Origin of the sequence: Lutimaribacter pacificus, from assembly GCF_900142185.1 — a bacterium.
In the GTDB taxonomy this organism is placed as follows: domain Bacteria; phylum Pseudomonadota; class Alphaproteobacteria; order Rhodobacterales; family Rhodobacteraceae; genus Lutimaribacter; species Lutimaribacter pacificus.
On record NZ_FQZZ01000001.1, the window covers coordinates 502,790 to 611,887 of the forward strand.

General features: G+C 66.6%; 115 protein-coding genes (2 of these 115 only partly in view). 67 read left to right on the top strand and 48 right to left on the bottom strand.

The window, feature by feature from the left end:
* Together F3H87_RS02485 and F3H87_RS02490 are read left to right on the top strand one after the other, a co-directional pair.
* On the top strand, positions 1 to 213 hold the 3' portion of the coding sequence (locus F3H87_RS02485; protein ID WP_223227945.1) for a GNAT family N-acetyltransferase. Its footprint begins 222 nt before the window's first position; only the last 213 of its 435 coding nucleotides appear in the window; its start codon lies off the left edge, out of view; it ends in the stop codon at positions 211 to 213.
* On the top strand, positions 210 to 1,208 hold the full coding sequence (locus tag F3H87_RS02490; protein ID WP_149786613.1) for a YcjF family protein: 999 nt from the start codon (positions 210 to 212) through the stop codon (positions 1,206 to 1,208). The genes F3H87_RS02485 and F3H87_RS02490 overlap by 4 nt, the downstream gene beginning before the upstream one ends.
* A 97-nt stretch (positions 1,209 to 1,305) precedes the next feature.
* On the opposite strand, the gene F3H87_RS02495 is transcribed toward F3H87_RS02490, so the two are convergent.
* On the bottom strand, positions 1,306 to 1,713 hold the full coding sequence (locus F3H87_RS02495) for a group III truncated hemoglobin (protein WP_149786612.1): 408 nt from the start codon (positions 1,711 to 1,713) through the stop codon (positions 1,306 to 1,308).
* Positions 1,714 to 1,970: 257 nt separating this feature from the next.
* Here F3H87_RS02495 and ileS point away from each other — a divergent pair, with 257 nt between their 5' ends.
* The 3 genes from ileS to F3H87_RS02510 all read left to right on the top strand — a co-directional run bounded on the left by ileS (position 1,971) and on the right by F3H87_RS02510 (position 5,942).
* On the top strand, positions 1,971 to 4,874 hold the full coding sequence (ileS, locus tag F3H87_RS02500; protein WP_149786611.1) for an isoleucine--tRNA ligase: 2,904 nt from the start codon (positions 1,971 to 1,973) through the stop codon (positions 4,872 to 4,874).
* Between the two features lie 99 nt (positions 4,875 to 4,973).
* Positions 4,974 to 5,465, top strand: a complete 492-nt coding sequence (locus F3H87_RS02505; protein WP_149786610.1) for a histidine phosphatase family protein — start codon at positions 4,974 to 4,976, stop codon at positions 5,463 to 5,465.
* A gap of 24 nt (positions 5,466 to 5,489) precedes the next feature.
* Complete coding sequence (locus tag F3H87_RS02510) at positions 5,490 to 5,942, top strand: methylated-DNA--[protein]-cysteine S-methyltransferase (protein ID WP_149786609.1); 453 nt, start codon at positions 5,490 to 5,492, stop codon at positions 5,940 to 5,942.
* A gap of 76 nt (positions 5,943 to 6,018) precedes the next feature.
* Here the strand turns inward: F3H87_RS02510 and F3H87_RS02515 are convergent, their stop codons facing one another.
* The 4 genes from F3H87_RS02515 to fsa form a co-directional block, all read right to left on the bottom strand.
* Complete coding sequence (locus tag F3H87_RS02515) at positions 6,019 to 6,726, bottom strand: CDP-alcohol phosphatidyltransferase family protein (RefSeq protein ID WP_149786608.1); 708 nt, start codon at positions 6,724 to 6,726, stop codon at positions 6,019 to 6,021.
* 1 nt (position 6,727) lies between these two features.
* Positions 6,728 to 7,669 carry a tyrosine recombinase XerC gene (locus F3H87_RS02520; protein ID WP_149786607.1) on the bottom strand — a complete coding sequence of 314 codons (942 nt, stop codon included), beginning with the start codon at positions 7,667 to 7,669 and terminating at the stop codon, positions 6,728 to 6,730.
* A complete protein-coding gene (locus F3H87_RS02525) occupies positions 7,666 to 8,373 on the bottom strand; it encodes a DUF484 family protein (protein ID WP_149786606.1) in 708 nt (235 codons plus the stop codon). Before F3H87_RS02525 ends, F3H87_RS02520 begins: the two co-directional genes overlap by 4 nt.
* A 152-nt stretch (positions 8,374 to 8,525) precedes the next feature.
* A complete protein-coding gene (gene fsa, locus F3H87_RS02530; RefSeq protein WP_149786605.1) occupies positions 8,526 to 9,179 on the bottom strand; it encodes a fructose-6-phosphate aldolase in 654 nt (217 codons plus the stop codon).
* Between the two features lie 95 nt (positions 9,180 to 9,274).
* On the opposite strand from fsa, the gene F3H87_RS02535 reads away from it, so the two are divergent.
* Both F3H87_RS02535 and F3H87_RS02540 read left to right on the top strand, forming a co-directional pair.
* Positions 9,275 to 11,464: a primosomal protein N' gene (locus F3H87_RS02535; RefSeq protein WP_149786604.1), complete on the top strand. Its 2,190-nt coding sequence runs from the start codon at positions 9,275 to 9,277 to the stop codon at positions 11,462 to 11,464.
* 282 nt (positions 11,465 to 11,746) lie between these two features.
* Complete coding sequence (locus F3H87_RS02540; RefSeq protein WP_149786603.1) at positions 11,747 to 12,892, top strand: flavin-containing monooxygenase; 1,146 nt, start codon at positions 11,747 to 11,749, stop codon at positions 12,890 to 12,892.
* Here the strand turns inward: F3H87_RS02540 and F3H87_RS02545 are convergent.
* A complete protein-coding gene (locus tag F3H87_RS02545; RefSeq protein ID WP_149786602.1) occupies positions 12,862 to 13,926 on the bottom strand; it encodes a YeeE/YedE family protein in 1,065 nt (354 codons plus the stop codon). The two genes, F3H87_RS02540 and F3H87_RS02545, sit on opposite strands and share 31 nt — an antisense overlap.
* A gap of 161 nt (positions 13,927 to 14,087) precedes the next feature.
* On the opposite strand from F3H87_RS02545, the gene F3H87_RS02550 reads away from it, so the two are divergent.
* The 4 genes from F3H87_RS02550 (at position 14,088) to F3H87_RS02565 (ending at position 18,023) form a co-directional block, all read left to right on the top strand.
* Positions 14,088 to 15,323, top strand: a complete 1,236-nt coding sequence (locus F3H87_RS02550) for an MFS transporter (RefSeq protein WP_149786601.1) — start codon at positions 14,088 to 14,090, stop codon at positions 15,321 to 15,323.
* Positions 15,324 to 15,327: 4 nt separating this feature from the next.
* Positions 15,328 to 16,668, top strand: a complete 1,341-nt coding sequence (locus F3H87_RS02555; protein WP_149786600.1) for an MATE family efflux transporter — start codon at positions 15,328 to 15,330, stop codon at positions 16,666 to 16,668.
* A gap of 32 nt (positions 16,669 to 16,700) precedes the next feature.
* On the top strand, positions 16,701 to 17,573 hold the full coding sequence (locus F3H87_RS02560) for a 50S ribosomal protein L11 methyltransferase (RefSeq protein ID WP_149786599.1): 873 nt from the start codon (positions 16,701 to 16,703) through the stop codon (positions 17,571 to 17,573).
* Positions 17,574 to 17,678: 105 nt separating this feature from the next.
* On the top strand, positions 17,679 to 18,023 hold the full coding sequence (locus F3H87_RS02565; protein ID WP_149786598.1) for a hypothetical protein: 345 nt from the start codon (positions 17,679 to 17,681) through the stop codon (positions 18,021 to 18,023).
* A gap of 128 nt (positions 18,024 to 18,151) precedes the next feature.
* On the opposite strand, the gene F3H87_RS02570 is transcribed toward F3H87_RS02565, so the two are convergent.
* Positions 18,152 to 18,355 (bottom strand): DUF1127 domain-containing protein, encoded by a 204-nt coding sequence (locus tag F3H87_RS02570; protein WP_149786597.1) that lies wholly within the window; start codon positions 18,353 to 18,355, stop codon positions 18,152 to 18,154.
* 330 nt (positions 18,356 to 18,685) lie between these two features.
* Here F3H87_RS02570 and ruvC point away from each other — a divergent pair, with 330 nt between their 5' ends.
* From ruvC to F3H87_RS02665, 19 genes are all read left to right on the top strand, one after another.
* Positions 18,686 to 19,192, top strand: coding sequence for a crossover junction endodeoxyribonuclease RuvC (gene ruvC, locus F3H87_RS02575; protein ID WP_188129132.1), 507 nt, complete (start codon positions 18,686 to 18,688; stop codon positions 19,190 to 19,192).
* Entirely contained in the window at positions 19,189 to 19,866 is a 678-nt protein-coding gene (ruvA, locus tag F3H87_RS02580) for a Holliday junction branch migration protein RuvA (protein ID WP_149786595.1), read from the top strand. The genes ruvC and ruvA overlap by 4 nt, the downstream gene beginning before the upstream one ends.
* 4 nt (positions 19,867 to 19,870) lie before the next feature.
* Complete coding sequence (ruvB, locus tag F3H87_RS02585; RefSeq protein ID WP_149786594.1) at positions 19,871 to 20,899, top strand: Holliday junction branch migration DNA helicase RuvB; 1,029 nt, start codon at positions 19,871 to 19,873, stop codon at positions 20,897 to 20,899.
* 76 nt (positions 20,900 to 20,975) lie between these two features.
* Positions 20,976 to 21,605, top strand: a complete 630-nt coding sequence (locus F3H87_RS02590; RefSeq protein ID WP_149787118.1) for a hypothetical protein — start codon at positions 20,976 to 20,978, stop codon at positions 21,603 to 21,605.
* On the top strand, positions 21,605 to 22,150 hold the full coding sequence (gene thpR, locus F3H87_RS02595) for an RNA 2',3'-cyclic phosphodiesterase (protein ID WP_149786593.1): 546 nt from the start codon (positions 21,605 to 21,607) through the stop codon (positions 22,148 to 22,150). Before F3H87_RS02590 ends, thpR begins: the two co-directional genes overlap by 1 nt.
* A 10-nt stretch (positions 22,151 to 22,160) precedes the next feature.
* Complete coding sequence (ybgC, locus tag F3H87_RS02600; RefSeq protein WP_149786592.1) at positions 22,161 to 22,559, top strand: tol-pal system-associated acyl-CoA thioesterase; 399 nt, start codon at positions 22,161 to 22,163, stop codon at positions 22,557 to 22,559.
* Positions 22,560 to 22,737: 178 nt separating this feature from the next.
* Entirely contained in the window at positions 22,738 to 23,433 is a 696-nt protein-coding gene (gene tolQ / locus F3H87_RS02605) for a protein TolQ (RefSeq protein ID WP_149786591.1), read from the top strand.
* Between the two features lie 3 nt (positions 23,434 to 23,436).
* Entirely contained in the window at positions 23,437 to 23,913 is a 477-nt protein-coding gene (gene tolR / locus F3H87_RS02610; RefSeq protein WP_149786590.1) for a protein TolR, read from the top strand.
* A gap of 8 nt (positions 23,914 to 23,921) precedes the next feature.
* Positions 23,922 to 25,043 (top strand): cell envelope integrity protein TolA, encoded by a 1,122-nt coding sequence (locus F3H87_RS02615; protein WP_149786589.1) that lies wholly within the window; start codon positions 23,922 to 23,924, stop codon positions 25,041 to 25,043.
* A 124-nt stretch (positions 25,044 to 25,167) separates the two neighbouring features.
* Positions 25,168 to 26,493, top strand: a complete 1,326-nt coding sequence (gene tolB, locus F3H87_RS02620) for a Tol-Pal system beta propeller repeat protein TolB (protein ID WP_149787117.1) — start codon at positions 25,168 to 25,170, stop codon at positions 26,491 to 26,493.
* A gap of 110 nt (positions 26,494 to 26,603) precedes the next feature.
* Positions 26,604 to 27,122: a peptidoglycan-associated lipoprotein Pal gene (pal, locus tag F3H87_RS02625; RefSeq protein WP_149786588.1), complete on the top strand. Its 519-nt coding sequence runs from the start codon at positions 26,604 to 26,606 to the stop codon at positions 27,120 to 27,122.
* Positions 27,123 to 27,151: 29 nt separating this feature from the next.
* Positions 27,152 to 27,985 carry a tol-pal system protein YbgF gene (gene ybgF / locus F3H87_RS02630; RefSeq protein ID WP_149786587.1) on the top strand — a complete coding sequence of 278 codons (834 nt, stop codon included), beginning with the start codon at positions 27,152 to 27,154 and terminating at the stop codon, positions 27,983 to 27,985.
* Positions 27,982 to 29,238 carry a tRNA lysidine(34) synthetase TilS gene (gene tilS / locus F3H87_RS02635; protein WP_149786586.1) on the top strand — a complete coding sequence of 419 codons (1,257 nt, stop codon included), beginning with the start codon at positions 27,982 to 27,984 and terminating at the stop codon, positions 29,236 to 29,238. The genes ybgF and tilS overlap by 4 nt, the downstream gene beginning before the upstream one ends.
* A gap of 90 nt (positions 29,239 to 29,328) precedes the next feature.
* Positions 29,329 to 31,239: an ATP-dependent zinc metalloprotease FtsH gene (ftsH, locus tag F3H87_RS02640; protein WP_149786585.1), complete on the top strand. Its 1,911-nt coding sequence runs from the start codon at positions 29,329 to 29,331 to the stop codon at positions 31,237 to 31,239.
* Positions 31,239 to 32,015 (top strand): methyltransferase domain-containing protein, encoded by a 777-nt coding sequence (locus tag F3H87_RS02645; RefSeq protein WP_149786584.1) that lies wholly within the window; start codon positions 31,239 to 31,241, stop codon positions 32,013 to 32,015. Before ftsH ends, F3H87_RS02645 begins: the two co-directional genes overlap by 1 nt.
* Before the next feature lie 92 nt (positions 32,016 to 32,107).
* Positions 32,108 to 32,710 (top strand): MOSC domain-containing protein, encoded by a 603-nt coding sequence (locus F3H87_RS02650; protein ID WP_149786583.1) that lies wholly within the window; start codon positions 32,108 to 32,110, stop codon positions 32,708 to 32,710.
* 156 nt (positions 32,711 to 32,866) lie between these two features.
* Entirely contained in the window at positions 32,867 to 34,543 is a 1,677-nt protein-coding gene (locus F3H87_RS02655; RefSeq protein ID WP_149786582.1) for a formate--tetrahydrofolate ligase, read from the top strand.
* 168 nt (positions 34,544 to 34,711) lie between these two features.
* Complete coding sequence (gene folD, locus F3H87_RS02660; RefSeq protein ID WP_149786581.1) at positions 34,712 to 35,629, top strand: bifunctional methylenetetrahydrofolate dehydrogenase/methenyltetrahydrofolate cyclohydrolase FolD; 918 nt, start codon at positions 34,712 to 34,714, stop codon at positions 35,627 to 35,629.
* 176 nt (positions 35,630 to 35,805) lie between these two features.
* Positions 35,806 to 36,600, top strand: coding sequence for a LytTR family DNA-binding domain-containing protein (locus F3H87_RS02665; protein WP_149786580.1), 795 nt, complete (start codon positions 35,806 to 35,808; stop codon positions 36,598 to 36,600).
* Here F3H87_RS02665 and pdeM read toward each other — a convergent pair.
* Both pdeM and F3H87_RS02675 read right to left on the bottom strand, forming a co-directional pair.
* Entirely contained in the window at positions 36,597 to 37,277 is a 681-nt protein-coding gene (gene pdeM / locus F3H87_RS02670; protein WP_149786579.1) for a ligase-associated DNA damage response endonuclease PdeM, read from the bottom strand. The genes F3H87_RS02665 and pdeM overlap by 4 nt on opposite strands.
* 70 nt (positions 37,278 to 37,347) lie before the next feature.
* Positions 37,348 to 39,750 (bottom strand): ligase-associated DNA damage response DEXH box helicase, encoded by a 2,403-nt coding sequence (locus tag F3H87_RS02675; protein WP_149786578.1) that lies wholly within the window; start codon positions 39,748 to 39,750, stop codon positions 37,348 to 37,350.
* Between the two features lie 144 nt (positions 39,751 to 39,894).
* Here F3H87_RS02675 and F3H87_RS02680 point away from each other — a divergent pair, with 144 nt between their 5' ends.
* Positions 39,895 to 40,380 (top strand): DUF4405 domain-containing protein, encoded by a 486-nt coding sequence (locus F3H87_RS02680; RefSeq protein WP_149786577.1) that lies wholly within the window; start codon positions 39,895 to 39,897, stop codon positions 40,378 to 40,380.
* Between the two features lie 62 nt (positions 40,381 to 40,442).
* On the opposite strand, the gene F3H87_RS02685 is transcribed toward F3H87_RS02680, so the two are convergent.
* The 13 genes from F3H87_RS02685 to F3H87_RS02745 form a co-directional block, all read right to left on the bottom strand.
* The gene (locus tag F3H87_RS02685; protein WP_149786576.1) at positions 40,443 to 41,762 is read right to left on the bottom strand and encodes a P-loop NTPase family protein; all 1,320 of its coding nucleotides are present in this window, start codon (positions 41,760 to 41,762) and stop codon (positions 40,443 to 40,445) included.
* Between the two features lie 121 nt (positions 41,763 to 41,883).
* The gene (locus F3H87_RS02690) at positions 41,884 to 42,408 is read right to left on the bottom strand and encodes a prepilin peptidase (protein WP_317511004.1); all 525 of its coding nucleotides are present in this window, start codon (positions 42,406 to 42,408) and stop codon (positions 41,884 to 41,886) included.
* Between the two features lie 6 nt (positions 42,409 to 42,414).
* Positions 42,415 to 43,266: a tetratricopeptide repeat protein gene (locus F3H87_RS02695; protein WP_149786575.1), complete on the bottom strand. Its 852-nt coding sequence runs from the start codon at positions 43,264 to 43,266 to the stop codon at positions 42,415 to 42,417.
* A 29-nt stretch (positions 43,267 to 43,295) separates the two neighbouring features.
* Positions 43,296 to 43,859: a tetratricopeptide repeat protein gene (locus tag F3H87_RS02700; protein ID WP_149786574.1), complete on the bottom strand. Its 564-nt coding sequence runs from the start codon at positions 43,857 to 43,859 to the stop codon at positions 43,296 to 43,298.
* Positions 43,860 to 43,881: 22 nt separating this feature from the next.
* Positions 43,882 to 44,853, bottom strand: coding sequence for a type II secretion system F family protein (locus tag F3H87_RS02705; protein ID WP_149786573.1), 972 nt, complete (start codon positions 44,851 to 44,853; stop codon positions 43,882 to 43,884).
* 15 nt (positions 44,854 to 44,868) lie between these two features.
* The gene (locus F3H87_RS02710; RefSeq protein WP_149786572.1) at positions 44,869 to 45,837 is read right to left on the bottom strand and encodes a type II secretion system F family protein; all 969 of its coding nucleotides are present in this window, start codon (positions 45,835 to 45,837) and stop codon (positions 44,869 to 44,871) included.
* A gap of 5 nt (positions 45,838 to 45,842) precedes the next feature.
* Positions 45,843 to 47,315 (bottom strand): CpaF family protein, encoded by a 1,473-nt coding sequence (locus F3H87_RS02715; RefSeq protein WP_149786571.1) that lies wholly within the window; start codon positions 47,313 to 47,315, stop codon positions 45,843 to 45,845.
* Positions 47,316 to 47,335: 20 nt separating this feature from the next.
* Positions 47,336 to 48,601 carry an AAA family ATPase gene (locus tag F3H87_RS02720; protein ID WP_149786570.1) on the bottom strand — a complete coding sequence of 422 codons (1,266 nt, stop codon included), beginning with the start codon at positions 48,599 to 48,601 and terminating at the stop codon, positions 47,336 to 47,338.
* A gap of 231 nt (positions 48,602 to 48,832) precedes the next feature.
* Positions 48,833 to 49,489, bottom strand: coding sequence for an OmpA family protein (locus F3H87_RS02725; RefSeq protein WP_149786569.1), 657 nt, complete (start codon positions 49,487 to 49,489; stop codon positions 48,833 to 48,835).
* Between the two features lie 15 nt (positions 49,490 to 49,504).
* Positions 49,505 to 50,944: a type II and III secretion system protein family protein gene (locus F3H87_RS02730; RefSeq protein ID WP_149786568.1), complete on the bottom strand. Its 1,440-nt coding sequence runs from the start codon at positions 50,942 to 50,944 to the stop codon at positions 49,505 to 49,507.
* 199 nt (positions 50,945 to 51,143) lie between these two features.
* Entirely contained in the window at positions 51,144 to 52,001 is an 858-nt protein-coding gene (cpaB, locus tag F3H87_RS02735; protein WP_149786567.1) for a Flp pilus assembly protein CpaB, read from the bottom strand.
* Positions 52,002 to 52,086: 85 nt separating this feature from the next.
* Entirely contained in the window at positions 52,087 to 52,266 is a 180-nt protein-coding gene (locus F3H87_RS02740) for a hypothetical protein (RefSeq protein ID WP_149786566.1), read from the bottom strand.
* Between the two features lie 251 nt (positions 52,267 to 52,517).
* Positions 52,518 to 52,706: a Flp family type IVb pilin gene (locus tag F3H87_RS02745; RefSeq protein WP_149786565.1), complete on the bottom strand. Its 189-nt coding sequence runs from the start codon at positions 52,704 to 52,706 to the stop codon at positions 52,518 to 52,520.
* Between F3H87_RS02745 and F3H87_RS02750 the strand changes: the two genes are divergently transcribed.
* Together F3H87_RS02750 and F3H87_RS02755 are read left to right on the top strand one after the other, a co-directional pair.
* Positions 52,705 to 53,061: a hypothetical protein gene (locus tag F3H87_RS02750; protein WP_149786564.1), complete on the top strand. Its 357-nt coding sequence runs from the start codon at positions 52,705 to 52,707 to the stop codon at positions 53,059 to 53,061. The two genes, F3H87_RS02745 and F3H87_RS02750, sit on opposite strands and share 2 nt — an antisense overlap.
* Positions 53,062 to 53,065: 4 nt before the next feature.
* The gene (locus tag F3H87_RS02755) at positions 53,066 to 53,866 is read left to right on the top strand and encodes a lytic transglycosylase domain-containing protein (RefSeq protein ID WP_149786563.1); all 801 of its coding nucleotides are present in this window, start codon (positions 53,066 to 53,068) and stop codon (positions 53,864 to 53,866) included.
* A 53-nt stretch (positions 53,867 to 53,919) separates the two neighbouring features.
* On the opposite strand, the gene F3H87_RS02760 is transcribed toward F3H87_RS02755, so the two are convergent.
* From F3H87_RS02760 to tldD, 6 genes are all read right to left on the bottom strand, one after another.
* A complete protein-coding gene (locus tag F3H87_RS02760; protein ID WP_149786562.1) occupies positions 53,920 to 54,546 on the bottom strand; it encodes a 3-oxoacid CoA-transferase subunit B in 627 nt (208 codons plus the stop codon).
* The gene (locus F3H87_RS02765; protein ID WP_149786561.1) at positions 54,546 to 55,250 is read right to left on the bottom strand and encodes a CoA transferase subunit A; all 705 of its coding nucleotides are present in this window, start codon (positions 55,248 to 55,250) and stop codon (positions 54,546 to 54,548) included. Before F3H87_RS02765 ends, F3H87_RS02760 begins: the two co-directional genes overlap by 1 nt.
* Positions 55,251 to 55,369: 119 nt before the next feature.
* Positions 55,370 to 55,948, bottom strand: coding sequence for a L,D-transpeptidase (locus F3H87_RS02770; RefSeq protein WP_149786560.1), 579 nt, complete (start codon positions 55,946 to 55,948; stop codon positions 55,370 to 55,372).
* 97 nt (positions 55,949 to 56,045) lie between these two features.
* Positions 56,046 to 58,583 (bottom strand): type I DNA topoisomerase, encoded by a 2,538-nt coding sequence (topA, locus tag F3H87_RS02775; protein WP_149786559.1) that lies wholly within the window; start codon positions 58,581 to 58,583, stop codon positions 56,046 to 56,048.
* A gap of 299 nt (positions 58,584 to 58,882) precedes the next feature.
* Entirely contained in the window at positions 58,883 to 60,037 is a 1,155-nt protein-coding gene (dprA, locus tag F3H87_RS02780) for a DNA-processing protein DprA (protein WP_149786558.1), read from the bottom strand.
* Between the two features lie 122 nt (positions 60,038 to 60,159).
* Complete coding sequence (tldD, locus tag F3H87_RS02785) at positions 60,160 to 61,581, bottom strand: metalloprotease TldD (RefSeq protein ID WP_149786557.1); 1,422 nt, start codon at positions 61,579 to 61,581, stop codon at positions 60,160 to 60,162.
* A gap of 340 nt (positions 61,582 to 61,921) precedes the next feature.
* Here tldD and coxB point away from each other — a divergent pair, with 340 nt between their 5' ends.
* The 11 genes from coxB to F3H87_RS02840 all read left to right on the top strand — a co-directional run bounded on the left by coxB (position 61,922) and on the right by F3H87_RS02840 (position 71,871).
* Positions 61,922 to 62,764: a cytochrome c oxidase subunit II gene (coxB, locus tag F3H87_RS02790; protein WP_149786556.1), complete on the top strand. Its 843-nt coding sequence runs from the start codon at positions 61,922 to 61,924 to the stop codon at positions 62,762 to 62,764.
* Positions 62,765 to 62,824: 60 nt separating this feature from the next.
* Complete coding sequence (gene cyoE / locus F3H87_RS02795; protein WP_149786555.1) at positions 62,825 to 63,763, top strand: heme o synthase; 939 nt, start codon at positions 62,825 to 62,827, stop codon at positions 63,761 to 63,763.
* A 5-nt stretch (positions 63,764 to 63,768) separates the two neighbouring features.
* Positions 63,769 to 63,936 carry a cytochrome C oxidase assembly protein gene (locus F3H87_RS02800; RefSeq protein WP_149786554.1) on the top strand — a complete coding sequence of 56 codons (168 nt, stop codon included), beginning with the start codon at positions 63,769 to 63,771 and terminating at the stop codon, positions 63,934 to 63,936.
* 3 nt (positions 63,937 to 63,939) lie between these two features.
* Positions 63,940 to 64,515, top strand: coding sequence for a cytochrome c oxidase assembly protein (locus F3H87_RS02805; RefSeq protein ID WP_149786553.1), 576 nt, complete (start codon positions 63,940 to 63,942; stop codon positions 64,513 to 64,515).
* 23 nt (positions 64,516 to 64,538) lie between these two features.
* Entirely contained in the window at positions 64,539 to 65,339 is an 801-nt protein-coding gene (locus tag F3H87_RS02810; protein WP_149786552.1) for a cytochrome c oxidase subunit 3, read from the top strand.
* A gap of 108 nt (positions 65,340 to 65,447) precedes the next feature.
* Positions 65,448 to 66,128, top strand: a complete 681-nt coding sequence (locus F3H87_RS02815) for an SURF1 family protein (protein ID WP_149786551.1) — start codon at positions 65,448 to 65,450, stop codon at positions 66,126 to 66,128.
* Positions 66,129 to 66,134: 6 nt separating this feature from the next.
* The gene (gene thrC, locus F3H87_RS02820; RefSeq protein ID WP_149786550.1) at positions 66,135 to 67,523 is read left to right on the top strand and encodes a threonine synthase; all 1,389 of its coding nucleotides are present in this window, start codon (positions 66,135 to 66,137) and stop codon (positions 67,521 to 67,523) included.
* The gene (locus F3H87_RS02825; RefSeq protein WP_149786549.1) at positions 67,520 to 68,782 is read left to right on the top strand and encodes a M16 family metallopeptidase; all 1,263 of its coding nucleotides are present in this window, start codon (positions 67,520 to 67,522) and stop codon (positions 68,780 to 68,782) included. Before thrC ends, F3H87_RS02825 begins: the two co-directional genes overlap by 4 nt.
* Positions 68,782 to 69,366, top strand: coding sequence for a GNAT family N-acetyltransferase (locus tag F3H87_RS02830; RefSeq protein ID WP_149786548.1), 585 nt, complete (start codon positions 68,782 to 68,784; stop codon positions 69,364 to 69,366). Before F3H87_RS02825 ends, F3H87_RS02830 begins: the two co-directional genes overlap by 1 nt.
* A gap of 81 nt (positions 69,367 to 69,447) precedes the next feature.
* Positions 69,448 to 70,275 carry an MBL fold metallo-hydrolase gene (locus F3H87_RS02835; RefSeq protein ID WP_149786547.1) on the top strand — a complete coding sequence of 276 codons (828 nt, stop codon included), beginning with the start codon at positions 69,448 to 69,450 and terminating at the stop codon, positions 70,273 to 70,275.
* 177 nt (positions 70,276 to 70,452) lie between these two features.
* Positions 70,453 to 71,871, top strand: a complete 1,419-nt coding sequence (locus tag F3H87_RS02840; protein WP_149786546.1) for an FAD-binding oxidoreductase — start codon at positions 70,453 to 70,455, stop codon at positions 71,869 to 71,871.
* Here the strand turns inward: F3H87_RS02840 and F3H87_RS02845 are convergent.
* Entirely contained in the window at positions 71,868 to 72,407 is a 540-nt protein-coding gene (locus F3H87_RS02845; protein ID WP_149786545.1) for an adenine phosphoribosyltransferase, read from the bottom strand. The two genes, F3H87_RS02840 and F3H87_RS02845, sit on opposite strands and share 4 nt — an antisense overlap.
* Before the next feature lie 278 nt (positions 72,408 to 72,685).
* Here F3H87_RS02845 and F3H87_RS02850 point away from each other — a divergent pair, with 278 nt between their 5' ends.
* Positions 72,686 to 72,877 carry a hypothetical protein gene (locus tag F3H87_RS02850; RefSeq protein ID WP_149786544.1) on the top strand — a complete coding sequence of 64 codons (192 nt, stop codon included), beginning with the start codon at positions 72,686 to 72,688 and terminating at the stop codon, positions 72,875 to 72,877.
* A 4-nt stretch (positions 72,878 to 72,881) separates the two neighbouring features.
* Here F3H87_RS02850 and F3H87_RS02855 read toward each other — a convergent pair whose 3' ends face one another.
* From F3H87_RS02855 to F3H87_RS02870, 4 genes are all read right to left on the bottom strand, one after another.
* The gene (locus tag F3H87_RS02855; RefSeq protein WP_149786543.1) at positions 72,882 to 73,508 is read right to left on the bottom strand and encodes a LysE family translocator; all 627 of its coding nucleotides are present in this window, start codon (positions 73,506 to 73,508) and stop codon (positions 72,882 to 72,884) included.
* Positions 73,508 to 74,179, bottom strand: a complete 672-nt coding sequence (locus F3H87_RS02860; RefSeq protein ID WP_149786542.1) for a DUF2927 domain-containing protein — start codon at positions 74,177 to 74,179, stop codon at positions 73,508 to 73,510. The genes F3H87_RS02855 and F3H87_RS02860 overlap by 1 nt, the downstream gene beginning before the upstream one ends.
* Before the next feature lie 4 nt (positions 74,180 to 74,183).
* Positions 74,184 to 75,056: an S-methyl-5'-thioadenosine phosphorylase gene (locus tag F3H87_RS02865; protein WP_149786541.1), complete on the bottom strand. Its 873-nt coding sequence runs from the start codon at positions 75,054 to 75,056 to the stop codon at positions 74,184 to 74,186.
* A gap of 70 nt (positions 75,057 to 75,126) precedes the next feature.
* The gene (locus tag F3H87_RS02870; protein ID WP_149786540.1) at positions 75,127 to 75,777 is read right to left on the bottom strand and encodes a CatB-related O-acetyltransferase; all 651 of its coding nucleotides are present in this window, start codon (positions 75,775 to 75,777) and stop codon (positions 75,127 to 75,129) included.
* Between the two features lie 279 nt (positions 75,778 to 76,056).
* Here F3H87_RS02870 and F3H87_RS02875 point away from each other — a divergent pair, with 279 nt between their 5' ends.
* On the top strand, positions 76,057 to 77,685 hold the full coding sequence (locus F3H87_RS02875; RefSeq protein WP_149786539.1) for a SulP family inorganic anion transporter: 1,629 nt from the start codon (positions 76,057 to 76,059) through the stop codon (positions 77,683 to 77,685).
* Between the two features lie 93 nt (positions 77,686 to 77,778).
* Here F3H87_RS02875 and F3H87_RS02880 read toward each other — a convergent pair whose 3' ends face one another.
* A complete protein-coding gene (locus F3H87_RS02880) occupies positions 77,779 to 78,384 on the bottom strand; it encodes a flavin reductase family protein (RefSeq protein WP_149786538.1) in 606 nt (201 codons plus the stop codon).
* Positions 78,385 to 78,464: 80 nt separating this feature from the next.
* On the opposite strand from F3H87_RS02880, the gene F3H87_RS02885 reads away from it, so the two are divergent.
* From F3H87_RS02885 to F3H87_RS02895, 3 genes are read left to right on the top strand one after another with little or no spacing between them, the layout of a single operon-like run.
* Complete coding sequence (locus tag F3H87_RS02885; protein ID WP_149786537.1) at positions 78,465 to 78,950, top strand: GNAT family N-acetyltransferase; 486 nt, start codon at positions 78,465 to 78,467, stop codon at positions 78,948 to 78,950.
* 47 nt (positions 78,951 to 78,997) lie between these two features.
* Positions 78,998 to 79,765 carry an EcsC family protein gene (locus F3H87_RS02890; RefSeq protein WP_149786536.1) on the top strand — a complete coding sequence of 256 codons (768 nt, stop codon included), beginning with the start codon at positions 78,998 to 79,000 and terminating at the stop codon, positions 79,763 to 79,765.
* A 59-nt stretch (positions 79,766 to 79,824) separates the two neighbouring features.
* Positions 79,825 to 80,985: a cytochrome P450 gene (locus F3H87_RS02895; RefSeq protein WP_149786535.1), complete on the top strand. Its 1,161-nt coding sequence runs from the start codon at positions 79,825 to 79,827 to the stop codon at positions 80,983 to 80,985.
* Between the two features lie 9 nt (positions 80,986 to 80,994).
* Here F3H87_RS02895 and ptsP read toward each other — a convergent pair whose 3' ends face one another.
* The 6 genes from ptsP to F3H87_RS02925 all read right to left on the bottom strand — a co-directional run bounded on the left by ptsP (position 80,995) and on the right by F3H87_RS02925 (position 86,793).
* Positions 80,995 to 83,238, bottom strand: coding sequence for a phosphoenolpyruvate--protein phosphotransferase (ptsP, locus tag F3H87_RS02900; RefSeq protein WP_149786534.1), 2,244 nt, complete (start codon positions 83,236 to 83,238; stop codon positions 80,995 to 80,997).
* Between the two features lie 163 nt (positions 83,239 to 83,401).
* The gene (locus tag F3H87_RS02905) at positions 83,402 to 84,640 is read right to left on the bottom strand and encodes an aspartate kinase (RefSeq protein WP_149786533.1); all 1,239 of its coding nucleotides are present in this window, start codon (positions 84,638 to 84,640) and stop codon (positions 83,402 to 83,404) included.
* Positions 84,641 to 84,723: 83 nt separating this feature from the next.
* On the bottom strand, positions 84,724 to 85,176 hold the full coding sequence (locus tag F3H87_RS02910; protein WP_223227946.1) for an SgcJ/EcaC family oxidoreductase: 453 nt from the start codon (positions 85,174 to 85,176) through the stop codon (positions 84,724 to 84,726).
* Positions 85,173 to 85,820, bottom strand: coding sequence for an SDR family NAD(P)-dependent oxidoreductase (locus F3H87_RS02915; RefSeq protein ID WP_149786532.1), 648 nt, complete (start codon positions 85,818 to 85,820; stop codon positions 85,173 to 85,175). Before F3H87_RS02915 ends, F3H87_RS02910 begins: the two co-directional genes overlap by 4 nt.
* An 11-nt stretch (positions 85,821 to 85,831) precedes the next feature.
* The gene (locus F3H87_RS02920; RefSeq protein ID WP_149786531.1) at positions 85,832 to 86,272 is read right to left on the bottom strand and encodes a DUF1178 family protein; all 441 of its coding nucleotides are present in this window, start codon (positions 86,270 to 86,272) and stop codon (positions 85,832 to 85,834) included.
* Between the two features lie 56 nt (positions 86,273 to 86,328).
* A complete protein-coding gene (locus tag F3H87_RS02925; RefSeq protein WP_317511010.1) occupies positions 86,329 to 86,793 on the bottom strand; it encodes an NUDIX hydrolase in 465 nt (154 codons plus the stop codon).
* Positions 86,794 to 86,914: 121 nt separating this feature from the next.
* On the opposite strand from F3H87_RS02925, the gene F3H87_RS02930 reads away from it, so the two are divergent.
* Positions 86,915 to 88,279: an MATE family efflux transporter gene (locus F3H87_RS02930; RefSeq protein ID WP_149786530.1), complete on the top strand. Its 1,365-nt coding sequence runs from the start codon at positions 86,915 to 86,917 to the stop codon at positions 88,277 to 88,279.
* Positions 88,280 to 88,522: 243 nt separating this feature from the next.
* Here the strand turns inward: F3H87_RS02930 and F3H87_RS02935 are convergent, their stop codons facing one another.
* Positions 88,523 to 88,942 (bottom strand): hypothetical protein, encoded by a 420-nt coding sequence (locus F3H87_RS02935; protein ID WP_149786529.1) that lies wholly within the window; start codon positions 88,940 to 88,942, stop codon positions 88,523 to 88,525.
* A 35-nt stretch (positions 88,943 to 88,977) separates the two neighbouring features.
* Positions 88,978 to 90,180: a pyridoxal phosphate-dependent aminotransferase gene (locus tag F3H87_RS02940; RefSeq protein WP_149786528.1), complete on the bottom strand. Its 1,203-nt coding sequence runs from the start codon at positions 90,178 to 90,180 to the stop codon at positions 88,978 to 88,980.
* 85 nt (positions 90,181 to 90,265) lie between these two features.
* On the opposite strand from F3H87_RS02940, the gene F3H87_RS02945 reads away from it, so the two are divergent.
* The 3 genes from F3H87_RS02945 to F3H87_RS02955 all read left to right on the top strand — a co-directional run bounded on the left by F3H87_RS02945 (position 90,266) and on the right by F3H87_RS02955 (position 91,526).
* Positions 90,266 to 90,664 carry a helix-turn-helix domain-containing protein gene (locus F3H87_RS02945; RefSeq protein ID WP_149786527.1) on the top strand — a complete coding sequence of 133 codons (399 nt, stop codon included), beginning with the start codon at positions 90,266 to 90,268 and terminating at the stop codon, positions 90,662 to 90,664.
* 5 nt (positions 90,665 to 90,669) lie between these two features.
* A complete protein-coding gene (locus F3H87_RS02950; protein ID WP_149786526.1) occupies positions 90,670 to 90,933 on the top strand; it encodes an FAD assembly factor SdhE in 264 nt (87 codons plus the stop codon).
* Positions 90,934 to 91,028: 95 nt separating this feature from the next.
* Complete coding sequence (locus F3H87_RS02955; RefSeq protein ID WP_188129130.1) at positions 91,029 to 91,526, top strand: MarR family winged helix-turn-helix transcriptional regulator; 498 nt, start codon at positions 91,029 to 91,031, stop codon at positions 91,524 to 91,526.
* 19 nt (positions 91,527 to 91,545) lie between these two features.
* Here F3H87_RS02955 and F3H87_RS02960 read toward each other — a convergent pair whose 3' ends face one another.
* The 3 genes from F3H87_RS02960 to F3H87_RS02970 are packed head-to-tail and all read right to left on the bottom strand — an operon-like array spanning position 91,546 to position 94,378.
* Complete coding sequence (locus F3H87_RS02960) at positions 91,546 to 91,974, bottom strand: VOC family protein (RefSeq protein WP_149786525.1); 429 nt, start codon at positions 91,972 to 91,974, stop codon at positions 91,546 to 91,548.
* Between the two features lie 24 nt (positions 91,975 to 91,998).
* On the bottom strand, positions 91,999 to 93,423 hold the full coding sequence (locus F3H87_RS02965) for a hypothetical protein (RefSeq protein WP_149786524.1): 1,425 nt from the start codon (positions 93,421 to 93,423) through the stop codon (positions 91,999 to 92,001).
* Positions 93,392 to 94,378 (bottom strand): thymidylate synthase, encoded by a 987-nt coding sequence (locus F3H87_RS02970; protein WP_149786523.1) that lies wholly within the window; start codon positions 94,376 to 94,378, stop codon positions 93,392 to 93,394. The genes F3H87_RS02965 and F3H87_RS02970 overlap by 32 nt, the downstream gene beginning before the upstream one ends.
* Positions 94,379 to 94,606: 228 nt before the next feature.
* On the opposite strand from F3H87_RS02970, the gene thyX reads away from it, so the two are divergent.
* The 14 genes from thyX (at position 94,607) to F3H87_RS03035 (ending at position 105,822) form a co-directional block, all read left to right on the top strand.
* Positions 94,607 to 95,512: an FAD-dependent thymidylate synthase gene (thyX, locus tag F3H87_RS02975; protein ID WP_149786522.1), complete on the top strand. Its 906-nt coding sequence runs from the start codon at positions 94,607 to 94,609 to the stop codon at positions 95,510 to 95,512.
* A 15-nt stretch (positions 95,513 to 95,527) separates the two neighbouring features.
* The gene (locus tag F3H87_RS02980) at positions 95,528 to 96,115 is read left to right on the top strand and encodes a DUF6338 family protein (RefSeq protein ID WP_149786521.1); all 588 of its coding nucleotides are present in this window, start codon (positions 95,528 to 95,530) and stop codon (positions 96,113 to 96,115) included.
* A gap of 9 nt (positions 96,116 to 96,124) precedes the next feature.
* On the top strand, positions 96,125 to 96,298 hold the full coding sequence (locus F3H87_RS21750) for a hypothetical protein (protein WP_188129129.1): 174 nt from the start codon (positions 96,125 to 96,127) through the stop codon (positions 96,296 to 96,298).
* A 323-nt stretch (positions 96,299 to 96,621) separates the two neighbouring features.
* On the top strand, positions 96,622 to 99,486 hold the full coding sequence (locus tag F3H87_RS02985) for a monovalent cation/H+ antiporter subunit A (protein WP_149786520.1): 2,865 nt from the start codon (positions 96,622 to 96,624) through the stop codon (positions 99,484 to 99,486).
* A 1-nt stretch (position 99,487) separates the two neighbouring features.
* Positions 99,488 to 99,853 (top strand): Na+/H+ antiporter subunit C, encoded by a 366-nt coding sequence (locus F3H87_RS02990; protein ID WP_149786519.1) that lies wholly within the window; start codon positions 99,488 to 99,490, stop codon positions 99,851 to 99,853.
* Positions 99,850 to 101,397: a monovalent cation/H+ antiporter subunit D gene (locus F3H87_RS02995; protein ID WP_149786518.1), complete on the top strand. Its 1,548-nt coding sequence runs from the start codon at positions 99,850 to 99,852 to the stop codon at positions 101,395 to 101,397. The genes F3H87_RS02990 and F3H87_RS02995 overlap by 4 nt, the downstream gene beginning before the upstream one ends.
* 4 nt (positions 101,398 to 101,401) lie before the next feature.
* Positions 101,402 to 101,893: a Na+/H+ antiporter subunit E gene (locus F3H87_RS03000; RefSeq protein WP_149786517.1), complete on the top strand. Its 492-nt coding sequence runs from the start codon at positions 101,402 to 101,404 to the stop codon at positions 101,891 to 101,893.
* Complete coding sequence (locus F3H87_RS03005) at positions 101,890 to 102,159, top strand: K+/H+ antiporter subunit F (RefSeq protein ID WP_149786516.1); 270 nt, start codon at positions 101,890 to 101,892, stop codon at positions 102,157 to 102,159. The genes F3H87_RS03000 and F3H87_RS03005 overlap by 4 nt, the downstream gene beginning before the upstream one ends.
* 10 nt (positions 102,160 to 102,169) lie before the next feature.
* The gene (locus F3H87_RS03010) at positions 102,170 to 102,556 is read left to right on the top strand and encodes a Na+/H+ antiporter subunit G (RefSeq protein ID WP_149786515.1); all 387 of its coding nucleotides are present in this window, start codon (positions 102,170 to 102,172) and stop codon (positions 102,554 to 102,556) included.
* Positions 102,557 to 102,589: 33 nt separating this feature from the next.
* Positions 102,590 to 103,201, top strand: coding sequence for a VOC family protein (locus F3H87_RS03015; protein ID WP_149786514.1), 612 nt, complete (start codon positions 102,590 to 102,592; stop codon positions 103,199 to 103,201).
* Positions 103,198 to 103,677 (top strand): GNAT family N-acetyltransferase, encoded by a 480-nt coding sequence (locus F3H87_RS03020; protein ID WP_149786513.1) that lies wholly within the window; start codon positions 103,198 to 103,200, stop codon positions 103,675 to 103,677. The genes F3H87_RS03015 and F3H87_RS03020 overlap by 4 nt, the downstream gene beginning before the upstream one ends.
* A gap of 43 nt (positions 103,678 to 103,720) precedes the next feature.
* On the top strand, positions 103,721 to 104,404 hold the full coding sequence (locus F3H87_RS03025; RefSeq protein ID WP_149786512.1) for a molecular chaperone DjiA: 684 nt from the start codon (positions 103,721 to 103,723) through the stop codon (positions 104,402 to 104,404).
* Positions 104,404 to 105,429 carry an endonuclease/exonuclease/phosphatase family protein gene (locus F3H87_RS03030; RefSeq protein ID WP_149786511.1) on the top strand — a complete coding sequence of 342 codons (1,026 nt, stop codon included), beginning with the start codon at positions 104,404 to 104,406 and terminating at the stop codon, positions 105,427 to 105,429. The genes F3H87_RS03025 and F3H87_RS03030 overlap by 1 nt, the downstream gene beginning before the upstream one ends.
* A gap of 123 nt (positions 105,430 to 105,552) precedes the next feature.
* On the top strand, positions 105,553 to 105,822 hold the full coding sequence (locus F3H87_RS03035) for a hypothetical protein (RefSeq protein ID WP_317511015.1): 270 nt from the start codon (positions 105,553 to 105,555) through the stop codon (positions 105,820 to 105,822).
* Between the two features lie 208 nt (positions 105,823 to 106,030).
* Here the strand turns inward: F3H87_RS03035 and F3H87_RS03040 are convergent, their stop codons facing one another.
* The 3 genes in view from F3H87_RS03040 to F3H87_RS03050 are tightly spaced (at most 52 nt apart) and all read right to left on the bottom strand, a layout consistent with a single transcriptional unit that may run on beyond the window.
* Positions 106,031 to 107,608: a Ppx/GppA family phosphatase gene (locus F3H87_RS03040; protein ID WP_149786509.1), complete on the bottom strand. Its 1,578-nt coding sequence runs from the start codon at positions 107,606 to 107,608 to the stop codon at positions 106,031 to 106,033.
* Positions 107,609 to 107,660: 52 nt separating this feature from the next.
* Positions 107,661 to 108,761: an AI-2E family transporter gene (locus F3H87_RS03045; protein ID WP_149786508.1), complete on the bottom strand. Its 1,101-nt coding sequence runs from the start codon at positions 108,759 to 108,761 to the stop codon at positions 107,661 to 107,663.
* 2 nt (positions 108,762 to 108,763) lie between these two features.
* A protein-coding gene (locus tag F3H87_RS03050; protein WP_149786507.1) for a phage holin family protein crosses the window boundary here: on the bottom strand, positions 108,764 to 109,098 show its 3' portion. 79 nt of this gene lie beyond the right edge of the window; 335 of the gene's 414 nt are visible here — the last part of the coding sequence; its start codon lies beyond the right edge, outside the window; it ends in the stop codon at positions 108,764 to 108,766.

Below are 109,098 nucleotides of genomic sequence, written 5' to 3' on the forward strand. Positions count from 1 at the left end.
CGCGCGCAGGGCTGTGGGCACGGATCGGCGCTGCTGGCCGAGGCCAAGGCCCATTGCCCGCAACTGGAACTCTGGACCCTGTGCGACAACATTTCCGCGCGCCGGTTCTATGCCGGCCACGGCTTTGTCGAGATCGCGCGGGGCCGGGGCCTTGGCAATGACGCGGGCCTGCCCGATATCCACCTTGCCTGGCAAAAGGAGTGCGCCGCATGACCAACGGCCCGGTTCTGATCGACCTCGAAGGACAGGACAGCGCGCCCGGCCCCGACCGGGCGCCGCCGGTGCCCGATCCCGGCCTGCCCGACCCGCAGGGCCGCGCGATGCAGACGGTGGCGACGCTGACCGCACGTCGCCCGTCGCGGCTGGCGCGGTGGTTCTGGGGGCTGTTGCTGGCGGTGCTGGGGGCGGTGCTGTCGGTGGCGGCATGGGATTTCGCCACCGGGCTTATCCAGCGTATCCCGGTTCTGGGCTACGCGGTCAGCGCGCTGATCGTGGCGCTGTTGCTGGTGGCGCTGGCGGCGGTGCTGCGCGAACTGGCGGCGTTTTCCCGGCTGGCGCGGATCGACAAGCTGCAGGCCCGGGCCGAGGCGGCGCTGGCCGAGGCATCGCTGGAAAAATCCCGCGCCGTGGTGGCGGAACTGGAACGGCTTTACGCCCACCGGGCCGAGCTGGACTGGAACCGGGACCGGTTTGCCGAACGCCGCGACGAGCAGTTCGATGCCGCCGCGCTGTTCGCGCTGGCCGAGGCCGAAATGCTGGCCCCGCTGGACGCCGCGGCGCGCGCCGAGGTCGAGGCGGCGGCGCGGCAGGTCGCCACGGTGACCGCCATCGTGCCGCTGGCGCTGGCCGATGTGGTGGCGGCGCTGACCGCCAATTTGCGGATGATCCGGCGCATCGCGGAAATCTATGGCGGCCGGTCGGGCGTGCTGGGCTCGTGGCGGCTGACGCGGGCGGTGATGACGCATTTGGTGGCCACCGGCGCGGTGGCGGTGGGCGACGACCTGATCGGTTCGGTCGCGGGGGGCAACGTGCTGTCGAAACTGTCGCGCCGCTTCGGCGAGGGGATCGTCAACGGCGCGCTGACCGCGCGGGTGGGCATCGCCGCGATGGAGGTCTGCCGTCCGCTGCCCTTCGGCCGCGCGGCGCGGCCATCGGTGTCGGGAACGGTCAAGCGCGCGCTGGCGGGGCTGTTCGGGTCATCGAAATGAGGGGCCGCGCCACGCCGGCCTGACCGGATCAGGGGGCGTTGCCCCCTCGGCCTGCGGCCTCACCCCCGAGTATTTTTGGCAAGATGAAGAGGGAAGGTCAGCGCAGGATCGGCACGCCGCCGGGGCCCTGCATCCGGTCGACCACGCCGGCGCGCAGGGTGCGGCCGATGCGGTGGGCCAGCGCGCTCCAGGCGGCGGCCTTGTCGGGGGTGAGCTCGTGGCGCAGCACCATGTCGAAAAGGCCCAGCCAGGCGTCGAACATGCCGGGGCGCACATTGCCCGCCTCCTTGTGCACCTGCACCACGTTGCCGTCATAGCGCCCGCTGTGCAGGATGGAGGCCTTCCAGAATTCGGTGACCTTCGCCTCGTGCGCGGGCCAGTCGCCGACATGCGCGGCAAAGACCGGCCCGAGGCCGGGATGGGCGCGCACATGGGCATAGAACGTGGCGACGACGCGGGCGATCTCGTCCTCGGAAATGTCGAAGCGGGGGGGCAGGGCGGTCATGTCTGTCGGTGTCCTTTCGGTGCGCGGCAATTCTGTGCGCGCTTTGCCGGGGATGCAACAGGCGGCATCGCGTCGCGCGGGGCTGGACGCCCGGACAGACGCGCCCTATAACCCGCGCCATGATGTATTTCGCGGCCATCGTCATTCGAATTACATGCCCGGCGCTCTGACAGGAACGAGCCGCCGGGACAACAGGCGTATGGACCTCCGCGCCGCCCCATCCAGAGATACCGACGATACGCAAAGGACGCCCGGACATGTGCGCCGAAACGCCTGACTACAAAGATACGCTGAACCTGCCGAAGACCGATTTCCCGATGCGCGCGGGCCTGCCCAAGCGCGAGCCCGAGTGGCTGGAGCATTGGGAGCGGCTGGGCATCTACGACCGCCTGCGCACGAAAGAGGGGCGCACGCCCTTTATCCTGCATGACGGCCCTCCTTACGCCAACGGGCACCTGCATATCGGCCACGCGCTGAACAAGACGATCAAGGACATGATCGTGCGCAGCCACCAGATGATGGGATTCGACAGCCGCTATGTGCCGGGATGGGACTGCCACGGCCTGCCGATCGAATGGAAGATCGAGGAACAGTACCGCGCCAAGGGGCAGGACAAGGACCAGGTGGATGTGATCGACTTTCGCCAGGAATGCCGCAAGTTCGCCGAAGGCTGGGTCGATATCCAGCGCGACGAATTCAAGCGGCTGGGCATCACCGGCAACTGGGCCGATCCTTACCTGACGATGAATTTCCATGCCGAGCGGGTGATCGCCGAGGAATTCATGAAGTTCCTGATGAACGGCACGCTGTACCAGGGCTCCAAGCCGGTGATGTGGTCGCCGGTCGAGGAGACCGCGCTGGCCGAGGCGGAGGTCGAGTATCACGACAAGGAAAGCTTTACCATCTGGGTGAAGTTCCCGGTGACGACGGCGGGTGAGTTGCAGGGCGCGAATGTCGTCATCTGGACGACGACCCCCTGGACGATCCCGTCGAACAAGGCGGTGGTTTTCGGGGCGGACTATGCCTATGGCCTTTACGAAGTGACCGGCACGCCGGACGAATGCTGGGCCAGCGTGGGCGAGCGTTTCATCCTGGCCGACAAGCTGGCCGGCGACGTGATGTCGCGCGCGCGGCTGGATGACGGCATGTGGACGCGCGTGCGCGACGTGTCGGCCGATGAGCTGGCGGGGCTGTCGCTGGCCCATCCGCTTGCCGGGGCCGAGGGATCGCAGGGCGAGTGGGACGCGCCTCGCGATTTCCGCGCCGCCGATTTCGTCACCGACGAGGAAGGCACCGGCTTTGTCCATTGCGCGCCCTCGCACGGGATGGAGGAGTACGAGCTTTACCGCGAGCTGGGGATGCTCGGCCAGGTGATCACCTATAACGTGATGGACGACGGGTCGTTCCGCGCGGATCTGCCGTTTTTCGGCGGCAAGCGCATCCTGAAACCCAACGGGAAAGAGGGCGACGCCAACAAGGCGGTGATCGACAAGCTGGTCGAGGTCGGCGGCCTGCTGGCGCGCGGCAGGATCAAGCACTCCTACCCGCATTCCTGGCGTTCGAAGGCGCCGGTGATCTATCGCAACACGCCGCAATGGTTCGCCGCGATCGACCGCCCGGTGGGCGACGGGCAGGACAGCTATGGCAGCACGATCCGGGAGCGGGCGCTGACCTCGATCGACAGCCTGGTGAAATTCACCCCGCAATCGGGGCGTAACCGGCTGTATTCCATGATCGAAACGCGGCCCGACTGGGTGCTGTCGCGGCAACGTGCCTGGGGCGTGCCGCTGACCTGTTTCACGAAAAAGGGCGCGCTGCCGGGCGACCCGGATTTCCTGCTGCGCGACGAACGGGTGAATGCCCGCATCGCCGAGGCGTTCGAGGCCGAAGGCGCGGATGCGTGGTACAAGGATGGCGCCAGGGAGCGGTTCCTCGGCAACGATTACGACCCGGCCGAGTGGGAGCAGGTGTTCGACATCCTCGACGTGTGGTTCGACAGCGGCTCGACCCATGCCTTCGTGCTGCGCGACCGCGCGGACGGCACGCCCGACGGTATCGCCGATGTCTATATGGAGGGCACCGACCAGCATCGCGGCTGGTTCCATTCCTCGCTTTTGCAGGCTTGCGGCACCAAGGGGCGCGCGCCCTATCGCAACGTGGTGACCCATGGGTTCACGCTGGACGAGAAGGGCAACAAGATGTCCAAATCGCTTGGCAATACCATCGTGCCCGAAGAGGTCATCAGGCAATACGGCGCCGATATCCTGCGGCTTTGGGTGGCGCAGACCGATTACACCGCCGACCAGAGGATCGGGCCGGAAATCCTGAAGGGTGTGGCCGACAGCTATCGCCGGCTGCGCAACACGATGCGCTTCATGCTGGGGGCACTGGGCCATTTCCGCGAAGAAGACCGCGTGGACGCATCCGAAATGCCCGAACTGGAACGCTGGGTGCTGCATCGTCTGGCGGAACTGGATGTGGCGGTGCGCGACGGCTATGCCGCGTTCGATTTCCAGGGGGTGTTCCAGCAGTTGTTCAACTTCTGCACCGTGGACCTGTCGGCGTTCTACTTCGATATCCGCAAGGATGCGCTGTATTGCGACGGCGACACCACCCGCCGCCGTGCCGCGCGCACGGTGATGGACCTGCTGTTCCACCGGCTGACCACCTGGCTGGCGCCGATCCTGGTGTTCACGATGGAGGATGTGTGGAAATCGCGTTTTCCGGGTGACGACGGATCGGTCCACCTTGAGGACATGCCCGAAACGCCCGAAAGCTGGCGCGACGATGCGCTGGCGGCGAAATGGGCGATGGTGCGCCGCGCCCGCCGTGTCGTCACCGCCGCGCTGGAGCTGCAGCGCAGCGACAAGGTGATCGGTGCCAGCCTCGAGGCGGCGCCGGTGGTCCATGTGCGCGACCCCGAAATGCTGGCGGCGCTGAAGACCGTGACCTTCGAGGATCTGTGCATCACCTCGGATATCCGGCTGACCGGCGATCCGCTCCCGAACGAGGCGTTCCGTATGCCCGAGGTCGAAGGCGTGGGCGTCGTGTTCGAAAAGGCCGAAGGGCAGAAATGCCAGCGGTGCTGGAAGATCCTGCCCGATGTGGGCCGCCACGCCCATCCGGCCACCTGCAAGCGGTGCAACGACGCGCTGGGCTGAGAAATCCGGTCCGGGCCGTTCAGGGCCCGGACCGTGCCGCATTGGCAGGGGCGCGCGGGCTTGCTAACCTTGCGGCAGTAAGCTGCCGGAGGGTCCGAGATGCGCCGACGCCTGTTCCTGGGTCTTGCACTGGCCGGGCTGGTGCCGGGCTGCGCGGCGACGCCGGGCGTGCGGCGCCTTGCCCCGAATTCCACGCTGATCGTCCTGCGCCATGCCGACCGCAATGGCGAGGACCTGAGCGAGACCGGCCGCCACCGCGCGCGGGCGCTGGTGGATGCGCTGGCCGAATTTGACATCGCGGCGATCTATGCCCCTGATATCAAGCGCAATTTCGACACCGCCGCGCCGCTTGCGCGGGCGCGGGGGCAGCGGGTGCGCACGCCGCTGGCTGCCGATCTGACCCGTCACCTGGTGCGGGTATCGGCGGGAAAAACCGTGATCTGGGTCGGCAACAAAAGCAATATCCGCACCATCTGGGAGGATCTGACCCTGCCCGAACCCGCGCCCCTCGAATACGGCGATCTGGCGATTATCCGCGCCGATGCCGGGGGGAGGCTCAGCGTGGAGCGGCGGTTCTTTGGCCCGCGCTGATGCTGGTTTCCGCGGGGTGGCGACATGCCTGCGCTGACGGTGGACAGCCCGGTGGGGGCGCTGACGATAACCGAAACCGATGGCGCGATCACCGCGCTGACATGGGGCGGGCAGGGGGCGGACGATACGCCCCTGCTGCGGCGGGCGGCGGCGCAGCTTGCCGCCTATTTCGCGGGCGAGCGCGGGGATTTCGACCTGCCGCTGAAGGTGCACGGCAGCGACAGCCAGATCCGTATCTGCGCGGCCATCGCGGCGATCCCCTTTGGCGAGACGCGGACCTATGGCGAGCTGTCACGCGGCCTGGACCTGCCGGCGCAGGCGGTGGGGCGGGGATGCGGCGGCAACCCGATCCCGATCCTGATCCCCTGCCACCGCGTGTTGGGCGCGCAGGGGTTGGGCGGATTTTCCGGCGGGACCGGGATCGAGACGAAGATCTGGCTGCTGAAGCACGAGGGCGCGGGCGGTTTGCTGATCTGAGCCTTGTCCGAAGCCGACCGGACCGCGCGGTTTATCCACAGGATCGCGCGGTTTTCCTGCCCGATTTCGCCATGGCTCAGGCGTTGTCCACAGAACCCCTGGCCGGGATGACCTGCTGGACGATGCCGACCGCGACAAGGTAGATGCTGGTCACGACCAGCCCCCAATGCGCCCAGCTTTCGGGGTGGAAATCGACCCAGGCGGCCCAGCCGGCAAAGAAGGTCCAGGCCAGCGCGACGGGCAGCGACAGGCCGCGCCAGCGTTCGGTGCGGACCGGGTGGATGAATTTCAGCGGCAGGAACATCGCCACCGCCAGCGCCGCCACGAGGGCGAGGATGACGTAGAAATTCGGCTCGATCGCGAACAGGACGATCACCAGCATGTTCCAGCAGCCGGGAAAGCCGGAAAAGGAATTGTCCTTTGTCTTCATGCGCGTATCGGCGAAATAGACGACGCTGGCATAGGTGATGACGATGATCGCCAGCCAGCCTGTCCAGCCGGGCAGCAGGTCGGATTTGAACAGCGCGTAGGCCGGGATGAAGACATAGGTCAGGTAGTCGATGATCAGGTCCATCAGCACGCCGTCGAATTCGGCGGCGTTGGTTTTCACCTCGTATTTGCGCGCCAGCGGCCCGTCGATGCCGTCCACGGCAAAGGCCACGACCAGCCAGAGGAACATCAGGCTCCATTTCTCCTCGACCGCGGCCAGCAGCGCCAGCATGGCGAAAACGGCACCCGTGGCCGTCAGAAGATGAACCAGTATCGCCTTGAATCGCAACGACAAATCAACCTGCCTTTCGGCCTTTTCCGGCCTTTGGATGGGCGGCCTCATAGACCTCGAGCAGGCGCGCGGTATCGACCGCGGTATAGGCCTGCGTGGTCGACAGCGACGCGTGCCCGAGAAGTTCCTGAATGGCCCGCAGATCGCCGCCAGAGTTCAGCAGATGGGTGGCAAAGCTGTGCCGCATCGCGTGCGGCGTGGCGCTGGCCGGCAGGCCCAGTTGCAGCCGCGCCTGTTCCATCACCTTCTGGATCGCGCGCGGGTTCAGCGCACCGCCCCGCGCACCCCGGAAGAGCGGCGAGGTTTCTTCGATATCGTAGGGGGTCAGGCGCAGATATTCATCCACCGCCCTGCGCGCGGCGGGCAGCACCGGCACCACCCGTTCCCTGCCGCCCTTGCCACGGATGCGCAGCACGTCGGGCAGCGGCGCGTCGGCGCCGGTCAGCGACAGCGCCTCGGATATCCGCAGGCCCAGCCCGTAAAGCAGCGTCACCACCGCCGTGTCGCGCGCGGCGATCCACGGCTCGCGTGCCTGCAGCTCGACCCGGTCGAGCATGTGGCGGGCGGCGTCCTCGGCCAGCGGGCGGGGGAGTTTCTTCTGGAATTTCGGGGACCTGGCGGCCAGAACTGCAGTGGGTTCGAACCCCTCGCGCTCGGCCAGCCAGCGGTAGAAGCTTTTGACTGCCGACAGCTTGCGCGCCAGCGACCGCGGCCCGAGGTCGGGCCCCCGCGTCGCCGCCATCCAGGCGCGCATCTCCGATGTGGTGATCCGCGCCAGCGCGCCCAGCCCCTGCGCATCGCCCTTGTGCACCGTCATGAAGGCCAAGAACCCCAGCACGTCGCGGCGATAGGCATCGACCGTGTTGCCGGACGCACCTTTCAGCGATTTCTGATGCGCCAGCCACTCGGCCAGCGCCTGCGTCGCGGCGGGCGATACCAGGCTCATGACAGCCAGCGGCGCATGGCCCGTTCGAACACGCCGGCGAAGAAACACAGAAGGTCGGTGCCCTGCGCGGGGGCGAACTGGTGCGGGTCTTCGGCACCCATCACCAGCATTCCCGGCAGCCGGCCCTTGCCGAAATCCAGCCGCAGGAACGCCTCGGAGCGTATCCAGTCGGCGGCCTCGCCATAGATCGCCTCGCTGCCTTCTTCCATCTGGCGCAGCGTCACCTGCCGTGCCGGGCTGCCGCGCCCGCCGGTCAGGTATGCGTCGATAAAGCCGGGTTCGGCCACGCTCAGCACGTCGCCCAGCCGCTGCACCGCCGGGTCGGTATCCGACTGCACCGATTCCAGCACCAGCCTGACCACGTCGACGCGCAGGATATCGGCCACCTCGCCGCCCAGGTCGCGCAGGAAGGTTTCGAAATCCACCGGGTCGAGCATCCGCAGGATCGCGCGGTGCACCTGGTTGGTGCCGGACAGGTTTTCATAGGCCGCCGCGATGACCGAGCGGTGGGTATCCTCGAGCCGGTCCAGCCGCGCCTCGAGCCGGTCCATGGCGATGCCGCGCAGGTCGATCACGTTGCCGCCCATCGCACGCTCGTTCGCGGCGACCAGCGCGCGCATCAGGTCGTGATCCTCAAGGATCATGTCGGGCTGTTCCAGGATACGGTCACGCAACGCGGCGTCGATCTGGGGCTTGGTCGTCATGCTCGCCTCGGCTCGTTCCACCCGACCATAACAGGGCGGGGCGCAGTTTTCTGCTTTTTTCGTTCTGTTGCGGGATCAGGGGGGCGTTTGTCAACGCATAAGGCCCGCCACGGGGGCGGGCCCGGCCGGAAATGATGCGATTGTGCCGCGGATCAGACGATCCTGATCCCGGCGGCCTCGGCGTCCTTCAGGAACTGGTCCAGCCCCTTGTCGGTCAGCGGGTGCTGGGCCAGCTTGCGGATCACCTCGGGGGGGGCGGTCATCACGTCGGCGCCGATGCGGGCGGCCTCGGACACGTGGTTGACCGTGCGGATCGACGCGGCCAGGATCTCGGTCTCGAAGCCGTAATTGTCGTAGATCTGGCGGATATCCGCGATCAGCTGCATCCCGTCGAGGTTGATGTCGTCCAGCCGCCCGATGAAGGGCGAGATGAAGGTCGCGCCCGCCTTGGCCGCCAGCAGCGCCTGGTTGGCCGAGAAACACAGCGTGACATTGATCATGTGGCCTTCGGATGACAGCGTCTTGCACGCCTTCAGCCCGTCCCATGTCAGCGGCAGCTTGATCGCGATGTTTTCGGCGATCGTGGCCAGCTTGCGGCCTTCGGCGATCATGGCATCGGCCTCGGTGGCGACGACCTCGGCGGACACCGGGCCGTCGACCAGATCGGCGATTTCCCTGGTCACTTCCAGGATGTCGCGGCCGGATTTCTTGATCAGCGAGGGGTTGGTGGTGACCCCGTCGACGATGCCCAGCTCGTTCAGCTCGGCGATGGCGTCGATCTCGGCGGTGTCGACAAAGAATTTCATTTCGGGCCTTCCTTTCGGCGGTGGGCTTGCTCCGCCCCGCATTTACCCCATAGACCTGAGGCCCGAAACCCCATTTGGCGAAAGGTGCCGCAGGCGTGAGCGATTTCTTCCACGAGGGCGAACTGGTGGCGGTGCTGACCACCCAGCCGCTGGACCGGCTGCTGGATTACCGCGCGCCCGAAGGGGGCTGTTTCGCGGGTGCCTTCGTCGAGGTGCCGCTGGGCCCGCGCCGGGTGCCGGGTGTGGTCTGGGGGCCGGGAAAGGGCGATTTCGACCCATCGAAGATTCGCCCCGTCACCCGCGTTCTGGACGTGCCGCCGATGCGCGAGGAAATGCAGACCTTTCTGACCCGCGCGGGCGAATACACGCTGACGCCGATGACGCAGATGCTGCGGCTGGCCACCCGCGCGCCGGGGCTGGGCGATCCGCCTTCGATGCGGCGCATCTACCGGCTGGGGCAGGGCGAGCCCGACCGCATGACCGACGCCCGCGCCCGCGTGCTGGAGGTGCTGCGCGATTATGGCGGGCTGGCCTTCACGCTGGGCGAACTGGCCGAGATGGCGGGGGTGTCGGCGTCGGTCGTCAAGGGGCTGGTGAAACAGGGCGTCGTGGCCGAAGAGGACAGCCCGCGCGACCTGCCCTTTCCCCCGCTCGATCCCGATTACGGGGGCAAGGATCTGACCGGGGCGCAGGCGGCGGGGGCGGCGCAGCTGCGCGCGGGCGTGCAGTCGGGCGGCTATGGCACGACGCTGCTGCGCGGTGTCACCGGGTCGGGCAAGACCGAGGTGTATCTTGAGGCGGTGGCCGAATGCCTGCGGCAGGGGCGGCAGGCGCTGGTGCTGCTGCCGGAAATCGCGCTGACGCAGGAGTTCGTCGCGCGGGTCGAGGCGCGGTTCGGCGCGCGGCCTGCCGAATGGCATTCGGGCGTCACCATGACCGAACGCCGCCGCATCTGGAAGATGGTGGCGCAGGGCGGTGCGGAGCTGGTGGTGGGCGCGCGCTCGGCGTTGTTCCTGCCGTACCGCGACCTTGGCCTGATCGTCGTGGATGAAGAGCACGACACCTCGTACAAGCAGGAAGAGGGCGTGCTGTATAACGCGCGCGACATGGCGGTGCTGCGCGCCTCGGTCTGCGGGGCGCAGGTGGTGCTGGCCTCGGCCACGCCCAGCCTGGAAAGCTGGGTCAATGCCGAGGCGGGCAAGTATCACAAGCTGGTGCTGGAGGACCGGTTCGGCGACAGCGTGCTGCCCGAGATGCGCGCCATCGACATGCGGGCCGAAACCCTGCCGGGGGACCGCTGGATTTCGCCCACGCTGCAACAGGCGGTCCGGGCGCGGGTGGCGCAGGGCGAACAGGCGTTGTTGTTCATCAACCGCCGCGGTTACGCGCCGGTGACGCTGTGCCGGGCCTGCGGGCACCAGATCGCCTGCGATCACTGCGACGCGCGGATGGTCGAGCATCGCTTTCTCAAGCGGCTGGTCTGCCATCAGTGCGGCGAGACGAAACCGATGCCCGAGGCCTGCCCCTCCTGCGGGGCCGAGGGGCGGCTGGCGCCGGTTGGCCCCGGTGTGGAGCGGCTGACCGAAGAGGCGCAGGCGCTGTTCCCCGAGGCGCGTATCGCCACGCTGAGTTCGGACATGTTCGGCTCGGCCCGCGCGCTGAAGGACCAGATCGCCGCCATCGCCGGGGGCGAGGCCGATATCATCATCGGCACGCAGCTTGTGGCCAAGGGGCACAATTTCCCGCTGCTGACGCTGGTCGGCGTGATCGACGCCGACCTGGGCTTGCAGGGGTCGGACCTGCGCGCGGCGGAACGCACGTTCCAGCTGATGCGGCAGGTGGCGGGCCGCGCGGGGCGGGCGGAAAAGCGTGGCGTTGCGATGCTGCAGACCTTTCAGCCCGAACACCCGGTGATCCGCGCGATCCTGGCCGGCGAGGAAGAGGCGTTCTGGCAGGCCGAGGCCGCTGAGCGCAGCCAGGCCGGCGTGCCGCCCTTTGGCCGGATGGCGGGCATCGTCATTTCGTCGCCCGACGCGCAGGTGGCGTTCGATATCGGCAACCATTTGGCGCGGGCGGACGGCCCGTTGCGGCAGGTGGGGGCGCAGGTGTTCGGCCCCGCGCCCGCGCCGATCGCGCGGATACGCGGGCGGCACCGGGTGCGGCTGCTGGTCAAGGCCGACAAGGGCGTGGCGCTGCAGGGCGCGCTGCGCGCCTGGGTGGCGCAGGTACGGCTGCCCGCGCAGGCCCGGCTGGCGGTGGATATCGACCCGCAGAGTTTCTTTTGAGGGGGTTACTTTGGCGCGATGCACGCAGCCCGGAACAGCCGCGCAGCGGCCCGGGCATCGCACGGCCGCCCCCCGGCCGGGCGATTGGCTGCCGCAAGTGCCACGTTCCGGGGTAGGAAGTGGCTGCACGATAAATTGCCAGTCACAAATGTCGGATCGCCCGACCGCGGCCATGCAATGCCCTTCTGTTGCGACCGGCCCGGAAGGTGATCCCGGACATAAAACAACCCGGCTTGCCTTTGCCGCGTCCGCAGCGCAGCTTTCGGGCAGGGAGGGTGCGCGATGCATCAGGTGATCGTGATCGGGGCGGGGCCCGCGGGGCTGGCGCTGGGGGCCTGCCTGCGCGCGGAGGGGCTGGAGCCGCTGATCCTTGAGCGCGCGGCGACGGTGGGCAGCGCGTGGCGGCGGCATTACGACCGGCTGGCGCTGCATACCGACCGTGATCGTTCGCACCTGCCGTTCACGCCCTTTCCCCGCGACTGGCCGCGCTACGTGCCGCGGGCGCAGGTTGTCGACTATCTGGAAGGCTATGCCGTTGAGCATGGGCTGGTGCCCCGGTTCGGGGCCGAAGTGACGGGCGTGGCGCGACAGGGCGAGGGCTGGCGCGTGACGCTGCGCGGCAGCGAGCTGCTGCAGGCCCGCCATGTGATTTTTGCCACCGGCGTCTCGGAAACGCCCTTTCGCGCGTCATGGCCGGGGCTGGAGGGGTTTCCCGGCCCGGTCCTGCACAGCCGCGACTATCGCCGGCCCGGCGATCTGCCGGGGCAGCGGGTGCTTGTGGTGGGGTTCGGCAATTCCGGCGGCGAACTGGCGATTGATCTGGTCGAGGCGGGGCGCAATGTCGAGATCGCCGTGCGCTCGCCCGTGAACCTGCTGCCGAAGGAGTTGCTGGGCCGGCCCATCGGCAACTGGGACGTGCTGCAAAGGATATTTCCCTACCGCGTCGCAGATGCGATCACCGCGCCGGTGCTGCGGCTGATGCTGGGGGATTACCGCCGCTACGGGTTGCGCAAGGCCGCGAAGGGGCCGATCGCGCAGATCCGCGAGGACGGGCGCATCCCGCTGATCGACCTCGGCACGCTGGCGCTGATGCGCGCGGGGCGGTTGCGGGCGCGGCCGGGGCCCGAACGGATCGAGGGCGCGACCGTCACCTTCACCGATGGCAGCACGGGCGCGTATGACGCGATCCTGCTGGCCACCGGCTATACCGTCGATCTGCGCCCGATGCTGGGCAAGATGCCCGGCGTTCTGGACGAAACCGGCCGGCCGCTACGTTCGGGCGCGGAACTGGCGCCGGGGCTGTGGTTCTGTTCCTATCACACCGTGCCCAACGGCCAGCTGCGCGAAATCGCCCGGCAGGCCCCGGAGATCGCGCGCGGTGTGGCCGCGCGGCTGGATCAGGCGGCGGCGCCGGCCGCGGCGCGCTGATCGACCAGCAGGTCGGTCAGCATCGCGCCGATCCACATGCAGAACAGCGCCAGCCACGCGGTGCCGGCAAAGACCGATCCGCCGGTCACGCCCGCGCCGATGGCGCAGCCGCCGGCCAGCATCGCGCCGAACCCCATCAGCACCGCGCCCGTCATCGAGCGGCGCATGTTGGATTCGTCGGAAAAGCCCTGGAATTTGAACTCGCCCTTCAGCAGCGCCGCGCTCATCGAGCCCAGCACCACGCCCGGCACCAGCCCGACCGAGAATTGCAGCACCTCGTTGCGATCCAGAAAGAACATCAGCGTATGGGCCGAGGGGCCCGAGAAGGTTACGCTTTCCACCGTCACCGGATCGAAGGCGATCTGGCTGAGCGTGAAGGTCGCCACCCAGCCCACCGCCACGGAAAATCCGACGCCCGCGCCAAAGATCAGCCGGCTGGCCGAGATCCTGTTCTTCCACGACAGGACAAGCGCCAGGGCCGCGAAGACGATGCCGATCGCCAGCCCCGCCCATTGCGGCAGGCCGAGGGCGGCCAGCAGGTCGAGGTTGCGGCCGCCCGACGTCGTCCACAGCGCGGCCAGGTCGTTGCGGATATCCGACAGCAGGCCCGACAGGCTCATCTGTGCGACCACGGCAAAGATCAGCCCCGAGACCACCGAGCGCAGGTTGCCGGTGGCCGCCAGCACCAGCAGGCGCCCCGAACAGCCGCGCGCCAGCACCATGCCGACGCCGAACAGCAGCCCGCCGATGATCGCGCCCGACCAGCTGCCGGGCACCGCCATCTGCCGGCCCTCGGCGGCGTCGAACAACCCCATGAGCTGCGCGCCCTGCACCCAGACCATCGCGGTCGAGAAGGTCAGGAACCACACCGCCACCTTGTCGCCCATCCGGCCGCGGGCAAATTCCACCGTCGCAGCGCGCAGGCAGAACCGCGAGCGTTGTGCGGACACGCCAAAGATCACCCCGGTGACGATGCCCAGAAGGGCGGCCGTCGGGGCCTCACCGATCCGTTCGACAAGGGCAAGAAGGTCCATCGCGCCTCTCCGATCCCGTATGCGTTGCAGGCGCGTATGTCACGACGGGGGCAAAACCGCCTTGATTCAGATCATGCAGCCGCGGGGCGGGTGCGACCCCACCCTGCGCGGATGCACAGCGACGCCTCTCGCCAATCCGCGGAAAAGGGCGTAATGGCAGGATCATGAGAACCATGCCCCTTGCCGATGCGCGGCATTTGCCGCTGTGGCGCCGCCCCACCTCTCTTTTGTTCGCAATGGCGCTGGCCATGCCCATCGCCTTTGCCACGTGGTCGGCGCTGCTCAATAATTTCGTGGTCGAGGTGGCGCAGTTCGACGGCGCCGATATCGGGCTGCTGCACAGCGTGCGGGAAATCCCCGGCTTCCTGGCCGTGGGTGTGATCGCTGTCATCATCTTCGTGCGCGAACAGGTGCTCGGGCTGGTCTCGCTCATCCTGCTGGGCGTGGCCACGGCGGTGACCGCGTGGTTTCCCAGCCTTGGCGGCATCCTGACCATCACCATGCTCAGCTCGATCGGGTTTCATTACTATGAAACGGTGAACCAGTCGCTGCAGCTGCAATGGCTGCCGAAAGAGCGCGCGCCGCAGATGCTGGGCTGGCTGCTGGCGGCGGGGTCGGCGGCGACGCTGGTGGCCTATGTGCTGATCGTGCTGACATGGCGGGCGTTCGACCTGTCCTACAACCTGATCTACCTGGTGTCGGGCGGGATCACCGCGGTTCTGGCGGTGTTCTGCCTGCTGGCCTATCCGCAGTTCGAGGCGCCCAATCCGCAGGTCAAGAAGTTCATCCTGCGCCGGCGTTACTGGCTTTATTACGCGCTGCAGTTCATGGCCGGCGCGCGGCGGCAGATCTTCATGGTGTTCGCGGGCTTCATGATGGTCGAGAAATTCGGCTTCGACGTGCACCAGGTGACGGGGCTGTTCCTGATCAACCTGGTGATCAACATGGGGTTCGCGCCGGTGTTTGGCCGCGCGGTGGCGCGGTTCGGCGAGCGTAACACGCTGATCTTCGAATATGCCGGGCTGGTGACGGTGTTCCTGGCCTATGGCGGGATCTACTGGTTCGGCTGGGGCGTGTTGCTGGCCTCGGTCCTCTACGTGGTCGATCACATGCTGTTCGCGCTGGCGCTGGCGCTCAAGACCTATTTCCAGAAGATCGCCGATCCCGGCGATATCGCCCCCACGGCGGCCGTGGCCTTTACCATCAACCATATCGCGGCGGTGGGGCTGCCGTGGATACTGGGGCTGCTGTGGCTTGCCTCGCCCGCGGCGGTGTTCGGGCTGGCGGCGGCGATGGCGGGCACCTCGCTGCTGCTGGCGCTGATGATCCCGCGCCACCCCGAACCGGGGAACGAGACGGTGTTTTCCCGCTTTGTGGCAGCCACCCCGGCAGAATAGCGCCGTGGCACAGCACGCGAAATTCACCACAGGGTCCACCCTGCGCCACGTGGTCGTGATGACACTGACCGGGTCGCTGGGGCTGAGCTTCATGTTCCTGGTCGATTTCCTGGCGCTGTTCTGGATCAGCCGGCTGGGGCGCGAGGACCTGATCGCCGCGGTGGGCTTTGCCGCGACGATCCAGTTCTTCCTGGTCTCGATATCTATCGGGATGATGATCGCCGCCGTCGCGCTGGTCAGCCGGGCGCTGGGGCAGGGCGATCCCGACCGGGCGCAGCGCATTGCGACCTCGGCCATGATCTATGCGGTGGCGGTGCAGGGGGCGATCGCCGTGGCGGTGTTCATGCTGCGCGAGCCGCTTTTGCGCTGGTCGGGGGCCGAGGGCGCGGTGCTGGACGTGGCGGCGCATTTCCTGGGGATCACGGTGATCTCGCTGCCGCTGACCGCCCTGGCGATGAGCGGCGGCGCCGTGTTGCGGGCCGCCGGCGAGGCATGGCGCGCGATGATGGTCACCACCACCGGCGGGCTGGTGGCGCTGGTGGTCGATCCGATCCTGATCGTTGTCATGGGGCTGGGCGTGCCGGGGGCGGCGATGGCCATCGTGATCTCGCGCATGGCGATGGCCTGTGCGGGGCTTTACTGGGTGATGGGCCGCGGGCTGCTGACCCGTCCGGCGCTTTACGACCTGCGCGACATGGCGGCGCCGTTCCTGGCCATCGCGCTGCCGGCGGTGGCGACGCAGGTGTCCACCCCGTTCGGCAACTGGGTGCTGATCCGGGCGATGTCCGAACATGGCGAAAGCGCGGTGGCGGGGCTGGGCGTGGCGGCGCGGCTGCAGATCCTGGGGTTCGGCGGGATCTTTGCGCTGTCGGGCGCGATCGGCGGGATCATCGGGCAGAACCATGGCGCCGGGCTGGGCGGTCGGGTGCGGCAATCCTATCTCGACGCGCTGAAATTCTGCGCGGTCTATACCGCGGTCATCTGGGCGCTGATGCTGATCTTTGCCGATCCGCTGGCGCGCGCCTTTGGCCTTGGCGGGATGGCGGCGGATGTGGTGCACTGGTTCGCTCTGATCGGGGCGGGATCGTTCATGTTCACCGGGGCGCTGTTCGTGGCGAATGCCGCCTTCAACAACCTTGGCCGCCCGATCTGGGCCACGATGGCCAACTGGGCGCGCGACGGCGGCATGATGGCGCCCCTTGCCTTTGGCCTTGGCGCGGTATTCGCCGCGCCGGGGGTGATTGCCGGGCAGGCGCTGGCCAACGTGCTGGCGGGGGCGCTGGCGGGGTGGATCGGCTGGCGCTTTGTCAGCCGCGGGGTTGACCGCGCGGCGCACCCGGCCTAACGCCAGACCGGCCCAGGACAGGAGACGCCGCCATGCCCACATTCACCGCGCTGACCACATTGATGGGAAAGGACCGCGCCGAGGCGCTGGGCGAGGCGGTCGAACGCCTTGTGCCCGAACCCACCGGCATCGGCGTCTTCGAGATCGAGGACGATTCAGGCCTGTGGGAGGTCGCCTGCTATTTCACCGAGGCGCCCGACGAAACCGGCCTTGCCCTGCTGGCCGCCGCCCATGACGCGAAACCCTTTGCGGTATCCGAACTGCCGGAAACCGACTGGGTGGCCAAGGTCCGGCGCGAGCTGACCCCGGTCGCCGCCGGGCGGTTCTTTGTCTATGGCAGCCACGACGCCGACAAGGTGCCCGAGGGGTGCGAGCCGCTGCTGATCGAGGCGGCGATGGCGTTCGGTACCGGCCATCACGGCACCACGCTGGGCTGCCTGCGGGCGCTGGACCGGCTGGCGAATGATGGGTTCCAGGGCCGCAACGTCGTGGATATCGGCTGCGGCACCGCGGTGCTGGCGATGGCGGCGGCCCGGATCTGGCCCGACACGGTGCTGGCCAGCGATATCGACGCCGTCGCCGTCGAGGTGGCCGAGGCCAACGTCACCGCCAACGGGCTGGAGGGGCGGGTGCGCTGTATCGAGGCCACGGGGTTCGACAATCCCGAATTGCAGGCTGCCGCGCCGTTCGACCTGGTGTTCGCCAACATCCTCAAGGGGCCGCTGATCGCGCTTGCGCCGGACGTCGCCGCATATACCCGAACGGATGGGAAAGTGATTCTTTCGGGGATTCTGAACACGCAGGCGGATGAGGTAATTGCCGTTTATGCACGCCATGGCATCAATCTTGCCCAACGCGAAGAGATTGGTGAGTGGACGACGATAACGCTTGTGAAAGAAGGCTAATTCCCCGCAAAATTGGGGCGTGTTTTAGGCGCTTGCCCCATTTTTGCCACATTTCCCCGACATAAACTTCCGAAACGCTGGTGGGGGCCAGCAACGGAGTTTGAGATGGTCGAGGCTGCCACAGACTTTCACAAGCGCGTTAAGCGTATCAACAAGCAACATGCGCGCCTGTCGCATGGCTATGTCTCGGTCGTGGGCAAGGATGGGCTGATCATCGCCAAGCCCCGGCGCAAATCCGGCGGCTTCCCGCTGCGTATCATCGCGCTGATGATCCTGGTTTTCTTCGGCTTCAAGGTTTTGCTGATCTCGCAGCTTGGGCCGCAGGGCTATGCCGAGCGTGTCCAGCTTCTGCAAAGCGGCACGTCGGTCGAACAGGCCGGTGCCTATCTTCTCAAGGCCGATCCGATCAGCAGCGCGCTGGCCGACGGTATCCGCAAGCTGACGCTCTGATCGCTCTCGTTCAGGGCAGGTCCCAGCCCCCGCTCAGGTTTGAATGGCAGCACCGGGGGGGGGTAAACGGAAAAAGGCCGCGTTCCAGCCCGGAACGCGGCCTTTTCGTATCGGAACCTGTCGCGCTGTCAGGCGCGGCGTGCCACCTGGTCGATATCGCCACGGCACAGGCCGATATCGTCCAGCTCACGGTCGGTGAGGCGGGACAGGGCGTTGCGCGTTACGCGCGCGTCGTTCCAGTCGGCAAGGGCGGCGACAAGGCGCGAAAAGACGTTGCCGGCACGCGATGCGGTGCCGAAGGCGGCGGGGCGGTTGGCGTCGAAAACTGCCATTTTCGTGATCCTTCTGGTCAAATAATATGCGGATTGTGAATCCGCTGTCTGAAGCCGCACTTAGGATGGGTGATTTCACCTAACAAGACATCTTTTTTGCATAGGAGTCATGCGGCCGCTGCATGTGTCGGAAATGCGCCGAAACGCCTTGTAAAAAAGGGCTGAAACGGTTGTGGATATGTCGGTTTCAGGGCGCGAAATGGCGCAATTGAGCCTTATGTTTCGCTGCGCTGCGGCAAAGGGTCGTTTTCCGGCCTCGGCGGTTTCCCGTTGGCGTTTGTTCGCCTTTCGTGCTACTGCGTCAGAAAAGCAACAACCGGCAGGGCAGTGATGCGGATTTTAGGGATCGATCCGGGGCTTCGGAACCTCGGATGGGGTGTGATCGAGGCGCAGGGCAGCCGACTCAGCCATGTCGCCAACGGGATTCTGCATTCCGAAGGCTCCGATCTGGCCCGCCGCCTGCTGTCTCTGCACGAACAGCTGACCGATGTCCTGCACCGCTATGCCCCCGAAACCGCGGCGGTCGAACATACCTTCGTCAACAAGGACGGGGCCGGCACGCTGAAGCTGGGGCAGGCGCGGGCGATCGCGCTGCTGGTACCGGCGCAGTTCGGCATCGCGGTGGGGGAATACGCGCCCAACGCGGTGAAAAAGACGGTGGTCGGCGTGGGCCACGCGCAGAAGGGGCAGATCGACCACATGGTGCGGATGCAACTGCCCGGCGCCGATATTGCCGGGCCGGATGCGGCCGATGCGCTGGCGGTGGCGATCTGCCATGCCTATCAGGGCGCGGCCGCCACCCGGCTGGACCAGGCGGTGCGGAGGGCCAGCGCATGATCGGCAAGATCGCGGGGCGCATCGACTATCGTGCCGAAGACCACGTGCTGATCGACGTGCGCGGGGTGGGCTACCTCGTCTATTGTTCGGATCGCACATTGGCCGCGCTGCCCCCGGCGGGCGAGGCGGTGGCTCTCTATACCGACCTGCTGGTGCGCGAGGATATCCTGCAGCTTTTCGGCTTCCTGACGCTGGTGGAAAAGGAATGGCACCGCCTGCTGATGAGCGTGCAGGGCGTCGGCGCCAAGGCCTCGCTGGCCATTCTCGGCACGCTGGGGGCCGAGGGCGTCAGCCGCGCCATCGCGCTGGGCGACTGGAATGCGGTCAAGGCGGCCAGGGGGATCGGCCCGAAAACCGCGCAGCGCGTGGTGAACGAGCTGAAGGACAAGGCCCCCGGTATCATGGCGCTGGGCGGCACGATGGCCGCCGCGCTGGGCGAGGATGCGGCCGATGTGATCGAGGATGCCCCGGCAGCCCCCGCAACGTCCCGGCCCGCACCGGCCCCCCGCGGCAACGCCGCCGCCCAGTCCGAGGCGCTGTCGGCGCTGGCCAACCTCGGCTACGCCCCGGGCGAGGCCGCGGGCGCCGTTGCGCAGGCCGCCGATGACGCGCCCGGCGCCGATACCGCCACGCTGATCCGCGCGGCGCTGAAACTGCTGGCTCCGAAAGGGTAGGACGATGACGACCCCCGATCCCACCCTGCGCCCCGATCCGCTGCCCGAGGATGGCGACCGCGCCCTGCGTCCGCAGGCGCTGGACGAATTCATCGGCCAGGCCGAGGCGCGCGCGAACCTCAAGGTGTTCATCCAGTCCGCCCGCCAGCGCGGCGAGGCGATGGATCACACCCTGTTCCACGGCCCCCCCGGCCTTGGCAAGACGACGCTGGCGCAGATCATGGCCAAGGAACTGGGGGTGAATTTCCGCATGACCAGCGGCCCGGTTCTGGCCAAGGCGGGCGACCTCGCGGCGATCCTGACCAATCTGGAATCGCGCGACGTGCTGTTCATCGACGAGATTCACAGGCTCAACCCCGCGGTCGAAGAGGTGCTTTACCCCGCGCTGGAGGATTTCGAACTTGACCTCGTGATCGGCGAGGGGCCGGCCGCGCGCACCGTGCGGATCGAGCTGCAGCCCTTCACGCTGGTCGGCGCGACCACGCGGATGGGGCTGCTGACCACGCCGCTGCGCGACCGCTTCGGCATTCCGACCCGGCTGAATTTCTACACCAGGGACGAGCTGAACGAGATCGTCACCCGCAACGCCCGGCTGATGGGCGCGCCCGCCACGCCCGAGGGGGCGATGGAAATCGCCCGCCGGTCGCGCGGCACGCCCCGGATCGCCGGGCGGCTGTTGCGCCGCGTCGTCGATTTCGCCGTGGTCGAGGGCGAGGGCCGCGTGACCAAGGAGATCGCCGATCACGCGCTGACCCGGCTGGGGGTCGACGACCTTGGGCTGGACGGTGCCGACAGGCGTTATCTGCGGCTGATCGCCGAGAATTATGCCGGCGGCCCGGTGGGGATCGAAACCCTGTCGGCCGCGCTGTCGGAAAGCCGCGACAGCCTGGAAGAGGTGATCGAACCCTTCCTGCTGCAACAGGGGCTGATCCAGCGCACCCCGCGCGGCCGGATGCTGGCGCAGAAGGGCTGGACGCATCTGGGGCTTGCCGCCCCAGGGGCGCCGGGGCAGGACGACCTGTTCGGAAAGTGACCGCGCGGCTTGCACCCGGCCCGCGCCCCGCGCTATCCCGCCCGAAGCGACAGGAGGCCCGATGCAAGACGCCCGGATGACGCCCGACGAGGTCACGCAGCTTTTCACCCGCGCCGACGGGCAGTTCGCCTTTGCCCGCTGGGGCCGGCCCATCGCGCCGGTGATTTTCGGCGTCGGGGACAAGACACTCGAAACCATCAAGGGCGCGCTCGAGGCGGTGGCGGCGCTGTCGGGGCACAAGCTGGCCGAAACCGACCCCGAGCTTGGCGCCAACCTGATGGTGTTCTTCTTTCGCGACTGGGAGGAACTGCCGCAGGTGCCCAATCTCGACCGGCTGATCCCCGACCTCGGGCCGCTGGTGGCGCGGCTGCAATCGGCGGGCGCGAACCAGTATCGCGTGTTCCGCTTCGACGACCAGGGCGGCATCAAGGCGGCCTTCGTCTTCGTGCGGATGGATGGCGCATTGTCGGACCTGCCGGCGGATGTGCTGGCGCTGTCGCAGGTAGTGCAGGGGATCCTGTTGTGGTCCGACACGGCCTTTACCGACCGCTCGCCGCTGGCGGTGCTGCAGGACCGCACCATCCTGCGCCCCGATATCGCGGCGCTGATCCGCGCGGCCTATGACCCGGTTTTGCCGGTGGCGGCAAGCGATCCGTCCCACGCATTGCGGCTGCAGGCGCGGATGCAATCCGCGCCGCCCGCCTGATGCGCTGCTTCATCGGTCTGCCGCTGCCGCCCGACATCCGCGCGGAACTCAGTGATCTGCAGGCCGAGTTGCGCACCGGCCGGCCGGTGGCCGAAGAGAACCTGCACCTGACGCTGGCCTTCCTGGGCGACACGGAACTGCCCGCGCTCGAAGCGTTGCACGATGCCCTGTCCGGGATCGCCTTTGCCCCGTTCGATCTGCGGCTGGCCGGGCTCGACATGTTCGGCGGCCGCCGCCCGGCGGTCCTGTTCATCCGTGGCGATGGCGGCGATGCGCTGTCCCGGCTGCACGCGCGCGTCGTCACGGCCATCCGCGCCGCCGGGATCGACCTGCGCCGCGAACGGTTCCGCCCGCATGTCACGCTGGCCCGGTTCCGCCGCGAGATGCGCGCCGAGGAGTCCGCCAGACTGGGCGATTTCCTGGCAGCCCACGGCGATGCCGCGCTGGCGCCCTTCACGGTCGACGGTTTCACCCTTTACCGTTCCACCCTGCATCCCGACGGGCCGGTCTACGAGCGGCTTGCAGACTATCCCGCATCGGCCTAGCCTGCGCGCCATGAGCGAGCAGACCCCCAAACTCTACACCCTGCCGATCCGCGTCTATTACGAGGATACGGACATGGCCGGCATCGTCTATTACGCCAATTACCTGCGCTATATCGAGCGCGGCCGCAGCGAATGGGTGCGCGAGGTCGGGCTGGATCAGAACCGCATGAAGGACGAGGACGGCATCGTCTTCGCCGTGCGCCGGGTCGAGGCCGATTACCTTGCGCCCGCACGGCTGGACGACCGGCTGGACGTGCTGACCTGGGTCGCGGAGCGCCGCCCCGCCCGGATGGTGATGGGGCAGGAGGTGCGGCGCGGCGACCAGGTGCTGTTCCGCGCGCTGGTCACGGTGATCTGCATGACGCTGGATGGCCGCCCGGTGCGGATGCCGGTGTGGGACGACGGCTGAGCGCGCGGCCCCGCGTGCTTCATCGTTCCGCAAATACTCAATTCGCCCCGGCGGGTTTCCGCGTAATCGTTCAGATAGCGTATCCGTGATGCAGTTCCTGTTGGCTTTCCCCTTATCCATACGGTAGTTTGCGGGCAAAATGCCCGAAAAACCGGGGCACAAGCAACGAGCAGGCAGAATGGAAGCAGAAACCCTTGCACTGGCGCAGGAGATGGATTTCTCCATGTGGGCGCTTTTCGCGCGCGCCACCTTTACCGTGAAACTCGTGATGATCCTGCTGATCGTGGCCTCGTTCTGGTCATGGTCGATCATCGTGCAGAAACTGATCGCCTATCGAAAGGCGCGGGCCGAGGCGGCGGTGTTCGACCGCGCCTTCTGGTCGGGCGACCCGCTGGACGAGCTGTTCGACCAGATCGGTGCCGATCCGGGCGGCCGGTCAGAACGGGTATTCGCCGCCGGCATGATCGAATGGCGGCGCAGCCACCGGCAGGATGGCGGGCTGATCGCGGGCGCGCAGGCGCGGATCGACCGCAACATGGATGTCGCCATCGCCAAGGAAGCCGAGGATCTGCAAGGCGGGTTGTCGGTGCTGGCCACGGTCGGATCGGTTTCGCCCTTCGTCGGGCTGTTCGGCACGGTCTGGGGCATCATGCACGCCTTCATCGGCATCGCCGAGCAGCAGAACACCAACCTTGCCGTCGTCGCGCCGGGCATCGCCGAGGCGCTGCTGGCCACCGGGCTGGGCCTGCTGGCGGCCATTCCCGCGGTGATCTTCTACAACAAGCTCAGCGCCGATGCGGACCGGATCGTCGCGGGATACGAGGCGTTCGCCGACGAATTTTCCACCATCCTCAGCCGCCAGCTGGATTCCTGAGCCATGGGCGCGGGCGTCATCCAGAAGGACGGGGGCGGCGGGCATCGCCGGCGGCGGCGCGGCGGACGCGCGCGGCCGATGTCGGAAATCAACGTCACGCCCTTTGTCGACGTGATGCTGGTGCTGCTGATCATCTTCATGGTCGCCGCACCGCTGATGACGGTGGGCGTGCCGGTGGAATTGCCGAAAACCGCAGCGAACGCGCTGCCCGGTGAACAGGAAGAGCCGCTGGCCATCACCATCACCGCCGAGGGGCAGGTGATGATCCAGACCACCGAGGTGCCGCGCGACGAGCTGGTCAACCGCCTGCGCGCGATCGCGGCGGAACGCGCCAGCGACCGGGTCTTCGTGCGCGCCGACGGGGCGGTGCCCTATGCCGGCGTGGTGCAGGTGATGGGCGCGCTGAACCGGGCGGGGTTTTCCAATATCGGGCTGGTGACGGATGCCGGCGGCCCCGCGCTTGACGGGCAGGAGAACTGAGGCCCGCAATGCACGTGGGGCACATCATATCGGGGGCGGGCCATATCGGCCTGATCGGCTGGATTCTGTTCGGCGGGGCCTTCGCGCCCGCGCCGGAACCGTTCGAGGTGACCGAGGTGGCGATGATCTCGGGTGCCGAGTTCGACGCGCTGCTGCGCGGGCAGGAGCCGCCCGAAACCGCCACGCAGGTGGCGCTGCCCACCCCGCCCGACAGCGACGAGGCGCCCGCACCGGCCCCGGCGCGGCCCGAGCCGCGCCCGACGCCGCCCGCGCCCGACGTGACCGAGGCGCCGCCGCCCGATCCCGCGCCCTCGGTGCCCGAACCGGCCCCGGCGGACCCCGCCGAGGTGCAGGACGAGGTGACCGAGATCGCCCCGCCGCTGCAGGAGCAGGCGGTGCTCGCGCCCGACCTGTCCGACCGCCCCGTCCCGCGCGAGGCACCGCGCGTCGCGCCCGAGCCCGTCGCCCCGCCGCCGCCCGACGCGCAGGTGGACGACGTGGTGCGCGAAGAGGCCACGCCGCAGGAAAGCCCCGACACCCCCAGCGAGGAACAGGAGGCCACCGCCCCCGAAGAGGCCACGACCGAGATCGTGACCGAGGCCGAGGAAAAGCCCGCCGCCGCGCCCTTGCGCTCGGTCCGCCCGCGCCCGCGCCCCGACCGGCCCGCGCCGCAGGAGCAGACCCGGACCGCTGCCGCGCCCGCGCCCACGCCCGACCGGGCCGAGACATCGAGCGCGGTGGAAAACGCGCTGGCCGAGGCGCTGGGCAATGCGCAGGCCACGGGCACATCGACCGCACCCTCCGGCCCGCCGATGACCGCCGGGGAACGCGACGCGCTGCGCGTGGGCGTGCAACGCTGCTGGAACGTGGGCTCGCTGTCGTCGGACGCGCTGGGCACGACCGTCGTGGTGCGCGTCGACATGAACGAGGACGCGACGCCGGCCACCGGCTCGATCCGGCTGGTCAGCCATTCCGGCGGCACCGAGGCCTCGGCGCGGCAGGCGTTCGAGACCGCCCGGCGCGCGATCATCCGCTGCGGCGCGAACGGTTTCGACCTGCCGCGCGAGAAATACGGCCAGTGGCGCGAAATCGAAATGACCTTCGATCCCAGCAACATGAGGATCAAATGAGCGGCTGTGTCCGGGCATATCGCACCCCGCGGGATGCGGGGTGGCCGTGTTTCGCCGACGGAACGGCCGGATCGTGCTGTATGATTGAAACCAGGTTCAATCCGGGGAAAAAGAGGATCACATGATGATGCGTTACCTGACCCTCCTTGCGGCGCTGTGGCTTTGGGCCGCACCGGCGCCCGTTCTGGCCCAGGGCGGCCCGCTTCGGATCACCATCGACGAGGGGGTGATCGAACCCCTGCCATTCGCCGCGCCGGAATTCGTGGCCGAGAACGCGGCCGCCGCGCAGTTGGCGGCCGATATCGCCCGGGTGGTCGCCGCCGACCTGACCGGGACGGGGCTGTTCCGCGAGATATCGAAGGATGCCTTCATCAGCCAGATCACCAGCTTTGCCAGCCCCGTGCAGTTCGCCGACTGGCGCGCGATCAATGCGCAGGCGCTGATCACCGGCGCGGTCAGCGCGGGCAGCGACGGGCGGGTGACGGTCAAGTTCCGCCTTTACGACGTGTTCGCCGGGCAGGAGCTGGGATCGGGGCTGCAGTTCGACGGCACGCAGAACGGCTGGCGGCGGATGGCGCACAAGGTGGCCGACGCGGTCTATTCCCGCATCACCGGCGAGGCGCCCTATTTCGACAGCCGCGTGGTCTATGTCGCCGAGACCGGCCCCAAGGGCGACCGCCGGAAACGGCTGGCGGTGATGGATTACGACGGCGCCAACGTGCAATACCTGACCGACAGCAGCTCGATCGTGCTGGCGCCGCGGTTTTCGCCCACCGGCGACCGCATCCTTTATACCGGCTACGAGACCGGGTTTCCCAAGATCTACCTGCTGGACGTGGCCAGCGTGGGCCGGCGCGTGCTGGAGAACCAGCCCGGCACCATGAGCTTCAGCCCGCGGTTTTCGCCCGACGGGCAGCATGTCGTCTATTCGCTGACGCAGGGCGGCAATACCGATATCTACATGATGTCGCTGGCGGGTGGCACGCCGCAGCGGCTGACCAGCGCGCCCTCGATCGAGACCGCGCCCAGCTTCAGCCCGGACGGCACGCAGATCGTGTTCGAATCCGACCGTTCGGGCACCCAGCAGCTTTACGTGATGCCCACCGGCGGCGGAGAGCCGCGCCGCATCAGCTTCGGGCCGGGGCGCTATGGCACGCCGGTCTGGTCGCCGCGCGGCGACCTGATCGCCTTTACCAAGCAGTCCAAGGGCCGGTTCCATATCGGCGTGATGCGCACCGACGGGTCCGAGGAACGCCTGCTGACCGCCTCCTTCCTGGACGAGGGCCCGACCTGGGCGCCCAACGGCCGGGTGATCATGTTCACCCGCGAAACCCAGGGCGCGGGCGGCGAGGCGTCGCTGTATTCGGTGGATATCACGGGGCGGAACCTGAAACGCGTGCGTACCGAGGGCGGGGCGAGCGACCCGTCATGGTCGCCGTTGCAGAAATAGACGGATGCCGGAGGCGTGAGCGCGCTGCCGATTCCCATATCCGCGCGCCTGTGCTAGAAAAGGGGCAGGCAAGAACAACGATGACCGACAAACACAAGCGGGAACCCAAAATGACCTATCTTACACGGGCAGTGATGCTGACCTCGGTGCTGGCACTGGCGGCCTGCACCAATCCGGGCCGTTTCAGCGGCGGCAATGACGGCGCCCTTGGCGCCGGTGCCGGCTCTGGCGCGATCGTGCCGGGATCGGCGAACGATCCGGCCTCGCCGGCCTATTTCCAGCAGACGGTGGGCGATCGTGTCCTGTTTGCCGTCGACCAGTCGACCCTGTCGTCGCAGGCGCAGGCGGTGCTGGACGGGCAGGCGCAATGGCTGATGCAGAACACCGACTACACCGCCGTGATCGAAGGCCACGCAGACGAGCAGGGCACGCGGGAATACAACCTTGCCCTTGGCGCGCGTCGCGCCAACGCGGTGCAGGAATACCTGGTGTCGCGCGGTGTCGCGGGCAGCCGGCTGCGGGTGGTGAGCTATGGCAAGGAGCGCCCGATCGAGCTGTGTTCGGACGAGGCATGCTATGCCAAGAACCGCCGCGCGGTGACCGTGCTGGCCGCCGGGATGACGAGCTGACCGGGATCGGCAAAGCCAAGGGGGTGGGAATGCGCAAGCTTGTTTTCGCCGGGATGCTGGCCGTGATGGCGTGGCCGCTGGCCGGTCACGCGCAGCAGGCCGAGACGCTGGCCGATATCCGGCAGGAGATGACGGTTCTCTATGTCGAGATTCAGAAGCTGAAACGCGAGCTGTCCACCTCGGGCGCGCCGGGCGGCGTGGCGCAGGGCGGTTCCAGCCTGGAGCGTATCGACGCCATCGAGGCCGAGCTGCAGCGCCTGACCTCGAAAACCGAGGAGCTGGAGTTTCGCATCAACCAGGTGGTGACGGATGGCACCAACCGGATCGGCGACCTGGAGTTCCGCCTGTGCGAGCTGGAAAGCGATTGCGATATCGGCAAGCTGGGCGACACCCCGACGCTGGGCGGGGTCGAGCTGCCCTCGGCCCCCGCCGCGCCCGCGCCGGGGCCGCAGGCGCCCGGCAGCGAGGGGCCGCAGCTTGCCGTGGGCGAGCAGGCGGATTTCGACGCGGCACGCGCGGCGCTGGACGCGGGCGAGTACCAGAATGCCGCCGACCTCTTCGCGCGCTTCGCCGAGACCTATCCGGGCGGGCCGATGACCGCCGAGGCGCATCTGCGCCGCGGTGAGGCGCTGGCCCGGATGGGCGAGGACACGCAGGCGGCGCGCGCCTATCTCGAGGCGTTCAGCAGCGATCAGGACGGGGCTTTTGCCCCGCAGGCGCTGTATTCGCTGGGCGAAAAGCTGGGTGAGCTGGGCCAGACGCAGGAGGCCTGCGTGACGCTGGCCGAGGTGGGCGTGCGGTTCCCGCAGGCCGAGGCCGTCCAGCAGGCCGAACAGGCACGGGCGAGGATCGGCTGCCAGTGACATCCCTGCCCGATAGGGTCGGCGCACGGATCGAGGCGCTGATCGGGCCCGACCCGGTCACCGGGCTGGGGGTGGCGGTGTCGGGCGGCAGTGATTCCCTTGCGCTGATGTTTTGCGCGGCGGATTGGGCCGCCGGCCGGGATATCCCGTTCCGTGCCGTGACGATCGACCACGGCCTGCGCGCCGAGGCCGCCCGCGAGGCGGCCGAGGTGGCCGGTATCGCCGGGGCGCGCGGCATTGCCCACGATATCCTGCCCTGGACCGGCTGGAACGGGCAGGGCAACCTGCAGGACCAGGCGCGGCAGGCGCGCTTTGCGCTGATCGGCGACTGGGCGCAACGGGCCGGGATCGGCCATGTCGCGCTGGGCCACACCGCCGACGACCAGGCCGAAACCCTGCTGATGCGGCTGGCACGCGGCGCGGGCGTCGACGGGCTGTCGGCGATCCCGGGGCGGCGGCTGGTGCAGGGCGTCACCTTTCTGCGGCCGCTGCTCGACATCGCCCGCGCCGACCTGCGCGACTGGTTGCAGGGGCAGGGGCAGGGCTGGATCGACGACCCGTCCAACGACGACACCCGTTTCGACCGGGTCAAGGCGCGGCACGCGCTGGAGGTTCTGGCCCCGCTGGGCATCGGGCGCGCGCAGCTTGCGGTGGTGGCACAGAACATGGCCGAGGCCCGCAAGGCATTGAACTGGTATGTTTATCTGGCCGCGCGCGACATTGCCCGGCTGGATGCGGGGGACGTGGTGATCGGGCGCGCGGGCTTTCGCGCGCTGCCCGACGAGATCCAGCGCCGGATGCTGGCATATGCGCTGTGCTGGATCGGCGGTGCGCCCTATCCGCCGCGCCGCCGCCCGCTGGCGGCGCTGGTGGCCGATGCGCTGGACGGTGCGGGCGCCACGCTGCACGGCTGCCGCCTGCTGCCGGGGGGCGACGAGATCCGCCTGACGCGGGAATACCGGGCGGTGGCCGGTCTCCGGGCGCCGGTGGGGGCGCTCTGGGACGGGCGCTGGCGCTTTGTCGGGCCGGTCGGCGACGGCGGGCTGGAGATTGCCGCGCTGGGCGAGGAGGGGCTGGCACAATGCCCCGACTGGCGCGCAACCGGGCTGCCGCGCGCCTCGCTTCTGGCCTGTCCCGCGGTCTGGGAGGGCGATCGCGTGCTTGCCGCGCCGCTGGCGGGGCTGGGCAACGGGTGGCGGCAGGTTCTCGCCCGCGACGAAGAGGAATTCTTTGCCGCACTGATGATGCGCTGATTACGCATTGAAGTACCGGCGCTGATCTCTATCTTAGGTATGTGGGGCACGCGCATCGACGCGGGCCAAAGAATTTGTGGGAGATTTTCCTTGGGCAACGCGAGAAACATCGCCTTCTGGGTGGTCCTGTTCCTGCTGATCCTGGCGCTTTTCAACCTGTTCAGCGGAACGGGCGGCACGATGCAAAGCACCACGGTCAGCTATTCGGAATTCGTCCAGAGGGTCGAGAACGAAGAGGTGAGCCGCGTCACGCTGGACGGTGAGCGCGTGCGCTTTCGCGGCGAGGATGGCACCGATTACACCACGATCAAGCCCGAAGATGCCGAGATCACCCAGCTTCTGATCGACCAGGGCATTCCGGTCAGCGCCGAAAGCCAGGAACAGAGCGGGTTCCAGTCCTTTATCCTGTCGCTGCTGCCCTTCGTGCTGCTGGTGGGGATCTGGATCTATTTCATGAACCGGATGCAGGGCGGCGGCCGCGGCGGGGCCATGGGGTTCGGCAAGAGCCGCGCCAAGCTGCTGACCGAAAAGCACGGGCGCGTCACCTTCGACGACGTGGCCGGCATCGACGAGGCCAAGGACGAATTGCAGGAGATCGTGGAATTCCTGCGCAACCCGCAGAAATTCTCGCGCCTGGGCGGCAAGATCCCCAAGGGCGCGCTGCTGGTGGGCCCTCCGGGCACCGGTAAGACGCTGCTGGCGCGCGCCATCGCGGGCGAGGCGGGCGTGCCGTTCTTCACCATCTCGGGCTCGGATTTCGTGGAAATGTTCGTCGGCGTCGGCGCCAGCCGCGTGCGCGACATGTTCGAACAGGCGAAAAAGAACGCGCCCTGCATCGTCTTCATCGACGAGATCGACGCCGTGGGCCGGCACCGTGGCGCGGGCTATGGCGGCGGCAACGACGAGCGCGAACAGACGCTGAACCAGCTTCTTGTGGAAATGGACGGGTTCGAGGCGAACGAGGGTGTGATCATCATCGCCGCCACCAACCGCAAGGATGTGCTGGACCCCGCGCTGCTGCGTCCGGGCCGGTTCGACCGGCAGGTGACCGTGCCCAACCCCGATATCAAGGGCCGCGAAAAGATCCTGGGCGTTCACGCCCGCAAGACGCCGCTGGGCCCGGATGTGGATCTGCGCATCATCGCGCGCGGCACGCCCGGTTTCTCGGGTGCCGACCTGGCGAACCTGGTGAACGAGGCCGCGCTGATGGCTGCGCGCGTCGGTCGCCGCTTCGTCACGATGGAGGATTTCGAGCAGGCCAAGGACAAGGTGATGATGGGGGCCGAGCGCCGCTCGATGGTGCTGACGCCCGAGCAGAAGGAAAAGACCGCCTATCACGAGGCCGGTCACGCCGTTGTCGGGCTGGCCCTGCCGAAATGCGACCCGGTCTACAAGGCCACGATCATCCCGCGCGGCGGCGCGCTGGGCATGGTGGTCAGCCTGCCCGAGATGGACCGCCTGAACTGGCACAAGTCGGAATGCGAGCAGAAGCTGGCGATGACGATGGCCGGCAAGGCGGCCGAGATCATCAAATACGGCGCCGACGAGGTGTCGAACGGCCCGGCGGGCGATATCCAGCAGGCCAGCCAGCTTGCGCGCGCGATGGTGCTGCGCTGGGGCATGTCCGACAAGGTCGGCAATATCGACTATGCCGAGGCGCATGAGGGCTATTCCGGCCAGACGCCCGGTTTCTCGGTCTCGGCCCATACCAAGGAGCTGATCGAGGAAGAGGTCAAACGCTTCATCCAGGAGGCCTATGACAAGGCGTTCGAGATCCTGAGCGAGCGCCGGGAGGAATGGGAACGGCTGGCCGAAGGGCTGCTGGAATACGAGACCCTGACCGGCGAGGAAATCAAGCGGGTCATGCGTGGCGAGCCGCCGCAGGCGGGCGCCGACGAGGACGAGCCCGAGGACAAGGGCAACGCACCCTCGGTCACCGCGATCCCCAAGACCAAGCCCAAGGCCAAGCCCTCGGGCGGGATGGAGCCCGAGCCGACCTGATGGCGGCAGGACCACAGAAAGACTGGGATCCCGGGGCCTATGGCAGGTTCCGGGATCTGCGTTTCCGCCCGGCGCTGGACCTGTTCCAGGCGCTGCCCGACCTGCCAGCGGGCGACGTGATCGACCTGGGCTGTGGCGACGGGGTGGCGGCGGGGCTGCTGGGGCGGCTCGGGCGCGGGCTGACCGGCGTCGATGCCTCGCCGGCGATGCTTGGGCGGGCCCGCGCGGCGGGTGGCTATGACCGGCTGATCGAGGCCGATATCGCCAGTTGGGCCCCCGAAAACGGGCCTGCGCTGATCTACTCCAACGCGGTGCTGCACTGGGTAAAGGACCACGAGGCGTTGTTGCCGCGTCTGGCGGACATGCTGGTGCCCGGCGGCGTGCTGGCGGTGCAGGTGCCGCACCAGAACAACGCGCCCAGCCACCGCGTCTGGCTGAGCCTTGTGGACGAGATGTTCCCCGGCGCCCATGACACCGCAAGCGGCCCCGGCGTGCTGCTGCCGGCGGATTACCACCGCATCCTGTCGCCGCTGGGCCGGCTGAGCCTGTGGGAAACCGAATATTACCAGACCCTGCCGGCCGAAGGCGACGGCCACCCGGTGCGGCGCTTTACCGAGGCGACATTCGCCCGGCCGGTCCTGGCCTCGCTTGCGCCGGACGACCGGGCCCGCCTGATCGCCGCCTACGAGGCGGTGATGGACAAGGCCTATCCGCGCGGGCGGGACGGCACGGTGCTGTTCCCGTTCCGGCGGCTGTTCTTTACCCTGCAGGTCTGATCCGCGCGCGCGATGGCGCGGGCCACGAATGGTCATTTGATCCCGCGCGCGGGCCGGGGCAAAGTGGCGGCGTCCACGGAACGGAGACCGCCATGCCCGCCCTTATACCTACCGATTTCTCTGCCACCGTCACCTGGCTGGGCGTGGTCGAAAGCGATGACCGCACCGCGCTGATCGCCACGCCGCGCGACGCGCTGGAGCTGCGTTTCGAGGGGCTGGCGGGCTCGGTCCATGGCGGGCGCGTCCGGGCGTCCTGCAGCCGGGTCGTGGCGCAGCATCCCAGGGGCACGCCGATCGCGAACGAACGGCAGTTGTCGATCCTGTCCGAGGAAGAGCTGGCGCGGGTCGCCACGGAAATGGGGCTGGACGCGCTCGACCCCGCGCGGCTGGGCGCGTCGATCGTCATGCGCGGCTTGCCCGACCTCAGCCTGCTGCCGCCCTCGTCGCGGTTGCAGGGGCCGGACGGGGCGACGCTGGTGGTGGATATGCAGAACCGCCCCTGCCACCTGCCCGCGCGCAGCATCGAAACGGTCGAGCCGAGCAAGGGCAGGCTGTTCAAGCGGGCGGCCGACGGGCGGCGCGGCGTCACCGCCTGGGTGCAGCGCGAGGGGCGGATCGCGCTTGGCGATACCCTGCGCCTGCATATCCCCGACCAGCCCGCATGGCCGCACCTGGAGGCCGCGCGCGGGTGCTGATGCGCGCCCGCGATTTCCAAAAAGAAACACCGGCACGGTTTCCCGCCGCAACAAGCGCCGGAAATGTCGGAATTGCCGCTTTGCGTCAGCGGTGCATTCTTTATCACGGCACTTGAACGCAGGGCGCGCGGCGCGCCACACCCAGGGAAGGCATCCATGAGCTATAAATCCGACATCGAAATTGCCCGCGAAGCCAAGAAGAAGCCGATCCAGGAGATCGGCGCCCGGCTCGACATTCCCTCAGACCACCTGCTGCCCTATGGCCATGACAAGGCCAAGGTCAGCCAGGAGTTCATCAACTCGGTGCAGGGCAACGAGGACGGCAAGCTGATCCTCGTCACCGCCATCAACCCCACGCCCGCGGGCGAGGGCAAGACCACCACCACCGTGGGGCTGGGCGACGGGCTGAACCGGATCGGCAAGCGCGCGGCGATCTGCATCCGTGAGGCCAGCCTCGGCCCGTGTTTCGGGATGAAGGGCGGGGCCGCCGGCGGCGGTTACGCGCAGGTCGTGCCGATGGAAGAGATGAACCTGCATTTCACCGGCGATTTCCACGCCATCACCAGCGCCCATAACCTGCTGTCGGCGATGATCGACAACCACGTCTACTGGGGCAACGAGCTGGCCATAGACGAGCGCCGCGTGGTCTGGCGCCGGGTGCTGGACATGAACGACCGTGCGCTGCGCGACATCGTTACCAGTCTTGGCGGCGTGGCCAACGGTTTCCCGCGCCAGACCGGGTTCGACATCACCGTGGCCTCCGAGGTGATGGCGATCCTGTGCCTTGCCTCCGACCTCGACGACCTGCAGCACCGGCTGGGCGACATCATCGTGGCCTATACCCGCGACAAGCAGCCGATCACCTGCCGCGACATCAAGGCCGACGGCGCGATGACCGTGCTGCTGAAGGACGCGATGCAGCCGAACCTCGTGCAGACGCTGGAAAACAACCCCGCCTTCGTGCATGGCGGCCCGTTCGCCAATATCGCGCATGGCTGCAATTCGGTCATTGCCACGAAAACGGCGCTGAAACTGGCCGATTACGTGGTGACCGAGGCCGGGTTCGGCGCCGATCTGGGGGCCGAGAAGTTCATGAACATCAAGTGCCGCAAGGCCGGTATCGCGCCGTCGGCCGTGGTGGTGGTGGCCACGGTGCGCGCGATGAAGATGAACGGCGGCGTGGCCAAGGCCGATCTCGGGGTGGAAAATGTCGAGGCGGTGCAAAAAGGCTGCCCGAACCTTGGCCGGCATATCGAGAACGTCAAGCAGTTCGGCGTGCCGGTGGTGGTGGCGATCAACCATTTCGTCACCGACACGGAGGCCGAGATACAGGCGGTGCAGGACTACGTGACCGCGCAGGGATCGGAGGCGATCCTGTGCCAGCACTGGGCCAGGGGCTCGGAAGGGACCGAGGCGCTGGCCACCCGCGTGGCCGAGATCGCCGACAAGGGCGAGGGCAATTTCGCGCCGCTTTACGGCGACGACATGGGCCTGCTGGAAAAGGTCGAAACCATCGCCAAGCGCATCTACCGTGCCGACGAGGTGCTGGCCGATCAGAAGATCCGTAACCAGCTGAAGGAATGGGAAGAGGCCGGATACGGCAAGCTGCCGGTCTGCATGGCCAAGACCCAGTATTCCTTTACCACCGACCCCAACCGCCGCGGCGCGCCCACCGGCCATTCGGTGCCGATACGCGAGGTGCGCCTGTCGGCGGGGGCGGGTTTCGTGGTGGTGATCTGCGGCGAGATCATGACCATGCCCGGCCTGCCGCGCCAGCCCGCGGCGCAGGCGATCCACCTGAACGAACAGGGCGAGATCGAAGGGCTGTTCTGACCGGAACAGGCGGGCCGGGCGAGGCATCGGGCCCCGCCCGGCCCGGTCGCCGCCGGGCGGCTCCTGCCTCCGGCGGGAGTATTTTGGGAACGATGAAAGGCCGGGGCTTGCCCCGGGGGCGGGGATCGGTCATCACCCGCGCAAACCCGACCGAAGGAGCGATAGCGGATGTCTGCAACACTCATCGACGGAAAGGCCTTTGCGGCCACGGTGCGCGAAAAGGTGGCGGCCCATGTGGCGCGGCTGAAATCGGATCACGGGATCACGCCCGGTCTTGCCGTGGTGCTGGTGGGCGAGGACCCGGCCAGCCAGGTCTATGTCCGCTCCAAGGGCAGGCAGACCGTCGAGGCGGGGATGAACTCCTACGAGCACAAGCTGGATGCGGGCACGTCGGAGGCCGATCTTCTGGGCTTGATAGATCGCCTGAACAATGACCCGGATGTGCATGGAATCCTTGTGCAATTGCCGCTACCGAAACACCTGGACGAAGGTCTGGTGACCAACGCGATCGACCCGGCCAAGGATGTGGACGGGTTCCATATCTCGAATGTCGGGCTGCTGGGCACGGGGCAGAAAAGCATGGTGCCCTGCACGCCGCTGGGCTGCCTGATGATGCTGCGCGCCCATCACGGCGATCTGTCGGGGATGGAGGCGGTGGTGATCGGACGGTCGAACATCGTGGGCAAGCCGATGGCGCAGCTTTTGCTGGGCGACAGCTGCACGGTGACGATCGCGCATTCGCGCACCCGCGACCTGCCCGGCGTGGTGCGCCGCGCCGATATCGTTGTGGCCGCCGTGGGCCGGCCGCAAATGGTGCAGGGCGACTGGATCAGGCCCGGCGCCACGGTGATCGACGTGGGCATCAACCGTATCGACGCGCCGGAAAAGGGCGTGAACGAGGATGGCAGCGTCAGGACCCGGCTGGTCGGCGATTGCGATTTCGAAAGCTGTGCGGCGGTCGCGGGTGCGATCACCCCGGTGCCGGGCGGGGTGGGGCCGATGACCATCGCCTGCCTGCTGGCCAATACCGTCACCGCCTGTTGCCGCGCCGCCGGCCTGCCCGAGCCCGAGGGGCTGACCGCCTGATCCGGCCGCCGGGTCACATATGACGAGGATTTGTTCATCTTCCCCTTGCATGGCGGTGGTGCTTTTCATACCCACGTTGAGGTGAGAACGCACTGTTTCGTATATCGGGACGTTCTATTGTGTCTCGTGGGGTACATGCATTGGCAGGTTACGGTCTGAGCACGATCCGGTCGGGGATGACCCATCCGATTACGCTTGTCGTATGTACTGCCATCTCGCTGATCGCGGCGATGTCGGGCCCGTTCGGCACGATCGACAGCATGAGCCTTGGCAACCGCCTGATCTATTGGACGGCGGTGAGTTTCGGGACGACGCTGGTGGCCTATGCGGTGCGCGTGATCACCGCCCGCCATGTGCCGAAGGACCGGCCCTTCCTGTTCGAAGCGACCGCCACCGTCCTGATGGTGCTGGTCTGCACGCCCTATGTGGCGGCGCTGACACGGGCGCTCGATACGGAGCGCTGCGTGGCGCAGGGCTGTTTCGGCAGTATCGGATTTTACGTCGCGCTGGTCACGATCCTGATTTTCGTCGTGCGGCGGGTGATTCCCGGTTTCGAGGAATTCGTGTTCTTCGCGCGCGACGAATACGGGGACATGCGCCTTGTCACGCGCAGCCCGGTGCGCCCCGAAAGGGCCGGAAACATCCTGCGCCCGCGGCTCTACCGGCGGTTGCCCAAGGGCGAGACGGGCGATGTTCTGCACATCACCGCCAATGGCCATTTCGTCACGATCACGCTGACCGACGGGGCGCACACGATCCGTATGCGCTTCAGCGACGCGGTAACCGAGATGGACGCGGTCGAGGGGTTTTGCACCCACCGCTCGCACTGGGTGGCGCGCAGCGCGGTGACGGGGCATGGCCGCGTCGACGGCAAGCCGGTGCTGTTCCTGATCAACGGGATGGAGGTGCCGGTCAGCCGGACCTATCGCCCGGGGCTGGAAGAGGCGGGGCTGATCCCGCCGCAGGTCTAGCGCGGCATCGGCATCGGGCGCGGCGTGGGGCCGGTAAGCACGGCCAGCGCCTCGGGGCGCATCAGCCGGTCCAGCACGGTATCCGAGCTGCGCAGACCCCCGGTATAGGTGCCATAGGCGGGCAGGATCACGCGGTCGCCGTCGACCAGGAAACAGGGGCGGCTGATCGTGCGCAGGCGGGTGCGGATCGCGGCCTTGGGGTGGTAGTGGCCCGAGACCTCGCCGCTTTGGGCCGGGTCGGCGATGTGGCGAAAACAAAGCGGCGGCAGCGGCAGTTCCGCCAGATGCGTGCCGCCCAGATCGACGGGGCCGGGATCGTGGTTGCCCTCGATCCAGATCCAGCGGCGCCCGGCCTGCAGGCGGGCGATCCACAGCCGGTCGGCCTCGTCCAGCCCGTGCGCTGCGGCGGTGTCGTCGAAACTGTCGCCGAGGCAGATCACGGTCGTTGGCTGGAAGGCCGCGATATCCGTTTGCAGCCGGATCAGCGTGTCGCGGGTTTCATAGGGCGGCAGCGGGGCGCCGCCGCGCCGGGCGAAGCGTTCGGATTTGCCAAGATGCAGGTCCGAGATGCACAACAATCGCCGGTCCGGCCACCACAGCGCGCCCGAGCCGAGCGCCAGCAGCGTCTGGCCGGCAAGGGTGAAGGGATAGCCGCTGGAAGGGGCGGGGGCCTGCATTGCGGATCTCGGTCCTTTCGGTTGCGGCAACATCGGGGAAATCGGCCGGGCTGGCAAGGGCGCGGGCCGGTCAGGCCAGCCCGGCTTTTGCCAGCAGGCGTTCGGTTTCCTCGGCCAGCAATCGCTCTTGTCCTGCGCCCTGCACCGGCACCCGGCCGGGTTCCAGAAACAGCGGGGCGGACAGCGGCGACAGCCGGTCGAGCCGCACGTGGTCGATCCGCCCCCCGATGCGGTCCAGCATGTCCTCGATCCGGCCGAAATCGACCAGCCCGCGCATCGCCTCGTCGCGGGTGATGCGCAGCAGCAGGTGGCCGGGGTCGTATTTCGCCAGCGTGTCGTAAAGGATGTCCGATGAAAACGTGGCCTGCCGCCCCGATTTGCGCTGGCCCTGGAAACTGCGCTGGATCAGCCCGGCGATGGTGGCCGAGGCGCGAAAGGTGCGTTTCATCACCGCGTTGCCGGCCAGCCATGTCTCCAGCCCCGCGCGCAGGGCGGTGCGGTCGAACAGCGGCGCGGGATCGGTGACGCGTTCCAGCCCCCAGATCAGCGTCGCGTAATCGGTGGCGACAAAGCCCAGCGGGTCCAGCGCCATCTCCTCCATCCGCTTGGTCAGGATCAGGCCCAGCGTGGCCTGCGCGTTCCGGCCCGCGAAACCATAGGCGCAAAGGTGTTCGCGCCCCTCATGCGGGAAGGTTTCGATCAGCAGCCGCCCGGCCTGCGGCAGGCGCGAGATATCGCGCTGCAACGCCAGCCAGTCGGCGGTGTGGGCAGGCAGTTGGGGCCAGTCGCCTTGCGCGAACATCGCAAGGATGCGCTGGCTGAGCTGGGTGGAGGTGGCGAATTTCGTGCCGCTGAACACCGCCACTTTGGGCTCGCGCCCGGCGTTGCGGCTGACCTCGACCGTCATTTCGCGCAAGGATTCATAGCGCACCACGCGCCCGCCCATCAGGAAGGTGTCGCCGGGCGTGAGCGAGGCGGCAAACCCCTCTTCGACCTCGCCCAGCGGTGCGCCGCCGCGCCCCTTCATGCGCACCTTGAGCAGGTCGCTGTCCTGGATCGTGCCGATATTCTGCCGGATCAGTGCGGCGCTGCGCGGGTCGCGCAACTGCCATTGGCCGTCGGGGCGGCGTTGCAGCCGTTGCCATCGGTCATAGGCGCGCAGCGCGTAGCCGCCGGTGGCGCAGAAATCCAGGCAGGCGTCGAAATCGCCGCGCGGCAGACCGGCATAGGCGCCCGCGGCGGTGACCTCGGCATAAAGCGCGTCGGCATCGAACGGGCCGGCGCAGGCGGTGATCAGGATATGCTGGCACAGCACGTCCAGCGGGCCGGGACCGCGCGGTTCGCCGTCCAGATCGCGCGCTTTCGCCGCTTCGAGCGCGGCGACGCATTCCACCACCTCGAACCGGTTGGCGGGCACCAGCAGCGCCCTGGACGGCGCGTTGTAGCGGTGATTGGCCCGCCCGATACGCTGGATCAGGCGCTTGACGTTCTTGGGCGCGCCGACCTGGATCACAAGGTCCACATCGCCCCAGTCGATCCCGAGGTCGAGGCTGCCGGTGCAGACGATGGCGCGCAATTCGCCCGCGACCATCGCCTGTTCGACCTTTTCGCGCTGCCCCCGCGAGAGCGAGCCGTGATGGATGCCGACGGGCAGCCCCTCGTCATTCTGCAGCCAGAGCTTGTGAAAGAAGATCTCGGCCTGCGCGCGGGTGTTGTGAAAGATCAGCGTGGTCTTGTGGCGCCTGACCTGCTCCAGCACCGCGGGGATGGCATAGCCCGCGCCGCCGCCCGCCCAGGGTGGGGCCTGATCGGTTTGCAGCATGGAAATATCGGGATCGGGGCCGGGATCGGCCATGACGATATCGCAGGGGTCGGGGTGGCGGGCCAGCAGCCGGGCGATGGCGGCGGGGTCGTCCACCGTGGCCGACAGGCCCACGCGCCGCAGGCCGGGGGCAAGCGATTGCACGCGGGCCAGCGCCAGCATCAGCTGATCGCCGCGCTTGCTGTCGGCCAGGGCGTGAATCTCGTCGACGATGATACGTTGCAGCCCGGCGAATATGCGCGGCGCGTCCTCGTAACTGATCAGCAGGGCCAGCGATTCCGGCGTGGTCAGCAGGATATGCGGCGGGTCGGCGCGCTGGCGGCGCCGGGCGGTATAAGAGGTGTCGCCGGTGCGGTCCTCGATACGGATGGGCAGGCCCATCTCGGCGACCGGGCCGGTCAGGTTGCGCTTGATATCGGCGGCCAGCGCCTTGAGCGGGCTGACATAGATCGTGTGCAGGCCGCTATGGGGCGCGCTGGCCAGTTCGGCCAGCGTGGGCAGGAACCCCGCCATCGTCTTGCCGCCGCCGGTGGGGGCGATCAGCAGCGTCGCGGGATCGGCGGCGCGCGCCAGCATCTGCCGCTGGTGCGGGTGGATCGCCCAGTCCCGGGCGGAGAACCAGCGTTCGATCTGATCGGGCAAGTCGCGCATGGGGCAGGTGTAGCGCGGAATGCGGCAGGGGGGAACAGGGCGGGAACATCACGATTGCGCGCAACGCATGGCAGCCATCCCGCCGGAAACGGCGGGGCGCATCGTTCAAAAAGGCAAATACCAATCGCAGATGGAGCGCAGGTGATGAAAACGATCCGAAAATTCGCCACCCCCCTGACGATGGGGGCATTCCTGTTGTCGGCCGTGACCGGGGTGTTGATGTTCTTCCACCTCGATACCGGGCTGAACAAGGCCGCGCATGAATGGCTGAGCTGGGCGATGGTGGTGGGTGTCGCGCTGCATATCGGCGTCAATTACCGTGCCTTTACCCTGTATCTGAAGCGGCCGCTTGCGGTGGGCATCGTCGGCGTGTTCGCGGCGTTGCTGGCGGTGTCCTTCCTGCCGCTGGGCGGAACCGGCGGCAGCCCGATGGCCGCGATCATGCAGGGGTTGGGGCAGGCGCCGGTCGAGCGTGTCATCGCGTTGACGGGCGAGGATACGGGCGCGGGCCTGGCGCGGCTGGACGCGATCGGCATTGCGGCCGAACCCGGGCAGACCATCGCCGCGCTGGCCGGCGGCGACCGGGCGCAGCAGGCCGCGATCCTGTCGGCGATCCTTTCGGGTCAGTAACAAAAGGCCCGCGTCTTGCAGAAACGCAAGGCGCGGGCCCGTTTTCCGGCGAGCAGACCGGATTATTTCACGATATGTTCATCCTTGACGAACATGTTGCCCCAGGCGCGGTCGATCAGATCCGGGGTCATCTGGTAGGGGATGCCCTCGAAATTGCAGATCGAAATCATCTGGTCGATCAGAAAGATCGGCTGGTAGTTCGCATAGACATTGTTGATGGTCGGGTATTTCTTCTTGAGCAGGTGCACCAGCGCGGGCTCGTTCAGGGGAATCCCCTTTTTCTTGGCGACCATGGCAAAGATTTTCAGGAAGTTTTCCTGGTTCGGCCCGTCGATCTTGATCTTGTAGAAGATCCGGCGCAGCGCCGCCTGGTCGAAGATCTCGTTCGGGTGGAAGTTGGTGGAAAAGATCACCAGCGTGTCGAACGGCACCTCGAACTTCTCGCCCGATTGCAGGGCGAGGATGTCCTTGTTCTCTTCCAGCGGGACGATCCAGCGGTTGACCAGGCTTTGCGGCGGTTCGGCCTGGCGGCCAAGGTCGTCGACGATGAAGATGCCGCCGGTGGATTTCAGCTGCAAGGGCGCCTGATAGGTGCGCGCGGTGGGGTTGTAGACAAGGTCCAGCATGTCGAGCGACAATTCGCCCCCGGTGATCACCGTGGGACGTTCGCATTTGACATAGCGGGTGTCATAGCTGCGGCGCACGCGCAGCGAATTGGGATCGTCCTCTTCGGTTTCGGCGGCGGAATGCACGATCGGGTCGTAGACGGTGATGACCTGACCGGCATATTCTATGGCGCGGGGCACAAAGATCTTGTCGCCCATCGCGTCGCGGATGCCGTTGGAAATACTGGATTTACCGTTGCCCGGGGGGCCATACATCAGGATCGAGCGTCCGGCACTGACCGCAGGGCCGAGATTGTCGAGCAGGCTGTCGGGCAGCACCAGGTGGCCCATCGCGTCGGTCAGTTGCTTGCGCGTGATCTGGATGTTGCGGATCGACTGGCGCTTGACCTGTTCGCGGTAGACATCCAGCGGCACCGGCATCGGCCCGAAATATTCCGACTGGCTGAGCGCGTCGAGCGTGCGCGCCTTGCCGGCATCGGTCAGCTGGAACGCCATCTCGTTTCCGGCGGCATTGGCGTTCAGCGTGCCCGTCGCCTCAAGCAGGTTCTGGCCGCGGGCGATGTCGATCAGTTCCTGCGTCACCGCGCGGGGCAGGCAGATGGCGCGCGCCACGTCGCCGACCATGTCCAGGTTCTTGCGGAACATGGTTTTCAACAGGATGTCGCGCATCATCACGGTGGACAGCTGCATTTCCTCGATCCGCTTGGGGACGGGCGGCGGCTGCACGCCGGAGGCGGGGGGCACTTGCATGTTCATGGGGCGGTGTCCTGCTCACTCCTGTCGGCGCCGCGGAGGGGCGCCGGTGTTGGGTTTGCGGAAAACGATGCCCGGTCAAGATGGCGAAAAGATGGAAAAACCTGTGCGCCTTGTTGGCCGTTCAGGCCGCCCCGAGCGCGAGATAGATCAGCAGCGTGCCCGACAGCGACAGCCCCATCGGGAATTTCCAGCCCGCCGACCAGCTTGCCCAGTCGGGCGCAAGGCGGCGCAGGCCGCTGTGCTTGGCCGCGCGGTGGGTGACGAAGGCGGCAAGCAGGTTGGCCATGAAGATGACGATCAGCACCTGCAGGTCGGCAGCCCAGAGATAGGGGCCGGCGGCGGCCACGAACTTGGCATCGCCCGCCCCGGCAAGGCCGGCGGCATTCACCACGATGCCCGCCGCCAGCAGGATCGGCATATGCGTCAGCTGCCAGCCATAGTCGGACAGCGGCATCAGGAACGGCCCGGCCACCACGAAGAGGCCGAACAGCGTATAGACCGCGACGTTGCGGATGCGCATGGCGCGCAGGTCGGTATAGGCGACCCAGGCACAGACCGGGGCCGCCAGGAGCAGAAGAACCAGCGCGGCGATATCGGGGATGGCCATCCCGCGCGACAGCGCGGCGATCAGGGCGCCCAGATCCATCCGGGATCAGCCGTCTTCCAGCGCCCGGAGCGAGCGCACCGCCGCCTCGAAATGCTGCGGGTGGGTTTCGACCGCCTCGCGCAGCAGCGTCTTGCCGGTGGCGACGTCGCCCTGCTTGACCGCGCTCAGCCCCAGCGTGTGCAGCAGTTGCGCGCGCTCGACCTGGTCCATCGGCACGACGGGCAGGGTGTATTTGCGCTGCGCGCCACGGGCCAGGACCATGTTGTTCTTGGCGGTGAAAAGCGTGCTGTCATGCTCCAGCGCCTCGCCGAACAGGCGCTCGGCCTCGTCATACTCGCCGCGCGTCAGCTTGGAATAGCCCCAGTTGTTCAGCACGCCGCCCGGGCGCGTCGTCAGGCCCACGGCGATTTCGTAGAAACTGTCGGCCTTCTTCCACTCCTTGTTGCTGTCGGCGATCATCGCCTCGAGCCGGTAGCGTTTGAAGGTCTCGTAGGTGGGCGGCACCTTGTCGAGCGTTTCCTCGGCCTCTTTCCACTGGCCGGCGCGGATATAGGCATCGGCCAGGTCGATCTCGTCATCCTGGGTGGAATCGGCATGCTTGTTTACCTTTTCCCACGCGGTGACCGCTTCGGTGTTGCGCCGGGCCCGCACCAGCGAGCTGGCAAGCCCGCGCTGCAGGTCGATGCGTTCGGGCTTGTCGCGCGTCGCGCGGGCGAAATAGGACACCGCCTCGTTGGGGTCGGCCACGGTCAGCATGATGTCGCTGAGGTTGCTTTCGTCGATGACGTCCACATCCTGAAAGGCGCGATCGACCTTGTCCTTGTCGATGCGCTGTTCGCAGGCGGACAGGCCGAACGCCCCGGCGACGCACAGGGAAATAAGGATAGGGTGGCGCATGTTTTGCGTCCTTGTACTGCTCTTGCCTCTTACGGCACGCGGCGGATCACGTAATCGCTGCTCCCGCGGCGCACCAGTTTGTAATCTTGTTCTTTTTCGTCACCATAGTCCTGTTTTTCGTTTTTTGCTATGGCCAAGCGTAAATTATCGCGGATTGAGTCACTTTCGCCATTGTCCAGCGCATAGGCCCGGCGCAGGACCTGTTCCGCCTCGGCGGTTTTGCCCTGTTCCATCAGCACGACGCCCAGGTTGTTCCAGGTTTCCGGGATCGCCTTGTCGGTTTCGATGGCCCGGCGCAGCAGCGTTTCGGCCTGTCCCAGCCGGCCCAGCCCCAGATTGGCGGTGCCCATGCCCGACAGCACGTCGACATCGCGCGTGCCCCGTTCCAGCGCGGCGCGGCTGTATGCTTCGAGCGCGAGTTCGTATTCGCCCGCCTGCATCAGGCGGTGGCCGACCAGCAGCCCGTCCACAGCCACGGCCCCCGGTCTGGCACCGGGGGCATAGGGGCCGCGCTGCGCGCCAAGGCCGCCCGTCGAACAGGCGGCCAGGGCAAGGGTTGCGGTCAGGGCGATCCCCAGGCGGATCGGTGTCATTCAGTTGCCTGTTCTGTCCGTGTTACGGGCCCGCGGCGCCCAGCTGCGTGATCCCGTGGGCCGAGGGCCCGACAAGGATGATCAGAAGGGGTGGCACGGTGAACATCATTGTGACAAGTGTCATCTTGGTAGGCAACTTGTTTGCCTTTTCCTCGGCACGCATCACGCGCTTGTCCCGCATTTCGCCGGCATAGACGCGCAGCGCATCGGCGATCGGGGTGCCGAACGAGGTCGACTGGATCAGCACGGTCACGAAGCTGGATACGTCCATCACGCCACAGCGTTCGCCCATGTCGCGCAGCACGGTGGACTTGTCCTTGCCGGCCTTGACTTCAAAGCTGACCATCTCGAACTCGTCGGCGAGCGCGGGGAAGGAGGGGCGGATTTCCTTTGCAACGCGGATGATCGCCTGGTCGAGCGACTGGCCCGCCTCGATGCAGACCAGCATCATGTCGAGCGCGTCGGGAAACCCGTCCTGGATCTGCCCCTGGCGCTCCTGCTGGCGTTTGGAGACCCAGTATTTCGGTGCCATGTATCCCACGATGCCGGGGCCGAGAATATAGGTCAGGGTCTGCTGGGTTGTGGCGTTGTCGGAGTTGCCCATGAACATCAGGTAATAGATCACGCCGAGCACGATGCCACCGATCCCCAGCGCGAATTGCGCGAAGTGATAATAGCGGACCGAGTTGCGCGTGCGATAGCCCGCCTGCATCAGCTTCTGGCGGACGGCGGAATATTCCTCTTCGTTCTTGGGTTCGAGGAAATCCTTGTATTTCTCAAGCTTGTCCTTGGAATTGTTGGTGCGCAGGCGCTTGCCCGGCGTCACCACGACGCCGCGTTCGTTTTCCTCGCGCAGCTTTTCCAGCGGGTCCTTCTGCTGTTTGAGCAGGATCGGCAGGGTGGCCAGGATCATCATGACGCCAAGCCCGCCCACCACGATCAGCGGGCCGAATTCGCCCAGGTTGCCGGTCAGGAGATCGTTGAGTTGTTGCATGGATTGTCTCCCGTGTCAGACCTTGATGTTCACCAGCATCCTCATCACCACAAGGTTGACGAGAAGGAAGCCGCCGACGACGAAACAGGCGGGGATGAACCAGGGGTGGTCGATGACCTCGTCATAGTAATGCGGGTCAAGCAGGTTGATCGCGATCAGCGCGGCGATCGGGAAGCCGGAAAGGAACTTGCCCGACCACTGGGCCTCGGCGGTGATTGCCTTGACGCGACGGAACAGGCGGAAACGGGCGCGGATCACGCGGGCCAGGCCGGCCAGAATCTCGGCCAGGTTGCCGCCCGATTGTTGCTGGATGGTCACGGCGACGGCGAGAAAGCGCAAATCCTGCATGTCCAGCCGCTCGGCCAGGTCCTTGAGCGCTTCGCCGATATCGCGGCCATAGGCGCTTTCGTCGGCGATGATGCCGAATTCTGTCGCCAGCGGATCGGGGATCTCTTTCGAGACGATCTGGATCGCGGACGAGAACGGGTGCCCCACGCGCAGCGAGCGCACCATGAGTTCGACCGCGTCGGGCAATTGTTCCTCGATCATGCTCAGGCGTTTCTTGGCCTTGTGGTTCACCCACATGAAAACCGCGCCGACGCCCATGCCCACGGACACGATGGCCCGCACCGGGGTGCTGGTTTCGGTGCCGACGGTCAGCCCGAGAAAGGCGATGACCGACAGGCCGACCATGATCATGATAAGCTGCCTTGGCGAAAACGCGATCGCGCCCTTCTGCGCGCGGTCGGCCAGCATCGCGTAAAGCGGGATACCGCGCGAGTTCATGTGCTGGCGCATTTCCTTGCGCAGCGTCGCCATCACCTCTTCGCGGCGGTTGCCCTGTTCGAGCATTTCCAGACGGCGGTTCACACGGCTGTTGAGGCTGATCGACCGTCCGAAGACGGTCAGGTACAGGCCCTCGACAAGCACCAGGACACCTATGAAGATCAGGCCATAGATGATCGGCTCGATACTGATGGACATGCTGGTTACTCCGCTGCGATCGGTTCGAAGATGTTGGCCGGCAGGTCGTAGCCCCACAGGCGGAAGCGTTCGGAATAGTGGCTGCGCACGCCGGTGGCGGTGAAATGGCCGATGATCTTGTTCTCGGGCGTCAGGCCGACGCGCTGAAAGCGGAACACTTCCTGCATGGCGATCACGTCGCCCTCCATCCCGGTGATCTCGGTGATCGAGGTCATGCGGCGGCTGCCGTCCTGAAGGCGGCTGGCCTGCACGATCACGTTCACGGCGCTGGCGATCTGGCTGCGCACGGCCTTGATCGGCATCTCGATCCCGGCCATTGCGATCATGTTCTCCAGGCGGCTGACACCGTCGCGGGCGCTGTTGGCGTGGATCGTGGTCATCGAGCCGTCATGGCCGGTGTTCATGGCCTGCAGCATGTCGATCACTTCCTCGCCGCGGGTTTCGCCGACGATGATGCGGTCGGGGCGCATCCGCAGCGCGTTGCGCAGGCAGTCGCGCTGGGTCACCGCGCCCTTGCCCTCGACGTTGGGCGGGCGGCTTTCCATGCGGCCGACATGGGTCTGTTGCAGCTGGAGTTCGGCGGTGTCCTCGATCGTCAGGATGCGTTCGGAATCGTCGATGAACGAGGACAGCGCATTCAGCGTGGTCGTCTTGCCCGAGCCGGTCCCGCCCGACACGATGATGTTCAGCCGGCACGCCACGGCGGCCTGCAGGTAGGCGGCCATTTCCTCGGAAAACGCGCCAAAGGCCACCAGGTCGTCGATGCCCAGCTTTTCCTTCTTGAACTTACGGATGGACACCAGGCTGCCATCGACCGCGATCGGCGGCACCATCGCGTTGAAACGCGACCCGTCCGCAAGACGGGCGTCGACGTAAGGGTTCGATTCATCGACGCGGCGGCCCACGGCGCTGACGATCTTGTCGATGATGCGCTGCAGGTGGCGTTCGTCCTTGAAGGTGATGTCGGTCAACTCAAGCTTGCCGGCGCGTTCCACGAAGATGCGCTGCGGGCCGTTGACCAGGATATCGTTGACCGAGTCGTCCTTGAGCAGCGTTTCCAGCGGCCCGAGCCCGCGCACCTCGTCATAGAGTTCCTGGTTGAGGGTCGTGCGGTCCTCGCGGTTCAGCACGATGCCCTGTTCCGACAGTACCTCGGAGGCGATGGCCGAAATCTCGGTCTTGAGGTCGGTTTCGCTCGCGCTTTCGATGGCGCCGAGGTTGAGGTTGTCGAGAAGCGCGCGGTGCAGTTCCAGCTTGATCTCGCCCAGGCGCTCCTTGCGCTTGCGTTCCTTGTCGGCCGGGCCCGCCTGCGCGGCGACCTTGGGGGCCGGTTTGCGGGTGACCGCGGGTTTGGGGGCGGCGGCACCGGCTGCGGCGGGGGCCTTTGCCGGGCCGGGGGCCTTGGGCGCGGGGGCGGCAGGGCGTGCGCCGGCGGCGGCCGGGGCAGGGGCGTTGGGTTTCTTGTAGCGCGAAAACATGCGTCAGATCCTCGGGTCGGTCAGGCGGCTGCCTCGGTTTCGCTCTGGCCCAGCTCGTGCAGGCTCTGGGCCAGTTTGGCGATTTCCTTGCGCAGCACGTTCTTGGGGGCGCTCAGTGCAAGCGGCTGGCCGTGGTCGGCGCCTTGGGTCACCTGCCGGCCGCCATCGGGCATCAGCAGTTCGATCGAGATGCCAAGGCTTTCGGCCATGCGCTTGACGCGGCTCTTGCCGTTCAGGTCGGTGAATTTCGGCGAGCGGTTCAGGACGAAGCGCAGCTTTTCGAAGGGCATGTCCTCGGATTGCAGCAGCCGCTTGAAGCGCAGCGTGTTCTGGGCCGAGCGCATGTCGAGCTCGATCATGGCCAGATAGATATGCGCCATGCTCAGCACCGTTTCGCTCCACTGGACCAGCGTGTGCGGCATGTCGATCAGCACGTAGTCGTAATGATGCGACGCCTGTTCGATGATGCGGCGGATATCGTCCGAGGTCAGCAGGTCGAGCGGGATCATCTCGGAGGGTGAGGTAAGCACCTGCAGGCTGTCCTCGTAGCCGACCATCGCCGAGTTGAAGCTTTCGCCATCCATCGACTCGGTGTCGGACAGAAGCTCGAACACCGCCTCGCGGCGGGGCAGGTCCAGGTAGGTCGCGGCAGAGCCGTATTGCAGGTCGAAATCGAGCAGGCAGACCTTGGGCGGGGTTTCGCCCTTCTTGGCGACCTGCGTCAGTTCCCACGCCAGGTTGACGGCCATGGTGGTGGCGCCGCAGCCGCCGGCCAGCCCGTGCACGGCCATCACCACGCCCTCGCGCGAGGACCCCGAGAAACGGGTCGTGCGCGGCTCGGCTGTTTCTTCGGCATATCCCTCATAGGAGTCGGGCGCGGGCGCGCGCAGACGGTCGATCGCCGCCTGAAGCTCAAGTTCGGGCAGCGGGTAGGGCACGAATTCGTCCGCGCCCTGGCGCAGCAGCTGGTGCAGGGCGGCGGGGCTGACATCCTCGGCGATCAGGATCACCTTGACGTCGTTCGCCTTGGCGCGCGTGATGATCTCGCCCAGCATGACGAGGTTTTCCTCGTCCTCGGCATCGACGGCCAGCGCCACGAATTCCAGGTTTTCGGCCTCGGGCTGACCGAAAAAGGCAAGTGCTTCGGCAAATCCCAGATCGCCCCAGGTTTCGCCCATGGCGGTTTCCATGTCCTCGATAAGAAGGTCGAAATTCTGGACGTCCCTGCTGATCGTGCAGGCCAGGATCGGGTTCGATTCCGGCTGAAGTTGCGCGTTACTCGTCATTTGCCTCACATCCTTATTGTCGGGTCCAGTTGAGGCGCAGCCGAAAAAGACCGACTCCCCAGGTGTCCCGTGCCCGAGTCGTCGGGGCCGCTTATCTCTCAGCAGGCAAGATGCGAGCGAATATGGGCGACATTACGGCCAAAAGATCGAAATTGTGCGTTATCTTTTGACGATAACAAAAGGCGGGCTGAATTGTTCAGCCCGCCGCGCAGTTTGTTGTTTTGTTTATGGTTATTGATCGGTGGCCAGGTCGGAGCCCTGGATGCCGGACAACCCGGTGCGGGCGGTCGCGCTCTGCACGTATTCGCGGTAGATGATTTCGGCGTATTTGCCGTCCATCACCGTCGGATGGCGCCCGATAAAGCCCGAAACCTCGGTCACGGTCCGGCGGTTGCGGCGCTCGCGGCCCTCGGTCACGACCAGCGGCTGCGTCTCGCCATAGCTGACCACCGCCTCAAGCCGGCTGCGGCTGATCCCGAGCGTGGAAAGGTACTGTACCACCGCCTGCGCGCGGCGCATCCCGAGACGCTTGTTATAGGCGTTCGATCCCACCTTGTCGGTATGGCCGTAGACGCGGAACCGCACCTCGGGGAACTGGCGGATCCAGTCGGCCTGGCGGCGCAGGATCGCGCGGGCGTTTTCATCCAGCGCGGTCGAGTTGAACTCGAAATTCACCATCGACGGCACTTCGCGGGCGAAGCGTTGCGAAAGGCTGACGATATAGCTTTTCTCGCCGTTCTGGATCTGGATGTTGTTCATCGTCGCGTTGCCGAAATCGGCATCGTTATGCAGGATGCCCGCCTCGCGCCAGAAGCTCGAATTCTGCACGGTGCTCTCGCTGCAGGCGGTGAGGGCCACAAGGCCGGTAAGTGCGAGGTATCTGTACATCTGCCTTGTCCCCTCTCAGTCCATCACGTAGCCGTAGGAGCCTTTGAAATCCTGCTTGGCCACTTCGCCCGCAGCCCCCCTGAGCTGGCGCTGGCCGCCGCTGTTGTCCTGCACGCGACCGTAAAGGAACAGGTCCTTTTCCGACGGCGGCCTGACCCGGTCGGTCGGCAGGCTCAGCGCCTCGCCGCGGGTGGGCGTGACCAGATGTGCGGTGATGATGATCACCAGTTCGGATTGCGACCGCTGGTATTCGGCACTGCGGAACAGCGCGCCCAGGATCGGGATATCGCCCAGCCATGGCACCTGGCCGTTCAGGTCGCGGAAATCGTCCTTGAGCAGCCCGGCGATGGCAAAGCTTTCGCCGTCGCGCAGCTCGACCGTGGTCGAGGTTTCGCGGCGCTTGAAGGCGTCGATGCGAAAGGCGTTGAAATCGACGCCGCGGGTCGGATCGATTTCCGAAACGGCGGCTTCGAGTTCCAGGTTGATCAGCTTGTCGTCCAGCACGCGCGGGATAAAGTTCAGCTCGATCCCGAAGGGCTTGAACTCGACCGACACGCGGCCATCGCCCTGGCCGATGGGCACGGGATATTCGCCGCCGGCCAGGAACTTGGCCTCCTGGCCCGAAAGGGCGGTCAGGTTCGGCTCGGCCAGCGTGCGGATGACGCCCTTGCTTTCAAGGGCTTCCAGCAACACGCCCACCTCGACGGAACCGGCGTTGAAGCCGAAAAGCATGGTGCCGTTATTCGCGGTCGTGCCGGGGATGTTGCCCACGAGCGAGTTCTGCTGCCCGGAAAGGTTGCCCGCGGTGTTGGTCCCGCCGGAAACGCCCAGGTCGCCGCTCAGCGTGTTGCCCTGCAGCGCCAGCGAGGCGCTCAGCGATTTGGATACGTTGCGCTCCATTTCGGCGAAACGGACCTTGAGCATGACCTGCTGCACGCCGCCCACCGACATCAGGTTCGACACCCGTTCGGGGGCATAGCGTTCGGCCAGTTCCAGTACGCGGTCCATCTTGCTGATGCTCGACACGGTGCCCGACAGCACGATGCCGTCATTGGCGGTGCGCACTTCGATATTCTCTCCCGGCATGATCTGCCGGACGCGTTCCTTGAATTCGGACACGTCTGCGGCCACGCGCACGTCCACGTTGGTGATCAACTGGCCGTTGGCGTCGAATATCGACAGCGTGGTCAGGCCCGGCGATTTGCCCAGGACATAGATCGTGCGATCGCTGAGCGACGAGATATCGGCGATCGAGGGGTTCGCGATGCTGAGTTCCGCGAAGGGCATTTCGCTTTCCACCACGACGGCGCGGTTCATCGGAACGTTCAGGTCGGTTTCGGTGCCGCGCGTGACCACGCGGATCGTTTCTGCAAGGGCCGGTCCGGTCATGGCCAGCGGCATGGCCGCAAGCGCAAGGCCGGTCACGGCCGCCTTGAAAAGCTTTTCGATTGTCATGTGACCTGCCTCTCCGATCACGCCTCGTTTATATGGCCTTTTCGGCCTTATTGGGGGCGACCATGCACGAAGTGCGGTTTTTTTGCAAGAATCAAGCTGTTCCGCATGAAAACTCATGTGGATATGTGGCAACAGCCAAACAGATCGCGGGCGGCCGGTTGCCCGGCCGCCCGCGTCGCACACCCGTTGCCGGGGGTCATCAGTTCGTGCAGGGGATCGGAATTTCCACCACCTCGGCGCCACGGCGGGTGCGGATGGTGCAGACCTCTTTCTTTGCCTCTTGCTCCACCACCGGCGCGGCGGCAAGACCCAGCAGCTTGGCCTGGTCGATCTCGATCGCCTCGCTGACGGTGTCGTCATCGGTGCCGACAAGGGCCAGCGACAACCGGCCGGTGGTCTGCGCGAGCGCAAGGCTGGCCACCTGTTCGGGGCGCACGGCCACGGTGACGGTGCGCGCGATGGTGGCCGAGGTGTTTTCGCTGTTGGCCGACTGGTCGATCGCTATGACGTTGACGCCGGTTTCGATCAGCTTGGTCACTTCATCGGTATTGCTGGCGCCGGGGCGGTTGACCCGGCCGGTCCAGTAGACATCGACGCGGTGCCCCGGCATCAGGAAGCCCGAAACGCCGCTGGCCACGTCGACCTTGATCGCAAAGGCCCGCATCCCGCGTTCCAGGCGCGAGGTGATGCCGGCATCCTGTCCCGGCTCGGTCACCTTGAGGGCCAGGATCGCCTCGTCCTTTTCCATGCTGCGCAGAACGGTGCGCAGCTCGTCGGAATTGGCGGGGAACAGGGCCTCTGCCTTGGTGAAGGCACCTTCGGGGATGGCGCTCTCGGGCCAGCGGACCTCGCGCACATCCTCGGGGGTCAGCAACTCACCGTATTTGAGCGGGCGCTGCGCCACGTAGACGGGGATGGTTTTCACCAACTGCTCTTTCATGGCGTTCGCGGCGTCCAGCTTGGCCTGGTAGCTTGCGATGTAGTTCTGGGCCATGTAGACCGCGAAACCGGCAAGGGCGAGGCCGGCGATCAGGACCAATCCAAAGACTGCTCGCATGTTCTTTCCTCATTACGTTGTGGCTGCGATGCGGGGTGCCTCGCGTTGCCTGGTTTCGTCATCTGCCGGCCGGGCCGGCAACGGATCAGTCGCCGACCTGTGTCGGGATAGCGTCTGCCGTGTTCTGCGCCAGCAGATTGGTCTGGTCGTTGATCCCGATATAGGCGATGGTCGCCAGCCCCACGACGGCTGCGGTCAGGATGACCCAGTCGACGGTGACGGCGCCCGAGTCATCGCCCAGAAAGCGCTTTGCAAGTTTCAACATCCTCATCCTCCGTGGGATCGTCCCGTGTCTTTGGCCTGTCATCGTCGTGCGGGCGGTACTCTCAATCCGGCCGGTCGACCCAGGTTACGCCTTTGTATGACATGGGATTTGGGCAGAAATTTGGTGGTGACGGATCGAAATGCGGGAAAATGTCAGGGGTTTCACGACATTTCCAAGCAAAGGGGCCGCCTGCAAATACAGACGGCCCGCTTTCGATTCCGGTGGGTTGCGGCGCAGGGCGCCTGCTACCCTTACGGGGTGTAGACGGGCACGGTGGTGCCGATCTCTTCAGCGGTGGCGCCGGCCAGCGATGCTGCATTCTCGTTGATGGCGCCAAAGGCCACGATTGCCAGGCCAACCACGGCTGCGGTCAGCACGACCCAGTCCACCGTCACGGCGCCGTCTTCGTCTTTGCGGAAGTTCTTGAAGAATTTGATCATGGTTCGTCCCTCCAAAGGATCAGGTTACTCAGTCAGGTTCACTACCGTGACGGCGATGTTGTCGGGCGTTACTCTCATCCGGCCCGTCGCCGCGTTGGTATGGCGACAATTAGCCAATGGAATGCGGCATGATTTGGGCGGCATTCGCACGATTTTGGAGACCTGCCGGCGGATAGACGATTTTTTGGTTAATATATTGAAAATAAACGATAAAAAAATATGGAAAATTAAAGCTGCATCTGAACCCATGCCGGATTTGCAACGGTTCGGGGGCGAATCGCACGCGGTAAACTGGTTTTTTCGCATTGATTCTGCGAATGTTTCGTTAACGAGCAGCGATAAAGCGGCAGGTTAGGAAAATGCACCGCGTATGGATTCTGGCTGGCATGATGGCCCTTGCCGGGGCAGGGGGCGTTCTGGCCGAGGCGCCGACGCCCTTTCCCGAGTTCACCTTCAAACGCATCACCCCGCCGAAACCGGGCGAGCGGCCGGTGCTGCCGCAGATCGAGCCGCAGGCCGAGCCCGCCGCGAAACCCGCGGCCCCGGCCGATCCGGGCGTGCCCGTCGCCGCGCGCTATGGCTGGTTCTGGGAGGCGATCTCGCCGGGGATCGAGGATACCGGCCCCGCCCGGCTGGAGCCCGCGCTGACCAGCCTGTCGAACCCGCCCGACGGGCAGGGCGTATCCGCGCCCCGGCTCAGCGACCTGCTGCGCATCGCGCGCGAACAAAAGGCGCCGCTGTTGCTGAACACGGTGGGCACGGGCGTATCGCCGGCGCTGGTGCTGGCGGTGATCTCGGTCGAATCCGGGGGCAGGGCGGATGCGGTCAGCGGCGCGGGCGCGCAGGGGCTGATGCAGCTGATCCCGGCCACGGCCCAACGGTTCGGCGTGGCCGACAGCATGGACCCGGACCAGAACATCAGGGGCGGGGTTGCCTATCTCGACTGGCTGCTGGGCGAGTTCCAGGGCGATGCCATCCTGGCGCTGGCGGCCTATAACGCGGGCGAGAACGCGGTGAAAAAGCATTCGGGCGTTCCGCCCTTCGCCGAGACCCGCGATTACGTGCCCAAGGTGCTGGCCGCCTTCGCCGTGGCCCGCGCGCTGTGCAAGACCCCGCCTCAGCTGATCTCGGACGGCTGCGTGTTCAACCTCGGCTCATGAAAAAGGGCCGCGCTGGTGCGCGGCCCTTGTGCCCCGTGGTTTGCGCGGGCGGCTCAGACGATGGTCGCCTCGGTCGCGGCGATGATATCCTCGCGGCTGACGCCGGGGGCGCATTCGACGATATGCAGCCCCTTGTGGGTCACGTCGAGCACGCCGAGATTGGTGATGATCCGATCGACCACCGCCTTGCCGGTCAGCGGCAGGGTGCACGCCTTCAGCACCTTCGACTCGCCCGCCTTGTTGGTGTGGTCCATCACCACCACCACGCGGCCGACACCGGCCACAAGGTCCATCGCGCCGCCCATGCCCTTGACCAGCTTGCCGGGGATCATCCAGTTGGCCAGGTCGCCCTCTTCGCTGACCTCCATCGCGCCCAGGATCGCCATGGCGATCTTGCCGCCGCGGATCATGCCGAAACTGGTGGCGCTGTCGAAATAGACCGAATGCGGCAGTTCGGTGATCGTCTGCTTGCCGGCGTTGATCAGGTCGGGGTCTTCGTCGCCCTCGTAGGGGAACGGGCCCATGCCCAGCATCCCGTTCTCCGATTGCAGCGTCACCTCGACGCCCTCGGGGATGTAGTTCGACACCAGCGTCGGAATCCCGATCCCGAGGTTGACATACATGCCGTCTTCCAGTTCCCGTGCCGCGCGCGCGGCCATCTCGTTGCGATCCCAGGGCATCAGGCTTCCTCCCTCTTGCGAACGGTGCGCTGTTCGATGCGTTTCTCGTGCTCGCCCTGGATCAGGCGATGCACATAGATGCCCGGCAGGTGGATGGCGTCGGCGTCCAGCTCGCCCGGTTCGACGATTTCCTCGACCTCCATCACGCAGATCTTGCCGCACATGGCCGCCGGCGGGTTGAAGTTGCGCGCGGTCTTGCGGAAGATCGCGTTGCCGGTGGTGTCGGCCTTCCATGCCTTGACGATGCTGAGGTCGGCGAAGATCCCGCGCTCCAGGATGTAATCCACGCCGTCGAAAGTCTTGACCTCCTTGCCCTCGGCGATCTGCGTGCCCACGCCGGTCTTGGTGTAGAAACCGGGGATGCCCGCGCCGCCGGCGCGCATCCGTTCCGCCAAGGTGCCCTGCGGGTTGAATTCCAGCTCCAGCTCACCCGACAGGTATTGGCGCATGAATTCGGCGTTCTCGCCCACGTAGGACGACATCATGCGCTTGACCTGGCGGGTCGCCAGCAGTTTGCCCAGGCCGAAATCGTCGACACCGGCATTGTTCGAGGCCACGGTCAGGTTCTGGACGCCGCTGTCGACGATGGCGTCGATCAGCAGTTCGGGAATGCCGCACAGGCCGAACCCCCCGGCCGCGATCAGCATCCCGTCATGCAGGACGCCGTCCAGCGCCGCCGCGGCCGAGCTATAGACTTTCTTCATTCCTGTCTCCCTCAATCCGGTATGCTCCGGTCTTGCCGGGAGACAGGCACAGAGTCAACGCGATCCTCGGCCGGCCGGCCGAATTCGCAGCGGCGGGGAAGGGGCGGAACCGCCCCGGATCAGATGATCCGCACCTGCGTTCCGACCGGCGCGCGGTCGAACAGGTCGGCGATCATCTCGTTGTAAAGGCCGATACACCCGTCCGACGACCGCCGCCCGATCTTGCGCGTGTCATGGGTGCCGTGGATCAGGTAGGCGGGCCAGGACAGGTACATCGCATGTGTGCCCAGCGGGTTGTCGGGGCCCGGCGGCATATAGCGCACGTCCATGCCGCGCTCGATCATGCTGGGCGTCGGTGTCCAGTCGGGGCCGACCTTCTTGCGCACGATGCGGGTATAGCCGCGTTTCGTCAGCTCGTCGCTCATCGGGACAGAGGTGGGATAGACGCGGTAGTCGGTGTCGTCCGCGTTCCAGAAATGCAGCGCGCGCGACACCGTGTCGGCCACGATCGCGCCCTTGCCCAGCGTGTCGAAATGATCGCGCCAGTCCTGCGCCGAAAAGCTTGATACGTTGTGGCGCACGCCGGGCTGCCCCTGCCGGCCGTCCGGCGCGGGCTCCGCCCGCAGCACCGCGGGGGCAAGCAGCGCCGCGCCCCCTGCCAGCAACATCGCGCGCCGCGTTACGATTTTTCCTGCCATTTGCCTGTCCTCTCGACCACCTGCCGTTTCGGCAAGTGATCGGTCAGGCGGGCGAAAATGGCCAATCAACATGGCTCACGGCTGCGTGTGTCCGGGCTCAGGCCTTGCGGGCGGTCTTTTTCGCGGCGGTTTTCCGTTTGCCGCCCTTCTTCGCGGCTTTTTCCGCGATCAGTTCCAGCGCCTGTTCCATCGTCACGCTGTCGGGCGCGGTGTCCTTGGGCAGGGTCGCGTTGATCTTGCCCCATTTGACATACGGGCCATAGCGCCCGTCCATCACGTTCACCGGGCCGCCCTCTTCGGGGTGGTCGCCCAGTTCCTTCAGCGCCTTGGCCGCGGCGCGGCCGCGCCCGCCGGGATTGGCGCGCTTTTCCGCCAGCAGCTCGACCGCGCGGTTCATGCCGATCTCGAACACGTCGGCGGGGTCTTTCAGGTTGGCATAGACGGGCTTGGCCTCGTCCGGCAACTGGTGAGCGACATAGGGCCCGTAGCGGCCGAAATTGGCGGTGATGGCGCCGCCCTCGGGGTGTTCGCCCACGACGCGCGGCAGGCTGAGCAGCGTCAGCGCCTTTTCCAGCGTCATCTCGTCGGCCTGCCAGCCCTTGGGCAGGCTGGCGCGGTCGGGCTTCTTGTTCTCTTCCGTCGCCTCGCCGCGCTGCACATAGGGCCCGAACCGGCCCGAGCGCAGGCTGATCTCGTTGCCGTGCTCGTCCTCGCCCAGCACCCGGTCGCCCGACTCGGCCGCGTCGCCGCCGATGGGGCGGGTATAGCGGCATTCGGGATAGCGCGAGCAGCCCACGAACCCGCCGGTGCGCGAGGTTTTCAGGTGCAGCTGCCCCTCGCCGCACAGCGGGCAGGCGCGCGGGTCGCCGCCATCCTCGCGCGGGGGATAGAGGGTGGGGGCCAGCGCGTCGTCCAGCACGTCCAGCACCTCGGTGATCCGCAATTCGGAGGTTTCCGAAATCGCGGCCGAGAAATCGCGCCAGAACTGGGCCAGCAGTTCCTTGTAATCGGTATGCCCGGCGCTGACCTCGTCCAGCTCGTCCTCGAGCGCGGCGGTGAAATCGTATTCCACGTAGCGGCGGAAGAAATTGGTCAGGAACACCGTGACGATCCGGCCCTTGTCCTCGGGGATCAGGCGGTTCTGTTCCTTGCGCACGTATTCGCGGTCCTGGATCGTGGTGACGATCGAGGCATAGGTCGAGGGCCGGCCGATGCCCAGCTCTTCCATCTTCTTGACCAGCGTCGCCTCGGTATAGCGGGGCGGCGGCTGGGTGAAATGCTGGTCCGGCGTGACCTGGCGCTTCTCGGCCTTTTCGCCCTGCATGATCTGGGGCAGGCGCTTGTCGTCGTCATCGACCACGCTGTCGTCGCGCCCTTCTTCGTAGACGCGCAGGAACCCGTCGAACAGCACCACCTGCCCGGTGGCCCGCAGGCCCACCTGGCCGTCGCCGCTGGCGATATCCACCGTGGTGCGTTCCAGCCGCGCGGCCTCCATCTGGCAGGCGATGGTGCGTTTCCAGATCAGGTCGTACAGCTTGCGCTGGTCGGGGTCCGACAGTTTCAGCGCGGCGGCATCCTTTGTCATCACGGTGGGCCGGATGCATTCATGCGCTTCCTGCGCATTCTTGGCCTTGTTCTTGTACATGCGCGGGCTGGCGGGGACATAATCCGCGCCATAGCGGTCGGCGATGGCGTCGCGGGTGGCGTGCACCGCCTCGGGCGCCATGTCGATCCCGTCGGTCCGCATATAGGTGATGTGCCCCGCCTCGTAGAGCCGTTGCGCCGCGCTCATGGTCTGACGCGCGCCCATGCCGAACTTGCGGCTGGCCTCTTGCTGGAGCGTCGAGGTCATGAAGGGCGCGGCGGGGTTGCGGCTGGCCGGTTTCGCCTCGACCGAGGAAACGGTCAGGTCGCGGCTGGTGATCGCCTGCACGGCCAGTTCGGCCTGCGTTTCGTTCGAGATATCGTATTTGTCGAGCTTTTTGCCCGCCAGCACGGTCAGCCGCGCCTCGTATTCCTGGCCGCGCGGGGTGGCCAGCAGGGCCTTGACCGTCCAGTATTCGCGGGGCCTGAACGCCTCGATCTCCATCTCGCGCTCGACGATCAGGCGCAGGCAGACCGATTGCACCCGGCCCGCGCTGCGCGCGCCGGGCAGCTTGCGCCACAAGACCGGGCTGAGGTTGAAACCGACAAGGTAATCCAGCGCGCGGCGTGCCAGATACGCCTCGACCAGCGGCGCGTCGATCTCGCGCGGGTTCTGCATCGCCTCGGTCACCGCCGCCTTGGTGATGGCGTTGAAGGTGACGCGGCGCACATCGGTGTCCTTCCTGATGGCGCGGCGTTTGGTCAGCGCCTCTTTCAGGTGCCAGCTGATCGCCTCGCCCTCGCGGTCGGGGTCGGTGGCGAGGATCAGCGCGTTGTCGGATTTCAGCGCCTCGGCGATGGCGCGGACATGTTTCTGGCTGTCGCTGCCCACCTCCCATTTCATGTCGAAATCGTGTTCGGGGTCGACCGACCCGTCCTTGGGCGGCAGGTCGCGGACATGGCCGTAGGACGCCAGAACCGTGTAGTCCGAGCCCAGATACTTGTTGATTGTCTTGGCCTTGGCAGGGGATTCGACAACAACGACGGGCATGTGGATTCCTTTCGACTCGGCACGGGGGCTGTGGCGGCGGACCATGTGGGGTGCATGCGTTGTTTGTCAATGCGCCGTATCGGGGCATTGCCTGCGGGCCGGTCGATATCGGGGGGAATGGCGGCGTTCGGTGCCCACGCAACCGGGGTTGCCTGCCGATCATGCAGCGACGGCAAACCGGAAGTGGCCGCCCGCCCGCGCAAGAAGTGTGAAACCGGGGCGGTTTGTCGCCCGTGCAGGGGCGCCGCACCCGGAAACGTAAGCCACCCGCACAAAGGGGCACCGCGTGCCGCCCGCCCTCAGTTGGTGCGCGCCAGCAGCCCGCCGGGATGGCGCACGATCCTGCCCTCAAGCTCCAGGTCGGTCAGCGCGGGGGCCACCGTGCGGGCGGGGGCCTTCAGGTCGCGGATAAGCTGATCCTCGGCCAGCGGCGAGGGGCCCAGCCGGTTCAGGATCTCGCCATGCAGGGCGGCGGTTTCGCGCAGGCTGCGCTTTTCCGGCGGGGGCGCGGGGATCTCGGCCGTCGCCGGCGCGGGGTCGGGCGTCGCTTGCGGGGTTTCGCGCACCGGCAATGCCTCGATCACGTCCTCGGCGCGGCGCACCAGCGTGGCGCCGTCGCGGATCAGCATGTTGCACCCCGCCGCGCGCGCATCGAAGGGGTGGCCGGGCACCGCCAGCACCTCGCGCCCCTGGTCCAGCGCGTCGCGCGCGGTGATCAGGCTGCCGGATTTCGCCGCCGCCTCGACCACCACGACGGCGCGGGCGAGGCCCGAGATCAGCCGGTTGCGGCGCGGGAAATGCCGGGCCTGCGGGGGCAGGCCCATCGGTTGCTCGGACAGGCGCAGGCCCCTGGCGGCGATATCTTCGGCCAGCCGGGTGTTTTCCGCCGGATAGATCGTGTCGACCCCGCCGGCCATCACCGCGATCGTGCCGGTGTCGAGCGTGGCCAGATGCACCGCCGTGTCGATGCCGCGCGCAAGGCCCGACACGGTGACGAAGCTCTGCCTGCCAAGGTCGGTCGCCAGCGCGCGCGCCATCCGCGTGCCCAGCGACGAGGCGTTGCGCGCGCCCACCATGGCGATCCGGTCGCGGTCCAGCAGGCCGGTATCGCCCATGGCCCAGAGGATCGGCGGCGGGTCCGAGAGATCGAGAAGGGATGCGGGGTAGTCGGGCGTGCCGATGCAGATCATGCACGCGCCGGCGGACTGCGCCTTGCGCAGCTCGGCCTGTGCAACGCCGGGCGGGCAGGGGGTGTAGTCGTCGACCCCGGCTGCGCGGGCGACATCGGGCAGGGCGTCCAGTGCGCCACCGGCAGAGCCGTGTTCGCGCATCAGCCGGTAGAATGTCGATGGCCCGACGCGGCGGGATCGCAAGAGGCGAAGCCACGACACCCGCTCATCTTCCGTGGTGGGTGGGAGTGGGGGGTGAGTGGAAGGATGAAACTCCTGTGGCATCGCAACCTCGCCGTCTTGCTGGAATCATCTCTAGCGCACGGCTGGTTAACGCCCGGTAAACCCCGGCGGGGCGCGTGTGAAACCGCGCGGTTTTCAGGCGATACCGCGCGGTTGCGGGCGCATCAGGCGCCTGCGCCGCCCACCGTCAGCCCGCCGATCATCACCGTCGGCTGACCCACGCCCACCGGCACCCATTGCCCGGCCTTGCCGCAATTGCCCATGCCGGGATCGAGCGCCATGTCGTTCCCCAGCGCGCGGATCTGTTGCAGCGCGGTGGCGCCGTCGCCGATCAGCGTCGCGCCCTTGACCGGGGCGCCTATCTTGCCGTTCTTCACGCGATAGGCCTCGGTGCAGGAGAACACGAACTTGCCGTTGGTGATATCGACCTGCCCGCCGCCGAAGCCCACGGCATAGATACCGTCCTTCAGGTCCGCCACGATATCGCCGGGATCGGCGTCGCCGCCCAGCATGTAGGTATTGGTCATGCGCGGCATCGGCGCGTGGGCATAGGATTCGCGCCTCCCGTTGCCGGTGGGTTCGACCCCCATCAGGCGGGCGTTCTGGCGATCCTGCATGAAGCCCACCAGGATACCGTCCTCGATCAGCACGTTGCGGCGCGAGGGCGTGCCCTCGTCGTCGAAGGTGATCGAGCCGCGCCGGTCGGGGATGGTGCCATCGTCCAGCACCGTCACGCCGGGGGCGGCGACGCGCTGGCCCATCAGCCCGGCGAAGGCCGAGCTGCCCTTGCGGTTGAAATCGCCCTCGAGCCCGTGGCCCACCGCCTCGTGCAGCAGGATGCCGGGCCAGCCGGGGCCCAGCACCACGTCCATGATGCCCGCGGGCGCGGGTTCGGCGCGCAGGTTGACCAGCGCGATGCGCAGCGCCTCCTGCGTCTTGTCCTGCCAGTCGGCGGGATCTAGCAGCCCGTCCAGCCCGATCCGCCCGCCACCGCCTGCGGTGCCCTGTTCGCGGCGGCCCTGGTCCTCGACGATGACGCTGACATTGACGCGGGTCATCGGGCGCACGTCGCGCATGTGCTGGCCGTCGGGGCGCAGGATCTCGACCTCCTGCAGCGATGCGGCGATGGTTGCGGTGACCTGCACCACCCGCGGATCGAGATCGCGGGCATAGGCGTCGATGGCGCGCAGGGTTTCCAGCTTGGCGGGAAATCCGACGCCCGCGATCGGGTCGGCATCTGTATAGAGGTGGCGGTTGGTGGGTTGCGGCCCGGCGGCCAGCGTGCCGCCGCCATCGCCCACGGCCAGCCGCGCGGTGGCCACGGCGCGGGTGAGCGCGGCCTCGGAAATCTCGGAGGAATGGGCATAGCCCGACACCTCGCCGCGCACGGCGCGCAGGCCGAACCCTTCGGTCGCGTCGTAGCTGGCGGTCTTGACCCGGCCGTCGTCGAATACCAGCGCCTCGGCGCGGCGGCGTTCCAGGAACAGCTCGCCGTCATCGGCGCCGGCGGTTGCCTCCTGCAGCCTGGCCAGTGCCGCGTCGCGGTCGAGCATGGTCTGGAACGGGCGGAAATCTGTATCGGCCATGTGATCTGCCTTACCTGGGGGTGTTTCGTCCTGTCGGCGCCGGTGCCGCGCCTTCGCGCAATATAGGGGGTGTCGCCCGGCACCGCCACCGGGCATGGCGCGGCGCGGGCGGGCAGGGGAGCAAAGACACATGTCGAATGCCTGTTTTTCGTGGCTTGTGGCCGGGGGCGAATTTGATCTATGTCAAAAAAAGCGTCCGTTTGCCGCAACCGAAGATGTTGTCCGATGTGACAGAATATGGTTTCTGGCAGCGACTGAATGCGGGATTCCGCCGTATACAACGTCAGGCGGGCTCCGATGGGACCAAAACGAACGAACGATCAACCGATCAGGGTGACACATGCGACTTTTCTCTAGCCTTCTGGCCGCATCCGCAGCCTTTACCGCCGCGCCTGCCTTTGCGCAGGAAGGGTTGGAAATCATCGGCAAGCCGACCGAGGGCGGTATGGGCTTTCAGCCCGCCGCGACCGAGCTTGCCCGCGATCTGCAAGGGCTGGACGGCCTGATTCTGGTGATCATCACCGCCATCACGCTGCTGGTCTGCGTGCTGCTGCTCTACGTGATCTTCCGCTACAACCGTCGCGTGAACCCCAGCCCGGCCAGCTTTACCCATAACTCGCCGCTCGAGGTGGCATGGACCATCGGGCCGATCGTGATCCTGGTCTTCATCGGGGCGTTCTCGCTGCCGGTGCTGTTCAAGCAACAGGAAATCCCCGAGGGTGACATCTATATCAAGGTGACCGGCTACCAGTGGTACTGGGGCTATGAATATACCGATCACGAGTTCGGCTTTGAAAGCTTCCTGCTGGCCAGGGACGAGCTGGAAGAAAACGGCTACAGCCAGGACGAATACCTGCTGGCCACCGACACAGCCGTGGTGGTGCCCGTCGGCAAGACCGTGGTCATGGACGTGACCGCCGCCGACGTGATCCACAGCTGGACGATCCCCGCCTTCGGTGTGAAACAGGACGCCGTGCCGGGCCGCATCGCGCAGCTTTGGTTCAGTGCCGAAAAGGAAGGCGTGTATTTCGGCCAGTGTTCGGAACTGTGCGGCAAGGATCACGCCTATATGCCGATCACCGTCAAGGTGGTCAGCCAGGAGGCCTATGACGACTGGCTGCAGGGCGCGATCGACGAATACGCGGGCAACCCCGCCTCGGTCGACCTGGCCTCGGCCGAGTGACGCAAGCCTGACCGGGATGCGCCCGCGCGCATCCCGCAGCGCCAGCCAACGGGACACGACATGAGCGACGCGACGATCAACACGACGGTTAACCAGCCCGAGGCCGGGTTCGGCGACTATGTCGCGCTGCTCAAGCCGCGCGTGATGTCGCTGGTGGTGTTCACCGCCGCGGTGGGCCTGCTGGCCGCGCCGGTTGCCGTGCACCCGTTCATCGCATTCTGCGCGATCCTGTTCATCGCCATCGGGGCCGGGGCCTCGGGGGCGCTGAACATGTGGTGGGACGCCGATATCGACCGGGTGATGAAGCGCACCGCGCGCCGCCCGGTGCCCGCCGGCAAGGTGACCGCGCAAGAGGCGCTGGCACTGGGCGCGACGCTGTCGGTGATGGCGGTGGTGATGCTGTGGCTGGCGACCAACTGGGTGGCCGCTGCGATCCTGGCATTCACCATCTTTTTCTATGCCGTCGTCTATACCATGTGGCTGAAACGCTGGACGCCGCAGAACATCGTGATCGGCGGTGCGTCGGGGGCGTTCCCGCCGATGATCGGCTGGGCCGTGGCCACCGGCGGGGTCAGCGTGGAATCGGTGCTGATGTTCGCGCTGATCTTCATGTGGACGCCGCCGCATTTCTGGTCGCTCGCGCTGTTCATGAATTCCGACTATCAAAAGGCCGGCGTGCCGATGCTGACCGTGACGCATGGCCGCCGGGTGACGCGCAATCACATCTTCTGTTACACGCTGCTGCTGGCCGCGCTGGCCATCGGCGCCGGCTTTACCGCCATCGGCGGGCCGATCTACCTGGCGGTGGCGGTGGTGCTGAACGCGATGTTCGTGCTGGGCGCCTGGCGCATCTGGCGCCGCGACGAGGCCTGCGCCGATGCCGACGGATTTGCCACCGAGAAGAAGTTTTTCCGCCTGTCGCTGCTGTATCTTTTCGCGCATTTCGGCGCGATCCTGGCCGAGGCGGCGCTGCGCCCCTGGGGCCTTGGAGGCTGGTGAACGCAATGAGCTTTCGCGAGGAACACGAACTGCATGGCCGCCGCAAGGGCCGCAATATCGGGGTGGGGCTGACCTTGGCGGCTTTCATCGTGATCGTGTTCGGCCTGACGGTGGTGAAAGTGACCCGCGGCGATTTCGAACCGCCGCGCGGCCAGCAGGTTGAGGGGAACTGACGCATGGCGATGGATCCGAAAACCAGGACATTGGCGCAGACCGTGGGCGTGGTCGTCCTGATGGGCGGGCTGGCCTGGGCGTCGGTGCCGTTCTACGACTGGTTCTGCCGCGTCACCGGATTTGGCGGCGTGACCGACGTGGCCGATGCCGGGTCGGACGTGATCCTGGACCAGACCATCAAGATCCGCTTCGATGCCTCGAAAGAGCGCGGTATGCCGTGGGAGTTCAAACCGCTCCAGCGCGAGATGGAGATCCGCATCGGCGAAACCGGCCTTGCCTTCTACGAGGCTTACAACCCGACGGACCGTCCCATCGCGGGCACCGCCAGCTATAACGTGGCGCCCTACGAGGCGGGCGGCTTTTTCACCAAGATCGACTGCTTCTGCTTCGAACAGCAGATCCTGCAGCCGGGCGAGCGGGTGGAAATGCCGGTGACCTTCTATGTCGATCCCGAGATCGTCGAGGACCGCGACGCGAAATACGTCCACCGGATCACGCTGGGCTACACGTTCCACGAAACCGACCTGCCCGAGGATCAAGCTGCGCTCGACCAGGGCGGGGACAAGTCCGTTAACTAAGAAAAGCCAACGAGGGAAACGCGATGGCGCATGAAAAGAACCACGATTATCACATTCTGACCCCGTCACTGTGGCCCCTGCTTGGGGCGATTGCGGGCTTTACCATGCTGTTCGGCGCGGTCATGTGGATGCATGACAGCGGCCCCTGGGTTTTCCTGATCGGCCTGGTCGGCGTCCTGTACGTCATGTTCGGCTGGTGGGCCGACGTGGTGGCCGAAAGCCAGGTGGGCGATCATACGCCGGTGGTTCAGATCGGCCTGCGCTATGGCTTCATCCTGTTCATCATGTCCGAGGTGATGTTCTTTGCCGCGTGGTTCTGGAGCTTTTTCAAGCACGCCATGTACCCGATGGGCCCGGAAAGCCCGATGGTCGACGGGCAGTGGCCGCCCGCGGGTATCGAAACCTTCGATCCCTGGCACCTGCCGCTGATCAACACGCTGATCCTGCTGTGCTCGGGCGCGGCGGCCACCTGGGCGCACCACGCGCTGGTGCATGAGAACAACCGCGAAGACATGAAATGGGGCCTGATCATCGCCATCGTTCTGGGCGCCATCTTTACCCTGTTCCAGGCCTATGAATACAGCCACGCCGCCTTTGGCTTCTCGGGCAATATCTATGGCGCCAACTTCTTCATGGCGACGGGGTTCCACGGGTTCCACGTGATCATCGGCACGATCTTCCTGTTCGTCTGCCTGGTGCGGCTGATGCGCGGGCATTTCACGCCCGAAAAGCATGTCGGCTTCGAGGCGGCGGCGTGGTACTGGCACTTCGTCGACGTGGTGTGGCTGTTCCTGTTTGCCGCAGTCTACATCTGGGGCGGCTGAGGCACCTGCCTTTGCGGTTGAATTTCACCGCGTAAACCGACAGAAAGCAGGGCGCGCCGGGATGGCGCGCCTTGTTCGTTTGACAGAACCCGCCCGAAAGACCCCGCGATGCAGCGTATTCTTGTCCCGCTGATTTTCGGCCTTGCCGGCATTGCCGTGCTGGTGGGCCTCGGCACCTGGCAGGTGCAGCGGCTGGAGTGGAAGCGCGGCCTGCTGGCGGATATCGACGCGCGCATCGCCGCCGACCCGCAGGCGTTGCCGGCCGATCCCGATGCCGGTGACGACCGTTATCTGCCGGTGCGGGTGACCGGGCGGATCGGCGCGGACGGGCCGTTGCGGGTGCTGGTCAGCCAGAAACAGGTCGGCGCGGGCTATCGGCTGATCTCGGCGCTGGAGACCGATCAGGGCCGGGTGCTGCTGGACCGGGGCTTTGTCCGGGTGGCCGATGCCATTCCGCCCGCGCCCGGTGATACGGTGACGGTCACCGGCAACCTGCACTGGCCCGACGACCGTAACAGCGCCACGCCCGAGAACGACGTTGCGGGCAACACGTGGTTCGCCCGCGACCTGGACCAGATGGCCGGGGTGCTGGGCACGCGGCCGTTGCTGATCGTCGCGCGGTCGGTCTCGCCCGCGGACCAGGGTGTGACGCCGTTGCCGGTGGACAGCAGCGGCATTCCGAACGATCACCTTGAATACGCGATCACATGGTATTCGCTGGCCCTGATCTGGGCGGTGATGACCGGCTATTTCCTTTGGCGCAACCGGCGCCCGAAAACCACAGGCTGAGGGCCGATGAAATACGTATCCACGCGGGGGCAGGCCCCGGACCTGACATTCGAAGAGGCGATGCTGACCGGGCTGGCGCGCGACGGCGGCCTTTACGTGCCCGCCGAGGTGCCGGTGATGGCGGCGAATGACATCGCGGCGCTGGCGGGCCTGCCTTACGAAGAGGTGGCGTTCCGCGTCATGCGCCCCTTTATCGGCGACAGTTTCACCGATGACGAGTTCCGCGCCATCATCGCCCGCGCCTACGAGGGCTTTGGCCACGCCGCGCGCGCGCCGCTGGTGCAGCTTGGGCCGGGGCATTTCCTGCTGGAGCTGTTCCACGGCCCCACGCTGGCGTTCAAGGATTTCGCCATGCAGCTGATCGGCCAGTTGTTCCAGGCCGCGCTGGAACGCTCGGGGCAACGGGTGACGATCGTGGGCGCCACCAGCGGCGATACGGGGTCGGCCGCGATCGAGGCGTTCAGGGGGCTGGATGCGGTGGATGTGTTCATCCTCTACCCGCATGGTCGTGTCTCCGAGGTGCAGCGCCGCCAGATGACCACACCGGCGGAATCCAACGTGCACGCGCTGGCCATCGACGGGCATTTCGACGACGCCCAAGCCCGCGTGAAGGACATGTTCAACGATTTCGATTTCCGCGACGGTGTGCGCCTTGCGGGTGTGAACTCGATCAACTGGGCGCGTGTGCTGGCGCAGGTCGTCTATTACTTTGCGTCCGCCGTGGAACTGGGCGCACCGCACCGCAAGGTCAGCTTTACCGTGCCCACGGGCAATTTCGGCGATATCTTCGCGGGCTACATCGCCAGGAAGATGGGCCTGCCCATCGACCGGCTGGTGGTGGCGACGAACCAGAACGATATCCTGCACCGGTGCCTGAGCACGTCGGAATACATGCCCGACGGGGTGATCCCCTCAATCAGCCCGTCGATGGATATCCAGGTCAGCTCGAACTTCGAACGCGCGCTGTTCGATGCTTATGGGCGCGACGGCAAGGCGGTGGCGCAGCTGATGGACGAGCTGAAATCGGGCGGTTTCAGGGTCAGCCAGGGCGCGCTGCAGGCGCTGCGCGAGCATTTCGACAGCGGCCGCTGCGACGAGGACGAAACCCGCGCCACGATCAAACGCCTGCAGGCCACCACCGGCGAGCTGCTCTGCCCGCACAGTGCCGTGGGCGTGAAGGTCGCCGAAGAAAACCTGAAACCCGGCGTGCCGATGATCACGCTGGCCACCGCGCACCCCGCCAAGTTCCCGGCGGCGGTGGAAGAGGCCGCGGGCATCCACCCGCCCTTGCCGCCGCGCATGGCCGACCTTTATGACCGGGACGAACGGGTGACGCGGGTGCCCAACGACCTGGCCGCCATCGAAACCCTGATAAGGGAGCGTATCGCCAAGTGAGTGTCGAGCTTCATACCCTGTCCAACGGGTTTCGCATCGTGACCGAGCGGATGCCGGGGCTGCAATCGGCGGCCATCGGCGTCTGGGTTCTGACCGGCGCGCGCAACGAGCGGCCCGACCAGAACGGCATCGCGCATTTCCTGGAACACATGGCGTTCAAGGGCACCGAGCGGCGCAATGCGCTGGAGATCGCCGAGGCGATCGAGGATGTGGGCGGCTATATCAACGCCTATACCTCGCGCGAGGCGACGGCCTATTACGCGCGTGTGCTGGGGGCGGATGTGCCGCTGGCGATGGACGTGATCGCCGATATCCTGCGCGCCTCGGTCCTCGACCCGCGCGAGATCGAGGTGGAGCGCGGCGTGATCCTGCAGGAGATCGGCCAGACGCTCGATACGCCGGACGACGTGATTTTCGACTGGTTGCAGGAACGTGCCTATCCCGATCAGCCGCTGGGCCGGTCGATCCTCGGCCCGGCCGAGCGCGTGCGCGGTTTCGCCCGTGCCGATCTGCAGGATTTCGTGGCCGAACATTACGCGCCGGGCAACATGGTGCTGTCGGCGGCGGGCGATGTGGACCATGACGACATCGTGCGGCTGGCCGAGCAGTTGTTCGGCGACCTGCCGCCGCGGCCCGCGCCGCTGGTGCTGCCCGCCCGGTTCGAAGGCGGCGACCTGCGGGTGGAAAAGACGCTGGAACAGGCGCATGTGGCGCTGGCCTTCGAAGCGCCCGCCGTGACCGATCCGGGCATCTATGCCGCGCAGATCCTCGGCTCGGCCCTGGGCGGCGGCATGTCGAGCCGGCTGTTCCAGGAAATCCGTGAAAAACGCGGGCTTTGCTACACGATCTTCGCGCAGGCCGGGGCCTATTCCGACAGCGGGATGCTGACGATCTATGCGGGCACGTCGGGCGACCAGCTGGCCGAGCTGACCCTGCTGACGCTGGACGAGATGAAGCGCGCCGCCGACGGGCTGACGATGGCCGAGCTGGAGCGCGCCCGCGCACAGATGAAGGCAGGGCTGCTGATGGGGCTGGAAAGCCCCTCGGCGCGGGCCGAACGGATGGCGCGGATGATCCAGATCTGGGGCCGCGTGCCGGGGCTGGACGAGGTGGTGACCAGGGTCGATGCGGTGACCCTGCCCGAGCTGCGCGACATGGCGGGCCGGATGACCGCCGGGGCGCCGATGGCCGTCGCGCTTTACGGCCCCGTGGGGCAGGCCCCCGACTGGGACGCGCTGAACGCGCGGCGCGCTGCCTGATGCTGTTTTCACGCAGGAAGGTTCGGATCGAAACCGAACGCATGACCCTGCGAGCGCCCCAGCATGGCGATTTCCGCGACTGGACTTGCCTGCGCCGCGAAAGCACCGATTTCCTGACCCCGTGGGAACCCACCTGGGCCGAGGATCACCTGACCCGCAAGGGGTTCACCAACCGCGTCTACTGGGCGCAGCGGTCGATCTCGGGCGGCTCGGCGGTGCCGCTGTTCCTGATCCGGCGCGACGACCAGATGCTGCTGGGCGCCATCACGCTGGACAATATCCGCCGCGGCCCTGCGCAGGCCGGCACGCTGGGTTACTGGATCGGCGAAGCCTACGCGCGGCACGGCTACATGCGTGAAGCGATATCGGCGATGACCCATCACGCCTTTCACCACATGGGGCTGAGCCGGATCGAGGCCGCCTGCCTGCCGGAAAACGCCGCCTCGCGCGGGGTGCTGGAAAAATGCGGCTTCAAATACGAGGGCGTGGCGCAAAGCTATCTCCAGATCAACGGGCGCTGGCGGACACATGTGCTCTATGCCGCGCTGCGCCCGGACCGGCGCGGGCGGACCGACGCGGGCTGAGAGGGTCGTCCTCACGGCTGTTTGAAGCTCGCCCGGGCAGGGAATCGCGCTAACCTTTCTGTCACAACAGGAGGTATGCCGATGATCCGACTTGCCGTTGCCCTGATGCTTGGCCTGATCGCCACCGCCGCCACGGGGCAGGACCGGCGGCTGAGCCACTGCATCGCCATCGCCGATGCCGCGCCCGGTATCGAATACCTGCACAAGGCGAGTTTCCGCGATCCGGTGCCCGATTTCTCGGCCCGGATCACCTATATCGCGCATGCCTCGTTCCTGATCCAGACGCAGGGCGGCATCGACGTGGTGACCGATTACACGGGCTTCATCGGCAATGTCGACCTGATCCCCGACGTGGTGACGATGAACCACGCGCATTCCACCCACTGGACGGCCAGCCCCGACCCGGCGATCCCGCATGTGCTGCGCGGCTGGGGCGAGACCTTTGGCGAAGGGATCGAGCACCGGCTGGACCTGGGCGAGATCTATATCCGCAACGTGCCCACCGACATCCGCAGTTTCGGCGGGGTCGAGGAAATGGGCAACTCGATCTTCGTATTCGAGGTCGAGGGGCTGTGCATCGGGCACCTGGGGCACCTGCACCACGAACCGGACGAGGCGCAATACGCCGCGCTGGGCCGGCTCGACGTGGTGATGGCGGCGGTGGACGGCAGCCTGACACTGGACCTGCCGACCATGCTGAAGGTGCTGAAACGGCTGAAATCCTCGGTCGTGATCCCGATGCACTGGTTTCGGGATTTCACGTTGCAGGCATTTCTGGACGGCATGGCGGGCGAGTTCGACATCGTGAACGAGGGCGCGCATTCGCTGACCGTGTCGCTGCGCGACCTGCCGCCGCGCCCGACCGTGGTGGTGCTGCGGCCCGATCACCTGCACGAACCGGCGGATTGAGGGCGGTCCAATTCCCCGGGCTCCGCCCGTTCGGGCCTTGAAACGTCCACCGGACGTTTCATCGCGCTATCGCGCGAACCGCCCCTCGCCCCCCGGAGTATTTCAGGCAAGATGAAGCAGGGGCTTGTTGCGGCGGGAATGCTGTGCCTATCTGGCCGCCACATGCGGGGGAATGCCATGCTGAGGGACGCCGACCAGGGCTTTGTCGATCATCTGCGCGGGCTGCTGTCGGAACCTGCGCTGCGCGCGCCCGAGCCGCGTTACCTGGAGGAGCCGCGCGGGCGCTGGGCCGGGCGGGCCGCGGCGGTGGCGGTGCCCGGATCGGTCGAGGAGGTCGCCACGGTGCTGCGCGCCTGCAACGCGGCGCGGGTGGGCGTGGTGCCCTATGGCGGCGGCACCGGGCTGGTCGGCGGGCAGGTCGCGGGCGTGGGGCCGGTGCCGGTCCTGCTGTCGCTGGAGCGGATGCGCGCGATCCGCGCGGTCCATGCCGAGGAAAACGTGATGGAGGCCGAGGCGGGGGCGATCCTGCAGGATATCCATGCCGCCGCCGAAGCGGCGGACCGGCTGTATCCACTGTCGATCGCCTCGAAAGGGTCGGCGCGGATCGGGGGGCTGCTGGGCACCAATGCGGGCGGGGTCAACGTGCTGCGGTATGGCAATGCGCGCGACCTGTGCCTTGGGCTGGAGGTGGTGCTGGCCGACGGGCGGATCTGGAACGGGCTGAGCCGGCTGCGCAAGGACAATACCGGCTATGACCTGCGCAACCTGATGATCGGGTCCGAGGGCACGCTGGGCGTGATCACGGCGGCCAGCCTGAAGCTGGCGCCGCGCCCGGCGGGCGAGGGCACGGCGCTGATGGTGGTCGAAAGCCCCGCCGCCGCGCTGTCGCTGCTGTCGCTGGCGCGCGACCGGATGGGCGAGGGGATCAGCGCCTTCGAGATGATGCACCGGACGGGGCTGGATTTCCTGGCCGAGGCGCTGCCGGATATTCGCCAGCCTTTCGATACGCCGTCCGATTGGTTCGTGCTGATCGACGTGGGGCTGGCGGCCGGGTTGGACCCTGCGGCGGCGCTGGAGGCGCTGTTCGCCGATGCCTTCGACAAGGGGCTGGTCAGCGACGGGGTGATCGCGCAATCCGGGGCGCAGCGGCGCGGGATATGGGAGGTGCGCGAGCAGATCCCCGAGGCGAACCGGCGCATCGGCTCGATCTCCAGCCACGATATCAGCCTGCCGATGGGCGAGGTGGCGGCGTTCATCGAACGGGGCGGTGCGGCGCTGGCGCGGCTGGGCGATTTCCGCATCAACTGCTTCGGCCACCTGGGCGACGGCAACCTGCATTACAACGTCTTTCCGCCAAAGGGGCGGGACAGGTCGGAGTTTCGCCACCTGGGCGACGGGATCAAGACCTGCGTGCACGACCTGGTGGATGCGATGGGCGGATCGGTCAGCGCCGAGCACGGCATCGGGCGGCTGAAGGTGGGCGACCTGGAACGCTATGGCGATCCGGTGAAGCTGGAGCTGATGCGCGGTATCAAGGACATGCTCGACCCGAACGGCATCCTCAATCCCGGTGCGGTGTTGCGGGCGCGGGGTTAGAACCCTTCGAACGCGCAGAGGGCGTGCACATCCATGCCCATCGCCTCGAGCCGTTTGCGCCCGCCCAGGTCGGGCAGGTCGATGACGAAGGCGCATCCGACGATTTCGCCGCCCAGCCGCTCGACCAGTTTGATGCCGGCCTCGGCGGTGCCGCCGGTGGCCAGCAGGTCGTCGACCAGCAGCACGGTTTCGCCCGGCGTGATGGCATCGTCATGCAGTTCGACCACCGCTTCGCCGTATTCGAGCTGGTATTCCTCGGATATCACGGTGCCGGGCAGCTTGCCCTTCTTGCGGACCGGCACGAAGCCGGTGCCAAGCTGGTGCGCCACCGCCCCGCCCAGGATGAAACCGCGCGCTTCCAGCCCCACGACCTTGTCGATGCGCTGCCCGGCATAGGGGTGGAGCATCTGGTCCACCGCCATGCGGAACCCGCGCGCATCGGCGAACAGCGTGGTCACGTCGCGGAACAGGATGCCCTCATGCGGGAAATCCACGATGGTGCGGATATAGTCCTTGACGGTCTTGCGGTTGTTCATGGCCATCCCTTTGCCTGTTCCGGCATCCGGTTTGACCGATCGGCGCCCGGCGCGCAAGGGGGCGATCAGCCGCGCAGGCGCACCAGGCGGTAGACGCGGGCGGGCATCCAGGACAGATGCGGCTTGTGCCAGTCCATCCGGTCGCGGACGAGAATCGTTTTTGCGGCTGCCAATGTCATTTTTTCTTTCCTTTCTCTGGTCGTGCGATTAATCCTTGGGAAGCATCGCATATCAAATGTATATACAAAAGATATGCAAAAATCAAGTGGGATGCGGTTGTGACCAGGAAAGACGCCGATAAATCCGCCGGAAAGAGCGGCAAAAAGCGAAAGAGCAAGGACAGCCAGTTGATCCTGCGGCTGGACAAGGACGAGCGTGACGCCTTCGTCGAGCTGTGCAAGGACATGGACACATCCGCCGCGCGCGAGATCCGCGGCTTCATCCGGCAATTCCTGAAAAAGAACGGCTAGGCGGTCAGGCCGCGCGGCGCAGCGTGGCCGTCATCACGCCCATGCCGATCAGCGCCGCACCGCCCGCGCGGGTCAGCCCGGTGACGACGCGGGGCCGCGCGATCACCCGCCGCAGCCGGTCGGCCGCCAGCGCAAAGGCCAGCGCGTTCAGCGCGGCCAGCCCGACGAAGGTGGCGATCAGGATGGCGAATTGCGGCATCAGCGGCGCCTGCGCGTTCACGAATTGCGGCACGAAGGCGATGAAGAACGCGATGGATTTGGGGTTGAGCGCGGTGACGATCGCGGCGTGGCGGAACACCCCGGACGGGGGCACCGGCGCGGTGTCCTGCATCCCCAGCCCTTCGCTGGGGGCGCTGCGCAACAGCCCCCAGCCCATCCACACCAGATAGGCCGCGCCGACCCATTTCAGCACCGTGAACAGCGTGGCCGAGGCCAGAACCAGCGCGCCAAGACCCGCGAGCGAGGCGCTCATCGCGATGAAATCGCCAAGTGCCACGCCGGACGCACTGGCCAATGCCACCTTACGCCCCTGGCTGAGCGCATAGCTGAGCACCAGCAGGACGGTGGGGCCGGGAATGAACAAAAGCGCGGTCGAGGCGGCGACGAAGGTCAGCCAGATTTCAAGGGACATCAGGGACGCTCCTGCATCGGGTAGTGGCGGCGCAGGGCCATGATGTCCTGCGGGCCGAGGGTTTTGGCGGCGTTGCTGTCCTCGGAAAAGACCGACACGCCGTCATAGGCAGGATTGCGGATATCGGTCATGAAGCCAAGCGCCTGTGTCACCTCTTCCAGCATGGCGGATTCGTATTGCCGGATCGACAGGTTGGTGGAAAAGGCGATGATCGCGCGGGTGATCTCGTGCCGGTTCGTCCACCAGACGCGCACGGTGGCGCCGCGGATCGTGGCACCCTCGATAGTGTCGAGCCCGCTGCCGCTGACCGGCGTGCTGCCATCTGTATCCAGCAGGTAGATGCGGATATGGGCGTGCCCGGGGTCGTCGGTGATGACCAGCCGCAACCCGGCCCCGGCATCGTTGAGATATTGCACCGCGCGGATCAGGGCGGCGCGGGCGCGCATCTGCCGCCCGCCCAGGTAGGCGCGGTCGATCCGCGCGATGGCGACGCGCAGGGGCGACAGGGTGTCCCAGCGGATCAGCGGCTTGGTGCAGGCACCGCCGGGGGCCGCGCCGCAGGCGACGAGGCGATAGAAATCGTCGTCGGTCAGCAGGCCGGTGGTGGCCACATACTCGCCTGCCTGCGCGGGCAGCGCCAGAAGGCCAAGGATGCCTGCCGCCCGCCACATGCCCTTAAAGCACGCGGCCCGCCACCGCGTCGAGCCGGGCCAGAACCGCCGGGTCGCGTTTGTCGGGGGCGGTGATCATGGCGGTGTCGAGCGCGCGGTCGCAGCCATGCGGGCAGGGCGGGCGGCCCGGGTCCAGCAGGGCGGGCAGGTGGGCGATGGCGCGCCGGGCCTTTTCGGCGTTGCCGGTCAGGGTGCGGATGATGTCGCTGACCGCGACCGCGTCGTGATCGGGGTGCCAGCAATCGTAATCGGTGACCATCGCCACCGAGGCATAGCAAAGCTCGGCCTCGCGGGCGAGCTTGGCCTCGGGCATGTTGGTCATGCCGATCACATGGGCGCCCCAGTGATCCCGATACATGTTGGATTCGGCCAGCGTGGAAAACTGCGGCCCCTCCATCGCAAGGTAAGTGCCGCCGCGATGGACGGTGGCACCGGCCTGTTCCGCTGCATCCCCCACTGTGGCGGCAAGGCGCGCGCAGGTCGGATGGGCAAGGCTGACATGGGCAACGCAGCCGGGGCCGAAAAAGGATTTGTCGCGCGCGAAGGTGCGGTCGATGAACTGGTCGACGATGACGAAATCGCCCGGCGCCATTTCTTCGCGGAACGACCCGCAGGCCGACATCGAGATCACGTCGGTCGCGCCCAGCCGTTTCAGCGCGTCGATATTCGCGCGATAGGGCACCGAGGACGGGTCGAGTACATGGCCCCGCCCGTGGCGCGGCAGGAAGGCCAGTTTCAGCCCCTGCAGCGTGCCGGTCAGGATCGCGTCCGACGGATCGCCCCAGGGGGTTTTCACCGTGACCCACTCCACCTGCTCCAGCCCGTCGATGTCATATAGGCCCGATCCGCCGATGATGGCGACCATGCGTTCCGTCATGCTGTCATGCCCTTCCCGATAGCGTCGCCTGCCATATTCCGCAGCGCGGCGCCCGAGCGCAAGGCCGCGATCACGGTGCGCAGGCCAGAAGCGTGCGAATGTCGCCCTGTTCGATCGCCTCCATGTGCCGGGCGATGTGATCGTCCGGCCAGTGCCACCATGCGAGGTCTTCCAGCAGGGCAACCTGATCCCCGGTGAAACGGCGCCGGACGACGCGCGCGGGGTTGCCCGCGACGACCGAATAGGACGGCACCGTGCCGCCCACCACCGCGCCCGCGCCGACGATCACGCCGTTGCCGATCCGTACGCCGGGCAGGACGATGGCGTTCATGCCCAGCCAGACGTCGTGGCCGATCACCGTGTCGCGGCTGTCGGGCTGTTGCGGGGGCGCGTTCTGCAGGTCGAAGATGCCGAACGGATAGGTCGAGGGCCCGTGGCGGGCATGGTTGGCCGAGGCTGTGACGAAACGCACCCCATGCGCGATCTGGCAGAAGCGGCCGATCTCGAGCCGCCCTTCGGAGGCGGGATAGAGATAGGGCGCCAGTATCCCGGCCCAGCCTTGCGGGCTGTCGGGCGGGGTGAAGATCGAGGCATAAGTATAGGCCCCGACAGAGATATTCGGCTGGTCGATGGCATTGGCCAGGAACACGGTGCCCGGATGCAGTGTGCCATCGGGCAGGGTGACGGGATAGAGCGTGTCGGGATCGGGCAGGCGCGGCATGGGCGCACTCCTTTCGCTGAAAACCTGTGGAACGGGATGGTTCAGCGGTGGAAAGTCATCTGTCCGGCCTCCTGACTGCGCCGCTATTTTAGGCGCTGGCGCGCAAAGGTGCAAACGGCCGGGCCTGCGCCGCGATGTGGCATACCGAAGAATACCGTGCAAAATCGCCATATTCCTGTATCGGTGCCGCGGATCGCGTTATTTCGCACTCTTCGGGTGGCGGTTTTCGCTGCGGTGCAGTATGGCCATCCCCGCGAACGGAACAATCAGGACCAGACCATGCGCCGCACCATCATGGCGAGCCTCGCCAACCGCCTTGCCCTGCCCGATCTCAGCCTGCTCCCGGACGAACGGCTGACGCCCGACCGGCTGCGGATCGAGCTGCTGTCGGGGCTGACCGTGGCGCTGGCGCTGGTGCCCGAGGCGGTGGCCTTTGCCTTTGTCGCGGGCGTGCATCCGCTGGTCGGGCTTTATGCGGCCTTCCTTGTCGGGCTGATCACCGCGCTGATCGGCGGGCGGCCCGGCATGATCTCGGGCGCGACCGGCGCGCTGGCGGTGGTCATGGTGGCGCTGGTGGCCGAACATGGCGTGGAATACCTGTTCGCCACGGTGGTTCTGATGGGCATTCTGCAGATCGTCGCGGGCGTCATGCAATGGGGCAAGTTCATCCGGCTGGTGCCGCATCCGGTCATGCTGGGTTTTGTCAACGGGCTGGCCATCGTGATCTTCCTGGCGCAGCTCGGCCAGTTCAAGGTGCCCGGCACGACCGAGGCCACGGGCCACGGCCCGGGCGGCGGCGAATGGCTGTCGGGGATGCAGCTATACACGATGCTGGGGCTGGTGGCGCTGACCATGGCGATCATCTGGGTAATGCCGCGCCTCACGCGCGTCGTTCCCGCGCCGCTGGCCGGGATCGGCGTCGTGGCGGGGCTGGTGATCGCGCTGGGGCTGGACGTGCCGCGGGTGGGCGACATGGCCTCGATCCGGGGCGGGCTGCCGCCGTTTCACATCCCCGCCGTGCCGCTGAGCTGGGAAACGCTGGAGATCATCCTGCCCTACGCGGTGATCCTGGCCGCGATCGGGCTGATCGAGTCGCTGCTGACGCTGAACCTTGTGGGCGAGATCACCGGCAAGCGGGGCGGCGCGTCGCAGGAATGCGTCGCGCAGGGCGTGGCCAATACCGTGACCGGATTTTTCGGCGGCATGGGCGGCTGCGCGATGATCGGGCAATCCATGATCAACGTGAAATCCGGCGGTCGCACCCGTGTGGCGGGCATCGCTGCGGCGCTGTTCCTGCTGGTCTTCATCCTGTTCGCCGCGCCGGTGATCGAACTGATCCCGCTGGCCGCGCTGGTTGGCGTGATGTTCATGGTGGTGATCGGGACATTTGCGTGGAATTCGCTGACCATCCTGCGCAAGGTGCCGCTGACCGATGCCTTCGTCATCCTGCTGGTGACGGCGGTGACGGTGATGGAGGACCTGGCGGTCGCGGTGGTCGTGGGCGTGATCGTTTCGGCGCTGGCCTATGCGTGGAACAACGCGCGCCGCATCCATGCGAAAACCCATGACACGCCCGAGGGCGCGCGCGTCTACCAGGTGCAGGGGCCGCTGTTCTTCGGCTCGGCCGAAGGGTTTGTCGAGATGTTCGACATCGCGCGCGATCCCGGCCTTGTCATCGTCGATTTCGCCGACAGCCGCGTGGTGGATCAATCCGCCTTGCAGGCGATCGAGGCGGTGGCCGCGAAATACCAGGCCGCCGGCAAGCGGATCGAACTGCGCCACCTGAGCCGGGATTGCCACAAGCTGCTGAAAAAGGCGGGGCACCTGATGGTCGACAGCGATGACGACCCCGATTACGCGCTGGCGGTGGATTACGGCGTGCGCACCGGCATCCTGGCCGGGCACTGAAGCGGGGCTGGCAGGTAGCATGGGGACTCTGCCCCCCGTCACCTGCGGCACCCCCCCCGGGATGTATCCCGAGAGAGGAAGCAGCGCGGCGGATCAGTCGTCGGGGCGGGCGAGGCTGAAGAGGTCGGTGATCGACGAATAATCGCGGTAGCCCAGCCGCGTCAGCGGGCGGTAGCTGGTGATATCGAAGATCCCGTCCTTCAGGCAATCGTCGCGCAGGTAGATGCCCGTGACCTCGCCCAGCACCATGTAGTTGGCTGCGCCCCGCAGCCGGATGATGTCCACCAGCGTGCATTCCAGCGCTGCCGGCACGCCCCCGACGCGGGCGCAGGGGATGGTTTCGCACTCCACACGGGTCAGCCCGGCACGGTCGAATTCCGATTGCCCGGCCGGGATCGTCGCGCTTGAGGCGTTCATCGCGTCGCGCATCGCATATTCCACGATATTCACGCAGAACACGCCGGTATCGCGGATATTGCCGACGCTGTCCTTGGTGCCGTCACGGTCGGGTTTCGTGCCGGTCGAGGCGAACATCACCTGCGGCGGCACGTAAGCGGTGGCGTTGAAGAAGGAATAGGGGGCGAGGTTGTCGATCCCGTCCTTGCCACGGGTCGAGATCCAGCCGATCGGGCGCGGCGTGACGATCGCGTTGAACGGGTTGTGCGGCAGGCCGTGGCCGTTTTTCGGTTCGTAAAACATTGCTGTCCCTTCGTGTCGCGTTTGTGCCAGACCTAGCGCCATGCTAGGGGGCTTTCCAGCGGAATCAGGGGGTTGGCGCGGTGTTCGATCTGGCGCGGGAGCGGGACAGCGATTGGTGGGAGGTCGAGGCGCTTTACGACCTGTGCTTTGCGCCCGGGCGCGAGGCGTTGTCGAGCTATCGTTTGCGCGACGGCGTGCCGCCGGTGGCCGATCTGTCGCTTGTGGCGCGGGATGGCGAAGGCATCCTGGCCGGGGCGATCCGGTTCTGGCCGGTGCTGGTGGGCGGGCGGCGGGCGCTGTTGCTGGGGCCGGTGGCGGTGCACCCCACGCGGCAGGGCGAGGGGCTGGGCGCGCTTTTGATCCGCGACGGGCTGGCGCGCGCGGCGGCGCTGGGCTGGGAGCGGGTGATGCTGGTGGGCGACGCGCCCTATTACGCGCGGTTCGGGTTTCACCGGCTGGACAACGTGGAAATGCCGCCGCCGACCAACCCCGACCGTGTTCTGGGCCACGACCTGACCCCCGGCGCATGGGCCGGTGTCACGGGCCGGGTGGAGCGCGTGACTTGAATGGCGCCTCCGGCTTCCCAATCTATTGAGGGCGGGAAGGAGAACCCATGGATATCGACATCGCCGATCCGGCCCCCATCGACCTCGATGCCGAGATGGCTGCGCTGGCACGCCGTTACGCGGCGGCGGGGGGCGTGGGCATCCAGGTGCTGAACCTGATCGGCGGGCGGGCCGAGGGGCTGCTGGAGCGTCTGCCGGCCGGGGTGCGGGGCAACCTGGACGGTGCCACCGAGCGCGCGCTGAGGCTGGCGATGCGGGCGGCGCAGGGCTCGCGCGGGGTGGTGGGCGACCAGCCCGGATGGCTGAATACCGCGGTGACCACCGCGATGGGGGTGGCGGGCGGCTTCGGCGGCCTGCCCTCGGCCATGGCGGAACTGCCGGTCACCACCACGGTGCTGCTGCGCACGATCCAGGGGGTTGCCGCCGAACACGGGTTCGACCCGGCCGCCGGGAACGTGCAGTTCGATTGCATCCGGGTTCTGGCCAGCGCCGGCCCGCTGGAGGACGACGACGGCAGCGACCTGGCCTTCATCGGCACGCGGCTGACCCTGACGGGCGCCACGCTGAACGGGCTGATCGCGCGGGTCGCGCCGCGGCTGGCCACGGTGCTGGGGCAGAAACTGGCGGCTCAGACCGTGCCGGTGCTGGGCGCGGTGGCCGGTGCGGCCACGAATTACGCCTATACCAGCTATTACCAGGAAATGGCGCATGTGCATTTCCGCCTGCGCCGGCTGGCGATCGACGCCGATACCGCCCATGCCGAGCTGCTGGAGGATCTGCGGCGGCGGGTGGCGCCGAAGCTTAGCCGGATGTAGCCTGCGCCCCTTGCCTGCTGGTCGCGTGGCGCGCAAACTTCGCCGCAGGAGGAGCGCCCATGTCCGATGCACCCGTCTACGAGATCGACCCGCAGGCATTCTGGCGCGATCCCTATCCCGATCTTCGGCATATGCGCGCGGCGGCGCCCATCGCCTATGTGCCGCAACTGGGCGCCACCCTGATCACGCGGCGCGACGATATCTTTGTCAGCGAAAAGAAGATCGAGGTGTTTTCCTCGCACCAGCCCGACGGCCTGATGACGGTGCTGATGGGCGACAACATGATGCGCAAGGACGGTGCCGCGCATATGGACGAGCGGCGGGCGATCTTCCCCACCGTGTCGCCGAGGACGGTCAGGGATGTGTGGAAACGGCAGTTCGAGGCGGCGGCGGCCCGCGCGCTGGACCGGTTGGCGGGGCGCGGCGGGACCGACCTGGTCCGGGATTACGCGATGGAGGTCAGCGCCGAGGCGCTGAAATCCATGACCGGCCTGACCAACATGACCTGGCAGGAAATGGACCGCGTGAGCCAGGGCATGATCGACGGCTGTGCCAACTATGCCGGCGATCCGGCGGTCGAGGCGCGGTGCCACGATTGCACCGCCTCGATCGACCGGCATATCGACGCGCGGCTGCCGGAGCTGCGCGATGCGCCGGACCAGTCGCTGATTTCGGTGCAGATCGCGGCGGGGCTGTCGGGGGCGCAGATGCGCGCCAATGTGAAGCTGGCGATCTCGGGCGGTCAGAACGAGCCGCGCGACGCCATCGCGGGCGCGGCCTGGGCGCTGCTGGCCCATCCCGACTGGCGCGAGGCGGTGCGCGCGGGCGAGGTAAGCTGGTTGCAGGTGTTCGAGGAATACGCCCGCTGGATCAGTCCCATCGGCATGTCGCCGCGCCGGATCGCGCAGCGCCACGAGGTCGGCGGCGTCACGCTCGATCCCGGCGACCGGCTGTTTTTCATGTTCGGGTCGGGCAACCGCGACGAGGCGGTGTTCGCCCGGCCCGATATCTTCGACCCGACGCAGGACATATCCGCCGCGATTTCCTTTGGCGCGGGGCCGCATTTCTGCGCCGGCGCCTGGGCGTCGCGCTGCCTGATCGCCGAGGTGGCACTGCCGATGCTGTTCGACCGCTTTCCCGGAATCGCGCTGGCGGGCGAGGTGCCGTTCGGCGGCTGGGCGTTTCGCGGGCCGCTGTCGGTGCCGGTGCGGCTGGGCTGAGCGCGGGTATCAGCCGCCGTTGCGCAGGTGTTCCAGCACCGCGCTGCGCACCGACATCTCGCCCCGGTCGCGGGCGGCGTGGATCACGCCGCGCAGATCGTCCAGGTTGGTGCGCCGCAGCATGTTCTTTACCGGCCCGATCGAGGCCGGGCGCATCGACAGGTTGGGGATGCCGATGGCGGCCAGGCAGGCGGCCTCGACGGGGCGGCCCGCATCCTCGCCGCAAAAGCTGAGGTCGGTGTCCGATGCCTCGCACCGCGCCACGATCTGTTCGAGAAAGGTCAGGAACGACACGTTCAGCGTATCGTAGCGGCGGCGCACCCGTTCGTTTTCGCGGTCGGCGGCAAAGAAGAACTGTTTGAGGTCGTTGCCGCCGATCGACAGGAAATCCACCATCTCGAAGAACCTGTCGGGCGCGAAGGCGAGGCTGGGGGTTTCCAGCATCGCGCCCACCTCGATCTTTTCGGGGATGACGTGGCCCAGGATCTTTTCGCGCGCGATCGCCTTGTCCATCTCGGCCTGCGCGGCGGTGAATTCCTCGAACTGCGCGACAAAGGGGAACATCACCGTCAGCGGCCGCCCGGCGGCGGCGCGCAGCAGCGCCTGCAACTGCATCCTGAGAACGCCCGGCTTGTCCAGCCCGACCCGGATCGCCCGCCAGCCGAGCGCGGGGTTGGGTTCGTCGTTGGGCTTCATGTAGGGCAGCACCTTGTCCGAACCGATATCGAGCGTGCGGAACACCACGCGCTTGCCCTGTGCCGCATCCAGCACGCGGGCGTAAAGCGCGGCCAGCTCGTGCCGCTTGGGCATCTGGTTGCGCACGAGGAACTGCAGCTCGGTGCGAAACAGGCCCACCCCCTCGGCGCCCGACCCTTCGAGGCTGGGCAGGTCGGCCATCAGGCCCGCGTTCATGTGCAGCCCGATCGTCTTGCCGCACAGTGTCGTCGCCGGTTTGTCGCGGATCGAGGCATAGCGTTCCAGCGCCTGCGCCTGCATGGCGATCTTGTCGCGGAAGGCGGAAACGACGGTTTCGTCGGGGCGCAGGTGCACGATGCCCTGTTCGCCGTCGACCATGATGTGATCGCCGTTCAGCGCCTCGGTGGTGATGCGTTCGGCATGGATCACCAGCGGGATCGCCAGCGCGCGGGCGACGATGGCGGCATGGCTGCCGACCGATCCTTCCTCGAGCACGATTCCCTTGAGGTTGCGGCCGTAATCGAGCAGTTCCGCCGGCCCGATATTGCGGGCGATCAGGATCGGGTCGGGGGGCATCTCGGCGCCGGTTTCGCTGCCCTGTCCGGTCAGGATGCGCAGCAGGCGATTCGACAGGTCGTCGAGATCGTGCAACCGCCCGCGCAGGTAGGGATCGCTGACCTGGCTCATCCGCGCGCGCGCGGCGGATTGTTCCTTTTCCACCGCTGCCTCGGCCGACAGGCCGCGGGCAATGTCCTCTTCCATGCGGCGCATCCAGCCCTTGGAATTGGCGAACATCCGGTAGGCTTCCAGCACCTCCATCTGTTCCTTGTCGCCGGTGGCCGCGCCCTGCAACATCTGGTCGACGCGCACGCGCAGGTGGTCGACCGCCTCGTGCAGGCGGCCAAGCTCCTTGTGGGGGTCTTCGGCCACCGGGTTGGTGATCACCACGCGCGGCTCGTGCAGCCAGACATGGCCCTGCGCGGCGCCCTCCTGCCCGGTGGTGCCGCGGAACATGACCGGCTGCTGGTGCCGCGCCTTGAGCGCCGCGCCCTCGCCCACGAAGGCGCCCAGCTCGGTCATCTCGGCCAGCACCATCGCCACCACTTCCAGCGCATAGACCTCGTCCGAGGAAAACTCGCGCGCCTCGCGCGACTGCACGACCAGAACGCCCAGCTTTTCGCCCAGCCGCTGCACCGGGATGCCGAGGAACGAGGAATAGATCTCCTCGCCCGTTTCGGGCATGTAGCGGAACCCTTTTTCGGTGGGCGCATCGGCCGAGTTGACGATCTTGCCGGTGCGCGCCACGCGGCCCACCAGCCCCTCGCCCAGCCGCATCCGGGTCTGGTGCACTGCTTCCGCCTTGAGGCCCTCGGTCGCGCACAGCTCCAGCGTTTCGTCGTCGCGGAACAGGTAGATCGAGCACACCTCGGTTCCCATCGAATCCGCGATCAGATGGGTGATCTTGTCCAGCCGCTCCTGGCCCGCGGCCTCTTCGGCCATGGTGTCGCGCAACCGGCGCAGCAGCTTGCGGCTTTCGCTTTCGGTGGTTTCTGGCATGAGTGGTGCCGCTGTCCCAAGGTGGTGCGCCGTCGATCCGGCCCGACATGTTAGAACACAAGGCGGGCCGGATTTGAACGGGTTTCTCGTAGGCTGCGGTGGAAAGCCGCCGTGCCGATGCCCTTCATGCGTGCGAAACGGGCAGGTCGCGCGGCCCGCAGGCTCAGCCGGCCTTTTCCAGTTCGAACGCGTCGTGCAGGGCCTGCACGGCCAGTTCCATGTATTTCCGGTCGATCAGCACCGAGATCTTGATTTCCGAGGTGGCGATCACCTTGATGTTGATGCCCTCGTCGGACAGCGTCCTGAACATCTTTGCGGCGACGCCCGACTGGCTGCGCATCCCGATCCCCACGGCCGAGATCTTGGCCACGTCGGTATCCGCGATCAGGTCGTGGAAATTGATGTGACCGGCGGCCTTGGCGTCGTTCAGGGCCTTTTCGGCGCGCTTCACCTGGTCGACCGGGCAGGAAAAGGTCATGTCGGTGCGGCCGGCCTCGGCGATGTTCTGGATGATCATATCCACGTTGACGCCGGCCTCGGCCAGCGGGCCGAAGATGGCGGCGGCGATGCCGGGGCGGTCGGCGACGCTGACCAGCGTCATCTTGGCCTCGTCGCGGCTGTAGGCGATGCCCGAAACGGGACGGTTTTCCATGACTTCCTCCTCATCGCAGACGAGCGTGCCCGCCTCGTCGGATTGTTCCTCGAAACTGGACAGGACGCGCAGCTTGACCTTGTAGCGCATGGCCAGCTCGACCGAGCGCGTCTGCAGCACCTTGGCGCCGAGGCTGGCCAGTTCCAGCATTTCCTCGAAGGCGATCCTGTCAAGCTTGCGCGCCTTGGACGCGATGCGGGGATCGGTGGTATAGACCCCGTCCACATCCGTGTAGATATCGCAGCGTTCCGCGCCGAACGCCGCGGCAAAGGCCACCGCCGTCGTGTCGCTGCCGCCGCGGCCCAGCGTGGTGATGCGCCCCTCGGGGCTGACGCCCTGGAACCCGGCGACCACGGCCACGCGCATCCCTTCGCCGAACTTGGCCGTGATGTTGCCGGTCGGGATCTCCTCGATCCGGGCCGAGGCATGGGCGCTGTTGGTTTTCACCGGCACCTGCCAGCCCTGCCAGCTGCGCGCGGGCACGTCCATTTCCTGAAGCGTCAGCGCCATCAGCCCGGCGGTCACGTTCTCGCCCGAGCTGACGATGGCATCGTATTCGCGCGCGTCGTAAAGCGGCGAGGTTTCGTTGACATAGCCCACCAGCTTGTTTGTCTCGCCGGCCATTGCCGAGACGATGACGATCACGTCATAGCCCTTGGCCACTTCGACGCCCACGCGTTTCGCGGCGCGCCTGATCCGGTCCGGTGTGGCGACCGAGGTGCCGCCGAATTTCATCACGAGAATGGGCATGGGAGTCCCCGACGTTCAAGTTCCGCGCGGTTTAGGCGCAGTTGCGCGAAAGGGCAAGATATCAATGCCGTGGCGGCAGCCGGTCAGGCGCGGTAATCCGCCGCGCGCAAGGGGCCGGACCGGGCCAGGGTTTCGGCCCCGTCGACGATATCGGTGTTCTGCGCGGCTTGCGTGATCCAGCCTTGCGGTGTTGCGCGTGCGACGAATGTCAGGATTGTCCGGCGCGGGCCCGCCGCGCCGCCATCCGGCAGGCGCTGGCCGGTCAGGGTAAAGCGGCACTGCACCACCGCCACGTCATCGCCGATTGTCCGCACCCGGATCGTGCCGGGCTTCAGGTCGGTGTCGGCGAAAAAGCTGTGCAGCGCGTAATCATGCGCCTTTTCGATCGCCGCCCGGTCATGCCACCACAGCCCGACCACGTTCACGAATTCCGCGTCCTCTGCAAACAGCGCGGCCAGCCCCCGCGCATCCCGCGCCATCCACGCGGCGGCAAAGGCGCGGGGGATATCGCCCGGTTCTGTCGGCAGGGCGGTCAATAGGGGTGGTCCCGGCCGTCCCAGGTGCGGAAACACCCGGTGCCGGCCATGTCCAGCTCGTCAAAGCGGCGCAGCAGCCCGTCGGCGGCCTCGTCCGCGGTGATCTCGGCCGCGGTGCCGCCCATGTCGGTCTGCACCCAGCCGGGGTGATAGATGCCCACGGCAATGCCCAGATGCGCCAGGTCGGTGGCCAGGTTGCGCCCGAGGTTCAGCGCCGCCGCCTTGGAGGCGCGGTAGATATAGCTGCCGCCCGGCGCGCGCGTGTGGCTGGCCATCTGCGACGAGATGATGGCGATCCGGGGCGCACCCGACATCTGCAGGTTCGGCAAAAGCTCCTGCACGGTCAGGAACACGCCGGTCACGTTGACCGCGAAGGCATCGGCCCACATCTGCGGCGGATAGCCGTCGGCCAGGCTCTGGCCCTTGTCGGGATAGACGCCCGCGTTGCAGACCAGAAGGTCAACCGCCTGCGCATCCAGCGCCGCGCCCATGCCGCTTATGTCCGCGGCCTGCGTCACATCCACCCGCAACAGCCCGCCTCCGCCCGCGCGCGAGGTGCCGGTCACGCGGTCGCCCCGCGCGGTATAGGCATCGGCGAGGGCCCGGCCCAGGCCGCGGGCGGCGCCTGTGATGACGACATGCATCTGCGTTTCCCTCAGTTCGATTTCCGCCCGGGCACGAAGGGCAGGGGCGCCACGGGAATACCGTCCTCGATCAGCTTGCGGGCCTCGTCGGGCCTGGCCTCGCCATAGATCGCGCGTTCGGGCGTGCTGCCTTCGTGCATGGCGCGGGCCTCGCTTGCGAAATTCATGCCGACGTAATCGGAACTGGCCTCGATCCTGCGCTTGAGATCGGCAAGCGCCTGCTCGGCGGCGCTGGCCGGCGCGCTGAGCGGCTTTTCCTGCGCCTTTGCGGCGGCGTCGGACTTGCGTCCCGGGCGCACCTGCGGCGACATCAGCGCCTTGGACACCCCTGTCGCACCGCAGACCGCGCAGGCCACCATGCCGCCGGCCCTGAGCTTGTCAAAGGCTTCGGCGGACTGGAACCAGCTTTCGAAACGGTGCCCATCGGCACATTTGAGCGTGAATTTTATCATGGCGCGTTACCGGAAATATCCAGTCATTACATAACCGCGAGCGCCGAAAGTTCAAGCTAGCGGCGCAGCGGGCGGGGATCGAAATTGCGGATCAGTTCGGCCAGTTCCGGGTCGCTGACGCGGGCGGCGGCCTTTTTGCGGCCGAACCACTTGCGGCGGCGCTGCTTGGCCTCGGGAAAGCTGCCGTCGAGCGATTTCACCGCGACGGGAAACACCAGCGCCACGCAGGGCGCCAGCCGCTTGCGGCCCAGCACCTTGCGGTAGGAGAACATGCCGATCGCGTCCTTGCCGACCTGCCCGCGCACCCCGGCCTCTTCCCAGGCCTCGCGCAGCGCGGCCTTGGCGGGGGATTTGCCCTTCATCGGCCAGCCCTTGGGCACGATCCAGCGCCCGGTCCCGCGCGAGGTGATCAGCAGGAACTGCGGCTTGTCCTTGCGGATGCGATAGCAAAGCGCGGCATATTGCGTGCGCACATCGCCATGATGCGCCAGCATCGCGTTGGACGAAAAATGCCGTGCCACGTCGCTGGTTCCTGTTTCGCTCTGCCCCTTGCCCGCCCGACTGTCGCCCGAAAGCCCGACCCGATCAAGCCCCGGCGCGCGGGTGCTTGCGCGGGGCAGGGGGCGCGGGTAAGGCGGGCGGATGACGTCGCAAACTTCATATCGGGACCACGCGCGCGCGATCCTCGGGCTGGGGCTGCCGCTGATCGGCAGCCACCTGGCGCAGTTTGCCGTGACGCTGACCGATGCGGTCATGCTGGGCTGGTACGACGTGGAGGTGCTGGCGCAGCAGGTGCTGGGCGGCATGTTGTTCTTCGTGCTGTTCATCATGGGATCGGGATTCGCCTGGGCGGTGATGCCGATGGTGGCCGAGGCCGAAAGCGCCGGCCGCATGGCCGAGGTGCGCCGCGTCACCCGCATGGCGCAATGGCTGTCGATGCTGTTCGGGCTGGCCTGCATGCCGGTCTTCTGGTGGTCGGGGCCGCTGTTGCTGCTGGCCGGGCAGGAGGCGGGCGTTGCCGCAGGCGCGCAGGATTACCTGCGCATCGCCGGCTGGGCGATCCTTCCGGCGCTGTTCGTGATGGTGCTGAAATCCTATCTTGCCGCGCTGGAACGCGCGCAGGTCGTGCTGTGGGTGACGGTGGCGGCGGTGTTCGTGAACATGCTGGTCAACTACGCGCTGATCTTCGGGCACTGGGGAATGCCCGAACTGGGCATTCGCGGCGCGGCCATCGCGTCGCTGGCGGTGCAGCTGGTGTCGGCGGCGGGGCTGGCCGTCTATGCCGGGCTGGTGACGCCCGAACACGCGCTGTTCAGCCGCGTCTGGCGCCCGGACCGGGAGGCGTTCGGCGCGGTGTTCCGGCTGGGCTGGCCCATCGGCATCACCAGCCTGGCCGAGGTCGGGTTGTTCGCCGCCTCGTCGCTGATGATGGGCTGGCTGGGCACCCTGCCGCTGGCCGCGCATGGGATCGCGCTGCAGATCAGTTCGGCCACCTTCATGGTGCACCTGGGCCTGTCGAACGCCGCCACCGTGCGCGCGGGCCGGGCGATGGGCCGGGGCGATATCGACGGGTTGCGGCGTGGCGGTGCGGTGATCACAGCGATCTCGGCGGTGATGGTCGTGTTGACCGTCGCGCTGTTTCTCGGGCTGCCGGAGCCGATGATCGGGCTGTTTCTGTCCCCGGACGATCCCGACCGCGCGGCGGTGGTCGCGGTCGGCGTCGGGCTGCTGGCGGCGGCGGCGCTGTTCCAGCTTGTCGATGCCGCGCAGGTCATGGCGCTGGGCCTGCTGCGCGGCGTGCAGGACACGCGCGTGCCGATGGTGATCGCGGCGCTGAGCTATTGGGCCGTGGGCGTGCCGATGAGCTATGTGCTGGGGTTCACCCTGGGCATGGGCGGTGTCGGCATCTGGCTGGGGCTGGCCTGCGGGCTGGCGCTGGCGGGCGTCTTCATGATGTGGCGGTTCTGGCGGATCAGCCTGCCGGCGCTGTCGCGGGGTGTTGCCTGACGGCGGGTCTGAGCCGGCATTTCCAGTTGGGCGGAACAGAGGGCAGCGCATGGCCGCGGTCGGGCGATCCGACGCTGCTGGCATGGCAGTTTATCGTGCCGCGACATCCTACCTCAGACCGTGGCACCTGCGGCAGCCAATCGCCCGGCGGGGGGGCGGCCGTGCGATGCCCGGGCCGCTGCGCGGCCGTTCCGGGCTGGCGCATCGCGCGAACGTCCGCTTCGTTCCACTCGCAGGGGGGCCTCAGTCGTCGCTGATACCACGCGCGGCCAGCAGCCGGTCGGCTTTCTTGCGCACCAGGACGGTGCGCAGGTCGTGCATCGCCAGCAACAGCGAATCCGTCACCAGGTCCAGCTGTTCGTCGGTGGCGCGCGATTGCGCCCAGTGGGTGGTCTGGTTCAGGTAATCCACCGCGCGCAGGATGTCGTCGATGTCGCGCCCGGCCAGGATGCGCACCCGTTCGGCCATCCAGTCATGGATCGCGGCCAGATCCTCATCAGACAGGGCGCGGTCGCCATGCGGCTTGATCTGGCCGTTATTGATGTTGACCACCGCGATCTGGTCCATGTCGATCCGGCGCTGCCGGTTCTCGGTGTCGACGCGGAACACAAACGCGCCGTTGTCACGCACGCGGAAATAATACGGGGGCAATTCGCCAGCCATGCCTGTCCCTGCTTTCCTGCCTCTTGCGGCTGCTCTTACACCAGTTCGGCACAGAAGTCGCCAATGCGTTTGCACGCCTCGGTCAACTGCGCATCCGATGTGGCGTAGCTGATACGGAAACAGGGCGACAGGCCGAAGGCCGCTCCGAACACCACGGCAACGCCCCTCGCCTCCAGCAGCGCGGTGGCGAAGGTTTCGTCGCTGTCGATGACCGTGCCGTCCGGCGTGCGCTTGCCGATCAGCCCGGCAATCGACGGGTAGACGTAAAACGCGCCCTCGGGCCGGGGGCAGGTGATACCGGGAATGGCGTTCAGCGCATCCACCACCAGGTTGCGGCGGCGGGCGAAGGCCTTGTTGTGCTCGGCGATGAAATCCTGCGGGCCGTTCAGCGCCGCCACCGCCGCCCACTGACTGATCGAACAGGGGTTCGAGGTGGATTGCGACTGCACCTTGCGGATCGCCGCGATCAGCGGCTCGGGCCCAGCGGCATAGCCGATGCGCCAGCCGGTCATGCAATAGGCCTTGGATACGCCGTTGACGGTCAGCGTGCGGTCGTAAAGCCCCGGTTCCACCTGCGCGGGCGTGCAGAAGGCGAAATCGTCATAGGCCAGATGCTCGTACATGTCGTCCGTCAGGACATGCACATGCGGGTGGCGCATCAGCACGTCGGTCAGCGCCTTCAGCTCGTCCCATGTATAGCCCGCGCCGGTGGGGTTCGAGGGCGAGTTGAACAGGAACCACTTGGTATTGCGGGTGATCGCGGCCTCAAGCTGGCCGGGCGTGATCCTGAAGGCGTTTTCCAGCCGCGCCTCGATGAACACCGGCTGGCCGCCCGCCAGCAGCACCATGTCGGGATAGCTGACCCAATAGGGCGCGGGGATGATCACCTCGTCGCCGGGGTTCAGCGTGGCCATCAGCGCGTTATACAGCACCTGCTTGCCGCCGGTTCCCACGGTAACCTGCGCGGGCGTGTACTCCAGCCCGTTGTCGCGGGCGAACTTGGCGCAGATCGCCTGTTTCAGCTCGGGGATGCCATCGACCTGCGTGTACCGGGTATGCCCGGCCTCGATCGCGGCGATGCCGGCGGCGCGGATATGGTCGGGCGTGTCGAAATCAGGCTCGCCCGCGCTCAGCCCGATGATGTCGTGGCCGGCAGCCTTCAGCGCGGCTGCCTTGTTCGACATCGCAATGGTGGGTGACGGTTTTACGCGCGAAAGCGTCTGAGACAGAAAGGACATGGGCCACCCCCGGTTTTAATCGCTTACGCGTTGTCTTAGGCTTGGCCGGCAGACCGATCAAGCACGATCGGAGGAACGGAGAGAAATGGAACAGACCGACACCAACGACTGGTATGGCCCCGATGCGGCCACCTTCGGCGACCGGCTGGCCGCCGCGCGCGAGGCCGCGGGCATGACGCAGAAACAGATGGCCCGGCGCCTGGGCGTCAAGCTGGGCACGCTCACCGCCTGGGAAAACGACATGAGCGAGCCGCGCGCCAACCGCCTGCAGATGATGGCCGGTATCCTGAACGTGTCGATCATGTGGCTGCTGACCGGCGAGGGCGACGGGCTGGCCGCGCCCGAAGACGAGACGACGATCCCGCCCGAGGTGAACGACCTGCTGGTCGAGATCCGCGACCTCAAGGCGCAGATCACCGCCTCGGCCGAACGGCTGGGGCGGCTGGAAAAGCAGTTGCGCCTGACGCTGAAATCCGGCACCTGACAGCCATGACCGAACCGCGCGACATACGCCTAAAACGCCTGCACATGCGCTCGATGCGGCGCGGCACCAAGGAAATGGACATGATCCTGATCCGCTATTGCGGGGCGCGGCTGGACGCGCTCGCGGCGGCGGAACTCGATCTCTATGACGCGCTGCTGTCCGAGAACGATCAGGATCTCTATCAGTGGGTGTCGGGCCAGGCGGCCCCGCCCGGCCGCTTTGCCGCGCTGGTCGACGATATCCGTCAGGTCGTCGGCAATACCGAGTAATTCGCATTTTACGAACCATTCCCGGGGTTTAACCGATTGTTCGGCTTTTTCCCTCAGTGTCCCGTCCCGAGCAGTCACTGGACGGAGACAAATGGATGAGTATGCACAGCAAGCTGCCCGGTGCGCATCAACAGGGCTTCATGGGCGGGTATCTCGAGGCGCTGGCGCTGGTCGAACGGCTGCACCGCCTGCTGCTCGACGTCATCAAGGATGAATTCGAACGCGTGGGCGTGATCGACATCAACGCGGTGCAGGCACTGTTGCTGTTCAACATCGGCGAGAACGAGGTGACCGCGGGCGAGCTGAAAAGCCGCGGCTATTACCAGGGCAGCAATGTCAGCTACAACCTCAAGAAACTGGTCGAAACCGGCTACATGCACCACCAGCGGTGCGAGATCGACCGCCGCTCGGTGCGGGTGCGCCTGACGCAGAAGGGGCGCGACATCCGTGCCATCGTCGCCACCCTGTTCGCCCGCCACGCCGAGGGGTTGCAGGAAAAGGGCGTGCTGGGCGCCGACGGGATCGAGGCCATCACCCATTCGCTGCGCCGGGTCGAACGCTACTGGACCGACCAGATCCGCTATATCTACTGACAGGCGGGCGTGGGCGCCGTTACCAGTGGCCGGTGTTTTCCATGCTGGCCCAGGGGTCCTGCGGCGGCAGGGGATCGCCGTCCTGCAGCAGCTCGACCGAAATATTGTCGGGGCTGCGCACGAAGGCCATCCGCCCGTCGCGCGGCGGGCGGTTGATCGTCACGCCACTGTCCATCAGGTGCTGGCACATGTCATAGATATTCTCGACCGCATAGGCGAGATGGCCGAAATGCCGGCTGTCCGAGGGCAGCCCGTCATCGCCGTCCCAGTTATAGGTCAGCTCGACCGGGCAGTCCTCCTGCCCCTCGGGTGCCATGAAGATCAGCGAGAACCGCCCCTCGTCGCTGTCGTAGCGGCGGGTCTCTTTCAGGCCCAGCAATTCGTAGAACTTCATGCTGGCCTCCAGGTCCTTCACCCGGACCATGGTGTGCAGATACTTGATTTTCATTGCCCGCTCCGTCCTTTGCGTGTGTCAGAATTTCGACTCGATGCCAAATGATAGCGCGGTCGAGCTGGTTTCAAACCGCGAGATGTTCGAACTTGTCCGCTGCGTCAGCAAGGTCACGCGCGGCACGAAACCGGCATAGTCGATCTCGGAAAACGTGATGTCGAGCGAGGCAAAGACCGCATCGTCCTGCCGTCCGCCCGGCGCCTCGAAGAACCCGATGAAATAGCGCGGATAATCGGTGTTGCGCGCGCCCAGCGTCAGGCGCAGGTCCACGGGGCCGGTCACGTCGCCGAAATCGTAACTGACATAGGCGGTCCGGTGCAGCACGTCGACATTGCCCCGGTCGCTGTCCGCGCGGTCCAGGATCAGCCCCATGCTCAGCGCGGCGGCCTGCGGCAGCCTGTGGCGGAAATCGCCGCGCAGCTGCACGTGATCCGAGCGCGCGAAATAGGCCACCGCATCCTCGCGCCGCTCGTATTCCGCCCGCACCGACAGAAGCGAGTTTTCCCCCAGGGTAAAGCTGCGGTTCAGCCCGACATTGCCATAGGCATAGGAGGTCTCGCCGCCATACCAGGCCTGCCCGACGGCGGCGGTGACGCCGACGACACCGTTGGCGCGCGCATCGCCCCCGGCGGCCCAGCGGTGATCCACCCCGATCTCGGCGCGGGTGCTGGCGAAATCGTCGCCATCGGCGCCGGGGGCGGCATCTTTCGCCTCCTGCGACAGGCGGACGCGCTTGGTGACGAATTCCCCGGCCAGCCGCGTGGCCGAAGCCTGATCCTCGCGCAGGCGGTAACTGCTGCGCGCCTCAAGCCGGATCTCGGTGCCCGACAGCGCCATTGCCGCGGGCGAATGCACGCCGTACCACGGCAGGCCATCGACCACGAAATAGGGGTTCTCGGTGCCGGAATTCACGTTGTCGGTGGGTTGCACCGTGATCCGGTAGCGGGTGTTCCACGGGTTTTCCTGCCGGACGCGCCGGAAATCGGAGATCGCCTGTTCCTTGAGCGCCTCGGTCGGCGCCGGGTCCAGCGAGCGGCGCAGCCAGTATTGCGCCAGCCCGTAGCGGCGGTCGGCATAGGCCATGCGCGCGGCCATCTGCGCCGCCATGAACCGGTCGGCATCCTTTTCCGAGGCGCTGAAGGCCCGCCCGGCGGCCCGGCGCCCGGCGCCGTGGTGTTTCTGCATCTCAAGCCCGCGGGCCAGGATGAACAGCGCATAGGGATCCTGCGGATCGGCCTGAAGAAGCCCGCGCGCCATCAGCACGGCAAGCTTGCCGTCGCCGTTCTGCACCGCCTCGCGGGCGACCGCACGGACCTGCGGGAGTGTCAGCGTAACCTCGTCGCTGCCCCCGCGGTCCTGCGCCGCAACCGACCCTGCGAATACCGCCCCCGCAAGCGCGGCAGCAGCCAGCAGGTTATGGGCTGACCGAACTACAGATTGTCGCATTCGCATCGGGCGTGCCGCACTTGTCGAGCACGAATGTGCCGTATTCCTCTTCGGAGTCGAACCCGAGCGGGTCGCCCTGGCCGTCGAATTCGGTCAGATGCACACCACCGGCCACGCCATCGGCGTTGGGCCCGCCAAAGATGCCGCCGTAATCGCCGATATCGTTGTTGAGGATGCCGTCATATTCCACCGTTTCACCGAAAAACGTGCCGTCGGCCGCGATCCCGGTGCTGGTCAGCACGATATCGGGCAGGGTGTATACACCCGCATAACCACGGAAATCGCGGTTATAGATACTGCCGTTCACCGAGTTGTTGCCGAAATCCACGTTCAGAAAGACCTCGCCGACGATGATCGCCGGATAGCTCGATTCGAGCGATGGGTTCGTGCCGGACGGAAGGGGCTGCAGGCCACCGCCGGTATCGTGGATATTGGTGCCGCCCACATAGGTGCCGGCATAGGACACCAGCCCGCTGGCCGGCGGCGTGTAATCCCCGTCGCGTTCATAGAAGGTGCCGCCGAAATAGCGGTTGAACTGCCCGCCGGTGATCACCATCCCGCCACGAACCGAGCTGGAGTTGCCGCTTTCCATCACGAAGGCCATCGCAGGCCGGTCGAGCGGATCGCTTTGCGTCGCATAGGCGACATAGGCCAGGTTCCCACCCGGATCGTAGATATCTAGGCTGGGATCGCGGGTATAAGCGGCCTCGTAATCGCCGGAGGCCAGGTTCACGCCGGTGATCGTCAGGGTCTGGGTCGCGGAATCGTAGACCAGCCTTTCCAGGTCGCCGCGCAGGCTGTCGGGGATATCCGCGGTGTCGGCGGTGTTGTCGTCGCCGGTGCCGCTGGTCTGGTCCGTCGTGTCCTCGTCATCCTTGTCGAACGGATTCGTGCCATCGCCGCTGCAGGCCGTCAGCGCCAGTGCCGCGCACAGCAAAAGGGAATAGGATTTCATCGCGCCTGTCCTCGTTTCGCGTCTCATGCACCCGTTGTCGTATCGGGGTGTCGTTTGCGGGCTAAAGTCGGGCGGGCGCTGGCAAAAGTCAACATTTGATAAACAATCCGGGGCAGGGCGATCAACAACCGCGGCCAATCTGCCACCCCCGCGATATAGGCTTTTTCACCCGGCGAAACGCAAGATATAGTGTCGCGGCGACTCGCCCCGGAACAGAAAGGATGCGCCATGACGCTCTCGCCAGAACAACAGGCCGAAATCGACGACCTGCGTGCCAGCCCGCAGCCCACGCTGCGCACGGTGTCGGAAGGCATGGAAAAGCACCTGTATTCCGCCGTTCCCGTGCTCGACCACGGCTTTGTCCGGGTGGTCGATTACATGGGCGACGACGCCGCCATCTGCCAGGCCGCGCGGGTAAGTTACGGCAAGGGCACCAAGTCGGTGCAGAACGACGAGGGGCTGATCCGCTACCTCATGCGGCACTGGCACTCGACCCCGTTCGAGATGTGCGAGGTCAAGCTGCACGTCAAGCTGCCGGTCTTCGTCGCGCGCCAGTGGATCAGGCACCGCACCGCCAACGTGAACGAATATTCCGCGCGCTACTCGATCCTCGACCGCGAATTCTACATTCCCGCCCCCGAGGCGCTGGCCGCGCAATCGGTGGTCAACAACCAGGGCAGGGGCGAGGCGCTGGAGGGCGAAGAGGCCGAGCGCGTGCTGCGCTACCTGCGCGACGACGCGATGCGCGCCTATGACCATTACGAGGAAATGATCAGCCAGGACGGGCAGCAGGGCCTTGCCCGCGAACTGGCGCGGATGAACCTGCCCGCCAATGTCTATACGCAATGGTACTGGAAGGTCGACCTGCACAACCTGCTGCACTTCCTGCGCCTGCGCGCCGACGCCCACGCGCAATACGAGATCCGCGTCTATGCCGACGCCATCTGCGACATCGTGTCCGACTGGGTGCCCTTCGCTTACAAGGCGTTCGAGGATTACCGCATGGGCGGCGCGACGCTTTCTTCTACAGCCCTTGATTGTGTCCGCCGGATGTTGAAAGGTGAAGAGGTCACACAGGAAAACTCCGGTATGTCCAAGGGGGAATGGCGGGAGTTTGTGGGGGTTTTGGGGTAGGTTAAGAAAAAAAAGATGCCAGAAGTTAGTCTGACTACTTTCTCCGATGTCGTTTTGGCAGTCTCCCTTCTGTCGCCTGGATTTCTGATATCTTACTTTAAGAATACTTTTATATCAGGACGTCACCCAAGAATTTCTGAGCGCATCGTTGAACTGTTAATTATTTCATCTGTCTATTATGCGTCTTTTGGTGCAATTTTTGTTTATTTCAAATGGTTGGGTTGGATACCACTGTTCTTGTTGCTTTTCCTGATTCCGATGCTCTTGGGGCTATGTTCGGGTGTTGCCAGTCAGAAAAGGTGGTTTGAGCGTATTTATGAGGCCCTAGGCTTAAATCCAATTCACCCAGCTACGACAGGCTGGGATTTTTTGTTTGGCACAATGGATAGTAATAAATGGATTGTTGTTACCTTGTCCGATGGCACGAAAATCAGAGGCTGGTTCGACCGAAACTCTGGTGCATCAACTGATTTATCGAGGCGTGATATTTACATCAACGACATTAGGAGAGAAGATTTTAGTAATTTCGAATCTGATGGACGAAAGCGCGGGATCTGGCTTCATGAGGATGAAATCAGGCACATAGAAGTGATATCTGACTAGGAGGCATGAATGAGTGATAAGAAAGTAGATCCGAGAGTAAATGTCGACAAAGTTTATCGACCGGCTCAGAACAATAATGAAGGAGTTGTTACCTCACAAAATAGCTACCAAGGGCCAACCAGTTCAGGTGAACCAAAAAATCCGCCATCCTCGGATTCGGCGTCCAGCGGTAAGGAAGACTAATTCAACCTTTGAGAAATCACTCATCGTGGTGACGGCCTTCTTTTTTAAGATGCTTGAACCAGATTGACTAACTTTTCTGGCTATGGCGTAGCCCGGCGTGCCTTTGGACACAAAGACTCAAGCCGGAAGTGCGAGCCGCTACATGCGCTTTGAACGTCAGCCGGGTTGGCCGCCCCCCCCAAAAAAACCGACCAAAACCGCCCCGACCGCTCTGGCATCCGCCGCTCACCCCCTTATCTTAGGCCGAACGGCGAAAAAACGCTTGTTCAACCGTGGCCCCATCCGATTTAAGGGGCCGCGCGGAACGATAACAGGGAGCAGACATGACGAACGGTGGCGGCTTACTACCCATCATCGCCCTCTTGCCCTTTCTGGGGGCATTGATACCGGGCATCATGATCCGGGCGGGGCGCAATGCCAGCGCCGCCTTCACCGCAGTGCCCACGATCATCGCCCTGGCGATGCTGGGCGTGCTGGCCCCGCAGGTGATGGCGGGCGAGGTGCTGACCGCGCAGATCGCATGGCTGCCGCAGCTGGGCCTGTCTGCCAGCTTCTTCCTCGACGGTCTGGGCCTGCTGTTCGCGGTCATGATCCTGGGCGTCGGGCTGCTGATCACGCTTTACGCGCGGTTTTACCTGTCGGGCGACGATCCGATGGGGCAGTTCTATACCTACCTTCTGCTGTTCCAGGGCGCGATGCTGGGCATCGTGATTTCCGACAACATCCTGCTTTTGCTGATCTTCTGGGAGCTGACGAGCCTCAGTTCCTTCCTGCTGATCGGCTATTGGAAACACCTGCCCGAGGGGAGGCAGGGCGCGCGCATGGCGCTGGCGGTCACCGGCTCGGGCGGGCTGGCGATGATCGCGGGGATGCTGATCCTCGGCAATATCGCGGGCAGCTACAACCTGACCGACATCCTGCAACAGGGCGAGGCGATCCGCGCCTCGGACTGGTATCTTCCGGCGCTGATCCTGATCCTGCTGGGCGCCTTCACCAAGTCGGCGCAGTTCCCGTTCCATTTCTGGCTGCCGCACGCGATGGCGGCGCCGACGCCGGTTTCGGCCTACCTGCATTCCGCCACGATGGTAAAGGCGGGCGTGTTCCTGATGGCGCGCATGTGGCCGGTGCTGGCGGGCACCGATGCGTGGTTCTACATCGTGTCGATCACCGGGCTGGTGACGATGGTGCTGGGCGCGCTGATCGCGCTGTTCAAGGACGACCTCAAGGCGCTGCTGGCGTTTTCCACGGTCAGCCATCTGGGGCTTTTGACGATGCTGCTGGGCTTCGGCACGCAGGCGGCGGCGGTCGCGGCGGTGTTTCACATCATCAATCACCTGACCTTCAAGGCGGCGCTGTTCATGACGGCGGGGATCGTCGATCACGAAACCCACACCCGCGATATCAGGCGGCTGGGCGGGCTGGCCAAGTTCATGCCGATTACCGCGCTGATCGGCACGGTGGCGGCGCTGTCGATGGCGGGCATCCCGTTCTTCAACGGCTTCCTGTCCAAGGAAATGATGCTGGAAGAGGCGTCGCACACCCTGTGGTTCCGCAACGACTGGATCGTGCCGGTGCTGGCGACGCTGGGCGCGCTGTTGTCGGTGGCCTATTCGCTGCGCTTCATCTTCCACGTCTTCGCGGGCCCCGCGCGCGACGATTACCCCGCCAAGCCGCACGATCCGCCCTTCGGCATGTATGCCGCCCCGGCGTTCCTGTGCGTGCTGGTGCTGGCCATCGGGATATTTCCCGCCCTGGCCGAGCCTGTGGTGACCATGGCGGCCAGCGCCGTGACCGGGGCCGAGTTGCATCCGCATCTCAAGCTCTGGCATGGCGTGACGCCCGCGCTGTTCATGTCGATCATCGCGGTGGCGGGCGGCGCGATCCTGCTGGGGCTGCACCGCCCGCTCGACCGCGCCTGGCAGGCTGCCCCGCGCCCCGAGGCCAAGGCGATCTTCGACGCCACTATGGCGGGGGCGGTCGCGGCCTCGCGCGCGCTTACCGAGGGGCTGCATAACGGCGCGATCAGCCGCTACCTGGCGATCTTCGTCGCCGCCACGGTGGCGCTGACCTGGATCGCCTTTTCCGGCGGAACGCTCAGCCCGCCCACGCGGCCGCTGCTGCCGGTCGCGCCGGTGGTGATGGTCGGCTGGGTGCTGCTGGTGGCGGCGGCGGCGCTGGTGGTGTTCAACCACCGCAACCGGTTCCGCGCGCTGGTGCTGATCGGGATCATCGGGCTGATGATCTCGGGCGGGTTCGTCTACCTGTCGGCACCCGACCTGGCGCTGACGCAGATCTCGGTCGAGACGGTGACGATCATGCTGCTGCTGCTGGCGCTGCATTTCCTGCCCAAGACCACCCCGGTCGAAAGCAGCGCCGGGCTGCGCCTGCGCGACGGGGCGATCGCCATCGCCGCCGGGGTGGGGGTGGCCGCGCTGACCATGGCCTTCCTGATGCGCGATTTCGACAGCATCTCGGACTACCACCTTGCCAATTCCTACGAGGGCGGCGGCGGCACCAATGTCGTCAACGTGATCCTGGTGGATTTCCGGGGCTATGACACCTTCGGCGAGATCATCGTGCTGGGCATCGCCGGGCTGACCATCTTCGCCCTGATGGAGGCGCTGCTGTCCGGCCCGGCCGCCCGCCGGCTGCGCAACACCGATTACAGCCAGGACCGCTCGCGCGACCGCCACCCGCTGATGATGGTGGTGGCGACCCGCGCCATGCTGCCCATCGCCACGATGGTCGGCGTCTACATCTTCCTGCGCGGGCACAACCAGCCCGGCGGCGGCTTCGTCGCGGGCCTGGTGATCTCGATCGCGCTGCTGATGCAGTACATGGCCTCGGGCTTCGGCTGGACACAGACGCGTCAGCGGGTCGAATACCATTCGATGATCGGCTGGGGCGTGCTGGTGGCTGGCCTGACGGGGGCCGCGGCCTGGCTGGGCGGGGCGCCGTTCCTGACCAGCATCTATGGCTATATCAAGCTGCCCTGGATCGAGAAATTCGGCCTCGGCTCGGCCTTCCTGTTCGATCTGGGCGTGTTCCTGACGGTGCTGGGGGCGGTGATGCTGATGCTTTACAGCCTGTCGCGCATCGCGCGCTACGCGGGCGAGACCGTGAATATCGAGCCGATGGATTACGATCCGTCACTGAAATCAGAGCTGAAAAAGCCGGGGGAGGAGTGACATGGAGCTGTTGGTTGCAAGCTCGGTCGGCGTGCTGACCGCCGGCGGGGTCTACCTGATCCTGCGGTTGCGCGCCTTCGCGGTGATCCTGGGGCTGGCGCTGCTGTCCTATGCGGTGAATGTCTTTCTGTTCTCGACGGGGCGGCTGATGGTCAACGCGCCACCGATACTGCAGAAATACGGCGATGCCAGCTATACCGATCCGCTGCCGCAGGCGCTGGTGCTGACCGCGATCGTGATCTCCTTCGGGATGACGGCGGTTCTGGTGATGATCGCGCTCGGCGCGTTTCTCGAGGCCGACCATGACCGGATCGACATGGACGACGACACCGCGACCGGCCCCGCCGGCGAGGAGCCCGGCGCATGAACCACTGGATTATCGCCCCGGTCGTCCTGCCCGCCATCCTTGCGCCGGTCATCGCCTTCGTGATGCGGCACGATATCACGCTGGCGCGTGCGGCGTCCTTCGCGGGCACCATCACGCTGGCCGCGATCTGCATCGGTCTGACTGTCACCGCCGCAGGCGGGGAAACCGTTTCCTACGCGCTGGGCAACTGGCCCGCGCCCTTTGGCATCGTGCTGGTGCTCGACCGGTTGTCGGCGGTCATGCTGCTGCTGACCGCGCTTCTGGCGCTGATCGTGCTGCTGCACGCGGCGGCGACCGGCTGGGACGCGCGCGGACGGCATTTCCACGCGCTGTTCCAGTTCCAGCTGATGGGGATCTGCGGCGCCTTCCTGACCGGCGACGCCTTCAACCTCTTCGTCTTTTTCGAGGTGCTGCTGATCGCCTCCTACGGGCTGATGATCCATGGCGGCGGGCGCGTGCGCCTGCAGGCCGGGCTGCAATACGTGGTGATGAACCTGGCCGGGTCGACCCTGTTCCTGTTCGCGCTGGGCACGCTTTACGCGGCCACCGGCACGCTGAACATCGCGGATCTCGCCGAAAAGGTGCGTGCCCTGCCGGTCGAGGACGCGGCACTGGTGCGTTCGGCGGCGATGATGCTGATGATCGTCTTTGCGATCAAGGCGGCGCTGTTCCCGGTGCAGTTCTGGCTGCCGGGCACCTATGCCAACGCGCCCGCCCCGGTGGCGGCGCTGTTCGCCATCATGACCAAGGTGGGGGCTTATGCCATCGTCCGCGTGCACAGCGTGGTGTTCGGCCCCGACGTGCCGGTGCTGGCCGGGCTGCCGGGCACATGGCTGATGCCGGCGGCGCTCGTGACGCTGGCCGTCGGCGCCATCGGTGTGCTGGGGGCGCGGCGGCTGATGCCGCTTCTGTCCTTCTCGGTCGTGGGCTCCATGGGCACGATGATGATCGCGGTCGCGGCCTTCACGCCGCAGGCGACCAGCGCGGCGCTTTACTACCTCGTGCATTCCACCTTTTCGGCGGCGGCGCTGTTCCTGCTGGCCGACCTCGTGGTATCGCGGCGCGACACCGGCGACCTGCTGCGCCCGCAGTCGCCCACCGTGCAGAACGGGCTGTTCGCGGCGCTGTTCTTTGCCGGGGCCATCGGGATGGTGGGGATGCCGCCGCTCAGCGGGTTCCTCGGCAAGCTGCTGATCCTCGATGCGATGCGGGACACGCCGGAAATGGCCATTGCCTTCGTGGCGATCCTGCTGGGCTCGCTTCTGATGCTGGTCGGCTTTGCCCGCGCGGGCAGTATCCTGTTCTGGAAATCCACCGCGATCGGGCCCGCGCCCACGGATGCCACCGCCGACGAGGTCGCCGCCGAGAGCCCGGAGCCCGCCCGGTTCCTCGAGGTTGCACCGACGGCGGCGGCGCTGGCGCTGCTGGCGGGGCTGGCGGTGTTCGCCGGGCCGGTCAGCGGCTATCTGGGCGCGGCATCCTGGCAACTGTTCGACAGCAGCGGCTATGTCGCCGCGGTGCTGGGCCAGGACGAGGAGGGCTGATCCCATGTTGAAACGTGTCTTCCCCCACCCTTTGCTCAGCCTGACGCTGGCTGTCGTGTGGCTGGCCCTGGTGAACAAGGTCACGCCGGGCAACCTGCTGCTGGGGCTGCTGCTGGGCATCGCGATCCCCTTCGTCACCGCGCCCTACTGGCCGGGCCGCCCGATCATCAAGCGCCCGCTGCGGGTGGTCGAATACGTGTTCATCGTGCTGTGGGATATCGTCGTCGCCAATTTCCAGGTCGCGGCGATCATCCTGTTCCGGCGCAACAGCAACATCCGCTCGCACTGGATCACCGTCCCGCTGGAGCTGACCTCGCCCGAGGCGATCACCGTGCTGGCCGGCACCATCACCATGACGCCAGGCACCGTCTCGGCGATGCTGTCGGCCGATGGCAGCGCGATCCTGGTGCATTGCCTGCATACCGACGACCCCGAGGCGGTGCGCGACGACATCAAGCAACGCTATGAATGGCGGCTGAAGGAGATGTTCCAATGATCACCTGGGCCCTGCTTTTCGCCTTCGGCTGTTTCGGGCTGGGGCTTTTGTTCAACCTCTGGCGCATCACCACGGGGCCGGACACGGCCGACCGCATCCTTGCGCTGGACACCATGGTCATCAACATCATCGCGCTGCTGATCCTTTACGGGATCTGGCGCGGCACCGCCGTCTATTACGAGGCGTCGATGCTGATCGCGATGGTTGGTTTCGTGTCGACCGTGGCCTATTGCCGCTTCGTGCTGCGCGGCGATATCATCGAATAGGAGGCGCCGGATGGAACTTGCGACGGAAATCCTGATCTCGTTTTTCCTGGTCCTGGCGGGTGTGTTCGGGCTGGTCGGGTCGCTGGGGATGGTCAAGCTGACGAACACGATGCAGCGCCTGCACGCGCCGACCAAAGCCACGACGCTGGGCGTGGGCGGCGTGCTGATCGCCTCGATGCTGTATTTCCTGCTGGTCGAGGGCACGTTCAGCTTTCACGAGTTGCTGATCGCGCTGTTCCTGTTCATCACCGCGCCGATCAGCGCCAATTTCATCGCCAAGACCTATATCCAGGCCCACCTGCGCGAAGCGGACCTGCCGTCGAGCGAGGGCGAATACGGCTGGTCGGTCTATGACGATCCGCCCGAATCCGACGACGAGGGCGAAGGCTTCGCCTGACCGGGCGGGCCGGTCATGGCAGGGGATGCGAAGATGCTGACACTCGACCACATCGCGGTTGCCGCCGAAACGCTGGACGAGGGCCGCGCCTTTGCCGAGGATCTGCTGGGCATCCCGCTTTTGCCCGGTGGCCGGCACGCGGCGATGGGCACGCACAACATGCTGTTGGGGTTGCAGGACGGGCTGTATCTCGAACTGATCGCCATCGACCCCGACGCCCCGCCGCCCGGCCGGCCGCGCTGGTTCGACCTAGACCGGTTCTCGGGCCCGCCGCGCCTGACCAACTGGATCTGCCGGGTGCCGGATCTGGAGGCCGTGCTCGGGCGGCTGCCTGCGGGCGAACCGCTCGACCTGGCGCGGGGCGATCTGCGCTGGCGCATGGGCGTGCCCGCTGACGGGCATCTGCCCTTCGACAATTGCCACCCCGCGCTTATCGAATGGCAGGGCGATGTGCATCCGATGGACCGGCTGCCCAATTCCGGCCTGCGGCTTTCCGCCCTGCGCATCCTGCATCCGCGCGCCGACGAAATGCAGGCGCTGCTGGCCCCGGTGCTGGAGGATGGCCGGATCGCCTTTGTGCCCGCCGACACCCCCGCGCTTGAGGCGGTGATCGAAACGCCTGCCGGCGAACGGGTGCTGCGATGACGATCCGCCCGGCACGTGCCACGGATGCGCAGGCGATCGCGGCGATCTGGAACCCGATGATCCGCGATACCGCGATCACCTTCACCACTGCCGAAAAGACCGAGGCCGGACTGCAGGCGGATATCGCCGCGCGCGACGGCGCCTTCTGGGTCGCGGACGAAGGCGGGCATGTGCTGGGCTTCGCCACCTATGCGCAGTTTCGCGGCGGTCCCGGCTATGCCCGGACGATGGAACACACGGTGATCCTGTCGCCGCTGGCGCATGGCCGTGGCATCGGCCGCGCGCTGATGACGGCCCTGTGCGATCACGCCAAAGGGCAGGGCGTGCACAGCATGTGGGCCGGCGTCAGCGCGGAAAACCCCGCCGCCGTCGCCTTCCACGCGCGCATCGGCTTTGCCGAGGTCGCGCGCCTGCCCGAGGTGGGGTTCAAGTTCGGGCGCTGGATGGACCTGATCCTGATGCAAAAAATTCTCTGACACCGTCCTGACAGCGCCGCGCGCAAAGGGTAGGGTGCGCGCCATGTCGATCTGGACCCGCATATCCGACGCGCTGTCCGCGCTTGCCAGTGGCGAGCCGCTGTCCGCCGTTTTCGACCGGCTGCGCACGCCGCCGGAACGCTCGGTCGCGTTCACCATCGCGGTGATCGCGCTGGGCGCCAAGATGGCCAAGGCCGACGGGCTGGTGACGCGCGACGAGGTTACCGCCTTCCGCGAGGTGTTCCAGATCGCCGCCGAGGACGAGGCGCAGGCGGCGCGCGTCTTCAACCTCGCCCGGCAGGACGTGGCGGGGTTCGAGGATTATGCCCGCAAGATCAAGGCGATGTTCGAGCGCACCGAAGGCCCGCTTTGCGACCTGATGGAGGGGCTCTTCCACATCGCGCTGGCCGATGGCACCTACCACCCGGCCGAGGATGCGTTCCTGGAACGGGTGGCCGATATCTTCGGCCTGCCAGAGCATGATTTCCGCAGCCTGCGCGCCCGGTTCGTGCCCGATGCGACGCCCGATCCCTATGCCGTGCTGGGCGTTACGCCCGACATGCCGATGGCGGATATCCGCGGCGCCTGGAAGCGGCTGGTGCGCGAAAACCACCCCGACGCCCTGACCGCGCGCGGCCTGCCGCAAGAGGCGGTCAGGATGGCCGAACGGCGGATGAACGACATCAACCGCGCCTGGGACGAGATCAGCAAGGGCAAGGCCGCCTGATGCGCATCGCCACCTACAACGTGGAATGGTTCAACAACCTGTTCGACGACCAGGGCGGGGTGCTGGACAATCGCGGCTGGTCGGGGCGGCACGATGTGCGGCGCACCGACCAGCTTGCCGCGCTGGGGATCGTGTTCACCGCGTTGAACGCCGACGCCATCATGGTGATCGAGGCGCCCGACCATAACGGGCGGCGCACAACCGTGCCGGCGCTGGAAAATTTCGCCGGTTACTTCGACCTGCGCGCGCGCAAGGCGGTGATGGGCTTTCCCAACGACACACAGCAGGAAATCGCGCTGCTTTACGATCCCGACACCATGAGCGCGCGGCACGATCCGCTGGGCGATCCGACCGGCAAGAAGGGCGATCCCGGCAGCCCGCGTTTCGACGGGGTGTTCCGCATCGACCTGGATATCGACGCGACCGAGGATCTGGTGAGATTTTCCAAGCCCCCGCTGGAGTTGGCGATCGAAACCGTGTCGGGGCGCAGCCTGCGGATGATCGGCGCGCACCTGAAATCCAAGGCGCCGCACGGCGCGCAGAACCGGGACGAGGTGATGCGCATGGCCATCGCCAACCGGCGCAAGCAGCTGGCGCAGGCGATCTGGCTGCGCGGGCGGGTGGACGAGCACCTGGCGCGGGGCGAGTCGCTGATCCTGCTGGGCGATCTGAACGACGGTCCGGGGCTGGACGAATACGAGGATCTGTTCGGCCGGTCCTCGGTCGAAATCGTGATGGGCACGGAGGGGCATCAACCGCTGTGCGACCCCCATGCCCACCGGGCGCTGCAACAGCGGATCGGGGCGATGCCGACCTCGGCCAGGTTCTATTTATCCACTGAAAAGAGATACTTGCAGGCGCTTCTTGATTACATCATGATCTCTGAGGACCTGCGCGCGCTGGAGCCGCGCTGGCGCATCTGGCACCCGTTCGACGATCCGGTCTGCTGGTCCACGCCCGAGCTGCGCGATGCGCTGATTACCGCCTCGGATCATTTCCCGGTGACGCTCGATATCGGTCTGTGACTCAAAATCGCCCGGCGGATCGCTTATATTGCGGGCATGAAACGCTTTGCCCTTGCCCTTGTCGTCGCGTCCCTTCCTGTCTCTTCCATTGCGCAAGAGGCTGAAAAGGATGGATTTTCCCTGATGGAAGAAGGTGCGCGCATGTTCCTGCGCGGCATGATGGAGCAGGCCGAACCGGCGATGAAAGAGCTTCAGCGGCTGGTCGAGGACATGGAGCCGGCCATGCGGCAATTCGTGCAGGAAATGGGGCCGGCGCTGAACGAATTGCTGGGCAAGGTCGACGACCTGTCGAATTATCACCCGCCCGAAATGCTGCCCAATGGCGACATCATCATGCGCCGCAAACTGCCCATGCCACCCGCTGACGAGGGCGAGGGCGAGATCGAGCTTTAGCGGCGGGCGGGCCGTTAACCGCGCGGTCCGGCACGCAAACCGCGCGGTTCCTGACAGAACATGACCGGAAACCGCGCGGTTTCCCACGAAACCTGCGCGGTTTTGCCGGTGCGGAGAGGGCCATTCGGTTAACAGCCGGTAAATTTCACGGGGTTCCGGTGGCCCCCGTGGCCGGATCGCGCGGTTCGTGCCGAAAACCGCGCGGTCGTTAACCTTTGTCGGGGGCGGCCTGTCTGGCGGTGGCGGGGCGGCGCAGCTTGACCCGGCTTTCTGCGCCCAGCGTCCCGGCCAGCGACAGGAACCGCGCCTCGGCCACCTCGCCGAACAGCGGTTCGGCCTCGTGGCTGAGCCAGAGTTCCAGTTCCTTCTTCTTGGGGAACCAGCGCATTTCGCCCATCGGCGCGCCCTGCAGCCACAGCATCGCGCCAAAGCGCATCGCCTTGCCCAGAACCTCGGCCTGGTGGACCTCTTTTTCCGGGATCAGCTCGTACATTTCCTCGAACCGGGTGCCGTCGCGCTTGTTGGTGTAGCGGTGCATCAGCGCCAGCCCCACGAATACGCGTTCGGCATGTTTCAGCCCGCCCAGGTTGGCGCGGGTTGCGTTGTCGAAACAGACCTCGGCGCGGTAATCGGGATGCGCGCGCCAGCTGACATCGTGCAGCAGGCAGGCCGCGCGGATCAGCCGCTTGCGTTCGTCCGACGCGCCGGAAAACAGCGGCAGGACAAAGTGATAGAGCTGCCGGCCAAAGCCGGGCAGGCGGGCGTCCTTGGCCTCGGCAAAGCGGCAGGCCTCGATCAGCGGGTCGCGGTCGCGCAATTCCTGCGGCATCTGCTCGTAAAGCATCCCCTCGCGGATGCCGTAGCTGCTGATGGCGATATCGTGCGGCTTGAAGGTCTTGACCACCTCTTTCAGGACCTCGGCCGCCAGCGGCACCAGCCCCATCCGGCTGGCCGAGACATCGGCACGGTTGCGCAGATCCTCGGCATCCTGCGTTTCGATGTATTTCACGGTTTCCTGCACCGACCTGCGGCTCATCCGGTATTCGTGCAGCACGTGCAGCGGATAGCCGCGCCGCTCCATGTCGATGCGGGCGATGGCCCGCCACGAGCCGCCGACCAGGAACAGCCGGTTTTCCTGCGGCCCCAGTTGCCGGGCCAGGCCGGTCAGGGTGGCGCGGATATAGTCGCGCCGCGCCTTCCTGCCGCCCTTGAGGGTGGCCAGTTTCAGCGGACCCAGCGCCGATGTCTCGCGCCGGCCGACGCGGCCGCCGTCGATTTCGGCCAGTTCCATGGACGAGCCGCCGATATCGCAGACCAGCCCGTAAGAGCCGGGCCAGCCCAGAAGAACGCCCTGCGCGGACAGTCGTGCCTCTTCGCGGCCGTCGATGACGTGGATCTTCAGCCCGGTTTCGCGCAGCACCTCGTCGCAGAATTCGGGGCCGTCCTCGGCATCGCGCACGGCGGCGGTGGCGACGGCGGTCAGCGGCGCGATGCCCATGCCCTCGGCCAGGTGCTGGAACCGGCGCAGCGCCGACAGCGCCCGCACCCGGCCCGCGGGCGACAGCCGCCCGGTCTTGCCCAGCCCCTCGCCCAGGGCGCACATGATCTTTTCGTTGTAGAAATAGGCGGGGCTGCGCGCCGCGCCGTCGAACACCACCAGCCGGACCGAGTTCGACCCCACGTCCACCACCCCCACGCGGGCCAGCGCCCGCGCCTTGGGGTCGTTGAAAAGCGGCCTGCCGAACGGCCCCCAGTCCTGCGGGCCCGTGCCGGTCATGTCGGTCATCCTCTGGCTCCGTGCCGTTTTGACCCGTTTATGGACGGGGGCGCGGCGGGGGTCAATCACCCGGGGGTGCGGCATGGGCGGGGCGGGCATCGCGGGGGTCGCGTTCGGCCGAAAGGAAGCCGCCCAGCAGGTGCAGCTCGGCCACGTTGTCGCAGATCACCTTGAGCAGCACCAGGAACGGCACCGCCATCAGCATCCCCGGAATCCCCCACAGCCAGCCCCAGACCAGCACCGTCAGGAACACCGCGACGGTGTTCAGCTCCAGCCGCCGGCCCAGCAGCCAGGGCGTGACGATCTGCCCTTCGAGAGCGGTCAGCGCGGCATAGCCCAGCGGCGGCACGAGGCCGGTGGCGACGTCGGGATAATAGCTCAGCCCGTAGACGCCCAGCAGCAGCACGCCGATGATCCCGCCGAGATAGGGCAGGTAGTTCAGCACGAAGGCCGCCGCCCCCCAGAGCAGCGGATCGGGAAAGCCCAGCAGCCACAGGTAGCCGGCCAGCACCGCGCCGAGGCCGATATTGATCAGCGTGATCGACAGCAGGTAGCGCGAGATGCGCGCCTCGATATCGAAGATCACCTTGCGCACGTGGTCGCGGTCGCGGGGAAAGGCGTTGAGGATCTTGAGCAGCACAAGGTCGCCCGATCCGAGGATCAGCATGGCGAGGATTGCGCCGATCGCGATGGACGAGCCGAAATTCGCCGTCTTGCCCAGCAGGGTCGACAGGATGCCGGGCCCGTCGGTGCGCACCTCGGGGGCGGTGCTGGCGCCCTGGGCGATCTGTTCGACCTCCCTGGTGGCGTCGTGCATTTCCTTGACCGAGGAAAACAGCGCCTCCAGTTTCCAGCGCAGTTCGGCCACCATCTGCGGGATCTGCGCGACCCAGTCGGACAGCACCCCGGAGAGCGAATAGAAGAATCCGGCGATGGCCGCCGCCAGCGTGGCGATGACCAGGAACGCGGCGACCGGGGCGGGCAGGCCCGCGCGGCACAGCGCCCGCACCACCGGCCGCAGGGTCAGTGCGAGGAACAGCCCGAACAGGATCGGGAACAGCACGTCGCGCGCGATCAGCACCGCGCCGAACAGCAGGATCAGGAATATCCCGATCAGCAGCCCCTCGATCAGGGCCATGTCGCGCGAGCGCGGCGCCGGCATGGTTATTTGCGGCCCGACAGGAACCCGGCGAGGAACCCCGCCAGCACGATATAGGGCGCGGCCTTGCCGATTTCCTGCCCGGCCTCGCGGCTGAGCGTTTCAAGCTGTTGCTCGATCTCGGGCGGCAGCGCCGCGCTGTCGCGCGCCCGGCTGCGCGCGACCTGGCCCGCGATCAGCAGCACCAGCGCGCCCAGCCCCAGCGCCAGCAGCGCCATCACGAAGGCGGCGGCGACCGGCCCCAGCCCGGCAGAGAGCAGCATGTAGCCGCCGAAGGCCGCGAAGCCGACCGCGATGCAGAAGAACACGGCCGCCACCGCGCCGCCCCCGGCCTTGAGGA

What these genes read in the sequence shown, in the direction of transcription:
- F3H87_RS02490 (WP_149786613.1), top strand. Translation starts at nt 210, where the DNA reads ATGACCAACGGCCCGGTTCTGATCGACCTCGAAGGACAGGACAGCGCG.
- F3H87_RS02495 (WP_149786612.1), bottom strand. Translation starts at nt 1,713, where the DNA reads ATGACCGCCCTGCCCCCCCGCTTCGACATTTCCGAGGACGAGATCGCC.
- ileS (WP_149786611.1), top strand. Translation starts at nt 1,971, where the DNA reads ATGTGCGCCGAAACGCCTGACTACAAAGATACGCTGAACCTGCCGAAG.
- F3H87_RS02505 (WP_149786610.1), top strand. Translation starts at nt 4,974, where the DNA reads ATGCGCCGACGCCTGTTCCTGGGTCTTGCACTGGCCGGGCTGGTGCCG.
- F3H87_RS02510 (WP_149786609.1), top strand. Translation starts at nt 5,490, where the DNA reads ATGCCTGCGCTGACGGTGGACAGCCCGGTGGGGGCGCTGACGATAACC.
- F3H87_RS02520 (WP_149786607.1), bottom strand. Translation starts at nt 7,669, where the DNA reads ATGAGCCTGGTATCGCCCGCCGCGACGCAGGCGCTGGCCGAGTGGCTG.
- F3H87_RS02525 (WP_149786606.1), bottom strand. Translation starts at nt 8,373, where the DNA reads ATGACGACCAAGCCCCAGATCGACGCCGCGTTGCGTGACCGTATCCTG.
- fsa (WP_149786605.1), bottom strand. Translation starts at nt 9,179, where the DNA reads ATGAAATTCTTTGTCGACACCGCCGAGATCGACGCCATCGCCGAGCTG.
- F3H87_RS02540 (WP_149786603.1), top strand. Translation starts at nt 11,747, where the DNA reads ATGCATCAGGTGATCGTGATCGGGGCGGGGCCCGCGGGGCTGGCGCTG.
- F3H87_RS02545 (WP_149786602.1), bottom strand. Translation starts at nt 13,926, where the DNA reads ATGGACCTTCTTGCCCTTGTCGAACGGATCGGTGAGGCCCCGACGGCC.
- F3H87_RS02560 (WP_149786599.1), top strand. Translation starts at nt 16,701, where the DNA reads ATGCCCACATTCACCGCGCTGACCACATTGATGGGAAAGGACCGCGCC.
- F3H87_RS02565 (WP_149786598.1), top strand. Translation starts at nt 17,679, where the DNA reads ATGGTCGAGGCTGCCACAGACTTTCACAAGCGCGTTAAGCGTATCAAC.
- F3H87_RS02570 (WP_149786597.1), bottom strand. Translation starts at nt 18,355, where the DNA reads ATGGCAGTTTTCGACGCCAACCGCCCCGCCGCCTTCGGCACCGCATCG.
- ruvC (WP_188129132.1), top strand. Translation starts at nt 18,686, where the DNA reads ATGCGGATTTTAGGGATCGATCCGGGGCTTCGGAACCTCGGATGGGGT.
- ruvA (WP_149786595.1), top strand. Translation starts at nt 19,189, where the DNA reads ATGATCGGCAAGATCGCGGGGCGCATCGACTATCGTGCCGAAGACCAC.
- ruvB (WP_149786594.1), top strand. Translation starts at nt 19,871, where the DNA reads ATGACGACCCCCGATCCCACCCTGCGCCCCGATCCGCTGCCCGAGGAT.
- F3H87_RS02590 (WP_149787118.1), top strand. Translation starts at nt 20,976, where the DNA reads ATGACGCCCGACGAGGTCACGCAGCTTTTCACCCGCGCCGACGGGCAG.
- thpR (WP_149786593.1), top strand. Translation starts at nt 21,605, where the DNA reads ATGCGCTGCTTCATCGGTCTGCCGCTGCCGCCCGACATCCGCGCGGAA.
- ybgC (WP_149786592.1), top strand. Translation starts at nt 22,161, where the DNA reads ATGAGCGAGCAGACCCCCAAACTCTACACCCTGCCGATCCGCGTCTAT.
- tolQ (WP_149786591.1), top strand. Translation starts at nt 22,738, where the DNA reads ATGGAAGCAGAAACCCTTGCACTGGCGCAGGAGATGGATTTCTCCATG.
- tolR (WP_149786590.1), top strand. Translation starts at nt 23,437, where the DNA reads ATGGGCGCGGGCGTCATCCAGAAGGACGGGGGCGGCGGGCATCGCCGG.
- F3H87_RS02615 (WP_149786589.1), top strand. Translation starts at nt 23,922, where the DNA reads ATGCACGTGGGGCACATCATATCGGGGGCGGGCCATATCGGCCTGATC.
- tolB (WP_149787117.1), top strand. Translation starts at nt 25,168, where the DNA reads ATGATGCGTTACCTGACCCTCCTTGCGGCGCTGTGGCTTTGGGCCGCA.
- pal (WP_149786588.1), top strand. Translation starts at nt 26,604, where the DNA reads ATGACCTATCTTACACGGGCAGTGATGCTGACCTCGGTGCTGGCACTG.
- ybgF (WP_149786587.1), top strand. Translation starts at nt 27,152, where the DNA reads ATGCGCAAGCTTGTTTTCGCCGGGATGCTGGCCGTGATGGCGTGGCCG.
- F3H87_RS02645 (WP_149786584.1), top strand. Translation starts at nt 31,239, where the DNA reads ATGGCGGCAGGACCACAGAAAGACTGGGATCCCGGGGCCTATGGCAGG.
- F3H87_RS02650 (WP_149786583.1), top strand. Translation starts at nt 32,108, where the DNA reads ATGCCCGCCCTTATACCTACCGATTTCTCTGCCACCGTCACCTGGCTG.
- F3H87_RS02655 (WP_149786582.1), top strand. Translation starts at nt 32,867, where the DNA reads ATGAGCTATAAATCCGACATCGAAATTGCCCGCGAAGCCAAGAAGAAG.
- folD (WP_149786581.1), top strand. Translation starts at nt 34,712, where the DNA reads ATGTCTGCAACACTCATCGACGGAAAGGCCTTTGCGGCCACGGTGCGC.
- F3H87_RS02665 (WP_149786580.1), top strand. Translation starts at nt 35,806, where the DNA reads ATGACCCATCCGATTACGCTTGTCGTATGTACTGCCATCTCGCTGATC.
- pdeM (WP_149786579.1), bottom strand. Translation starts at nt 37,277, where the DNA reads ATGCAGGCCCCCGCCCCTTCCAGCGGCTATCCCTTCACCCTTGCCGGC.
- F3H87_RS02675 (WP_149786578.1), bottom strand. Translation starts at nt 39,750, where the DNA reads ATGCGCGACTTGCCCGATCAGATCGAACGCTGGTTCTCCGCCCGGGAC.
- F3H87_RS02680 (WP_149786577.1), top strand. Translation starts at nt 39,895, where the DNA reads ATGAAAACGATCCGAAAATTCGCCACCCCCCTGACGATGGGGGCATTC.
- F3H87_RS02685 (WP_149786576.1), bottom strand. Translation starts at nt 41,762, where the DNA reads ATGAACATGCAAGTGCCCCCCGCCTCCGGCGTGCAGCCGCCGCCCGTC.
- F3H87_RS02690 (WP_317511004.1), bottom strand. Translation starts at nt 42,408, where the DNA reads ATGGATCTGGGCGCCCTGATCGCCGCGCTGTCGCGCGGGATGGCCATC.
- F3H87_RS02695 (WP_149786575.1), bottom strand. Translation starts at nt 43,266, where the DNA reads ATGCGCCACCCTATCCTTATTTCCCTGTGCGTCGCCGGGGCGTTCGGC.
- F3H87_RS02700 (WP_149786574.1), bottom strand. Translation starts at nt 43,859, where the DNA reads ATGACACCGATCCGCCTGGGGATCGCCCTGACCGCAACCCTTGCCCTG.
- F3H87_RS02705 (WP_149786573.1), bottom strand. Translation starts at nt 44,853, where the DNA reads ATGCAACAACTCAACGATCTCCTGACCGGCAACCTGGGCGAATTCGGC.
- F3H87_RS02710 (WP_149786572.1), bottom strand. Translation starts at nt 45,837, where the DNA reads ATGTCCATCAGTATCGAGCCGATCATCTATGGCCTGATCTTCATAGGT.
- F3H87_RS02715 (WP_149786571.1), bottom strand. Translation starts at nt 47,315, where the DNA reads ATGTTTTCGCGCTACAAGAAACCCAACGCCCCTGCCCCGGCCGCCGCC.
- F3H87_RS02720 (WP_149786570.1), bottom strand. Translation starts at nt 48,601, where the DNA reads ATGACGAGTAACGCGCAACTTCAGCCGGAATCGAACCCGATCCTGGCC.
- F3H87_RS02725 (WP_149786569.1), bottom strand. Translation starts at nt 49,489, where the DNA reads ATGTACAGATACCTCGCACTTACCGGCCTTGTGGCCCTCACCGCCTGC.
- F3H87_RS02730 (WP_149786568.1), bottom strand. Translation starts at nt 50,944, where the DNA reads ATGACAATCGAAAAGCTTTTCAAGGCGGCCGTGACCGGCCTTGCGCTT.
- cpaB (WP_149786567.1), bottom strand. Translation starts at nt 52,001, where the DNA reads ATGCGAGCAGTCTTTGGATTGGTCCTGATCGCCGGCCTCGCCCTTGCC.
- F3H87_RS02740 (WP_149786566.1), bottom strand. Translation starts at nt 52,266, where the DNA reads ATGTTGAAACTTGCAAAGCGCTTTCTGGGCGATGACTCGGGCGCCGTC.
- F3H87_RS02750 (WP_149786564.1), top strand. Translation starts at nt 52,705, where the DNA reads ATGGTTCGTCCCTCCAAAGGATCAGGTTACTCAGTCAGGTTCACTACC.
- F3H87_RS02745 (WP_149786565.1), bottom strand. Translation starts at nt 52,706, where the DNA reads ATGATCAAATTCTTCAAGAACTTCCGCAAAGACGAAGACGGCGCCGTG.
- F3H87_RS02755 (WP_149786563.1), top strand. Translation starts at nt 53,066, where the DNA reads ATGCACCGCGTATGGATTCTGGCTGGCATGATGGCCCTTGCCGGGGCA.
- F3H87_RS02760 (WP_149786562.1), bottom strand. Translation starts at nt 54,546, where the DNA reads ATGCCCTGGGATCGCAACGAGATGGCCGCGCGCGCGGCACGGGAACTG.
- F3H87_RS02765 (WP_149786561.1), bottom strand. Translation starts at nt 55,250, where the DNA reads ATGAAGAAAGTCTATAGCTCGGCCGCGGCGGCGCTGGACGGCGTCCTG.
- F3H87_RS02770 (WP_149786560.1), bottom strand. Translation starts at nt 55,948, where the DNA reads ATGGCAGGAAAAATCGTAACGCGGCGCGCGATGTTGCTGGCAGGGGGC.
- topA (WP_149786559.1), bottom strand. Translation starts at nt 58,583, where the DNA reads ATGCCCGTCGTTGTTGTCGAATCCCCTGCCAAGGCCAAGACAATCAAC.
- dprA (WP_149786558.1), bottom strand. Translation starts at nt 60,037, where the DNA reads ATGCCACAGGAGTTTCATCCTTCCACTCACCCCCCACTCCCACCCACC.
- tldD (WP_149786557.1), bottom strand. Translation starts at nt 61,581, where the DNA reads ATGGCCGATACAGATTTCCGCCCGTTCCAGACCATGCTCGACCGCGAC.
- coxB (WP_149786556.1), top strand. Translation starts at nt 61,922, where the DNA reads ATGCGACTTTTCTCTAGCCTTCTGGCCGCATCCGCAGCCTTTACCGCC.
- cyoE (WP_149786555.1), top strand. Translation starts at nt 62,825, where the DNA reads ATGAGCGACGCGACGATCAACACGACGGTTAACCAGCCCGAGGCCGGG.
- F3H87_RS02800 (WP_149786554.1), top strand. Translation starts at nt 63,769, where the DNA reads ATGAGCTTTCGCGAGGAACACGAACTGCATGGCCGCCGCAAGGGCCGC.
- F3H87_RS02805 (WP_149786553.1), top strand. Translation starts at nt 63,940, where the DNA reads ATGGCGATGGATCCGAAAACCAGGACATTGGCGCAGACCGTGGGCGTG.
- F3H87_RS02810 (WP_149786552.1), top strand. Translation starts at nt 64,539, where the DNA reads ATGGCGCATGAAAAGAACCACGATTATCACATTCTGACCCCGTCACTG.
- F3H87_RS02815 (WP_149786551.1), top strand. Translation starts at nt 65,448, where the DNA reads ATGCAGCGTATTCTTGTCCCGCTGATTTTCGGCCTTGCCGGCATTGCC.
- thrC (WP_149786550.1), top strand. Translation starts at nt 66,135, where the DNA reads ATGAAATACGTATCCACGCGGGGGCAGGCCCCGGACCTGACATTCGAA.
- F3H87_RS02830 (WP_149786548.1), top strand. Translation starts at nt 68,782, where the DNA reads ATGCTGTTTTCACGCAGGAAGGTTCGGATCGAAACCGAACGCATGACC.
- F3H87_RS02835 (WP_149786547.1), top strand. Translation starts at nt 69,448, where the DNA reads ATGATCCGACTTGCCGTTGCCCTGATGCTTGGCCTGATCGCCACCGCC.
- F3H87_RS02840 (WP_149786546.1), top strand. Translation starts at nt 70,453, where the DNA reads ATGCTGAGGGACGCCGACCAGGGCTTTGTCGATCATCTGCGCGGGCTG.
- F3H87_RS02845 (WP_149786545.1), bottom strand. Translation starts at nt 72,407, where the DNA reads ATGAACAACCGCAAGACCGTCAAGGACTATATCCGCACCATCGTGGAT.
- F3H87_RS02855 (WP_149786543.1), bottom strand. Translation starts at nt 73,508, where the DNA reads ATGTCCCTTGAAATCTGGCTGACCTTCGTCGCCGCCTCGACCGCGCTT.
- F3H87_RS02860 (WP_149786542.1), bottom strand. Translation starts at nt 74,179, where the DNA reads ATGTGGCGGGCGGCAGGCATCCTTGGCCTTCTGGCGCTGCCCGCGCAG.
- F3H87_RS02865 (WP_149786541.1), bottom strand. Translation starts at nt 75,056, where the DNA reads ATGACGGAACGCATGGTCGCCATCATCGGCGGATCGGGCCTATATGAC.
- F3H87_RS02870 (WP_149786540.1), bottom strand. Translation starts at nt 75,777, where the DNA reads ATGCCGCGCCTGCCCGATCCCGACACGCTCTATCCCGTCACCCTGCCC.
- F3H87_RS02875 (WP_149786539.1), top strand. Translation starts at nt 76,057, where the DNA reads ATGCGCCGCACCATCATGGCGAGCCTCGCCAACCGCCTTGCCCTGCCC.
- F3H87_RS02880 (WP_149786538.1), bottom strand. Translation starts at nt 78,384, where the DNA reads ATGTTTTACGAACCGAAAAACGGCCACGGCCTGCCGCACAACCCGTTC.
- F3H87_RS02890 (WP_149786536.1), top strand. Translation starts at nt 78,998, where the DNA reads ATGGATATCGACATCGCCGATCCGGCCCCCATCGACCTCGATGCCGAG.
- F3H87_RS02895 (WP_149786535.1), top strand. Translation starts at nt 79,825, where the DNA reads ATGTCCGATGCACCCGTCTACGAGATCGACCCGCAGGCATTCTGGCGC.
- ptsP (WP_149786534.1), bottom strand. Translation starts at nt 83,238, where the DNA reads ATGCCAGAAACCACCGAAAGCGAAAGCCGCAAGCTGCTGCGCCGGTTG.
- F3H87_RS02905 (WP_149786533.1), bottom strand. Translation starts at nt 84,640, where the DNA reads ATGCCCATTCTCGTGATGAAATTCGGCGGCACCTCGGTCGCCACACCG.
- F3H87_RS02915 (WP_149786532.1), bottom strand. Translation starts at nt 85,820, where the DNA reads ATGCATGTCGTCATCACAGGCGCCGCCCGCGGCCTGGGCCGGGCCCTC.
- F3H87_RS02920 (WP_149786531.1), bottom strand. Translation starts at nt 86,272, where the DNA reads ATGATAAAATTCACGCTCAAATGTGCCGATGGGCACCGTTTCGAAAGC.
- F3H87_RS02930 (WP_149786530.1), top strand. Translation starts at nt 86,915, where the DNA reads ATGACGTCGCAAACTTCATATCGGGACCACGCGCGCGCGATCCTCGGG.
- F3H87_RS02935 (WP_149786529.1), bottom strand. Translation starts at nt 88,942, where the DNA reads ATGGCTGGCGAATTGCCCCCGTATTATTTCCGCGTGCGTGACAACGGC.
- F3H87_RS02940 (WP_149786528.1), bottom strand. Translation starts at nt 90,180, where the DNA reads ATGTCCTTTCTGTCTCAGACGCTTTCGCGCGTAAAACCGTCACCCACC.
- F3H87_RS02945 (WP_149786527.1), top strand. Translation starts at nt 90,266, where the DNA reads ATGGAACAGACCGACACCAACGACTGGTATGGCCCCGATGCGGCCACC.
- F3H87_RS02950 (WP_149786526.1), top strand. Translation starts at nt 90,670, where the DNA reads ATGACCGAACCGCGCGACATACGCCTAAAACGCCTGCACATGCGCTCG.
- F3H87_RS02955 (WP_188129130.1), top strand. Translation starts at nt 91,029, where the DNA reads ATGAGTATGCACAGCAAGCTGCCCGGTGCGCATCAACAGGGCTTCATG.
- F3H87_RS02960 (WP_149786525.1), bottom strand. Translation starts at nt 91,974, where the DNA reads ATGAAAATCAAGTATCTGCACACCATGGTCCGGGTGAAGGACCTGGAG.
- F3H87_RS02965 (WP_149786524.1), bottom strand. Translation starts at nt 93,423, where the DNA reads ATGCGACAATCTGTAGTTCGGTCAGCCCATAACCTGCTGGCTGCTGCC.
- F3H87_RS02970 (WP_149786523.1), bottom strand. Translation starts at nt 94,378, where the DNA reads ATGAAATCCTATTCCCTTTTGCTGTGCGCGGCACTGGCGCTGACGGCC.
- thyX (WP_149786522.1), top strand. Translation starts at nt 94,607, where the DNA reads ATGACGCTCTCGCCAGAACAACAGGCCGAAATCGACGACCTGCGTGCC.
- F3H87_RS02980 (WP_149786521.1), top strand. Translation starts at nt 95,528, where the DNA reads ATGCCAGAAGTTAGTCTGACTACTTTCTCCGATGTCGTTTTGGCAGTC.
- F3H87_RS21750 (WP_188129129.1), top strand. Translation starts at nt 96,125, where the DNA reads ATGAGTGATAAGAAAGTAGATCCGAGAGTAAATGTCGACAAAGTTTAT.
- F3H87_RS02985 (WP_149786520.1), top strand. Translation starts at nt 96,622, where the DNA reads ATGACGAACGGTGGCGGCTTACTACCCATCATCGCCCTCTTGCCCTTT.
- F3H87_RS02990 (WP_149786519.1), top strand. Translation starts at nt 99,488, where the DNA reads ATGGAGCTGTTGGTTGCAAGCTCGGTCGGCGTGCTGACCGCCGGCGGG.
- F3H87_RS02995 (WP_149786518.1), top strand. Translation starts at nt 99,850, where the DNA reads ATGAACCACTGGATTATCGCCCCGGTCGTCCTGCCCGCCATCCTTGCG.
- F3H87_RS03000 (WP_149786517.1), top strand. Translation starts at nt 101,402, where the DNA reads ATGTTGAAACGTGTCTTCCCCCACCCTTTGCTCAGCCTGACGCTGGCT.
- F3H87_RS03005 (WP_149786516.1), top strand. Translation starts at nt 101,890, where the DNA reads ATGATCACCTGGGCCCTGCTTTTCGCCTTCGGCTGTTTCGGGCTGGGG.
- F3H87_RS03010 (WP_149786515.1), top strand. Translation starts at nt 102,170, where the DNA reads ATGGAACTTGCGACGGAAATCCTGATCTCGTTTTTCCTGGTCCTGGCG.
- F3H87_RS03015 (WP_149786514.1), top strand. Translation starts at nt 102,590, where the DNA reads ATGCTGACACTCGACCACATCGCGGTTGCCGCCGAAACGCTGGACGAG.
- F3H87_RS03020 (WP_149786513.1), top strand. Translation starts at nt 103,198, where the DNA reads ATGACGATCCGCCCGGCACGTGCCACGGATGCGCAGGCGATCGCGGCG.
- F3H87_RS03025 (WP_149786512.1), top strand. Translation starts at nt 103,721, where the DNA reads ATGTCGATCTGGACCCGCATATCCGACGCGCTGTCCGCGCTTGCCAGT.
- F3H87_RS03030 (WP_149786511.1), top strand. Translation starts at nt 104,404, where the DNA reads ATGCGCATCGCCACCTACAACGTGGAATGGTTCAACAACCTGTTCGAC.
- F3H87_RS03035 (WP_317511015.1), top strand. Translation starts at nt 105,553, where the DNA reads ATGGAAGAAGGTGCGCGCATGTTCCTGCGCGGCATGATGGAGCAGGCC.
- F3H87_RS03040 (WP_149786509.1), bottom strand. Translation starts at nt 107,608, where the DNA reads ATGACCGACATGACCGGCACGGGCCCGCAGGACTGGGGGCCGTTCGGC.
- F3H87_RS03045 (WP_149786508.1), bottom strand. Translation starts at nt 108,761, where the DNA reads ATGCCGGCGCCGCGCTCGCGCGACATGGCCCTGATCGAGGGGCTGCTG.